At 64.8% G+C, this 89,200-nt stretch carries 75 protein-coding genes and 1 pseudogene; 54 read left to right on the forward strand and 22 right to left on the reverse strand.

The annotated features are described in order from the left end of the window. Both AC1DYM_RS12390 and AC1DYM_RS12395 read right to left on the reverse strand, forming a co-directional pair. On the reverse strand, positions 1-239 hold a 239-nt coding region (locus AC1DYM_RS12390; protein ID WP_477338689.1), incomplete at its 3' end, for an agmatine deiminase family protein. A 204-nt stretch (positions 240-443) separates the two neighbouring features. Beyond that, on the reverse strand, positions 444-782 hold the full coding sequence (locus AC1DYM_RS12395; protein WP_477338691.1) for a hypothetical protein: 339 nt from the start codon (positions 780-782) through the stop codon (positions 444-446). Positions 783-956: 174 nt separating this feature from the next. Here AC1DYM_RS12395 and AC1DYM_RS12400 point away from each other — a divergent pair, with 174 nt between their 5' ends. The 12 genes from AC1DYM_RS12400 to AC1DYM_RS12455 all read left to right on the forward strand — a co-directional run bounded on the left by AC1DYM_RS12400 (position 957) and on the right by AC1DYM_RS12455 (position 12,181). Further along, entirely contained in the window at positions 957-2,846 is a 1,890-nt protein-coding gene (locus AC1DYM_RS12400) for an ATP-binding cassette domain-containing protein (RefSeq protein ID WP_477338693.1), read from the forward strand. 2 nt (positions 2,847-2,848) lie between these two features. Beyond that, positions 2,849-3,826: a phosphoglycerate mutase gene (locus tag AC1DYM_RS12405; protein ID WP_477338695.1), complete on the forward strand. Its 978-nt coding sequence runs from the start codon at positions 2,849-2,851 to the stop codon at positions 3,824-3,826. After that, entirely contained in the window at positions 3,823-5,535 is a 1,713-nt protein-coding gene (gene recJ / locus AC1DYM_RS12410; protein ID WP_477338697.1) for a single-stranded-DNA-specific exonuclease RecJ, read from the forward strand. Before AC1DYM_RS12405 ends, recJ begins: the two co-directional genes overlap by 4 nt. 170 nt (positions 5,536-5,705) lie before the next feature. After that, positions 5,706-6,767, forward strand: coding sequence for an NAD-dependent epimerase/dehydratase family protein (locus AC1DYM_RS12415; RefSeq protein WP_477338699.1), 1,062 nt, complete (start codon positions 5,706-5,708; stop codon positions 6,765-6,767). 111 nt (positions 6,768-6,878) lie between these two features. Then, complete coding sequence (locus AC1DYM_RS12420; protein ID WP_477338701.1) at positions 6,879-7,391, forward strand: nuclear transport factor 2 family protein; 513 nt, start codon at positions 6,879-6,881, stop codon at positions 7,389-7,391. After that, complete coding sequence (locus tag AC1DYM_RS12425; RefSeq protein ID WP_477338703.1) at positions 7,388-7,819, forward strand: nuclear transport factor 2 family protein; 432 nt, start codon at positions 7,388-7,390, stop codon at positions 7,817-7,819. Before AC1DYM_RS12420 ends, AC1DYM_RS12425 begins: the two co-directional genes overlap by 4 nt. Before the next feature lie 102 nt (positions 7,820-7,921). Next, positions 7,922-8,269 carry a hypothetical protein gene (locus tag AC1DYM_RS12430; protein ID WP_477338705.1) on the forward strand — a complete coding sequence of 116 codons (348 nt, stop codon included), beginning with the start codon at positions 7,922-7,924 and terminating at the stop codon, positions 8,267-8,269. A 103-nt stretch (positions 8,270-8,372) separates the two neighbouring features. Then, positions 8,373-8,837 carry a nuclear transport factor 2 family protein gene (locus tag AC1DYM_RS12435; protein WP_477338706.1) on the forward strand — a complete coding sequence of 155 codons (465 nt, stop codon included), beginning with the start codon at positions 8,373-8,375 and terminating at the stop codon, positions 8,835-8,837. 65 nt (positions 8,838-8,902) lie between these two features. Beyond that, on the forward strand, positions 8,903-9,244 hold the full coding sequence (locus tag AC1DYM_RS12440) for a hypothetical protein (protein WP_046969141.1): 342 nt from the start codon (positions 8,903-8,905) through the stop codon (positions 9,242-9,244). 76 nt (positions 9,245-9,320) lie between these two features. Further along, complete coding sequence (locus tag AC1DYM_RS12445; protein ID WP_477338709.1) at positions 9,321-10,274, forward strand: multidrug resistance efflux transporter family protein; 954 nt, start codon at positions 9,321-9,323, stop codon at positions 10,272-10,274. A 54-nt stretch (positions 10,275-10,328) separates the two neighbouring features. Continuing rightward, the gene (locus AC1DYM_RS12450) at positions 10,329-10,784 is read left to right on the forward strand and encodes a hypothetical protein (protein WP_477338711.1); all 456 of its coding nucleotides are present in this window, start codon (positions 10,329-10,331) and stop codon (positions 10,782-10,784) included. A gap of 137 nt (positions 10,785-10,921) precedes the next feature. Continuing rightward, on the forward strand, positions 10,922-12,181 hold the full coding sequence (locus tag AC1DYM_RS12455) for an MFS transporter (protein ID WP_477338713.1): 1,260 nt from the start codon (positions 10,922-10,924) through the stop codon (positions 12,179-12,181). Here the strand turns inward: AC1DYM_RS12455 and AC1DYM_RS12460 are convergent. From AC1DYM_RS12460 to AC1DYM_RS12470, 3 genes are read right to left on the reverse strand one after another with little or no spacing between them, the layout of a single operon-like run. Then, positions 12,156-13,046 (reverse strand): LysR family transcriptional regulator, encoded by an 891-nt coding sequence (locus tag AC1DYM_RS12460; protein WP_477338715.1) that lies wholly within the window; start codon positions 13,044-13,046, stop codon positions 12,156-12,158. The genes AC1DYM_RS12455 and AC1DYM_RS12460 overlap by 26 nt on opposite strands. A gap of 4 nt (positions 13,047-13,050) precedes the next feature. Then, positions 13,051-13,917 carry an acyl-CoA thioesterase II gene (tesB, locus tag AC1DYM_RS12465; RefSeq protein ID WP_046969145.1) on the reverse strand — a complete coding sequence of 289 codons (867 nt, stop codon included), beginning with the start codon at positions 13,915-13,917 and terminating at the stop codon, positions 13,051-13,053. A 49-nt stretch (positions 13,918-13,966) separates the two neighbouring features. Then, positions 13,967-14,521 carry an N-acetylmuramoyl-L-alanine amidase gene (locus tag AC1DYM_RS12470; protein WP_477338717.1) on the reverse strand — a complete coding sequence of 185 codons (555 nt, stop codon included), beginning with the start codon at positions 14,519-14,521 and terminating at the stop codon, positions 13,967-13,969. Between the two features lie 45 nt (positions 14,522-14,566). Between AC1DYM_RS12470 and AC1DYM_RS12475 the strand changes: the two genes are divergently transcribed. From AC1DYM_RS12475 to AC1DYM_RS12485, 3 genes are all read left to right on the forward strand, one after another. Next, on the forward strand, positions 14,567-15,085 hold the full coding sequence (locus AC1DYM_RS12475) for an alpha/beta hydrolase (protein ID WP_477338719.1): 519 nt from the start codon (positions 14,567-14,569) through the stop codon (positions 15,083-15,085). After that, positions 15,082-17,226 carry a bifunctional 23S rRNA (guanine(2069)-N(7))-methyltransferase RlmK/23S rRNA (guanine(2445)-N(2))-methyltransferase RlmL gene (rlmKL, locus tag AC1DYM_RS12480; protein ID WP_477338721.1) on the forward strand — a complete coding sequence of 715 codons (2,145 nt, stop codon included), beginning with the start codon at positions 15,082-15,084 and terminating at the stop codon, positions 17,224-17,226. The genes AC1DYM_RS12475 and rlmKL overlap by 4 nt, the downstream gene beginning before the upstream one ends. Before the next feature lie 77 nt (positions 17,227-17,303). Next, complete coding sequence (locus AC1DYM_RS12485) at positions 17,304-17,711, forward strand: hypothetical protein (RefSeq protein ID WP_477338723.1); 408 nt, start codon at positions 17,304-17,306, stop codon at positions 17,709-17,711. 174 nt (positions 17,712-17,885) lie between these two features. Here the strand turns inward: AC1DYM_RS12485 and AC1DYM_RS12490 are convergent, their stop codons facing one another. Further along, positions 17,886-18,338: a DUF6491 family protein gene (locus AC1DYM_RS12490; protein ID WP_477338725.1), complete on the reverse strand. Its 453-nt coding sequence runs from the start codon at positions 18,336-18,338 to the stop codon at positions 17,886-17,888. Between the two features lie 187 nt (positions 18,339-18,525). Between AC1DYM_RS12490 and egtB the strand changes: the two genes are divergently transcribed. Both egtB and egtD read left to right on the forward strand, forming a co-directional pair. Next, entirely contained in the window at positions 18,526-19,794 is a 1,269-nt protein-coding gene (gene egtB / locus AC1DYM_RS12495; protein WP_477338726.1) for an ergothioneine biosynthesis protein EgtB, read from the forward strand. After that, positions 19,791-20,777 carry an L-histidine N(alpha)-methyltransferase gene (gene egtD, locus AC1DYM_RS12500; RefSeq protein ID WP_477338728.1) on the forward strand — a complete coding sequence of 329 codons (987 nt, stop codon included), beginning with the start codon at positions 19,791-19,793 and terminating at the stop codon, positions 20,775-20,777. Before egtB ends, egtD begins: the two co-directional genes overlap by 4 nt. 45 nt (positions 20,778-20,822) lie before the next feature. Here the strand turns inward: egtD and mfd are convergent, their stop codons facing one another. The 5 genes from mfd to AC1DYM_RS12525 form a co-directional block, all read right to left on the reverse strand. Further along, on the reverse strand, positions 20,823-24,275 hold the full coding sequence (mfd, locus tag AC1DYM_RS12505) for a transcription-repair coupling factor (protein ID WP_477338730.1): 3,453 nt from the start codon (positions 24,273-24,275) through the stop codon (positions 20,823-20,825). A 68-nt stretch (positions 24,276-24,343) separates the two neighbouring features. Further along, the gene (locus AC1DYM_RS12510; RefSeq protein WP_477338732.1) at positions 24,344-25,252 is read right to left on the reverse strand and encodes a cation diffusion facilitator family transporter; all 909 of its coding nucleotides are present in this window, start codon (positions 25,250-25,252) and stop codon (positions 24,344-24,346) included. A gap of 34 nt (positions 25,253-25,286) precedes the next feature. Then, on the reverse strand, positions 25,287-25,793 hold the full coding sequence (locus AC1DYM_RS12515; RefSeq protein ID WP_477338734.1) for a Slp family lipoprotein: 507 nt from the start codon (positions 25,791-25,793) through the stop codon (positions 25,287-25,289). 28 nt (positions 25,794-25,821) lie between these two features. Further along, positions 25,822-26,724 (reverse strand): 23S rRNA (adenine(2030)-N(6))-methyltransferase RlmJ, encoded by a 903-nt coding sequence (locus AC1DYM_RS12520; protein WP_477338736.1) that lies wholly within the window; start codon positions 26,722-26,724, stop codon positions 25,822-25,824. Positions 26,725-26,861: 137 nt separating this feature from the next. Beyond that, complete coding sequence (locus AC1DYM_RS12525; RefSeq protein ID WP_477338738.1) at positions 26,862-27,497, reverse strand: NAD(P)-dependent oxidoreductase; 636 nt, start codon at positions 27,495-27,497, stop codon at positions 26,862-26,864. Between the two features lie 117 nt (positions 27,498-27,614). Between AC1DYM_RS12525 and AC1DYM_RS12530 the strand changes: the two genes are divergently transcribed. Both AC1DYM_RS12530 and AC1DYM_RS12535 read left to right on the forward strand, forming a co-directional pair. After that, positions 27,615-28,523, forward strand: a complete 909-nt coding sequence (locus tag AC1DYM_RS12530) for a LysR family transcriptional regulator (protein WP_477338740.1) — start codon at positions 27,615-27,617, stop codon at positions 28,521-28,523. Between the two features lie 207 nt (positions 28,524-28,730). Further along, a pseudogene (locus AC1DYM_RS12535) lies at positions 28,731-28,916 on the forward strand (hypothetical protein); the annotation flags it as partial. Positions 28,917-29,141: 225 nt separating this feature from the next. Here the strand turns inward: AC1DYM_RS12535 and AC1DYM_RS12540 are convergent. After that, positions 29,142-29,675 carry a DUF6630 family protein gene (locus tag AC1DYM_RS12540; RefSeq protein ID WP_477338742.1) on the reverse strand — a complete coding sequence of 178 codons (534 nt, stop codon included), beginning with the start codon at positions 29,673-29,675 and terminating at the stop codon, positions 29,142-29,144. A 406-nt stretch (positions 29,676-30,081) separates the two neighbouring features. Between AC1DYM_RS12540 and AC1DYM_RS12545 the strand changes: the two genes are divergently transcribed. The 3 genes from AC1DYM_RS12545 to AC1DYM_RS12555 all read left to right on the forward strand — a co-directional run bounded on the left by AC1DYM_RS12545 (position 30,082) and on the right by AC1DYM_RS12555 (position 35,479). Continuing rightward, positions 30,082-32,499 (forward strand): TonB-dependent receptor plug domain-containing protein, encoded by a 2,418-nt coding sequence (locus AC1DYM_RS12545; RefSeq protein ID WP_477338744.1) that lies wholly within the window; start codon positions 30,082-30,084, stop codon positions 32,497-32,499. A gap of 5 nt (positions 32,500-32,504) precedes the next feature. Then, on the forward strand, positions 32,505-34,724 hold the full coding sequence (locus tag AC1DYM_RS12550; RefSeq protein WP_477338746.1) for a transferrin receptor-like dimerization domain-containing protein: 2,220 nt from the start codon (positions 32,505-32,507) through the stop codon (positions 34,722-34,724). A 65-nt stretch (positions 34,725-34,789) separates the two neighbouring features. After that, a complete protein-coding gene (locus AC1DYM_RS12555) occupies positions 34,790-35,479 on the forward strand; it encodes a DUF1345 domain-containing protein (RefSeq protein ID WP_477338748.1) in 690 nt (229 codons plus the stop codon). Between the two features lie 3 nt (positions 35,480-35,482). Here AC1DYM_RS12555 and AC1DYM_RS12560 read toward each other — a convergent pair whose 3' ends face one another. Beyond that, positions 35,483-36,415 (reverse strand): DMT family transporter, encoded by a 933-nt coding sequence (locus AC1DYM_RS12560; RefSeq protein ID WP_477338750.1) that lies wholly within the window; start codon positions 36,413-36,415, stop codon positions 35,483-35,485. A gap of 143 nt (positions 36,416-36,558) precedes the next feature. On the opposite strand from AC1DYM_RS12560, the gene AC1DYM_RS12565 reads away from it, so the two are divergent. Then, positions 36,559-36,978, forward strand: a complete 420-nt coding sequence (locus AC1DYM_RS12565; protein WP_477338752.1) for a hypothetical protein — start codon at positions 36,559-36,561, stop codon at positions 36,976-36,978. Here AC1DYM_RS12565 and AC1DYM_RS12570 read toward each other — a convergent pair. After that, the gene (locus AC1DYM_RS12570) at positions 36,975-38,585 is read right to left on the reverse strand and encodes an ATP-binding cassette domain-containing protein (RefSeq protein ID WP_477338754.1); all 1,611 of its coding nucleotides are present in this window, start codon (positions 38,583-38,585) and stop codon (positions 36,975-36,977) included. The genes AC1DYM_RS12565 and AC1DYM_RS12570 overlap by 4 nt on opposite strands. Before the next feature lie 237 nt (positions 38,586-38,822). On the opposite strand from AC1DYM_RS12570, the gene AC1DYM_RS12575 reads away from it, so the two are divergent. The 8 genes from AC1DYM_RS12575 (at position 38,823) to AC1DYM_RS12610 (ending at position 52,068) form a co-directional block, all read left to right on the forward strand. Beyond that, entirely contained in the window at positions 38,823-39,671 is an 849-nt protein-coding gene (locus AC1DYM_RS12575) for an HpcH/HpaI aldolase/citrate lyase family protein (protein WP_477338756.1), read from the forward strand. Then, a complete protein-coding gene (locus AC1DYM_RS12580) occupies positions 39,668-42,061 on the forward strand; it encodes a sodium:solute symporter family transporter (protein WP_477338757.1) in 2,394 nt (797 codons plus the stop codon). Before AC1DYM_RS12575 ends, AC1DYM_RS12580 begins: the two co-directional genes overlap by 4 nt. Before the next feature lie 40 nt (positions 42,062-42,101). After that, positions 42,102-42,986 carry a LysR family transcriptional regulator gene (locus AC1DYM_RS12585; RefSeq protein ID WP_477338758.1) on the forward strand — a complete coding sequence of 295 codons (885 nt, stop codon included), beginning with the start codon at positions 42,102-42,104 and terminating at the stop codon, positions 42,984-42,986. 264 nt (positions 42,987-43,250) lie between these two features. Continuing rightward, the gene (locus AC1DYM_RS12590) at positions 43,251-45,509 is read left to right on the forward strand and encodes a TonB-dependent receptor (protein ID WP_046967091.1); all 2,259 of its coding nucleotides are present in this window, start codon (positions 43,251-43,253) and stop codon (positions 45,507-45,509) included. After that, entirely contained in the window at positions 45,506-46,780 is a 1,275-nt protein-coding gene (locus AC1DYM_RS12595) for a serine hydrolase domain-containing protein (protein ID WP_477338759.1), read from the forward strand. Before AC1DYM_RS12590 ends, AC1DYM_RS12595 begins: the two co-directional genes overlap by 4 nt. Before the next feature lie 17 nt (positions 46,781-46,797). Beyond that, positions 46,798-48,963, forward strand: coding sequence for a formylglycine-generating enzyme family protein (locus AC1DYM_RS12600; RefSeq protein WP_477338761.1), 2,166 nt, complete (start codon positions 46,798-46,800; stop codon positions 48,961-48,963). Next, on the forward strand, positions 48,960-50,795 hold the full coding sequence (locus AC1DYM_RS12605; RefSeq protein ID WP_477338763.1) for a glycoside hydrolase family 127 protein: 1,836 nt from the start codon (positions 48,960-48,962) through the stop codon (positions 50,793-50,795). Before AC1DYM_RS12600 ends, AC1DYM_RS12605 begins: the two co-directional genes overlap by 4 nt. A gap of 91 nt (positions 50,796-50,886) precedes the next feature. Next, positions 50,887-52,068: a CaiB/BaiF CoA transferase family protein gene (locus AC1DYM_RS12610; protein WP_477338765.1), complete on the forward strand. Its 1,182-nt coding sequence runs from the start codon at positions 50,887-50,889 to the stop codon at positions 52,066-52,068. Positions 52,069-52,147: 79 nt separating this feature from the next. On the opposite strand, the gene AC1DYM_RS12615 is transcribed toward AC1DYM_RS12610, so the two are convergent. Beyond that, complete coding sequence (locus tag AC1DYM_RS12615) at positions 52,148-54,784, reverse strand: excinuclease ABC subunit UvrA (RefSeq protein WP_477338767.1); 2,637 nt, start codon at positions 54,782-54,784, stop codon at positions 52,148-52,150. 60 nt (positions 54,785-54,844) lie between these two features. Further along, a complete protein-coding gene (poxB, locus tag AC1DYM_RS12620; protein ID WP_477338769.1) occupies positions 54,845-56,566 on the reverse strand; it encodes a ubiquinone-dependent pyruvate dehydrogenase in 1,722 nt (573 codons plus the stop codon). 217 nt (positions 56,567-56,783) lie between these two features. Between poxB and AC1DYM_RS12625 the strand changes: the two genes are divergently transcribed. The 12 genes from AC1DYM_RS12625 to AC1DYM_RS12680 are packed head-to-tail and all read left to right on the forward strand — an operon-like array spanning position 56,784 to position 70,652. Further along, on the forward strand, positions 56,784-57,305 hold the full coding sequence (locus tag AC1DYM_RS12625; RefSeq protein WP_477338771.1) for a ZrgA family zinc uptake protein: 522 nt from the start codon (positions 56,784-56,786) through the stop codon (positions 57,303-57,305). Next, complete coding sequence (locus AC1DYM_RS12630) at positions 57,302-58,018, forward strand: ABC transporter ATP-binding protein (RefSeq protein ID WP_477338773.1); 717 nt, start codon at positions 57,302-57,304, stop codon at positions 58,016-58,018. Before AC1DYM_RS12625 ends, AC1DYM_RS12630 begins: the two co-directional genes overlap by 4 nt. Positions 58,019-58,020: 2 nt before the next feature. After that, positions 58,021-59,277: an ABC transporter permease gene (locus tag AC1DYM_RS12635; RefSeq protein ID WP_477338775.1), complete on the forward strand. Its 1,257-nt coding sequence runs from the start codon at positions 58,021-58,023 to the stop codon at positions 59,275-59,277. Beyond that, positions 59,274-60,038 carry a DUF3299 domain-containing protein gene (locus tag AC1DYM_RS12640; protein ID WP_477338777.1) on the forward strand — a complete coding sequence of 255 codons (765 nt, stop codon included), beginning with the start codon at positions 59,274-59,276 and terminating at the stop codon, positions 60,036-60,038. Before AC1DYM_RS12635 ends, AC1DYM_RS12640 begins: the two co-directional genes overlap by 4 nt. Positions 60,039-60,063: 25 nt before the next feature. Further along, a complete protein-coding gene (locus AC1DYM_RS12645) occupies positions 60,064-61,347 on the forward strand; it encodes a GTP-binding protein (RefSeq protein WP_477338779.1) in 1,284 nt (427 codons plus the stop codon). Positions 61,348-61,362: 15 nt separating this feature from the next. Further along, positions 61,363-62,121, forward strand: a complete 759-nt coding sequence (locus AC1DYM_RS12650) for a hypothetical protein (protein ID WP_477338781.1) — start codon at positions 61,363-61,365, stop codon at positions 62,119-62,121. Positions 62,122-62,164: 43 nt separating this feature from the next. Next, on the forward strand, positions 62,165-64,096 hold the full coding sequence (locus AC1DYM_RS12655; protein WP_477338825.1) for a CocE/NonD family hydrolase: 1,932 nt from the start codon (positions 62,165-62,167) through the stop codon (positions 64,094-64,096). Next, positions 64,093-64,842: a ZIP family metal transporter gene (locus AC1DYM_RS12660; RefSeq protein ID WP_477338783.1), complete on the forward strand. Its 750-nt coding sequence runs from the start codon at positions 64,093-64,095 to the stop codon at positions 64,840-64,842. The genes AC1DYM_RS12655 and AC1DYM_RS12660 overlap by 4 nt, the downstream gene beginning before the upstream one ends. Continuing rightward, a complete protein-coding gene (locus tag AC1DYM_RS12665) occupies positions 64,839-66,716 on the forward strand; it encodes an SPFH domain-containing protein (RefSeq protein ID WP_477338785.1) in 1,878 nt (625 codons plus the stop codon). Before AC1DYM_RS12660 ends, AC1DYM_RS12665 begins: the two co-directional genes overlap by 4 nt. Then, positions 66,713-67,708, forward strand: coding sequence for an SPFH domain-containing protein (locus AC1DYM_RS12670; protein ID WP_477338787.1), 996 nt, complete (start codon positions 66,713-66,715; stop codon positions 67,706-67,708). The genes AC1DYM_RS12665 and AC1DYM_RS12670 overlap by 4 nt, the downstream gene beginning before the upstream one ends. Continuing rightward, the gene (locus AC1DYM_RS12675) at positions 67,705-68,745 is read left to right on the forward strand and encodes an SPFH domain-containing protein (protein WP_477338789.1); all 1,041 of its coding nucleotides are present in this window, start codon (positions 67,705-67,707) and stop codon (positions 68,743-68,745) included. Before AC1DYM_RS12670 ends, AC1DYM_RS12675 begins: the two co-directional genes overlap by 4 nt. Next, positions 68,742-70,652: a heavy metal translocating P-type ATPase gene (locus AC1DYM_RS12680; protein ID WP_477338791.1), complete on the forward strand. Its 1,911-nt coding sequence runs from the start codon at positions 68,742-68,744 to the stop codon at positions 70,650-70,652. Before AC1DYM_RS12675 ends, AC1DYM_RS12680 begins: the two co-directional genes overlap by 4 nt. Before the next feature lie 38 nt (positions 70,653-70,690). Here the strand turns inward: AC1DYM_RS12680 and AC1DYM_RS12685 are convergent, their stop codons facing one another. The 3 genes from AC1DYM_RS12685 to AC1DYM_RS12695 all read right to left on the reverse strand — a co-directional run bounded on the left by AC1DYM_RS12685 (position 70,691) and on the right by AC1DYM_RS12695 (position 73,033). Continuing rightward, complete coding sequence (locus AC1DYM_RS12685; protein ID WP_477338793.1) at positions 70,691-71,470, reverse strand: alpha/beta fold hydrolase; 780 nt, start codon at positions 71,468-71,470, stop codon at positions 70,691-70,693. A gap of 131 nt (positions 71,471-71,601) precedes the next feature. After that, positions 71,602-72,129, reverse strand: coding sequence for a carbonic anhydrase (locus tag AC1DYM_RS12690; RefSeq protein ID WP_477338795.1), 528 nt, complete (start codon positions 72,127-72,129; stop codon positions 71,602-71,604). A gap of 25 nt (positions 72,130-72,154) precedes the next feature. Continuing rightward, positions 72,155-73,033 carry an NmrA family NAD(P)-binding protein gene (locus AC1DYM_RS12695; protein ID WP_477338797.1) on the reverse strand — a complete coding sequence of 293 codons (879 nt, stop codon included), beginning with the start codon at positions 73,031-73,033 and terminating at the stop codon, positions 72,155-72,157. 866 nt (positions 73,034-73,899) lie between these two features. On the opposite strand from AC1DYM_RS12695, the gene AC1DYM_RS12700 reads away from it, so the two are divergent. From AC1DYM_RS12700 to AC1DYM_RS12710, 3 genes are all read left to right on the forward strand, one after another. Next, complete coding sequence (locus AC1DYM_RS12700; RefSeq protein WP_477338799.1) at positions 73,900-77,091, forward strand: TonB-dependent receptor; 3,192 nt, start codon at positions 73,900-73,902, stop codon at positions 77,089-77,091. A gap of 65 nt (positions 77,092-77,156) precedes the next feature. After that, on the forward strand, positions 77,157-79,529 hold the full coding sequence (locus AC1DYM_RS12705; protein ID WP_477338801.1) for a GH92 family glycosyl hydrolase: 2,373 nt from the start codon (positions 77,157-77,159) through the stop codon (positions 79,527-79,529). A gap of 10 nt (positions 79,530-79,539) precedes the next feature. After that, positions 79,540-81,444 carry a glycoside hydrolase family 2 protein gene (locus AC1DYM_RS12710; protein ID WP_477338803.1) on the forward strand — a complete coding sequence of 635 codons (1,905 nt, stop codon included), beginning with the start codon at positions 79,540-79,542 and terminating at the stop codon, positions 81,442-81,444. Positions 81,445-81,500: 56 nt separating this feature from the next. Here the strand turns inward: AC1DYM_RS12710 and AC1DYM_RS12715 are convergent, their stop codons facing one another. Beyond that, positions 81,501-81,740 (reverse strand): helix-turn-helix domain-containing protein, encoded by a 240-nt coding sequence (locus AC1DYM_RS12715; RefSeq protein ID WP_477338805.1) that lies wholly within the window; start codon positions 81,738-81,740, stop codon positions 81,501-81,503. A gap of 5 nt (positions 81,741-81,745) precedes the next feature. Next, positions 81,746-82,213 (reverse strand): DUF2975 domain-containing protein, encoded by a 468-nt coding sequence (locus tag AC1DYM_RS12720; RefSeq protein ID WP_477338827.1) that lies wholly within the window; start codon positions 82,211-82,213, stop codon positions 81,746-81,748. Positions 82,214-82,726: 513 nt separating this feature from the next. Between AC1DYM_RS12720 and AC1DYM_RS12725 the strand changes: the two genes are divergently transcribed. The 3 genes from AC1DYM_RS12725 (at position 82,727) to AC1DYM_RS12735 (ending at position 84,616) form a co-directional block, all read left to right on the forward strand. Then, complete coding sequence (locus tag AC1DYM_RS12725; RefSeq protein ID WP_477338807.1) at positions 82,727-83,254, forward strand: hypothetical protein; 528 nt, start codon at positions 82,727-82,729, stop codon at positions 83,252-83,254. A gap of 7 nt (positions 83,255-83,261) precedes the next feature. Next, positions 83,262-83,585 (forward strand): hypothetical protein, encoded by a 324-nt coding sequence (locus AC1DYM_RS12730; protein ID WP_477338809.1) that lies wholly within the window; start codon positions 83,262-83,264, stop codon positions 83,583-83,585. A gap of 119 nt (positions 83,586-83,704) precedes the next feature. After that, a complete protein-coding gene (locus AC1DYM_RS12735) occupies positions 83,705-84,616 on the forward strand; it encodes an alpha/beta fold hydrolase (RefSeq protein ID WP_477338811.1) in 912 nt (303 codons plus the stop codon). Between the two features lie 64 nt (positions 84,617-84,680). On the opposite strand, the gene AC1DYM_RS12740 is transcribed toward AC1DYM_RS12735, so the two are convergent. Next, on the reverse strand, positions 84,681-85,547 hold the full coding sequence (locus AC1DYM_RS12740) for a lysostaphin resistance A-like protein (RefSeq protein WP_477338813.1): 867 nt from the start codon (positions 85,545-85,547) through the stop codon (positions 84,681-84,683). 82 nt (positions 85,548-85,629) lie between these two features. On the opposite strand from AC1DYM_RS12740, the gene AC1DYM_RS12745 reads away from it, so the two are divergent. From AC1DYM_RS12745 to AC1DYM_RS12765, 5 genes are all read left to right on the forward strand, one after another. Beyond that, a complete protein-coding gene (locus AC1DYM_RS12745; protein WP_477338815.1) occupies positions 85,630-86,376 on the forward strand; it encodes a hypothetical protein in 747 nt (248 codons plus the stop codon). A gap of 715 nt (positions 86,377-87,091) precedes the next feature. Beyond that, positions 87,092-87,367 (forward strand): hypothetical protein, encoded by a 276-nt coding sequence (locus AC1DYM_RS12750; RefSeq protein ID WP_477338817.1) that lies wholly within the window; start codon positions 87,092-87,094, stop codon positions 87,365-87,367. An 89-nt stretch (positions 87,368-87,456) separates the two neighbouring features. Further along, positions 87,457-88,347: a tetratricopeptide repeat protein gene (locus AC1DYM_RS12755; RefSeq protein WP_477338819.1), complete on the forward strand. Its 891-nt coding sequence runs from the start codon at positions 87,457-87,459 to the stop codon at positions 88,345-88,347. Positions 88,348-88,372: 25 nt separating this feature from the next. Continuing rightward, positions 88,373-88,693: a hypothetical protein gene (locus tag AC1DYM_RS12760; RefSeq protein ID WP_477338821.1), complete on the forward strand. Its 321-nt coding sequence runs from the start codon at positions 88,373-88,375 to the stop codon at positions 88,691-88,693. Between the two features lie 322 nt (positions 88,694-89,015). After that, a partial coding sequence (locus tag AC1DYM_RS12765) for a hypothetical protein (RefSeq protein ID WP_477338823.1) occupies positions 89,016-89,200 on the forward strand: 185 nt, incomplete at its 3' end.

An 89,200-nucleotide genomic window follows, 5' to 3' on the forward strand; every position in this document is an offset into this window, starting at 1 on the left:
CGCGAGAGGTCCGCGCCGGCCTCGGTGATCGCCAGGCGGGCGCGCTCACGCAGCGCGGCGTCGGCCACGATGATGTGCAGCGGTTCGAAGCGGGTCACCGCGGCGGCCAGCGCCACATAGGTCGTCTCGACGGCGTCCAGGCGGTCGGCCCAGTCGGTGTCCGCATGCGGCCAGGCGATCAGCACGCCGGCCTGCGGCTCCCACTCGGCGGGAAGTCGATACGAAGTGCGGTCGGTCATGGCGGCGAGGAAGGCAGCGGAGGGAAGCCGCCTATTGTAGGGCTTCCGGGTTACCGTTGCCCCAATAGCGTCGACACCCTGCCTGCATCGTCGACCCCCTGCTCGGTAGGAGCCGATTCATCGGCAATCCCGCGGTAGCGGGCGAAGTACCGGCGAGCACCCATTCGCCGATGAATCGGCTCCTACAACAACACGCCAGGTCCGTTATTTGGCGGTCTGCGGGTTGGTATTGTTACCCGCCGGCGTATTCAGCACCGTATGCACCACGTGGCTGCGCTCGAAATAAACGATGTAGCCCGGGTACATCCAGCGGTTGATGACCGGCTGCTTGGCGCTGCCGCCGCCGCGCGAGTCAAGCTTGGAGGTGGGCGCGCCGAACTGGCGTTCCACCTCGGCCATGCTCATGCCCTTCTTGGGCAGGCTCATGCCTTTTTCCTGCTGGACACGCTGCATCAGCAGGCTGTCGGCATGAACCGAAGGCGCCACGGAGGCGGACACGATCGCCAGGGCGATGGCGGTGAAAACAGGCTTGAAGGTATTCATGATGGCTCCGTCGCGCTCCCCATGCGGCGCAAGACGCCGTTTTAACATGCCGCCCCATCCCGCGCCATGGGCGGCGTGCACCGGGCTTCACGGCTGTGTCCTGCGTCGCGTTTCGGCCCCGTGGGTCGGCGGGCCAGCTATCATGGGCAGTCGCTCATCGCAGTAACCCTATTCATGATCTCTTTTCGCAACCTCGCCCTGCGCCGGGGCAGCCGTACGCTGCTCTCGCAGATGGACCTCACTATCCAGAGCGGCTGGGCGCTCGGCGTCATCGGCCGTAACGGCTGTGGCAAGTCGACCCTGTTCGCCGCCCTGAAAGGCGAGCTCGAGCCGGAAGTCGGCGAGCTGGACATGCCCTCCAAGGTCCGTCTGGCCTCCGTGGATCAGGAAACCCCGGCATTGCCCGACCCGGCGATCGAGTACGTGCTTGGCGGCGATGCCGAAGTGGCCGCCGCGCTCAAGGCGGAAGCCAATGCCTACGACGCGGAAGATTACGAGGCCGTCGCCACGGCGAACATGCGCATCGAAGAGCTCAACGGTTACGACGCCCGTGCGCGTGCCGGCCGGCTCATGCATGGCCTCGGTTTCAGCCCGGAGACCCACGAGCGACCCGTCGCCTCGTTCTCGGGCGGCTGGCGCGTGCGCCTGAACCTGGCACGCGCGCTGATGGCGCCCTCGGACCTGCTTCTGCTCGATGAGCCGACCAACCATCTCGATCTCGATGCCGTGCTCTGGCTCGAAGAGTGGCTGCGCCGGTATCCGGGCACCTTGCTGATCATCTCGCACGATCGCGAATTCCTCGACGGCGTGATCTCGCACACGATGCACCTGCACGAAGGGAAGGCCAAGCTCTATACGGGCGACTACACCGCCTTTGAACGCCAGCGCGCCGAACACCTGCGCCAGCAGCAGATCGCCCATGTGCGTGAACAGGCCGAGCGCGCCCACCTGCAGTCCTTCATCGAACGCTTCAAGGCAAAGGCATCCAAGGCCAAGCAGGCGCAGTCGCGCATGAAGCGCCTGGAGAAGATGGCCGGTACCGAAGCCGTGCGCGCGGAGCGTTCCTTCAGTTTCTCGTTCCCCACGCCTGACCGCTTGCCGACCTCGATGTTGCAGCTCGATCACATCGACGCGGGCTACGGTGATCAGGTCGTCCTGCGCGATGTCGCCTTCGGCCTCGAGGCCGGCGATCGCATCGGCCTGCTCGGTCCGAACGGTGCCGGTAAGTCGACCATGGTGAAGTCCCTGGTCGGCGAGCTCGAACCACTGGTCGGCGAGCGCAGCTTCCATAAAGACATGAAGATCGGCTACTTCGCCCAGCATACGGTCGAAAGCCTCCACGAAGGCTGGAGTGCCTTCGACCACCTGCAGGAGAAGGCACCGAATGCCGGCGCGCAGATCCTGCGCGACTACCTCGGCACGTGGAACTTCCCGGCCGATCGCGTCTTCGAACCGGTCGACAAGTTTTCCGGCGGCGAGCGTGCGCGTCTCGACCTGGCGCTGATCGCCTGGGAAAAGCCAAATCTCCTGCTGCTCGATGAGCCGACCAACCATCTCGATCTCGACATGCGTGAAGCGCTGGCCGATGCGCTCGCCGATTTCGACGGCGCGCTTGTGCTGGTCTCGCACGATCGCCATCTGCTCGGCATGGTCTGCGACGAGTTCTGGCGCGTCGCCGACGGCAAGGCCGAGCCCTTCGACGGTGATCTCGACGACTACGCCAAGTGGCTACGCACGCGTGGCACCACGCGCAAGACCGCGGCCGTCGCTTCGGCGCCGCAGAACGCGCCGGTGCAGGAAGCCGCCAAGGAGAAGCGCAAGCTCAGCGCCGAAGAACGCGAGAAAGAAAAGCCTTTGCGTGCGCGCGTGAAGAAGATCGAAACCCTCATCGCGTCGATGGACAAGGAACTCGCGGACATCGAAGGCAAGCTTGCCGATCCGACGGTCTACGGTGGCAGCACTGCGGACCTGGTGAAGCTTGGCCAGCGCCAGGCCGACCTGCGTAGCGAGAAAGAAACGGTCGAGCTGGAATGGCTCGGCATCCTGGAACAGATCGAGGTCTGAGCATGAGCGTCGCCCTCAACGTTCTGCTGCCGAGCCGTGAAAAGCTCCGTTACGTGCCCGCCTTCGCGGCGTGGCTCGCGCGCGGCACGACGTTGCCGGCCGCCTTGCCCGGTTACCTGGTGGCGATGGCGGAGCAATTCCGTTGGCCGGCTGGGCCCTTGCCGGCGGCTGCGCTCATCCGCCAGTCCGTCGCGGGCGATGCAGGGGATGCCTTGTGGCTCTCGGCCGATCCCGCCTGGGTCCAGCCGGAACTCAATGGCGCGCGCCTGCTGGCCTGCGGCAATCTCGGCCTGCGCCTGGAAGAGTCCATGGCGCTGGTCAAGGCCCTCGCCGAGACGTTCGAAGCCGAAGGCATGACCCTGCTCGTCGGCGACTCGCAGCACTGGCAGTTGCGCCTGCCCAAATACGTCGACGTACCCTCATTTCCCGAGCCCGAGGAAGCGCTGGGTGCGGACCTGTTCGAGCAACTGCCCAAGGGCGAGGAAGGCCGTCGCTGGCGTGCGCTGATCAACGAGGCACAGGTGGTGCTGCATAACCATCCGGTCAACGCGGCGCGTGTCGCGCGCGGACTGCCGCCGGTCAACAGCGTTTGGTTATGGGGCGCCGGTGCGTTGCCCGACTGGGTCGAGTGTGGCCTGGGCCGAATCTACAGCGATGATTTGTTGGCCTGGGCGCTCGGCCACCGTGCCAACGTCGACGTCCAGCCCCGCAGCGCCTTCGCCGAATCTGGCGGCCGCTCGGTAGGAGCCGATTCATCGGCGATGGGTGCTCGTGGCAAGGCTGCTATCGCCGATAAATCGGCTCCTACATACAGCTTGCTGGACCTGCAGGACGTGCAGCCCGCCGAGTTCGAACAGGTCTGGTGGCCGGCCATCGAAGCGCGTCTCGAGGCCGGATCCGATCTGCGCCTCGCCTTCGCCGATGGCGTGCGCATGGTCATCCGCAAGCGTCATCTCCTGCGTTTCTGGCGCAAGGCATGACGGGGCGCGTCTGGCGCCAGCGTCAGGTCGCGATCGCGCCGACCGGCTGGCCGCCACACATCCACCCGGTCATTCAACGGCTCTACGCCGCACGCGGCGTGCCCACGCCGGATGGTGCGGAGCATCGCCTGGCACGCATGTTGTCGCCGAACCTGCTTGGTGGGATGGATGCGGCAGTCGCGCTGCTGATGGAAGCCATTGCCAGCGACAAGCACATCGTCATTGCCGGTGACTACGACTGTGACGGCGCCACGGGTACGGCCGTCGCCGAGCGCGGCTTGCGCATGCTCGGCGCGCGTCACGTACGCCATGTGGTGCCGAATCGTTTCGTGCACGGCTACGGTCTGAGCGAAGCGCTCGTCGCATCCCTGGACCCGACGCCCGATCTGATCGTTACCGTCGACAATGGGGTGGCCAGCGTGGCGGGCGTGGCGGCGGCACGTGCGCGCGGTATCGCCGTCTTGATCACCGACCATCATCTGCCGGGTGACAGCTTGCCCGATGCGAACGCCATGGTGAATCCGAACCTCGCCGGTGACGGATTCCCGAGTAAGGCGCTCGCCGGCGTCGGTGTCATGTTCTACCTGCTCCTGGCGCTGCGCGCGGCGATGCGCGATGCCGGTCATTTCGCAGCCGGCGAGCCAGACCTCAGTCGGCTACTCGACCTTGTTGCGCTTGGCACCGTCGCGGACCTGGTCGTGCTGGACTTCAACAACCGCGTGCTGGTCGAGGCGGGGCTCAAGCGTATGCGTGCGGGCAAGGCCTGCGCGGGCATCACGGCCCTGATCGAAGCCAGCGGCCGCTCACTGGCGACCGTCGGTGCAACGGATCTGGCTTTCGCCATCGGCCCTCGGCTCAATGCAGCGGGACGTCTCGAAGACATGTCGCTAGGCGTCGCCTGCCTGCTCACCGATGACCATGCCATCGCGCGTCGATACGCCGAACAGCTCTCGGCGATCAACCAAGAGCGTCGCGAGATGCAGGCCGGTATGGTCGACGAAGCTGAAACGATGGTGGCGCGCGCCGCGCACGTCGACTCGGTGGGCGTCGCGCTATTCGACGAAGGCTGGCATCCGGGCATCGTTGGCTTGATCGCGTCCAAGTTGAAGGAAAAGCTGCATCGTCCCGTGATGGCGTTCGCGCCGGCCGGCGACGACAGCGACGAACTGCGCGGCTCGGCCCGCTCGATTCCCGGCTTCCATATCCGTGATGCGCTGGCGGAGATCGACACGAAGCATCCCGGCTTGATCCTGCGATTTGGCGGTCACGCCATGGCCGCGGGTCTGAGCCTTCATGCGACCGACTTTGATCGCTTCGCGGCTGCGTTCGACGCAACAGCGCGCGGCCATCTCGACGACGAACGCCTCCAGGCCCTCGTGCACACGGACGGCGAACTCGACTATCGCGATCACACGCTCGACCTCGCAAAGCAGATTCGCTACGCCGGGCCGTGGGGGCAGGGCTTCCCGCCGCCGATCTTCGAAGCGCGCTTCGAGTGCGCCTCGTGGAAGCCGATGGGTAGCCGCCACCTTCGCTTGCAACTGCGCCATACGCAGGGCGGGGCGCCGCTCGATGCCGTGATGTTCAACTGCTATGACGGCACGCCGCCACCCGACCGTATGCGCGTGGCGTACGAGTTGTCGGTCAACGACTGGCAGGGTAGGGAGAGCCTGCGGCTGTTGCTGACGCATATGGAGCCGGTAGGCTGAAGCTCAGCTCGGTGCCTGCTCAAAGCAGGCACGCGCGAGCACCTGGTTGCGGCGCCATTCCGAAAATGTGCCAACCACCGTCGGTGTGGTTGACGACAGTGCGGATGGGTGACTAGGCTCAGTCGCACTCGCGTTCCAGGATGGGAATGCCGCGAACTCAAGGATGAAACATGGAGACGATCCTCCTGACAGGCGCGACAGGCTTCGTTGGAAGCGCCCTGGCGGCCAATTTCCTGGCGGAGTCCGCCAACGTCATTGCCCTGGTTCGAAACGATGCCGATGGCGAACGAACACGTACCGCCGTGCTCGGCGCGGCAAAAGGCTTTGGCATTCACCTGACGGGCGTGACGTTACGTCGAAACTTGCATGTTCTTCAAGCCGACGACGACGGCTACGTGGCGCCACTGACGGTCGCTCGCCTCGCTGAGGTCACTCACGTCTGGCATGTCGCTGCGGAGATGAGCATGGCGACGAAGAACCTCGCGCGGACCTTCGCCACGAACGTCGGCATGACCACCGACCTGTATCGACACGTCTCCGCTTACGCGCCGCGATGCCGTCGGTTCCACTACATGTCGACGGCCTATGTCGTTGGCATGGACGGCGGCGACGTCGACGAAACGTTGCACTTCGGTGGCCATTGCATCAATCCGTACCAGGTGAGCAAACGATGCGCCGAACATTCGCTGGCGCTACTGTCCTCTGGATCGCCTCTGCCCGTGACGCTTTTTCGGCCGACCCTCGTCGTGGGTCATCTTGCGACCGGATGGACAGTGAGGAACGGCTTCGGCATGTACATGTTTGTCGAGGCGATGAAAGTGATCGCCGCGAGCAAGCAGGCATCGTTCAACTTGCCGCTGGTGGGTACGAGCCGACCGGACTTCATGCCTGTCGACCGTCTGGTCCATCAGGCCATGTTGCTGACGAATCGACGCGACAAAACACCTGGTCTGGAGATATTCAACTGCTCCGGGGGGCGTGGTCTGTCACTCGACGATGTCGTTGCGCAGATCGGGCGCCTTTGTGGTGTCGAGGTTCGTTATTCCGCGCCGGAGACGGAGTTGGAACAGACGATGGCGACCGGGATGGAAGCGAGGCTGCCGTTTGCCAACACCGACTGGCAGTTCACCCGCTCGAAGCTGGACAGAGCGATCGGCCGCACACGAGCGGATCGGCCGGTAGACGAGGAGGATCTCGAGCGGCTCGTTGAATGGTATCTGGAGATGTCCTAGTGCCTTGAGCCCAACGGCTCGACGCGCCGGGAAACCGCTCTGTCGCACAGGTGTGGAAGGTGCATCGCGCTGCTTTTAGTCTGCGGTTTCTTCCGCCCAGGACACCATGCCATGCTTCCTCGTAACGTCGCCGTGTGCGCTACCGCGCTACTCGCTACATCGTTCGCTCACGCAGCGGCCCCAGCGCCGACATCGACAACCGCCAAAGCCGAGATAAACCAGCTCGTCGACAGCTTCAAGGCCGCCATCATCGCCAAGGACGGCGCGAAACTCGACACGCTTTTTGTCACCGAGAACAGCAGCTGGTTTTCCGCGATGGACGCCTCCTCGCTCGAGCGGACCCGTGCGAAGAAACCCGATGCCAAACGTGTCAGGGCTGAGCCGGACGCGTACAAGAGCTTCACGACGTTTGTCGGCAGCACGACCCACGCCATCGAAGAGACCTTCGACAACGTGCGCATCGATACGGACGGCGTTGTCGGCTCGGTCTATTTCGATTATGTGTTCCTCCTCGATGGCAAGCCGACCAACCACGGCAACGAAACCTGGCAGGTCGTTCGCACCGACGAGGGCTGGAAGATCAACGCCATGCTTTATTCCGTGATACTGGATCCGGCGAAATGAGCGGGCGTGTTATGTTTTTCGGCGCTGCACTTGTCTTCACAACCATGTCGTCGCATGCCGCCTGCCTTGCTCCTGGCGTCGAGCCCACGCCCGCGGCCGTCGTCGATGCGCAGTTCACCTATTACAACGCCCATAACGTCGAAGACTTCGCCAGCTGCTATGCCGAAAACGTAGAGATGATCTACCTCGATGGTTCCCGGCCGGCGATCCGGGGGCGGGCGGGCATCCTCACGGCCTTCGCCTTTCTGAAAACCACGCCAAGAGAGATGGGCGTGCGGATCGTCCAGCGGACCCTCACAGGCCCAACGGTGATCGACAAGGAGCACGTCCTCGGTCTTCCGTCCGGCAAGGTCCTGCCGGACATGGCCGCGATCTACGAGGTTCGTGACGGCCAGATCGTGAAGGTTTGGTTTCCGCCCAGTCATTGACCGAGCGGATGTCGGGTGGGATCAGTCACCTGCCCGATAAACCTCGGGTAGACCTGTCGTTCCGTCCACATATCTGAGACGCCGGCCGCCTAATCTCGTCCCATGGCGATGGTTCACTGGGTCCAGATGGGGGAACGGCAGTACGCGATCCTGGAAGGGACGTCGCGGGCGTTCGCCCGTGTCAGCCCGCAGGACGGTAGCTGGGTTGTACGTTGGCGTTATGGGCCACGGCGCGGGCAGGGCACCACGGTGAAGGGCGTCTCGCTGATGCAGCGCATGGTCATGCGTTGGGCGGAACACAACGAGGCCCGGCTGCGTAAGCTGATTCCTGTCGAGAGTCGGCCCTACGACCCGCCCTCGGCGCTCGAACGCTACTTCTACGACGCCATCTGGCCGGGTTACGTGCCTGCCTCGCGCTGCCCGCGACGGACGAGCGGTGAAAACCACTGATTCGATCCCGCCGGAAGTCGCGGCATAGACCATCGGTCGGTGTTGAGCAGTTCCTGCGTCAGACCTATATTCGGCATCCAGGGGGTTCACGGGGAGTGGAACTATGCGTGATGCAACGCGTCTTATGGGGCTCGCTGGGCTGTTGTTCGTGGTGTTGGCTTTACGCCCGGCGGTAGCGACTACGTCCGCATCGGCAGAGGCGGAGATCACGCGTCTGGAGGACGACTGGCGTACCGCCCGGATCAAGGGCGATACCGTTTTTCTCGAGCATTTCTACGCGAAGGACCTGGTCATCCAGGGCATGAACGGTTCGGCGCTTCCCCGCGACGAGGATATCGCGCTGTTTGCCAGCGGGCAGATCAGGCCCTCGTTCATCGACCATGGCCCGCTGCGCATCCAGTTGATGGGCGACACGGCCGTCGTCACCGGGACCGATCATCTCGGCGGGACGTACAAGGGCCATACGGGGGAAATGAACCTGCGTTTCACCGACGTTTTTTTTCGGCGGGACGGCCGCTGGCAGCTCGTGGCGACCCAGGCGACGAAGATCGCCGACCCGGCCCATTGACCCGGGCGCTTTCCTCCCACACATAGGGTGCATCACTTAACCCGTCCCCTTTGCAGGTGGCACCCATGTCCCCCGATCGCTTCGTCCTGGCCATCCAGAACGCCGTGGTCCGCGACAACCTCGCGGTCTACGACGAAATGTTTCGCACCACACCGGTGGAATGTGCCGTGGATCCCCTGTGGATCCGTGCCCTGACGATGTTCAATTCGCTGGACGAGGAAGGTAAGGAGACACTCATCGAAGTGATCCGGAACATCATGATCGACACGACGGCGAACATGCTGGGTATCTTCGACGGTTGCTGCCCGGTGTCCGGCATCGAAGCCGACGTAACGCTCTCGGTGGGCGGCCAGCCGATCGGTGGCGAGCTGCAGGAACTCTTCCTGGAGTTGAACGAATCCGAATGACGACTCCGCGGGACGCTGGCACACTCGGCCTTCGCTTCATGCAAGGCTTTCCATGCGTTCCCATGCCCTCAAGGCGGTGGCGATCGCGCTGATCTCGGCGCTGTTCTTCACCTTCACCTATGTCCTCAATCGAGCCGTCGTCAGCGGCGGGGGACATTGGCAGTGGGCGGTGATCCTTCGTTACCTGATCACCTTGCCGCTCCTCGCGCTCGTCCTGCCGTTCCAGGGCGGCTTCGGCGCCTTGCCTCACGAGCTGCGCAGGCATACACGCCAGTGGCTGACATGGAGCAGCGTGGGCTTCGTGCTGTTCGGCGTGCCGCTGACCTGGGCGGCGAGCAGTGGGCCGTCGTGGCTGGTGGCCGGCAGCTTTCAGACCACGGTGCTGGCGGGGCCTCTGCTGGCGCCCTTCATCTACCGGGACGAGAGGGCGCGCTGGCACGTCGGCGCCCTGTCCATCGGCGTGTTGATCGTTGGCGGGGTGATGTTGCTGCAGTTCGGGCATTCGCACGGGGCACTTGATGCATCGGCGTGGCTGGCCGTCGGCGCCGTCGTGTTTTCTGCCTTCGCCTATCCGTTGGGCAACCGGATGATCCTGCTGCATCTCGAACGGACCGGGACGAAGCTCGGGCCGGTGCAGCGCGTGTTCGGAATGACGCTGGCGAGCTGGCCGCTGTGGCTTCTGCTCGCTGTGGCGACGTGGATCACCGTGGGGCCACCGTCGCTGCGCGAGGCGTTGCTGGCCGGCGGTGTGGCCTTGTCGTCCGGCGTGATTGCCACCGTGCTGTTCTTCCATGCCACCGAGATGGTCGGGCGGCAGCCCACCGCCTTGGCCGGTGTGGAGGCAATGCAGGCCGCCGAATTGCTGTTTGCCACCGTCGTGGGCGTGATCTTCCTGCACGAGGCGCTACCCGGACCCGTTGCCGCGTTTGGCGCCGTCGCCATCATGGTCGGGATCGCCTTGTTCGCGTGGGTCAGCGGTCGGGAGGGTGCTTCCGACGCTCCGGACGCCGTGGCCGATCGGGGCGCTTGACGCTGCCGCCACGCGCAGGGCGTAGGCTGCAAGGCGACTCGAGGAGACCCTGCCATGAAATCGCTCACGCTCGCATTGCTACTTGGCCTCCCACTCATGGCATCAGCGCAGACACCGCCGGGTGTCCAGGGCCATGCTGCACCCGTGCCGGAACCGATGAAGCGCTTCGCCTGGCGGGACGAGGCGGCCGGTTACACCTTCGTCGCGCCGCCGCGCTGGGCGGGCAAGGTGAAGGCCGTACCGCTGGACTCGAAGGCGTTGGCGAAGTCCGGGGCGACCAGCGGCGTGCGCTTCGTCGCCGGGTCGACGACCTTGCTGGTCCTCATGGCCGCCGACGCTGTTCGCGCCAACGCGCTGGCGACGGCGGGCCGTCGCGAACTGTCGCGCCATGACGGGCATGTCGTGGCGGTGAAGGCCGAGGCGGATGGGGGAAGTCTGGCGTTGACGGATGAGGAATTGGCCTCGGCGATCCAGTGGGATGGGGGTGGGGCGGGTACGGTGGCGCGGTAACTGCGGGGCTGAGGTAATCCCTTTCGCCGATGAATCGGCTCCTACCTAACGATCTGCTGGCGATTGATTCGTTCTGGGTATGGAAGCGGACTTTCGGCTCTATCGATTCGACTCAATTCAGGGACTAGCCTTGTCGCATGGCTCATTCCCTGGAGGTTCCCGTGGACGGCTCGTCGTCCGCCGCGCCGGCCGTTGTGGTGGATCGGCGCATTCGTCATGGCACGTCGGCGTTCCGGCGCACCAATCTCGCCCTGTTCTCATCGGGCTTCGCGACCTTCGGCCTGTTGTATTGCGTGCAGCCCCTGCTGCCGGCGTTCTCGCGCGCCTTTTCGCTGGACGCCGCGTCGAGCAGCCTGTCGCTCTCGCTGACGACCGGCGTGCTTGCCGTGTCGATGCTGTTCGCCGGTGCCATCTCGGATGTGTTCGGCCGCAAGCCGGTCATGCTCGCCTCGCTGCTTGGCTCGTCGCTGCTCGTCCTGCTCAGTGCGATGGCGCCGAACTGGGGTACGTTCCTCGTGCTACGTGCATTGCTGGGCATCACGCTGGCCGGCTTGCCGGCCGTCGCGATGACCTACGTGAGTGAAGAGATCCACGGCGACTCGTTGGGCTTCGCCATGGGCCTCTACATCGGTGGCAATGCGATCGGTGGYATGGGCGGGCGATTGATTTCCGGATTCGCCGCGGACCATGCATCGTGGCGTGTCGCCATCGCGATCATTGGTGCGTTGGGTCTGCTTGCCTCGGCGCTCGTTGCACGCGGCTTGCCCGCGTCAGTGCATTTCGAAAAGCGTCGTGCGCATCCACGCGAGCTGATTGCATCGTTCGCTTCGCTATGGCGCGACAGAGGGCTGCCGTGGCTGTTCGCCGAAGGCTTCCTGCTGATGGGCGCTTTCGTCACGATCTACAACTACGTGGCCTATCGCCTCCTTGCGCCACCGTTCTCGCTGTCGCAATCGCACGTCGGTGCGGTGTTCATGGTTTACGTGGTGGGCGTGGCGAGTTCGGCGTGGATGGGTAAGGTCGCCGACAGGCTCGGTCGCCACCGCGTGCTGCGGACCACCTTCGTGATCATGCTGGCTGGCGTGGCACTCACGGCGAGCGCGTCGCTGTGGGCGATCGTCATGGGCATCGCGATGATGACCTTCGGCTTTTTCGGCGGTCATTCCATTGCCAGTGGCTGGGTGGGCAAACGGGCGACGTTCGCGCGTGCGCATGCATCGTCGTTCTATCTGTTTTCGTACTACATGGGCTCGAGCATCGCGGGCTCGCTGGGCGGCATTGCCTGGACACACGCCGGCTGGAACGGTGTCGTCGCGTATGTTGCCGTACTGGTCCTCGCCGGTCTGGCGATCGCCGTGAAGCTGCGCCGTCTCAGGCCTTCAGCATCAGCTGCATGAAGGCCTTCACCAGCGGCGACGTGTCGCTGCGGCGGTGCACGAGGTAGAGGGCACTGGCGGCATCGGGCGAATCGATGGGTACATAGGCAACCCCTTCGACATGCACCTGACTCATCGATTGCGGCAGGACGGCCACGCCGAGTCCGGCGGCGACGAGGCCCACCATGGTCGCGGACTCACCGGCCTCCTGGGCGATGCGCGGAGCGAAGCCGGCATGAYGGCACATGGCCTGGACCTGCGCGGCGACACCCGTCCCGGCGTTCCGGCTGAAGACGACGAACGGTTCCGCGGCGAGCTGGTCCACGCGAACGCGCGGCCGGCGTCCCTTTGCCAGCGGATGGTCGGCGCGCAACACGGCCACGAGCGGATCCTCCACCAGCTTGCGCGCGACCAGCGCCGGGGGGAGGTCGGTGCCGCGGATCAGTCCGACTTGCTGGCTGCCGTCGAGCAAGCGCTCGATCTGCTGCAGCGTGTTGTGTTCCTTCAGCACCAGGCGCACGGCCGGAAAGGCTTCGCGAAACGCACGCACGGCGCGTGGAAAGCGGGCGATCAAGGGCGTGCTTTGCGTGAACCCGACATGCAACTCACCGATCTCGCCGCGTTCGGCACGACGGGCGAGGTCGCCGGCTTCATCCACCCTGGCGAGGATCTCCCGGGCGGCGTCGAGGTAAACGCGCCCCGCGTCAGTCAGTTCCACGCGCCGATTGGTCCGTCGCAGCAACCGAAGCCCGAGCATCCCCTCGAGATCGCGGATCTGCTGGCTCAGTGGCGGCTGGGACATACCCAGCCGTTCGGCGGCACGGCTGAAATGCAGCTCATCGGCGACGGCGATGAAGTAACGCAGGTGCCGTAGCTCGATGCTCATGCGTTCAGTCGGGGCGGACGCGGATCAGGCCTTCCTGCGCCGTGGAGGCGACGAGTCGGCCGTCACGTGTGTAGATCATGCCGCGTGCGAGGCCGCGCGCACCCTGCGAGGTCGGGCTGTCGAACGAATACAGCAACCACTCGTCGATGCGGAACGGCCGATGGAACCACAGGGCGTGATCCAGGCTGGCCATCTGCATGTTGCGGGTGAGATAGGAAATACCGTGGGGCAGGGTGGCCGTGCCGATCAGGTGGAAGTCCGAGGCGTAGGCGAGCAGGGCCTGGTGCAGCGACTGCGTGTCCTCGATCGGCGCGGTGAGCCGGAACCAGATGTGCTGGTACGGCGGACGCTTGGCCGGACGCAGTTCGTCGCGCGGCCACACGTGGCGAAACTCGAACGGGCCGTTGATGCCGAGCCAGCGCTGGGTTTTTTCCGGCAGCTTGGCGACCTGCTCCGCGTTCATCGCGTGCATCGGCTCGATGTCTTCCGGCGCCGGCACTTCCGGCATCGTCATCTGGTGCTCGTAGCCGGTTTCCGGCTCCTGGAACGAGATGGAGCCGTTGAGGATGGGCTGACCATGCTGGATGGCGACCACGCGGCGCGACGAGAACGAACCGCCGTCGCGCGTGCGCTCCACGCTGTAGACGATCGGTGCATTGATGTCACCGGCGCGAAGGAAGTACGCGTGCAGCGAATGCGCTTCGCGCTTGGCATCCACGGTGCGCTGTGCGGCCGACAGGGCCTGGCCGAGCACCTGGCCGCCGAAGACGAAGCGTGTGCCGATGTCCCGACTCTGGCCGCGGAAGAGGTTGTCTTCCAGGCGTTCGAGTTCAAGGAGTTCGACGAGCTCGCCGACGTGAGTTTCCGACATGAGGGTGCCTTCTGAACGGGGCGCGATGGAGCGCGGAGTATAGCGGGCCTCAGCCCCCGAGCCGGCCCAGGCGCCCGGCGTCATACGCGCGGACCCAGGGGAATTGCGGGCCCGGATCGCGCTTGCGCGGCACTTCGTTCTCGGGATCGTCGCTGGAAGGGACCATGGCGGTGTCCAGATCCTCGTGACCGGCGATGTGCCTGAGCGATGGGAAGTGTGCGGTCAGGTGATCGAGCAGGGCGCGCAGGGCGGTGATCTGCACCTCGGGGTACGGCTCGGTCATGGTCTGCTTCGCCGAGTGGAACCAGTCCGGGTAGCGCCCCGTATTGACCAGTTCGATGCCGATGGAGCGCGGGTTGTAGCCACGCGTGTGGTGGGCGACGCGCAGGGGATCCACGTAACAGAGCACCGTGCCGTCGCGGTCGACATAGTAGTGACCGCTGTTACCGGCACCTGACTCGTACAGCACCTTCTCGCCGTACTCCCTGGCCATGGCCAGGTCGGGCAGCTCGGTACAGTGGATGACCACGAGGTCGATGGTGTCCGCGGCCCGTTCAGGCAGGCGGGCGACATAGGGTAGGGGGGTGTCGAGAATGTCGATCATGGCGCTTTGATAACATAGCCGGTCATTCCGCGTCCGGAGACCGCCATGCGCGGCCACATCATTCTTTCCCACGGTTCCGATTCGGGCCCCGATGCCACCAAGGTGAGCGTCCTGGCGGCCCTGGCCGAATCGCTCGGCTGGACCACGGTCCGGCCGGATTACCGTGAGGACGACGCCCGCGGCTATGCCGGCRGCATCGATCCACGCCTGGCCCAGCTGGCCCGGGCGATCGCCGACTCACCCGTGCCGCCGGTCCTGGTGGGTTCGAGCATGGGTGCCTTCGTCTCCGGCCTGGCCTCGCTGGACGCGCCGGTGGCGGGCCTGTTCCTGCTGGCCCTGCCGACGACGATTCCGGGCTATCCCCGGGACTTCGCCCTGCGTCCCGGCGTTCCTTCGTTCCTCGTCCATGGCTACGCCGACGATGTCTGCCCCCTGGACGACGCGCTGGCCTTTGCCCGCGCTCATGCCATTCCCGCCCTGCTCGTGCAGGACGACCACCGCCTAGGCGCCACCTTGCCCGACATCGAAGCCGAGTTCCTTCGCTTCCTGGGGAACCTCGCATGACCAAGTTCTTTGCCACCTGCCCGAAAGGCCTCGAGTACCTGTTGAAGGACGAGCTGATCGCCATCGGCGCCAGCGACGTCCGCGAGGCACTCGCCGGCGTCGCCTTCACCGGTTCCATCGAGACCGCTTACCGCGCCTGTCTTTGGTCGCGCATGGCCAGCCGCATCCTGTTGCCGCTGGCCGAGTTCGACGCCGCCGATCCGGAGCAGCTCTACGCGGGCATCCAGGACATCGACTGGTCCGAGCACCTGGCTCCGCACGGCACGCTGGCGGTGGACGCCAACACGGCGATGAGCAAGCTCACCCACAGCCAGTTCATCGCGCTGAAGACCAAGGACGCGATCGTCGACCAGTACCGCGCCGCGACGGGTTCGCGCCCGGACGTGGATCCGGAAGAGCCGGACCTGCGCGTCAACGTGCGCGTGCGCCGTGACCGCGCCACGCTGTCCATCGACCTCTCCGGCCTGCCGTTGCATCGCCGCAACTGGCGCCACGAGCAGGGCGAAGCCCCGCTCAAGGAAAACCTCGCCGCCGCCATGCTGGTCCGCGCCCAGTGGCCGCGGATCTACGCCGAAGGCGGTGCGTTGGTCGATCCCATGTGTGGCTCGGGTACGTTGCTGATCGAGGGCGCGCTCATGGCCGCCGACGTGGCACCGGGCCTGCAGCGCGACTACTACGGCTTCCTCGGCTGGGCCAAGCACGACTACTCGCTGTGGCGGTCGATCTACGACGAAGCCAAGGCCCGTGCCGACGAAGGCCTGCGCGCCTTGCGTCCGGTGTTCTTCGGCAGCGATTCCGATCCGCACATGATCCAGACCACCAAGCGCAACGCGCAGAGTGCGGGCGTGGCGGGCTTCGTCCACCTGGATCGCCGCGACGCCGTCCACGTCGAGCCGCCGCCGGAAACGCCGCTGGGCCTGGTGATCACCAACCCGCCTTACGGCGAGCGCCTGGGCGACCGCGCCGAACTGCCGGCGCTGTACCGTGATCTGGGTCAGGCCCTGAAGGACCGCTTCGCCGGCTGGCGCGCCGCCGTCCTCGCCGGCGACGACGAGCTCGGCCGTGCATTGCGTCTGAGTCCGGACAAGCGTTACGCGCTGTTCAACGGCGCCCTGGAAACCCCGCTGCTCACCTTCGCCCTGCGTGCGCGGGACGAGGCGCCGCGCGAGCCCAAGCCGCTGTCGGACGGCGCGCAGATGCTGAAGAACCGGCTGGACAAGAACGTCCGCCACCTGCGCAAGCGTCTCAGCCGCGAGGGCATCACCTGCTGGCGCGCCTACGATCAGGACCTGCCTGAGTACGCGGCAGCCATCGACGTCTACGAAAACTGGCTGCACATCCAGGAGTACAAGGCACCGCTGGAGGTACCGGTCGACGTCGCACGCATCCGGATGCGCGAGATCGTCCGGGTGGCGAGCGAAGTTCTGGAGATTCCGCGTGACCGCATCGCCGTGAAGACGCGCGAGCGCGGCAAGGGCGGCTCCAAGTACGGCCAGTTCGACCAGAAGGGCGAATTCATCGAGGTGCATGAGGGCGGGCTGAAGTTCCTGATCAACCCGACCGACTACCTCGATACCGGTCTGTTCATCGACCACCGCCTGGTGCGCGCCAAGATCCGGGAACTTGCCGCCGGCAAGCATTTCCTGAACCTGTTCGCCTACACCGGTACGGCCAGCGTTTATGCGGCGGCCGGCGACGCGCGCGACACCACGACGGTGGACCTCTCGGGGACGTATCTGGACTGGGCCTCGCGCAATCTCGACCTGAACGGCTATAGCGGCGCCCGTCACCGGCTGGTCCAGGAAGACGCGATGACCTTCCTGGAAAAGCGCAGCATGCAGTACGGCCTGATCTATGTGGATCCGCCGACCTTCTCCAACTCGAAGAAGGCTGACGACTTCGACGTCCAGCGTGACCATGTGAAGCTGCTCATGGCCTGCAACGAGCGCTTGCTGCCGGATGGCGTGATCGTTTTTTCGAACAACTTCCGTCGCTTCCAGCTTGATCGGGCGGCCCTCGAACCCCATTTCCAGATTGAAGACTGGAGCGCACCGAGCATCCCGTTCGACTTCGCCCGCCGCCACAACATCCATGGCTGCTGGTTGCTTCGGAAGCCGTACGTGAACCCGTGGAAAACGTGAACGGGCGGTGGATAAAACTTCAGTCCGGATTCAGTGGCCGAGCGCGAATCTGCGCTCAACACCCGGAGGTAATTGTCATGAAAGCTAAGTTCGCTAAATCCGCCCTCCTGCTCGCTGCCGCGGGCCTGATGGCGTTCGCACCTGGTGCGTTCGCACGTGGGTATGGCTACGGCGGTGGCTACCATGGCGGTTACGGTTACCACGGTGGTGGTTACTACGGCGGCCGTGGCGGTTACTACGGTCGCGGTCACTACGACAACGCCGGTCGCTGGATCGCCGGAGCCATCGTTGCCGGTGCCGTTGTCGGCCTCGTTGCCAACGCTTCGCAGCCGCGCACGGTGGTGTATGACAACGGTCCGGCGTATTACCGCCCGTCGACGGTCGTCTATCAGGACGCGCCGGTCGTGACTCGCCGCGTGACCACCACGACCTACGTGGACGATGGCTACAGCACCACCCGCTACGTGCGTGACGACGGCTATTGATCCTCGTCAGGCGAGGTCTTCGCTGAACCGTTGAATGAAGAGCCCGGCTTATAGCCGGGCTTTTTTTTGCTTGATGTGGGAGCCGGCTGCCCGCGATAGGGCCTGAGGCGACCTGGCTATCGCCGCTGAAGCGGCTCCCACATGGTTGTCCATCGCTCACGGCTGTCCATCGCTTTACGGCTTGGAGCCGCTCGTGCCCGCTCCCGACCCGCTGAGCTTGGCGTTCTTCGACATGGACTGGTAAGTCGCCTTGTCGAGGGTCTGGACGGACTCGATGCTGCACGGCGGGTCGTTGTTGATGCGATCGACCTTTTCGGTTGGCGTGCCGCAGATGCGGAAGCCGCCAATGGCCCGGTTGCTCTCGGCGGTCTGGAAGCGCACGCCGCCGCCCAAGCCCATGCGCGGACAGTCCACATTCGTCTTGATCACGAAGTGATCCGGTCCGGTAGCGACGAGGAGGGTACGGTCGTCGACGACCTTCCAGTCGGTGATCCGATCAGTCCGCATGCAGTCGTTGAATTCGAGAGCCTTCACCGCTGGGGCGGGCCCGGCGACGGGGCTCTGCTCGGCGGCGTGGGCGGCCACGGTAACCAGCAGTGAAGCGACAAACAGGTGACGGACTTTCATGGCCGGACTCTCCTTCGTAGGAATCTGCACGTTAAGCCTGTTTGTGCCTCGAAACGAGAAAAAAGGCGGCGTCGGTGCACCTGCCGTTAAGGCGGCGGTCGGGTCCGCTCACGTTCGTTGAACGTATCCGCTGGCAAGGTTTCCGTAATGACTGACGAGTCCGTCGGCAGTGCAGGAACCCCCACCTATGACCGTCCGACCGCTTGGCATCGACCCCCGCCCGCCGGCCAGCGCGGACCTCGCTCAACGCTTCCTGACCATCCGCCACCGTACGGCGGGGCTGGCGGCGCGCCTGAAGCCCGAGGACACGGTCGTCCAGTCCATGCCGGATGCCAGTCCGACCAAGTGGCACCTCGCGCACACGACGTGGTTCTTCGAGCAGTTCATCCTGTCCCGGGACCCGGATTATGTGTCGCCCAATCCGGAATGGCATTTCCTGTTCAACTCGTACTACCAGTCGGTCGGTCCGATGCACGCCCGGCCACGGCGGGGGCTCCTGACCCGGCCGGCGCTGGACGAGGTCCGGGACTACCGATGTCGTGTCGACGAAGCCATCGCGGCGCTGATTGCTCGCGGTGACGATGCCAGCCTGCCAGCATTGGTCGAACTCGGTGTCCAGCACGAACAGCAGCACCAGGAGCTCCTGCTCACCGACATCAAGCACGCCTTCGCGCAGAACCCGCTCGAGCCGGCGTTCGCGCCCGATGCGCCGCGCTCGCTTTCCGTGGCCGCGCCGGCGCTTGCCTTTGTTCCGTTCGACGAAGGCATCGTCGAGATCGGCCATAGCGGTGACGGATTCGCGTTCGACAACGAGGGTCCACGGCATCGCACGTACCGACAGGCGGGCTCGCTGGCCAACCGCCCGGTCACCAACGCGGAATTCCTGGCCTTCGTCGCCGACGGGGGCTACCGCCAGCCCTCGCTGTGGCTGGCCGATGGCTGGGCGCTCGTGCAGGCTGAGCACTGGCAGCGCCCGCTGTATTGGGACGAGGCACTGGAAACCGAATTCACCTTGCAGGGGCGCCGCGCGATGGATCCACACGCGCCCGCCTGTCACATCAGCTACTTCGAGGCCGACGCGTTCGCGCGCTGGGCCGGCGCGCGGCTTCCCACCGAGGTGGAGTGGGAAACGATGGCGTCGACCTTGCCCGTACACGGGAACCTTCAGGAGACCGGGGCGTTCCAACCTCGTGCTTCATCGTTCGAGTCCCCACTCGGTCAGATGTACGGCGACGTTTGGGAATGGACAATGAGCCCTTATGTCAGTTACCCGGGATTCCGGACTTTGGCCGGGGCCCTTGGCGAATACAACGGCAAGTTCATGAACGGGCAGTGGATTCTTCGCGGAGGATCCTGCGCCACGCCCGCTGACCACGTTCGTGCGACTTACCGGAACTTCTTTCCTCCCCACGCCCGTTGGCAGTTTTCGGGGATACGACTGGGAAACGATCGATGAGCGCTCAACCGAAAGACATCCATGTAGACGACCGCCATCCGGATGTCGAGGACACACTGCATACCGTTCGTCGTGGTCTCGCGCTGAAGGCAAAAAAGCTTCCGTCGCGGCTTTTCTATGACGAGCGCGGATCGGCGCTCTTCGAGGCCATCTGCGAACAGCCCGAGTACTACCTCACCCGTACCGAGATCGCGATCATGCGCGACCATGCGGGTGATATCGCCGAGACGCTGGGCCCGGATGTACGCCTGGTGGAGTACGGCAGTGGCAGTGGTATCAAGACGCGCATGCTGCTCGAGCACCTGGTTACCCCGGTAGCTTACGTGCCGGTGGAGATCTCGCGTTCCGCGCTGATGGAAAGCGTGGCGGAGCTGGCCACGCGTTTTCCGGATGTCCCGATGCAACCGGTGTGTGCCGACTTCACGCAGCCGTTGCGACTGCCCATCGCCTCGCGTTCGCCGCGCCGCACGGCGATTTATTTCCCAGGGTCGACGATCGGCAATTTCGAGTCGAAGGAGGCGATCCGTATTCTTCGCCTGATGCGTACCGAGATGAGCTACGGCGGCGGCATCATTATTGGCGTGGACCTCAAGAAGGACCCTGCCGAGATCGAGGCGGCGTACAACGACGCAGCGGGTGTGACGAACGACTTTACGCTCAACATGCTGGTTCGGCTGAATCGCGAGATCGGTACGGACTTCGACGTGAACGCGTTCCGTCATCGCGCGCGTTACAACGCGCTGGCCGGGCGCATCGAAACCGCCCTGGTGAGCACCAGGCGGCAGGATGTGCACGTCGGCCACGATACCTTTGCGTTCCGCGAGGACGAGGCCATGCACGTCGAGTACAGCTGCAAGTATTCGCTCGAGGACTTCGCCCAGATGGCGGCCAAGGCCGGGCTCAGCGTGGCGAAGGTGTGGATGGACCCGGAGCAGCGTTTCAGCGTGCACTACCTGGTTCACTCGGCGCCTGCCGCCGCCTGAACCAGAGCGAAGCAGCGCCGCTGAAGCGGCTCCCACGTAGGGCGGTTAGCCGGGCCTTCTCGCCCCCAGGGACACCAGGGTGTCCTGCGCGGTGCGGATGCGCTCGGCGGAGCCGGGGAGTTCCATCATCACGCGCAGCTTGTCCTGGCCGTCCATCTTGAAGATGCGTGGCTGGGTCTGGATCAGGCGGATCAGGGCGACGGGGTCGATGTCGGGCTTGTCGCGGAACGTAATGCGGCCGCCGCTGGCGCCGAAGTCCACCTTGCGAATGCCGAGCGGCGTGGCCATGAGCTTCAGCTGGGCGACGGCGAAGAGGCACTTGGTCTGGTCCGGCAGCAGGCCGAAGCGATCGATCATCTCCACCTGCAACTCGCGCAGGCCGTCGTCGTTGCGCGCGCTGGCAATGCGTTTGTATAGCGTCAGGCGGGCGTGCACGTCGGGCAGGTAATCGTTCGGGATCAGGGCGGGCAGGTGCAGCTCCACTTCCGTCTCGTGCTCGGACGTGAGATCGAAGTCCGGCACCTTGCCCGACTTCAGCGCGCGCACCGCGCGGTCCAGCAGCTCGGTGTACAGGCCGAAACCGATTTCCTGGATCTGGCCGGACTGTTCGTCGCCGAGCATTTCGCCGGCGCCGCGGATCTCGAGATCGTGCGTGGCGAGGGTGAAGCCGGCGCCCAGTTCTTCCAGCGACGCGAGCGCCTCCAGTCGCTTCTCCGCATCGGCCGTCATGGCCTTGCGATCGGGCACGATCAGGTAGGCATAGGCGCGATGGTGCGAACGGCCCACGCGGCCACGCAGCTGGTGCAGCTGCGCAAGACCGAAGCGGTCGGCGCGGTTGACCACGATGGTATTCGCGGTCGGGATGTCGATGCCCGATTCGATGATGGTCGTCGATACGAGCACGTTGAAGCGCTGGCGATGGAAATCCGCCATGACCTGCTCGAGCTCACGCTCTGGCATCTGGCCGTGGGCGACGCGAATGCGCGCCTCGGGAACCAGTTCGCCGAGTTCGCGCGCGATGCGTTCGATCGATTCCACTTCGTTATGCAGGAAGTACACCTGGCCGCCGCGCGCGAGCTCGCGTTGGATCGCTTCGCGGATGAGTGCGGGCTGGTAGGTCGAGATCAGGGTGCGTACGGCGGTGCGGTGCGCCGGCGGCGTGGCGATGATGGAGAGATCGCGCAGGCCACTCATCGCCATGTTCAGCGTACGCGGGATCGGCGTCGCGGTAAGGGTGAGCAGATCCACCTCGGCGCGCAGCTTCTTCAACTGTTCTTTCTGGCGCACGCCGAAACGCTGTTCCTCGTCGACGATGACCAGGCCCAGGTTCTTGAAGCGGATGTCCGCCTGCAGCAGCTTGTGCGTGCCGACCATCACGTCGATCTGGCCGTCGGCCAGACGCTCCAGTGCCGCATCGGTTTCCTTCTTCGACTTGAAGCGGGAGACCACGTCCACGCGGACCGGCCAGTCGGCGAAGCGATCGGCGAAGTTGCGGTAGTGCTGCTGGGCGAGCAGGGTGGTCGGCACCAGGACGGCGACCTGCTTGCCGGCCGTGGCGGCGGCGAAGGCTGCGCGCAATGCTACTTCCGTCTTGCCGAAGCCGACGTCGCCGCAGACCACGCGATCCATGGCGCGTGGCGCGGCGAGATCGACGATGACCGCATCGATCGCTGCCTGCTGATCCGCGGTTTCCTCGAAGGGGAAGGTTGCGGCGAATTCCTCGAGCATCTGCCGGTCGATCGAGAGCGACTCGCCCTGACGTGCCTCGCGCTGCGCGTAGATCGCCAGCAGCTCGGCCGCGACGTCGCGGACCTTCTCGGCCGCCTTCTTGCGTGCACGCTCCCAGGCGTCGCCGCCCAGCGAATGCAGCGGTGCCAGCTCGGGCGCGGTGCCGGTGTAACGGCTGACCAGGCCAAGTTGCGCCACCGGCACATAGAGCTTGTCGCCCTTGGTGTATTCGATGGTCAGGAACTCGCCCGGCATGTCGCCCACATCGAGTGACACCAGGCCCTGGTAACGACCCACGCCGTGGTCGATGTGCACGATGGGCGAGCCGATGGACAGCTCGGTGAGGTCCTTGATGATGCTTTCGGGATCGCGGGCGGCGCCGACGCGCTTCTTGCGGTCGGTGCGCACGCGTTCGCCGAACAGCTCGCGCTCGGTGAAGACGGTGAGCGCCGGCTTGGTCAGCGCGAAGCCCTGCTCGAGCGAGGCGACGGTGATGGCGAAGCGCTCGTCCCTGGCGAGGAAGTCCTTCCAGCCGTCGACCATGACGGGCTTCATGCCGCCTGCGCCGGCAAGCTGCTCGATCAGCGCCTCGCGACGGCCCGCGGAGTCCGCGGCGATGAGCACACTGCCCTTGTAGCTGGCGAGGAAGTGGCGCAGCGAGGTGCCGGGTTCCTCGCCCTTGCGATTGAGCGGTACTTCAGGGGCGGGCATCGTGCCGAGATCGACGGCGTGCTCCTGTCCCTTCGGCACGACATCGATGCGGACCTGCTTGTTCAGGCGCTCGCGCAGATGTTCCGGCGGCAGGTAGATCTCGGCCGGCGGCAGCACGGGGCGCTCGATGTCGTGCGCGCGCTGGTCGTAGCGTTCGGAGGTCTGCGTCCAGAACTGTTCGGCCGCGTCGAGCACGCCGTCACCCAGGACGAAGAGGGCATCGCCGGCGATGTAGTCGAAGAGGGTTTCCGTCGCCGGGAAGAACAGCGGCAGGTAGTACTCGATGCCGCCGGGCGTCACGCCTTCCTTCATGTCCTGATAGAGATTGCAGCGCCGGATATCGATCGGGAAGCGCTCGCGCAGGTTGGCGCGGAAGTTCTTCGCGGCCTCGTCGGTGACAGGAAATTCGCGCGCGGGCAGTAGGTCGACGCTATCGACCTGCTGCTGGGAGCGCTGGGTTTCGGTGTCGAAGGTGCGGATCGATTCCACTTCGTCGTCGAACAGCTCGACGCGGTACGGCTCGTTCGCGCCCATGGCGAAGATGTCGATCAACGCGCCACGCACCGCGAAGTCACCCGGCTCGCCGACCTGGGGTACGTTGCGGTAGCCGGCGGCTTCCAGTCGGCGTTGTTCGGCACTGATATCGAGCTTCTGACCCTTGCGCAGGACCAGCCCCGACCCGGTGATGTGCGTGCGCGGCGCGATGCGTTGCATCAGCGTAGCGACCGGCACCACCAGGACGCCGCGCTTGATGCTCGGCAGGCGGTAGAGCGTGGCGATGCGTTGGGAGACGACTTCCGGGTGCGGGCTGAAGACGTCGTAGGGCAGGGTTTCCCAGTCCGGAAAATGGAGTACCGGCAATTCGCCGGCAAACACGGCCAGCTCGCTTTCCAGGTTGTCGGCGCTGCGGGTGTCGCGGGCGACGACGACCAGCAGGCCGTCGTGCGCCCGGGCCGCCTCGGCTACCTCCAGCGCCCACGAGGAGCCATGGGGCACGGCCCAGTAGCGGCGGGTCTTGGCGTTGGCGGGAAGCGGCGGGCGGGGAAGCGCTACAGGCATGAAGTCGGCTTGTCAGCTGCGGGCAAGCCGATGATTGTACTACCCGTGGGCGAACGGGTTGTGTGGGCTCAGTCGGCGATGTCCGGCTCGAAGAAGCTCCAGCGCACGTCCTTGAATTCGGCCTTGAAGTCGGCCTCGACGATGTTGATCGCCTCGATCATGGCCCTGGCGGTGGGTGCGGGGGCCATCTTGGCCTTGGTCGCGACCATCACGTCGGTGCCCATCTGCAGGGTCAGCAGGTTGTAGACGGACTCGATTTCCGGGCGAGCGGTGAGGAAGGCGATCATCTCGGCCCGGCGTTTGGGCTCCACCCCCTGGCCAATGAGTAGCGCCTTCACCTCGCGCGCCACGGCGACGGCGACGATGATGAGCAGGGCGCCGATGGCGATCGTGCCGATCGCGTCGTAGATCAGGTTACCCGTGAGAATCGTCGCAACGACGGCCAGCATGGCCAGGCACAGGCCGATCAGGGCCGCCAGGTCTTCGCCGAAGATCACCAGCAGCTCACTGGCGCGGGTTTCCCGGAACCACTGCCAGAGACCCCGTCCTTCGCGCGCCTTGTTCACTTCCTGCATGCAGCCGTGCATGGAAATGCCTTCGGTGACGATGGAGAAGGCGAGCACGCCGACGGCGAGCCAGGGCCACTTGAGCGGCTCGGGATTCGTCAGCTTATGCACGCCCTCGTACAGCGAGAACATGCCGCCGACGCTGAACAGCAGGATGGCGACGAGGAAGGACCAGAAGTACAGCGCGCGACCCCAGCCCAACGGGTAGTCCGGGGAGGGCGGCCGTTTGGCCTGTTTCATGCCAAGAAGAAGCAGCCCCTGGTTACCGCAGTCGGCCGCTGAATGAACGGCTTCCGCCAGCATGGCGCCGGACCCGGTGAACAGGGCGGCGACGAGCTTGGCGATGAAGATGGCGAAATTGGCTCCGAGCGCGAGAAAGATGGCGCGCTTCGAATCGGCGTGTCCCGACATGTGGTTCCCTGTCCCGGTGATCGATCGAAAGATCTTACCGTATGACGCCCACACCCAGGCCAAAGCTCACGTTCGGATGGCCGCCGGACATTTCCTTGGCCGTCCAAACGTGGGACTGGTTCACGGTCACCAGCGGGAAGGTATACGAGGCCTGGCCGACGTTGCTGGCGCGCGTGCCGTTGATCCGACCGGCTACCGTGACGAGACCACCGGCGGGATAGTCGAGGCTCTCGACATACCCGGGCATCGCGGCGATGAACCGGCCGTTGCCGGTGTCATTGGACTGCGGACGCTGCGAACCGTCGAGCGGGTAGGCGAGGATTTCGATTTCGCTGTGATCGGCGAAGTTACTCACCTTCACGATGCGACCGCCCCAGATGACATCCGACGTACCGTAACGCTCCGGCTCGCGGGCGACCTGCGAGGGCGGTACGGCGACGTTGTTCGCCGTGGCTTTATAGATCGGCGCGGGAGCGCAGCCGGCGAGGGCCAGCATGAGCAGGGCGGCAGGGACAGCTAGACGGACGACGGTCGGGCGCATGGGTCAGCTCCTGGCAGGTAGCTGAACTTTAGCGCCGACGGACTGAACGGGGTGAGTGCGGAGCGTGGGGAGGTTCTTCATCCTTCCCTTCCTCGACCAGCCAGGTCAGGCGGTATTCGGATTCGCCCGGCTTACCCAGCAGCTTTGGCAACATGCGCAACGAGTCGCGGATCGTTTCATCCAGCTTCCACGGTGCATTCACGATGGCGATGCCGGTGCCGTTGAGGGTGAGTGGCGAGTTGTCCGGACGCAGCAGCAGCTCGGCGACGAGCACGCGCCTGGCGCCGCACTTGGTCAGCCAGCGATGGAAGGGCTGCACGTGGCTGCGCAGCTTGATCGGGTACCACACGGCATACATGCCGGTCGGCCACTTCTCCAGGGCTGCTTTGAGCGTCTTCTCGATAATGCGGAACTCGGCTTCCTGCGCTTCGAACGGCGGATCGATGAGCACGAGGCCGCGCTTCTCCTTCGGCGGGACGAAGGCTTTCAGGGCCTCGTAGCCGTCGCGCTCATGCACGTGGATGCGCTTGTCGTGATGGAAAAGCTGGCGCAGCGCGCCCGATTCGTCATTGCGCGTGTCGACCATTTGCGCGCTGTCGTTCTCGCGCATGAGGTGCGCGGCGAACCACGGCGAGCCCGGGTAATAGCGCAGCGAATCGTCGCCCGGATTGCAGGCACGCACGATTTCCAGCCATTTCCACAGCAGCGGCGGCAGGCCGCTGGCGGTCTTGAGGATGTTGAAGCCTTCGTCGGCTTCGCCGGTCTTACGGGCTTCGTTGCCGCGCAAGTCGTAACGACCGCTGCCGGCATGGGTATCGATGTAGCAGAAGGGCGAGGCCTTCTGCTTGAGCGAGTCGAGCAAGGCCACGAGCACCATGTGCTTGAGGACATCGGCAAAGTTGCCGGCATGGTACGCGTGGCGGTAATTCATCCCGCCAGTATAGCGGGCCGGGGCCCGGCCGGCCCTCGTAGGAGCCGATTTATCGGCGATGGGTGCTGGAGGAATCCTGGCCCGCTGCCGCGGGATCGCCGATAAATCGGCTCCTACCTCAGTGGGCGCGGGTGACCTCAGTAAGCGAGGGTGATTCGCTTCTTCGCGGCATCGCCTTTTTCGATCCGGTCCAGCACGCCGATGGCGAAATCCGCCGTCGAAATCCGGCTGTGTCCCTCGGCATTCACCAGCAACTGCTCGCCACCGACGCGGAAGCTGCCCTTGCGCTCGCCTGGGGCGATCTCGGCGGCGGGGCTGATGTAGGTCCAGTCGATCGGGGCCTTGCTGGCGCGGAACACCGCGAGCGCCTCGATCTGCGCCTTGGCGGAGGCTTTCCAGGCGTCCGGGAAACCCGGGTCGTCGATGACGCGGACACCGGGCGCGGTTTCCAGGCTGCCGGCGCCACCGACCCAGGCGAAGCGGTGGACGCCGGCCTGCGACAGGGTTTCCAGCAGCAGTGTGGCCTGGCGCGGCACATTGGCCGGATCGGCGTGGTCGTTCAGGCTGGCGATGGCGGCATCGTTGCCGGGCAGCGTGCCGGCATAGGACGCGGGCTGGGCGACATCGCCCTGGACCACGGTCAGGCCGGCGTGCGTCGTAGCGAGCTTCGACGGGTCGCGGACCACGGCGGTGACCTGGTGGCCGCGGTTGAGGGCTTCGTCGAGGATGACGTTGCCGAGGTTACCGGTGGCGCCGAACAGGACGATTTTCATGGGCAGGAAACCTGTCTAGGGGAAGGATGAGGCCAAGCATGCGCCTCGGATCGTTCCGGAAATACGTCCACTGGCGCGATTCATCGTAAAGTCTGCCTTTACTATCGAGTTGCCAGCATGGCCGCCGACATCAATCTCAACCGCCTCGCCGTCTTCGTCGCCCTGGTCCGCGCGGGCTCGTTCACCGCCGCCGCCCAGCAGCTGGGCACCACCAAGGCCATGGTGAGCCAGCACCTCGCCAAGCTGGAGGGCGAACTGGGCGTCACCCTCCTTGTCCGCAGTACGCGGAAGATGTCGCTCACGGATGCTGGCGAGCGCTTCCACGAGGATTGCGCGCGCGTGCTGGCCGACGCCGAAGCCGCCATCGCCCGACTCGGCGAGTGCCGGGATACGCCGATGGGCGTGCTGCGCGTTGCCGCGGCGGGCGATCACGGCCCCGCCATCGTCGCGCCGGCGCTGGCGGCTTTCGCCGAGCGCTATCCGCAGGTGAGCGTGGAGCTCGTGGTCGGCGACGCCATCGTCGATCTCATCGCGGAGCGCTTCGACCTGTCGATCCGGCTGGGCTGGTTGCGGGATTCCAGCCTGCGTGCGGCGAAGCTGGCGAGCTTTCGCCAATGCCTGGTGGCGTCGCCGGGCTATCTCGCTAAACACGGTACGCCGGCGACACCCGCCGATCTGGCTGGACACCAATGGATCGCCCTGACCATTCTCGCCTCGCCCACACGCTGGACCTTCACCGATGCCGACGGCATCGAGCACCTGGTCCAGATGCGCAGCGCGGCCAGCGCCAATACGACGCTTGCCGCGCACGGTTTCGTCGTCGCCGGCATGGGCATCTCCGTGCTCCCCGACTATGTCGTGGCCGACGATCTCGCGGCAGGTCGTCTGCTGCCGCTGCTGGCGGATTTTCGTTTACCCGAAGGAGGTGTCCACGCGGTCTATCCGGGACGCCAGCCCTCGGTCAAGGTGCGGGCCTTCATCGATCTCCTGCGCGAACGCCTGCAGGACGTCTCGACCTCGCGGTAAAGCCTGCCGAAAATCGCGAACTCCCGACACGCCTGTGCAAGCCCGCGGGGCGCGACCGTGAAACCCTCGGGCCACGAACCTGCGAGGTGACCACCATGCGTCCTGATGCGAGCGGTACCGGCCAGCGAGTCGCGCCATGAAGGCTGCATGGATCGCTGACGCGGCCGGCGGCGACCTGTCCATCCGCGTCGGCGAGACGTCGGACACGAGTTTGCCGGCCGTGTCGCCCATGCCGGTGCGGCGACCAGTGGCTTTTCGGTCGGCGACCGCGTCGTCGGTCTCATCGACTTCTGGCGTAACGGCGCGGCGGGGAGCAGGCGAGCGTCCAGCCTGGCGAAATCACCGGCCTGCCCGATGCCGTATCCGCCGTCGAGGCTGCGACCCTGCCGATAGGCGCGCTCACGGCATGGCAGGCGCTGTTCGATTTCGCGGCGTTGAAAGCAGGCGAGACGGTCCTGATTCATGGCGGCGCCGGTGCGGTCGGCACCTTCGCCATCCAGATTGCCAAAGGCGTCGGCGCGCGTGTGATCGCCACGGCCCGCGGTGGCGACTCGAAGCGGACTCGCGGGCGAAGCGCGGCAAGACAGTGCTGACCGTCTAGCCGCGCTCGCCAGTCGGTCAGCTCAGCTGGTCGCCACGACGCAGGTTGATGTGCAGGGCGGTGGCGACCACCAGCATCGACTCATCGTCGCTGGATGACGTAATCCAGCCGGCGGCGACTTCGTCGTCCGCCTCGCGCGACCACAAGGTGTAGCCGTAAGGCTTGAGCTGGTTGTAGGCGCGGTTGAAGATTTCCGCCGCGTCGATGTCCTCGTGGAACTCGTCGTCGTCCGGATCGCCGTCCCAATCCATGCTGACGTCCTGGAAACGCGAGATCAGCTCCTGGAGCGCCTCGACCAGCGCGCGCGTGTCGTCCTCGTCGACTTCGAAACTCGAGCGCCAGTCGGTGACCTGGCCGACGAGGCGAATCGGATCGTCGTCACCCTGGTCTTCCACCTCGTTGCGGTAGTCACTGAACTGCTTCTTGGCGGCTTCCTCGTCGCCAGGATTGATCATCAGCAGGAGCTGCCAGACGTACTTTTCGACAGTGTCCTCGCTGTCGTCATCGTCGTAGTCGCGCTCTTCGTAGGAATCGTCGTCGTAGGAATTCATGGGGATGGGCCTGTGGGTCTGCGAGGAATGATCGCACTAATGACGTTGACAAACTTGCGACGCGGTGCAACAAATAGCCCTCCAAGCCCTTCTCCAGGCGATCCACTCACCAGTGAACGCATTCAACCACAGCACAGAGACCTCCCCGATGACGTTCGCGGCCATGCCGCGTTGTTCGGTGGACGGCGCGTGTTGTTGTTGTCGACTGGCTTGAGTTGCCCTGCGTCCGGCGCCTGACGCCCTGACGTAGACACCGCGGCGACGCCGCGGTCCCTCTCCCTCCCTCGTTCTTCCGGTCATGCCCGATCGGCGTCGCGTGCCTGCGTCGCCGGGCCGCCGTCGTCTTTCCACACCCGGCGCCCGGAGGCGTCGGCGTTCCATATCGTCCCCAGGGGAATCCACGTCCATGTTCGTTCTCGTCCCGCGTCGCCGTACACCCTTGTTCATCGCCGTTTCGCTGGTCCTGGCCGCCTCGGCAGCACCCGTCATGGCGCAGGAAGCCAACCCGGCCGCCAAGCCCGAATCCGCCAAGGCCAGCCAGCTCGATACCGTCATCGTCACTGGCACCCGCAGCACGGAACGCACGGTTTCCAGCTCGTTGCAGCCGATCGACGTGATCACGCCGCAGCAGTTGCAGCAGAGCGGTGCCACCCAGCTGACCGCGGCCCTGGCGCGACTGGTGCCTTCGTTGAGTTTTCCGCAGCCGACGACGATCAGCGGCGCGGAGGTGGCGCGCCCGGTAACGCTGCGCGGCCTCAGCCCGGACCAGGTGCTGGTGCTGATCGACGGCAAACGCCAGCACAGCGGTGCCTTCCTCAACCTGGGTGGCGCGATCGGTCGCGGCTCCAACCCGGTGGACCTCAACGCCATTCCAATCTCGGCGATCGAGCGCATCGAGGTGCTGCGTGACGGGCAATCGGCGCGCTACGGTTCGGATGCGATTGGCGGCGTGGTCAACGTGATCCTGAAGAAAGGCGGCGAGGGCGGTCAGGTCACGGCGAAGTTCGGTGGTTACGATGCCGGTGATGGCCTGCAACGGCAGCTCAGCGCGGATACGGGTTTCAAGCTAGGCGACAAGGGCTCGATCCACGTCGCGATCGATACGCAGAACAACGATGACACCAATCGCGCCGGACCCGACCAGACGCCTGCCGCCAGGGGCACGACATACAACCAGAAGGTCTATCGGCTCGGCGATCCCGGCGTGCAGTCGAACAAGGTCTCCCTGGTCGGCCAGTACGAATTCAGCAAGGCGGCCGAGGTCTATTTCGAAGCACTTTATCGGCGCGATCGCGATGAGACGGCGAGTCTCTACCGGCACCGGGGCGATTCCACCAATGTGATCGCTATCTACCCGCAGGGCTATCTGCCGGTCAGCATTCCCATCGTCGACGACACGACGCTGACCGCCGGCCTGCGTGGCGAACTCGGCGACGGCTGGCACTACGACGTATCGGCCAGCCACGGCTCCAACGAATACGACCAGCGCAGTCATTCGATCAACGCCGACTGGTACAAGACCTTCGGTTACACGCCGTTCTTCATCCAGGGCGCCGACTACAAGACCAACCAGCAGGTCGGCAACGTCGACATCAGCAAGGAATTCTCGCCGTCGTGGCTGGCCAATCCGGTAAGCGTGTCGTTCGGTGTGGAATATCTCCGCCAGGCCTACAAGGTGACCCCGGGCGATGCCGTCTCGCAGTACGGTCCGAACGGCGGCATCACCGGCGACCTACAAGGCAACTGGCAGCGTCACGATGTGTCCGAATACATCGATCTCGAAACCAACCTCACCGATCGTTTCGCGGTGTCGCTGGCAGGGCGGCACGAGCAGTACAGCGACTTCGGCGGTACGACCTCGGGCTCGCTGTCCGGTCGCTTCGACTTCACGCCGCGCGTGGCCTTGCGCGGGAGCATCGGTACCGGCTTCCGTGCGCCGACGCTGGTGCAACAGCACTACGCCGATATCTCCCAGCAGCTGCAGGACCTCGGTCAGGGGCAGGTGCTGGTGCAGTCGGGAACCTTCCCCGTCGATGCGAAGGCGGCAAGCCTGCTCGGCGCCGAGAAACTCAAGCCGGAGAAGTCGCAAAGCGCCACGCTGGGCCTGGTGCTCGAGCCACTCACCGGCTGGAACGTGAGCGTCGATGCGTACTGGATCAAGATCACCAACCGCATCAACCTGTCGTCGAACATCCCGGTCAATACACCGGCGGTCAACGCGTACCTCGTCGCCAATGGCGTCGACGCGAACTATCAGTCGATCCGTTACTTCACCAATGCCGTCGACACACGCACGCGCGGCCTGGACTTCGTCAGCCAGTACGCCTTCGATTTCTCCAACGGCGATCGCCTGAACACGACGGTCGGCTGGTCGTACAACGAGAATGAAGTGACGAAGGTGAAGCCGAACCCCGAGATCCTCGACGATCTCGGCGTCGCCGTGCAGCGCTTGGAGCGTCGTGAGCGGCTCGGCCTGCTCGGCGATACCAATCCGCGGACCAAGCTCGATGTCGGCTTCGATTACTTGCATGGACGTTGGGGTGGTCATGCCAACGTGCAGCGTTACGGCAACTACACCGTGTACAGCAACAGCGGCGCCGCGCTCGACCAGAACTTCGCCCATCGCTGGACGCTGGACCTGTCGGCCGACTACACCCTGGACAACTGGACGTTCAGCGCGGGCGCGGATAACGCGTTCAACGCGCGGCCGGAGCAGGTCAAATACGCCAACTCGACCAACGGCAACTTCAAGTACAGCCTGTTTTCGCCGCTCAGCTGGAACGGACGCTACTACTATGCCAGCGTGACCTATCGGTGGAAGTGATGACGATGAGAATGCTGCTACCCGCGTTGCTGCTTACCGTCGTCGCCGCCGTCCCGGCGCAGACCGCTGTGCCGCCGGTCGGCTTTGCCGCGACGGACGTGCCCGCGCAGCGCGAGCTGGAACAACGGGCGGACGCCTCGATCGCCACCGCTGACCTGGACGGCTGGCTCAAGCAGCTCACCTCGGCACCCAACCAGGTCGGCTCACCGCACGATAAGGAGAACGCCGAATTCATCGCCGCCAGCCTGCGCAGTTGGGGCTGGCAGGTCGCGATCGAGCAGACACGCGTGCTCGTCGCCTACCCGACGGTGCAGAAGCTGGCACTGACGGGGCCGGAGGGCTACGCCGCCGACTTTACCGAGCCGCCGGTGGCGGGCGACAGCGACACGGCGCAGCGGGACGGCGTGTTGCCCGGCATGGAAGCGTATGGAGCGGACGGCGCAGTGGATGCGCCGTTGATCTACGTCAACGAAGGCCTGGCAAAGGACTATGACGAGCTCGCGCAGGCTGGCGAGTCCGTGCAGGGCAAGGTCGTACTGGTGAAATCCACCGGCGCCGGTCGCTGGGTGAAGCCTCGCCTCGCGCAGCAGCATGGTGCCGTCGGTGTCGTGATCTATTCGGACCCGGAGGCGGATGGCTTCGCCAAGGGCGACGTCTACCCTGGGGGCGCGTGGCGTACGCCGCATACCTTGCAGCGGGGAACGCTCGGCATCGATAGCGTGCTCGATGCCAAAAGTGCGAAGGCGTTCCAGGCAAACCGGCATACCGACGATCTGCATCTGCCCGTCGTGACGATCGGGTACGGCGATGCCGAGCATTTCCTGCGAGCCCTCGGTGGCCGCGCGGTGCCTGATCGGTGGCAGGGCGGATTGCCCCTGACGTATCACATCGGCGGCGATGTGCCGGTGCATCTCGAGGTGCGCTCGCCCTGGGAGTGGCGCACGCTCTACAACGTGGTGGGCACCCTGCGCGGCAGCGAATACCCCGATGAATGGGTGATCCGCGGCGTGCATCACGACGCCTGGGTGTTTGGCGCGTGGGATCCGCTGGCGGGTACCACCGCCTTGCTCGCCGAGGCCCGCGCGATCGGCGAGGAGGCGAGGGCGGGCCATCGACCGCGCCGGACGCTCGTCTTCGCCAGTTGGGACGGCGAGGAACTCGGCATCCTCGGTTCGAAAGCATGGACTGATCGCCATGCGGCCGAGCTGGCGCACAAGGCGGTGTTCTATCTCAACAACGACACCACGGGACGTGGCTTCCTGGCGGCCGCTGGCGATCCGTCGCTGGCGAGTCTGGTCGATGGCGTCGCCGGCGAACTGCGCGATCCCGAGACGGGTGCCACGGTGCAGGCACGTCGCGTTGCCAAGCGCGCCGTGGATGCCGCGGCGAAGGGCAAGGATATCGAGGGTCCTCTCGTCCCGCAGCGGCTGGGCACGGGCTCAGACTATCTGGCATTCGCTAACCGCCTCGGTGTGCCGTCGTTGCATGTGCGCTACGGCTACGATCGTGACGGCGACGACGAGAACGTGCCGGTGTACCACTCGCTCTATGACACCTACACGCACTACCAGCGCTTCGGTGATCCGGGCCTGGCGTATGTGAACCTGCTTGCGCGGACGAATGCGCGGTTGGTGCTGCGGGTGGCCAATGCGGATGTCCTTCCCTGGCGCTATACCGCGTTTGCGCTCTCGCTCGGCAAGGACATCGATCGGCTGTCGACAGGCACCGCGACCGATCATCGCGATGCGCTACGCCACAACGCCCTGCTCGAGCACGATGCGTATCGACTGGCTGCCGTGGCCTATCGTCACGAGCAGCCGTCGGCGCGACGCGACGATGCCTGGGAGGACATCGACCTCGGTCCGCTTCACGACGCGCAGCGCGAGCTGCTGACGGCCGCCCAGGCATACGATCAGGCGGCGTCGTCCGCGGGCAAGCTAACGACAAAGCAGGCCGCCGCAGTGAACCGGTCGTTGCGCGGTATTGGCCCGGCCTTTCTGCAAGCCTCGGGCCTGCCGCAACGCCCCTGGTACCGGCATCTGCTGCAGGCACCCGGCCGCAGGGAAGGCGAAGACACCGCGCCCCTGCCGGGCATCGGCGACGCGATCGACGCGCACGCCTGGGGACAGGCGCGGGACGAAGTGCGTCTTACCGCCGAGGCGACGCGCCGGGCGTCGGCTCTGCTGAAACAGGCCACTGCCACCCTCGCTACACATGGGTCCTGACGCACGAACTTACGATCACATTCGCTCGGCTATAGTCGCGCCACCTCAATCGGTGGAGTGGTGGCATGAGCGAAGCATCCCAGGAACCGGCGGCCGCCCGCCGCCGGAAGAAAGGCTGGGGACCGATTCGCTATGCGCGCTCCCGGCCACGGCTTCTGATCGCTGCCGTGATCGCCGTGGTCGCCGCGGCGGGGCTGGAGTTCACCGGCCTGCAACGCAGCGTGGCCCTTCTGCTCGGCTTCGACATCGGTGCGCTGGCGTACCTGTCGATGATCCTGCGTATCTTCCTCAAGGCCAACCAGGCGACCATGCGGCGGCAGGCGAAGATGCAGGATTCAGGCCGCTGGACCACCTTGCTCAGCGGCGTCGCGCTCTCGGCCATCGTGCTGATCGCGGTGACCACCGAGCTCAATTCCGGCGCGAAGGGCGGGGCGTTTGCCATCGCCGTGGCGGCGACGACAATCATCCTGTCGTGGATGTTCATGAACACCTTGTTCGCCCTGCACTATGCGCACGGCTACTACGGGGACATCGGCGAGAAGCACAAAGGCCTGGATTTCCCGGGTGACGAAGATCCGGACTATTGGGACTTCGCGTACTTCTCGTTCACGATTGGCATGACCTTCCAGGTCTCCGATGTGCAGATCACCACGCGCTACCTTCGCCGCATCGGCCTGATGCACAGTGCGATCGCGTTCTTCTTCAACGTGTTCATCATCGCCATCAGCGTGAACATCGCCGCGGGCAAGGCCTGAGCGTCAGGCCGTGTGCGGTCGATGCACGCGAACGCACAGAAGCACGCTGGTGACCAATGCGACGACGGCGAGGATTTCGACCGGGGTCGGTAGTCGCCGTTCCCAGAGAAAGCCGTAGAGCAGGGCGAACAGGGTCTCGAACAGGATCATCTGTCCGACCAGGGTGAGCGGCAGCAGGCGACTCATCCGGTTCCACAGGCCGTTGCCCAGGATCGAGGCGAACACGGCGATGCCGGTGCTGATGGCGGCGAAGCGCAGCCACGCCGCGCCGTCGTGCGTGCTCGCATCGACCAGCATGGCCGCGGGGACGAGGAGCGACGCCAGCGCCCCGGTAACGACGCCGGTCAGCAGGTTCCAGTCATGCGCCGAGACATGGTCCAGGCGGGTAAGCCAGCGCGCGTTGATCACGGCGTAGCTTGTCCAGGAGGCAAGGGCGCCGATAGCGCATATCAATCCGGCCAGGCGATGGGGCTGGTTCTGTACCGCCGTTCCACCCGTGGCCTGCCAGGCGATGCAGCCGATCGCAAGGGCGCTCAGCCACAGCGAGGGAGCGAGCCGGCGCAGGGGGACGGCAGCGGCCACACGGGTCCCGATCAGGGTGACCGCGACGGGCAGGAAACCGATCACCAGCGAGGTCATGGCGACGCCTCCCCACTGCACCGCGCTGGCAAGCAACACGTAGTAGACGATGTTGCCCAGCAGGCTCAGGCCGACCAGTGCCCGCCAGTGGCTCGTCTCCAGCCAGGCCCGCAGCGGTCGCCAGCGGGGCACGAGAAGACCGGCCGAGATCAGGCCATAGACCAGATAACGGCCGGCAGCCAACTGCAGGGCGGTGAAATCCCGGGCCAGTTCGGGCGCCAGGAAGACCAGGCCCCACAGGGCGCCGGCAGCCACGCCGAAGGCGATTCCCAAGCCCAGGCGGGCGCGTTCTTCCAAGGGTCACTCCGACGAAAACGGCAAGGATGCCGAGTTTACTGCCCAAATTTCTTATTGACGCGACGCCGCAAACGCGGTGTGCTCCGTTTAGCCGTCCATTCGGCACGGCCCGTCCTGGGGCCGGGTAACAAGGGGGAACACCTATGTATACGAAATCGATCTGTCGGGCGACGACGTTCGCCCTGGTCATGGCCCTCGCCGCGGGTCCGGCAGCAGCGCGCAGCGTGGACGAGACGCCGCCGGACACCCTGTGCACCGTCATCGGGACCGCCTCCCGGTATATCGGCACCACGGTGACCGTACGGGGCATCGCGTCGTCGGCCGGCAAGGTCACCACGCTTTCCGACGCGGAGTGCAAGGGCAGCGTGAGTCTCACCATCGACGACAGCAGCAGTCGCAAGCGCGACGTTTCGTCGTTCAAGCGGGCCGTCGCATCCAACGGCGCGCACGCGAACGCGACGGTGTCGGGCCGCTTCCGCACGACGGGCGACGCCCAGACGCCGTACGCGATCGACGTGTACAGCGTTCGCGATGTCGTCGGCGTTCCTGACGGTGGTGGCTAGCAGGGCGTTCGCTTCCATCCTGTTGCCGTCGCTTCGAGACGCTCGGTAAGGCCGATGCGCTCGAGGAACACCTCGTCGTGCGACACGACGACCAGGGCTGCCTCGAGTTCGTTGAGCATATTCTCAAGCGCCTGCAGCGTGTCGAGGTCCAGATGGTTGCCTGGTTCATCGAGCAGAAGCAGTCTTGCCGGTGGGTCGGCGTGGATCGCCATGGCCAATCCCATGGCGAGACGCTGACCTCCGCTGAGCTGGCCTGACGGCAGGGCCGCTGCGTGGGCATCGATGCCTATCTGGGCGAGGCGGGTGCGCAGCTCGCTCTCGCCCCGCCCGGTGTTTACGCCGCGCATGAGGTCCAGCGCCGATCGTGTCGGGTCGAGGTCGGTCAGCTGCTGGTCGAGGTACGCCACGGGCGCCCAGGCGTGACGGTGTCCCTCCAGCGGCGCGAGCTTGCCCGCCAGCGTACGCAGCAGCGTGGACTTGCCGGAGCCATTGCCGCCGACGAGCCCGATGCGTTGGCCCGCGGTGATCGACAGATTGACCGTCGCTGTCGCGCCTGGCAGGTGGGCCAGCCGCACGCCGTCCAGGCTTGCGATGCGAAACGAGCTATGCGCCGCGTTATCGATGCGCATCACCGGCGCTTGCCGGTCGTCGACGCGCCGCGCTGCCAGGCGCACGCGCTCGTCCAAGACGGTACGCTGGTGTTCCTGCCGTTCGTGCAGGCGTCCGGTCGTCACCTCGCTGCGGTCCTTCTGCCGTCCCAACAGGATCGGCGCCTGGTTGGCATCGCGCGCGCCGCGGTTGCCGCGTAATTCTCGGCGTTCGGCGCGCTCTCGCTGGTCGCGCAGGGCACGTTCCTCGCGTCGGCGCTCCGCCTTGCGCTGAGTGAGTTCGCGTTCCGCGTCGGCGCGCTCCTGTTCGCTCTGTGTCGCATACAGATCGTAATTGCCACCGTAAGCACGCAGCCCAAAGGGCGAGAGCTCGACGATCCGTTCCATATGTCGCAACAGCTCACGATCGTGGCTCACCACGATCACGCCCTTCGGCCAGGCCTGTAGTTGGTCGATCAACGAGCGGCGTGCGTTGCGGTCCAGGTGATTGCTCGGCTCATCCAGGATGAGGAAATCGGCGTCGCTGAGCAGGGCGCCGGCAAAGGCGACGCGTGCGGCTTCGCCACCGCTCAGTCGGGCCAACGGGGTGGAGGCGTCGAGATGGTCGAGGCCTTGTTCGTGCAGGGCCTGCTCGAGATCCTGGCGAAGCGTCCAGCGTGAGCCGACGAGGTCGTAGTCGGCGGGGTCTACGCTTCCGGATTCGATACGTACGAGCGCGTCGAGCATGGTCCTAACCCCCGTCACCGTGGCGACCGTCGTTCCCGCATCGCGACGCGGCTCCTGTGCGAGGTAGTACGTCGTGCCGTGCGTTTGCAGTCGCCCCCACGAGGGCGGCCATTGTCCGGCGAGCATCCGGGCGAGCACGCTCTTGCCGACACCGTTACGACCGACGAGGCCGGTGCGACGGAAATCGAAGGAGGCGTCGAGGCCGGAGAAGAGCAGGCGCCCATCGGGCAGTTGGCAGGAAACCCCCTGCAGGGTGAGGTGTGGATTCGTCATGCGGTATTCCAGGAATGCAAAGAACTCCCCCTGCGGACAGGGGCTTGGCGAGTCTTGCCGTCAGTTAAGACGGGGCATCACTGGCGCATTGGACGAGAACCTCACACGTGGAAAGCGATACGGGATTATAGCGGGAACATAGGAAAACTATCGATTGAACGTGGGGGCGTGGCTCGATTGCCTCGTTGCGATGGGCCAGAATCCCCGACTATCGGTGCGCCAAGGGGCGGGGAAGGTATGCGCAGCAAGTTGTTCGTGCCCGGCGGCCGTCCGGAACTGTTCGCCAAGGCGCTGGCTGGGCCAGCCGATGCGTTGTCGTTCGACCTTGAGGACTCCGTGCCCGCGGCGGTGAAGGCCGGGGCGCGTGCCGATGTCGCGGCCTTCGTGGCGTCGGAGGCCGTCCGCCACGTCGCCAAGCTCATTATCGTGCGGGTGAATGCACCTGATACGACATGGTTCGAGGACGATCTCGCCGCCGTGCTGACACCGGGCCTGACCATGCTCAACGTGCCCAAGGTGGAGTCGCCCGAGGCGGTGCTTGCCGTTGTCGCGACGCTGGAGCACATCGAGGCCGAGCGTGGCCTGGACCCGTCGGTCGGCTTGTTGATCAACATCGAGACGCCGAAGGYCCTGGCGCAGGCCTCGGCGATCGCGGCGGCGCACCCCCGTATTGCCGGCCTCCAGCTGGGTCTGGCGGATCTCTTCGAACCGCACGGTATCGATCGCGGCGATGCCGCCGCGGTCCACGCGGCGATGTTCACCGTGAAAATGGCGGCGGCTGCCGCCGGTATCGTCGCGATCGACGCGGCGTTCGCTTCCATCGACGACGCCGAAGGTTACGAGGCCGAAGCGCGTATGGCGCGTCGACTCGGCTTCGCCGGCAAGAGCTGCATCCATCCTCGTCAGGTAGCGCTCGCCAACGCGGTGTTCGCCGCCACTCCCGAGGAGCTTGCGCTGGCGCGCCGCATCGTCGCCGCATCGGTCGGTGCGGACAGGGTGGGGCACGGTGCCTTCGTGGTCGACGGACGCATGATCGACCTGCCATTCCTCAAGCGCGCGCAGGCGCTGCTGGCGTCGGCGGAATGATGCCTCCGTCGACGATGCGCGCCGGTTTGCGCGTCTGCCTCGCCCTGCTACTGCTTTGCCTGCTCGCTTCGGGCGTGGCGAATGCGGAGGCCCTCACGCCGCTGCGCGGAAGCGCGCTGCCGGCCCTGCCCGCGGCGGGAACGATGCATGGCTTCGCCACCGTGGATGGCCGGCTCCTTGCCGTGGTTGACGATCGCGCCTGGGTCCTCGATGAAGGACACGGCAACTGGCAGGCCGTGGCCTGGTCCGCGGGTGCGGCGCCCCGGCCGCTGTCGACGGTGTTCGGCGATGCGTCGCGTGGCTACGTCTTGCTGGTCGACGATGCCTCGGCGGCGACATCCGTCGCACGGCTGTCGCTGGATGCCTCCGGCGTCGCGCTGACGCCCCTGCCGCCACTGCCTGGCCCGGTTGCCGGTGCGCGAGCAACGTCGACCGATACCGCGGTCTACGTCGCCGGTATCGACAACGGCGCGGCGACCCTGCTGCGTATCGACACGACCGCTGCCCAACCCGTGTGGGTGAAGCAAGCCGACCTGCCCCCTGGCGGTGCACCATCGACGCTCGTGGTACAGGGTGCCGGCATTTTCGTCACCGTGGGCAATGCGGTCTGGCGCTGGGTGCCCGAGGGCGGATGGAGCCAGCGTGGTGTCGCGCCGGCAGCGATTCTTCCGGGGATGGCGCGGCCGATGGGCCAGGCCAACGTCGCCTACCTCGTCGGCGACGCCACCTCGGCCCGCGCCATGACCTTTCAGGTCGTGACGCGGGCATGGGCGGTCCTGCCGGGCGTGCAGTTCACCCGGGTGACGGCCGCCGCGCTCTGGAAGGATGGCTTTGTCTGGTCGTCAGACGATGGCACGAAGACCGCGGTCTCGTCCGCGCAGGTGCAGTCGAGCAAATTGCTGCTCCGCTGGCTCGACTGGCTGGTGATCGTCGTCTACCTCGGCGGCATGATCGGCATTGGCCTGTACTTTTACCTGCGTGAAAAGCGCAATTCGACCGCGAACTTCTTCGTCGGCGGCCGCAGCATTCCATTCTGGGCCGCGGGCGTGAGCCTGTATGCCGCGAACACCAGCTCGATCAGCTTCATCGCCATTCCAGCGAAGGCCTTCGAGAGCAACTGGCAGTACATGACGAACAACCTCATCGCGGTGTTCGGCCTGATGTTCGTCGCCGTGTGGATCGTGCCGCTGCTGCGCCGGCTGGACCTGATGTCGGTGTTCTCGTATCTGGAAACCCGTTTCCATCCCGCCATCCGCATGATCGCCAGCGCACTGGCGATCCTCACCCAGCTCGGCAGTCGCATGAGTGTGATCCTGTTCCTGCCGGCGCTCGCCATCGCCACGATCACCGGCATCAGCACGACGCTCAGTGTGATCCTGATGGGCGGCTTCACCATCATCTACACCGCCATGGGCGGCATGAAGGCCGTAATTTGGACCGATGTCGTGCAGGTGATCGTGAAGATGGGCGGTGCGATCTTCGCCATCGGCTTCATCATCTGGCACCTCCATGGCGGCTTCGGCGAGTTCCTCGGCACGGCCATGGCCGATCGCAAGATGCATCTGCTCGATTTCAGCTTCGACCTGACCAAGGCGACGGTGTGGGGTTTCCTGTTCCTCGTGCTGTTCGACGTCGTACTGACGTTTCCGAAGGACCAGGTGCTGATGCAGCGCACGCTGTCCACGCCCTCGGCCAAGGAAGCGGGCCGCTCGATCTGGGCTTTCGCGGCGATCATGATCCCGGGTGGCCTGGTCTTCTACATGATCGGCACGGCGCTCTTCGTCTTCTACAAGGCGCATCCGGAACGAATGAACCCGATGCTGCCGATCGATGCCACGTTCCCKCTGTTCATCGCGGCGGAACTGCCGATGGGCGTGACCGGGCTGATCGTGGCGGGCATTTTCGCCGCGGCGATGGCGACGCTCTCCGGGATCATGAACAGTGTCGCCACCCTGGTCTCGGTCGACTTCTACGATCGCCTGGTCAAGGACCGCACGCCCAAGCAGAGCGTCATCTTCGCCGAGATCAGCACGGTCGTCATCGGGCTGATCGGTATCGGACTGGCGCTGCTGCTGTCGCGATTCGACGTGCACTCGCTGTTCGACGTGTCGATCGAGCTGGCGGGATTGCTCGGCGGCGGTTTCGCCGGCGCCTATACGCTGGGCATGTTCACCCGCCGTGCCAACTCGCCGGGCGTGGCGATCGGTATCGCATCGAGCACGGCGCTGACCTTCGTCGCCTGGGTGTTCAAGCTGGTCCACCCTTATTTCTACCTGGCGATATCGATCTGCCTCTGCATCGTGATCGGTTACATCGCCAGCCTGTTTTTCCCGGCACCCACGCGTTCGCTAAGCGGACTGACGATTCATYGCGATCGTGACGGTGAATGACCTACCATGGCGCTCACCTGCCGACCGCCAGTGAGATGACGTGGAAACCCAGTTCCTCAATACCTTCATCACCGTCGCCGATCACGGGTCGATGGCAGCGGCCGCGCGACTGCTCAATATCACCCCCGCTGCTGTGGCGCAGCAAATTCGCACACTGGAGCGCGAGATCGGCGCGACGCTGATCGCGCGTGTCGGTCGCACGGTCAGTGTCACCGAAGAAGGCTCGCGCATCCTGCAGCGTTCGCGCGATGTCCTGCGCAACGTGGCCGACCTGCGCAGCGTCGCCAACGAGAGTGGCGTGTCGGGCGAGCTACGGCTCGGCGCGTGTCCGACAGCGCTCGCCGGTATGCTGCCGGACGTTCTCGCACGCATGGTCGAGACCTTCCCGCGGATCAATGTCTTCATCAAACCAGGCTATTCGGTCGATCTCTACAACGATGTGGAGAAGGGCGACCTCGATGCCGCCGTCGTGCTCCAGGCCCCGTTTCCCTTACCGAAGACCTGCGAGTGGCAGCTGCTGCGCGAGGAGCCCTTGATCGTGTTGGCGCCGCGTGCGCTGGCGGGGCGCGATCCGCACGAACTGCTCGCCACCGAGCCGCTCATCCGCTACGACCGCAACCAGTGGGGTGGCCGTCAGGCCGACGATTACCTGCGTGCCCATGGCATCGTCCCGCGCGAGCGCTTCGAGCTCAATGCACTCAACGCGATCGCGGTGATGGTCGACCGCGGCCTTGGCGTGTCGCTGGTTCCTGATTGGGCAAAGCCCTGGCCGGAAGGCCTCGATCTGGTTCGCATGCCGTTGCCGAATCCGTCGGAACCGCGCCGCATCGGCATCGTCTGGTCGCGCTCCAGCGTGCGCGTGCGGTTGGTCACCGTGTTGCTCCAGGAGAGTCGCAAGGCGATGGCGGCGATGGCCTCGCCGTGACGGCGAATGTGTCATGCATGTTGCGTCGCCGCATAGTTTTGCTTGGTTCGTAAGCAACAAAAACTAGTCTCTGAACATACCCGCCCTCGGTTTCTTGCCTTGCCGTAAGCGCATAGGCTCACCACCACCGAGATGAAGGTCAGTGGCGCGCCGGGGAGGGCGCAGCCAACGCAGCAGACAGTTTCTTGCCCGGGCGCGCCGTCACAGGGGGCACGCMGCACCCGCCCGCTTGGGCGATCGATCCAACGGCAACACGGACCCGACATGATCAAACCACTTTCCGCCGCGATCGGCAGCATCCTGCTGGTCTCCTTCTTCGCCACCAGCGCCCACGCGCAGGACTCGACTTCGCCCACCGACGCGCCGAGCACGCCGAAGGCCGCAAAAAAGAAGGACGACAAGAACAACGACCAGCCGGTGAACCTCGACCAGGTGGTCGTGACCGGCGTGCGTACGCCGAAGGCGATCGACGAGATCCCCGGCGCCATCACGGTGGTCAACAAGGAAGAGATCGCCCACACGCTGCTGGTGACCGAAGACGCGACGGCCGTGCTGGCGCGCTCGGTGCCGGGCTATGCGGAATCGTCCCAGGCCATGAGCAACACCGGCGAAACGCTGCGCGGACGGATTCCGCTGCGCCTGTTCGACGGTGTGCCCCAGGGCTCGCCGCTGCGCGAAGGCACCCGCAATGGCACCTTCACCGACATGGGTATCGTCGGCCGGATCGAAGTCATCAACGGCCCATCGGCCTCGGAAGGCATCGGCGCGGCGGGCGGCATCATCAATTACCTGTCGAAGACGCCGACAAAGGAAGGCAACGAGACGACCATCACCACGCGCTACCAGACCCAGGGCAAGTCGGACAGCGGCAGCTGGAAGACCGGCGTGACGTTTGCGCGCAAGGAGGCCAGCTACGATGTACTGCTGGCCGGTTCCTACATCGATCGTGGCATGACCTACGACGGCAACGGTCGCCGCATCGGCCTCAATACCTCGGGCTCGCTGGCTGACTCGACCTCGAGCAACCTGTTCGCCAAGCTCGGCTACAACTTCGGTGAGGGTGACGACCAGCGCCTCCAGGCGACCTTCAGCAAGTTCAAGATCACCGGCAAGGGCGATTACATCCAGGTGCTCGGCTGCCGTGGTCCGACGGACGACCCGCCGTGCGCCACGCCGCGCACGAACACCTCCGAGCGGGGGCACATCGACGGCTCGCGGGACGCGTTCAACGACTTCAAGCAGTACAGCGCCGAGTACACCAACAAGAACCTGTTCGGTGGTGCGCTCGACATCAACGTCTACAAGGCCGACCAGGCCATGCGCTACCTGCCGGAGAACACCGAGGACAAGCAGGATCCGCTCATCGCACCGCTGAATACCCTGTTCGACCAGTCCGAGATCACCGCCAAGAAGCGCGGCATTCGTACCTCCTGGACCCGCCCCGACTTCCTCGTCACCGGCCTGGAACTGCACACCGGCGTCGACGTGGCCCGCGACGAGGCGCAGCAGCGCCTGGCGCTGACCGACCGTCTCTGGGTACCACCGATGATCTACAACAGCGTCGCGCCGTACGCGCAGCTGTCGTACGACATCGGTCAATTCACCATCAGCGGCGGGTATCGCCGCGAAAGCGATCGCCTCACCGTGGACAGCTACACCACCACGTATTACCGCAATCGCGTGTTCGTCCAGGGTGGCAAGCTGTCGTACAAGGAGAATTTGCGCAACATCGGCGGCATCTGGCGTTTCAACGACGAGTGGTCCGCGTTCGCTTCCTACAGCGAAGGCTTCACGCTGCCCAACATCGGTATCCCGCTGCGCAATATCAGCATACCGGGGCAGTCCGTGAGCAGGATCAGCGACCTCAACGCGATCATCTACAAGAATAACGAATTCGGCTTCAACTGGCGGGGTGACCGTGGTGCCTTCGGCGCCACGCATTACATCTCGAAGTCGCCGTTCGGTTCGTCGCTGGCGATCGATCCGAACACCAGCGACTTCATTCTCTCGCGTGCGCCGGTGCGAATCGAGGGTACCGAGTTGACCGGTGAGTGGCGCTTCAACCCCGACTGGAAGGCCACGGCGATTTACTCGCATATCACCGGCAAGACGGCGTTCTGGTCGCAGGATCCGGCGGGCAACTACGGCGCGGGCGCGCTCAAGAAGCCCCTCGGTGTTCTCGATATCAACCCGGACAAGCTGGCCTACGCGGTGACCTGGAACTACTCCCCCCACGGTGACGCCACCCTCGGGGCTACCTCCTTGTTCGGTCGGCATGTGTCGGGCAATGACACGCGAGCTTACGACGGCGCGACCTTCAGCTACAGCGAGCGCACGCACGGCTACACCTTGTTCGACCTCGGTGTGAACTACGACCTGGAACGTTACGGCAAGCTTTCGCTTGGCGTGGAGAACCTGCTCGACAAGCAGTACATCCTCAGCTGGTCGCAGCTGGCGGGCTACCAGAACTACTGGTCGGGCCGTGGCCGCGTCACCTCGCTGACGTACACGATCACGCTGTGACGGACCGATCGACCTGGCAGAGCCGCGCCGCGCGCGCGGCTTTGTCGTGCCTGGGTTTCCTGTGGTGCGCCTCGACCGCCGTCGCGGCGGAGGCGTGGCGTGCCGACACACTCGATCCGTTGCATGCGTTCATGCGTGATGCCACCGGCAGTGACGGCTATCTCGGTGGCGTGACCCTGGTCATGCACGACGGACGCATCGTCGACGTCGGGACCTACGGCTACGAAGACCTGGCACGCATCCGGCCGATGCGCCGCGACGCGATCTTCCGCATCTACTCGATGACCAAGACCGTCACCTCCGTGGCGGTCATGATGCTCGTGGAGGAGGGCAAGGTATCGCTCGATACGCTGCTGGCCGATCTGTTGCCGGGTTTCGATCATCCGCAGGTCATGGCCGGCGGTACGGCAGCCACACCGCTGCTGCGGCCGGCGTCGCGCCAGCTCACTCTGCACGACCTGCTGACCCACACCTCGGGCTACCCGGCCGGTCTCGCTGGTGAGGGCGAGGCGGTCAAGCTCATGGAGCGTATCGACCCTCATGCCGCAGGCGACCTGGCGGATTTCGCGCAGCGGATGAGTCGGGTGCCGCTCGCCGCCGACCCCGGCACGCGCTTCGGTTATGACGGCGCCTCACTCGAACTGGTGGCGCGGGTGGTCGAAGTCGTCTCGAAGCGCCCGTTCGCAACATTCCTGCAGGAACGGATCTTCGGGCCGCTCGGCATGCAGGACACGGGCTTCCGTGTTCCTGCCGGCCATCGCGATCGCGTCGTCGACATCACGCGCATGGCGGACAACGGTCATCTGGTCATCGCCGACGGTCCGAGCGCCGCCCATCCCGGCGAACCGCTGAATCGCTACATGAGCGGGGCAGGGGGGCTGTATTCCACCGCGGACGACTACGGGCGGTTCGCGCAGATGCTGCTCGATGGCGGCCGATACGGCGACCATGTCCTGCTCGGCCGCAAGACCGTCGAGCTGATGATGCGCAATCACCTGGGCATGCTCGACCCTCCGGTGACGCAGTTCAGCGCCGGCGAGGGCTTCGGTATCGGCGGCTACGTCGTGATCGACCCCGCGCGGCGCGGCCAGCTCGGTTCGGTTGGCCAGTACGGCTGGGCCGGCGCCGCCTCCACGACGTATACGATCGACCCGCAGGAGCATCTCGTCGCCATCCTCATGCTCCAGCACCTGCCTCGCGACGATGGCCGCAAGGACCTTCCGCGCCTCGCGCGGCCGTTCTACGACCTCGTCTACCATGCCCTTCCATGACCCCCAGGTTTCCCGCCATGCATGCTTCCCCTGACGAACACGACGAACCGGCTCGGGTGACCCACGAGTACAAGTTCTCCCACGTCACCACCGGCCGTTACCTGCCAACGCCGGGCCGGGCGCCCGGCTGGCCGTTCGCCGAGATCGGTCATTGGAAGATGGATGTCGACGGCACCGCGGATGACTGGGTTCGCGAGCTGCGCGACTGGCGTCGTGAGCACCTCACGCGCATCGGTTACGACGACGCCAACTATCGTCGTCCCGAGCTGCAGTGGGCGCAACGCAACTTCGTCCACGCGCAAATGATGGTCGAGGACCGTTACTTCTACGATCCGGTCGCCGGACGCTACACCGTCGACCGCTACCTGGACGACCTCGAAGCCCGTTTCGGCGGGATCGACAGTGTCCTGATCTGGTTCGTCTACCCCAACATCGGCATCGACGATCGGAACAAGACCGACCTTGCGTACGATCTGCCGGGTGGTCTGGATGGTTTGCGCGTCGCCGTGGACGACTTCCATCGTCGTGGCGTCCGCGTGTTCCTGCCGACCATGCCCTGGGACAACGGTACGCGTCCTGCGGAGGAGAGCGACTGGGACGCCATGGCGAAGCTGGTCGCCGCGGTCGGCGCCGATGGCATCAACGGCGATACCTATAACGGCGTACCGCGGGCGTTTTTCGATGCCTGCGACGCGGCGGGCCGGCCGGTCGTGTTGCAGCCGGAATCGACGATCAGCGCCGAAGAGCAGCTGATCTGGAACGTGCAGAGCTGGGGCAAGAAGGCACCGAACGAGGTCATCCCACCGGTCGCCAAGTTCAAGTGGCTCGAACCGCGCCACATGATCAATTACGAGAACCGCTGGGGGCGCGATCGTAACCACGATCTCCAGTACATCTTCTTCAACGGCATCGGCTACAACGCCTGGGAGAACGTGTGGGGCATCTGGAATGGCCTGACGCCGCGCGATGCGGAGTCGCTCCGCCGCATCGCCGCCATCGAACGGCAGTTCGCGCCGGCATTGGTGAGCATGGACTGGCGCCCGTACGAGCGCACACTGCAGGCCGGCGTGTTCGCCAGCCGCTTTCCCACCGAAGGGTTCACGCTGTGGACCCTGGTGAACCGTCAGGAATACGTGATCGCCGGCGAGCAGCTTGCGGTGCCACATGTCGAAGGCACCCGTTACATCGATGTCTGGAACGGTGTCGAACTCACGCCGCGGCTGCATGACGGAAAGGCGGTGCTGCCCTTCCTGCTGGAAGGACGTGGTTTCGGTGCGGTGGTGGCACTTGCCGCCGGTGCCTCGGTCGAAGGCCTGGACGGCTTCCTGAAGACGATGCGGGACGCTGCCGTCACCCCGCTGGCGTCCTTGTCCTCGACATGGCGGAGCCTGCCGCAGACCATGCGTCCCGTCACGGCGACCGTGCGCGTGGCCACGGCGCCACAAGGCATGCTGACGATTCCTGCCGGGCCGTTCGACTTCATCGTCGGCGGTGTCGAGATCGAAGGACAGACCTGGGACGGTAACGACGTGCAGTACCCGTGGGAAGACAGCGCGCGTCGCGGCCATCGCCGGCACATGCAGATGGAGTCCTTCCACATCGACCGTACGCCGGTCACCAACGCACATTACGCCGCCTTCCTCGACGAGTCTGGCTGGCGCCCGCTGGACGCGCATAATTTCCTCCGCCATTGGGTGGACGGTAAGCCGCCGGTCGGGTGGGAGAACAAGCCGGTCACCTGGGTGGGCATCGAGGATGCACGCGCCTATGCCGCGTGGGCGGGCAAACGCCTGCCGCACGAGTGGGAATGGCAGTACGCCGCACAGGGTGGCGACGGGCGTCGCTACCCGTGGGGTAACGACTGGCGGGAGGATCTCGTGCCGACCGTGAATCGCGGGCGGCAACTGCGTGCCCCGGCCGACGTGGAGGCGTTCCCGCAGGCAGCCAGTCCTTTCGGCCTGCTCGACCTGGTCGGCAACGTCTGGCAGTGGACCGACGAATTCCTCGACGAACACACGCGCGCCGCCGTGCTGCGTGGCGGCAGCAGCTACCAGCCACAGACCTCGCATTGGTATTTCCCCCAGGCGTATCGTCTGGATCAGCACGGAAAGTACCTGCTGATGTCACCCGGCAAAGACCGCTCCGGCTGTGTCGGCTTCCGTTGCGTGGTCGATGCTCCATGAGGGTCGACACTCACTTCGACGGCCTGCTCGGCGACGCACTGGCGGCGAACCTCCAGGGGCGGCTGTCACATTTCATCGTGGACGAACACAGTCCGGCGATCGCCTTGTTCGCACCCGAACGCCGTGCACTGAACGACGAAGGCGATTGGTACGGCGAGCATGCCGGCAAATGGCTGGTCGCCGCCTCGCGGGCCGCGGCACGGTGCGGTGACGAGGCGCTTCGCGCACGTGTACTGCGCGTTGCCGATTACCTGGTTTCGATCCAGGAAGACGACGGCTATCTCGGCACGTACGCGCCCAGTCGCCGCTTCATGGTCGCGCAGCCACCGAAGCCGGTGAGCTGGAACGGCGAGCCGAGCGTGCGCACCTGGGATATCTGGACCCATGCTTACCTGATGCTCGGGTTGCTGGAGGTCCACCGTCATTTCGGTGGTTCGCGCTATCTCGACGCGGTACGCCACATCGGCGATCTCTGCCTGCACACCCTGTCGTCGGGCGGCATCGATATCACCGACCTGGGCAATCACTTCGGCATGTCGGCGACGGTGCTGCTGGATCCCGCCGTGGACCTGCATCTGGCGACCGGCGATCCGCGATATCTGGAGCTGGCCCGGCTTGTCCTTCGGCAGGCGGATGCCCATCCGCCACTGGCGTTGCTGAGCCAATGCCTTGCAGGGACGGACGTCGCCTTCATCGCGACCGGCAAGGCGTATCAGCTGGCCTGGAATCTCGTCGGGATGGCCAAGCTTCATCGCGTCACGGGAGAGCCGGCACTCCTGCGCGCGGTGGAGAACGCCTGGCGCAGCATCCGCGATCACCACCTGACACTGGGTGGCGGGCCATGGGGCGGCGTCGCCCATCGTTCCCGCGAAGTGTTCAATGCACCCGGCGCCTTCATTCCCGAAGCCTACGTGGAAACCTGTTCCACGCTCGCCTGGATCCAGCTCAATCGCGAGTTGTTGCAGATCACCGGCGAGGCGCGTTACGCCGAGGAGATCGAACGCTCCGCCTACAACGACCTGCTCGCTGCCCAGGCGCCCGATGGCGAGGACTGGTGCTACTACGTGTTCCCCAACGGTCGGCGCGTGCACACGACGTACTGGCGTTGCTGCAAGTCGAGCGGCGCCATGGCGGTCGAGGAGCTGCCGGATATCGCGACGATCGCACGGGATCCGCGAACGCTGGATATCAACATCTACGGTCCGAGTCAGTCGTCGGCCTTGCTCGAGGGAGCGGGTCGCGTGCGGCTGACCCAGTCCACCGCGTGGCCCTATCCCGATGACATCCGCATCACGACGTCCCTGGAGGAGCCGGCACACTTCGCGTTGCGCTTGCGGGTGCCCAGCTGGGCCGAGGGTGCGGCGTTATCGGTCAACGGCGAAGACGCAGGCGTGCCGGTGACCCCCGGGCACTATGCCGTCATCAACCGTGAGTGGCATGAAGGTGACATGGTCGTTGCTCACTTTCCCGCACAACCCATCCTGCATCGGGCCAGTCATCGCAACGTCCAGGAATCGCGGGCGCCGGACGGCAGTGCGGTGCACCAGGAGGTATTGCATGTCGACTATGTCGGTGTCACCTGCGGTCCGCTGGTCTATGCCACGGATCTCATCGACGGCTTCAAGACCAGCGAGACCGTAAAACTACCGGAGGGGGCACAGGCACTCTGGCTTACGCTGCTCCCACGGGAGCACGACGAAGCGCCTGTCATACGACTGGACCCTGGCTATCGCACGCCCCTGCGTTTCACGCCGTATTTTTCGGCGGGAGGGCGGCGTGACGGTGCATGGCGACTGACCTGGTTATCGCTGGCTCCGGAACGATCCTTGTAGATTCAAACAAGTTTTTCTGCTGCCTGAACATATCCCGCCGGGGTGTTTCCCGCTCCCCGCGTCCGGCACAGTGAAGGCACGGAAACGGGATATGGCACCTGTGGATAACGAGGCACGCATGGAAACACCGACATCGTCCCCCCGCGCGCCCTCGGGCCCCCTCGCCGGCATCCGGGTACTGGATATCAGTGCTTACATCGCCGGCCCCTACGGCTGCACGCTGCTGGCCGACCAAGGGGCGGACGTCATCAAGATCGAACCGCCCGGCGGGGACAATCTGCGCCAGTATCCGTCGACGCTGGTCACGGAAAGTCGCGCCTTTCTCGGCGTGAACCGGAGCAAGCGCGGCATCGTGCTGGATCTGAAAAATCCGTCGGATCATGCGGCGCTGCTGCGTCTGGTGCGCGAGGCCGACGTGCTCGTGCACAACTTCCGCCCCAGCGTACCGGCGCGCCTGGGTATCGATCACGACCGCCTCAGCTTGATCAATTCACGCCTGATCTATTGCGCGGTCACCGGTTACGGCGACCAGGGCCCGATGAAAGACAAGGCCGGCTACGACCAGGTGCTGCAGACGATGACCGGGATGTCGACGCTGCAGGGCAAGCGTGGGGGTCCGCCGGAGGTCATCTTCGGTTCCGTGGTGGATTATTACGCCGCCGCCTTGCTCGCCGCTGGCGTGTCCTCGGCGCTGTATGAGCGCGAACGCAGTGGCCTGGGCCAGTACGTGGGTGTCTCGCTGCTGCGCAGTGCGTTGACGATGCAGTCGGCGCGGATGATCTGGGCCGATGGCGAATCGCTGGATATCGGCCGGGACATGCGCTCGGGAGGCGTGACCGGCATTCATCCGACGCGCGAGGGCTATATCTACATCTCGGCCAATACGCCGCACTTCTGGAAGGCGCTTTGCGAGCGCACGGGACTCCAGTCCCTGTTCGACGATCCGCGCTTCGACACCGTGCGCAAGCGCGCGGAACACCATGAAGAAATCGTGCCTAAGCTGCATGCGGCGCTCGCCTCGCGCACGGCGATCGAGTGGGAAACGTTGTTCGGTGACGCCGTGCCCAGCGCTGCCGCGCGTCGAATCGAAGACATGTTCGACCATCCACAGGTCACCGCCGAAGGTCTCGTCGCTACGTTCGAACACCCCGTGGTCGGCCAGTACCGGGGCGTCAATCATCCCATCCATTTCGGCCGCACGCCCGCGCCCGAACCCTTCGCCGCGCCGACGCTCAACCAGCACGAGTCGCTGCTCGAGGGCAACATTCCGTGACCCCATGAGGGAGCCGCTTCAGCGGCGAGAAACCAACGGAGCGGAGGAGCTGCAACGTCAATCGCCGATAAATCGGCTCCTACAGGAGCGGGGCGAGGTAGGGGGCGGTACGACTCTCCTTTGAGCGCGCGACCTCACCGGGCGTACCGGCGGCGACGATCCGTCCGCCCTGGTCGCCTGCGCCGGGGCCCACATCGATCACCCAGTCGCTACCCGCGACGACGCGCATTTCGTGCTCGACGACGATGACGGTATTGCCTGCGTCGACGAGGCCTTGCAACTGTGCGACGAGCTTGTCGACGTCGGAAGGATGCAAGCCCGCCGTGGGTTCATCCAGGACATACACGCTGCTCCCGCGCTGGGCGCGCTGCAGTTCGGTCGCCAGCTTGATGCGCTGGGCTTCGCCGCCGGAGAGCTCGGTTGCCGGCTGGCCCAGGCGCAGGTAGCCCAGGCCGATGTCGCGAAGAAGAAGGAGTGACTTCAGCACGTTGGCTTCGTCGGCGAAGAACGCGCAGGCTTCATCCACGGTCATGCCGAGCACCTCGGCGATGTTCCTGTCATTCCAGCGGACGGCCAGGGTCTGCTCGTTGTAGCGCGCGCCGTGACAGGTCGGGCAGGGCGCATAGACACTTGGCATGAACAGCAGCTCGACGCTGACGAAACCCTCGCCCTCACAGGTTTCGCAGCGACCCTTGGCCACGTTGAAGGAGAAGCGGCCCGCGTCGTAACGCTTCGCCTTTGCCGCCTTGGTCGATGCGAACAGCTTGCGCACGTGGTCGAACAATCCCGTGTACGTCGCAAGATTCGAACGTGGCGTACGTCCAATCGGCTTCTGGTCGACCTGGATGAGGCGGGTGACGGCGTCGGCACCAGAATGGATATGGCCGGTCGTCCGGGTGACGACGCTGGGCTCCAGCTCGTCGTTCTCGTCCTCGACCACGCGCGGCTCGTGGCCAAGGTGTTCGCCGAGCAGTTCCACGAGCGCCTGGCTGACCAGACTCGACTTGCCCGAGCCAGACATGCCCGTCACCGAGGTAAAGACACCGAGTGGGAACCGTGCCGTCAGGCGATGCAAATTGTTGCGCGTCACGTTGCGCAGCTCGAGCCAGCCGCGTGGCTCGCGAGCCGTGCGTTTTGCGACGCCGACGCCCCCGAACAGGTAGCGTGCGGTATGCGAAGCGGCCACCTCGGCCAGCCCAGCCGGTGGGCCGCTATAGAGGATCTCGCCACCCTTCTCGCCCGCATCCGGACCGACATCGACCAGCCAGTCGGCGCGGCGCATCATGTCGAGATCATGTTCGACGACAAAGATCGAGTTTCCCGACGCCTTCAATTGTCCCAGTGCATTGAACAGCGCTTCACCGTCGGCAGGGTGCAGTCCGGCGGATGGCTCGTCGAGCACATACACCACGCCAAACAGGTTGCTGCGTATCTGCGTGGCAAGGCGCAAGCGCTGCAGTTCGCCCGGTGAAAGGGTAGGGCTGCTGCGGTCCATCGACAGGTAGCCCAGTCCGAGCGACTGCAGCGTGCCGATGCGTGCGATGAGATCCTGGGCGATGCGTTGCGCGGCGATACGCTTCTCTTCCGAGAGGTTTGGCGTGCGCCGCACGTCCGACGAGCCTTCGTGCCCCAGGCCGCCAGCGGCCACCCGGCGCGCGATATCGCGCTTGCCCGCGGCGCGGCTCTGGGTCGTCTTGCCGCCTGCGGCGGCTTCGCCGAAACGACCCTCGGCCGCCGGACGGAGCGTCTCTACCAGGCGATCGAACGACATCGCAGACAAGCTGCCGATGTCGACGCCGGCGAACGTGACCGACAGCGCCTCACGCTTGAGCCGCTTGCCGTCGCAGACCGGACAGAGGCTACCGATCATGAAACGCGATACGCGCTTCTTCATCAACGGGCTTTGTGTCGTCGCGAAGGTGTGCAGCACGTAGCGTCGGGCACCCATGTAGGTACCCATGTAGCTCGGTTCGGTCTTGCGCTTCAGTGCCGCGCGTGTCTCGGCAGGCGTGAATCCCGCATATACCGGCGCGACTGGTTGCTCCTCGGTGAAGAGGATCCAGTCGCGCTGTTTCTTCGGCAGATCGCGCCAGGGAATATCTACGTCATAGCCCAGGGTGACCAGGATGTCGCGCAGGTTCTGCCCGTGCCACGCCGGTGGCCAGGAGGCGATGGCGCGTTCCCGGATGGTCAGCGAGGGGTCGGGCACCATGGTCTGCTCGGTCACCTCGTACACGCGGCCGAGGCCGTGGCAGTTCGGGCAGGCGCCTTGTGGCGTGTTCGGCGAAAAATCCTCGGCGAACAGCATCGGCTGCTTCGCCGGATAGCTGCCGGCACGCGAATACAGCATGCGTACCAGGCTGGAAAGCGTGGTGACGCTGCCGACCGATGAGCGCGTGCCCGGTGTACCGCGCTGTTGCTGCAGCGCCACGGCGGGTGGCAGGCCTTCGATCTCGTCCACGTCGGGCACGCCCACCTGGTCGATCAGGCGGCGGGCGTACGGCGCCACGGACTCGAAGTAGCGCCGCTGCGCCTCCGCGTACAGCGTGCCGAAAGCCAGCGAGGACTTGCCCGAGCCCGAGACGCCGGAAAACACCACCAGCGCATCGCGTGGCACGGCCACGTCGATGTTCTTGAGGTTGTGTTCGCGGGCGCCGCGAACCCGGACGAAGCCGTTGCCGGGTACGGCGGCGGGGGAGGTGGTTCGTTTCTTCATGGCGGGCATTATCGTCGGAACCGGTGCAGGTGCCGTGCATCCGCTGAAAGGAACGCGTGGTCAGTGGCGCAGCGCAGTCACCGCCAGGTCGACGATCTCCTTCGCACGACCGTCGATCACCGCCTTCATCATCCACAGGCTGAATCCCTTGGCCTGCTCCAGCGTGATCGTCGGTGGCATGACCAGCTCGAGCTTGTCGGTGACGACATCGACCACGGCTGGGCCATCGTGCGCGAAGGCCTGCACGAGGGCATCGCGCAGCTTCGCCGGGTCCTCCACGCGAACCGAGTAGATGCCCATCGCTTCCGCCACCTTGGCGAAGTCCGGGTTGTCGAGCGTGGTGCCGACGGGCAGGAAGCCACCGGCTTTCATCTCGATGTCCACGAAGCCGAGGAGACCGTTGTTGAAGATGACGATCTTCACCGGAAGCTTCGATTGCCGGATGGTCAACAGGTCGCCCATCAGCATGCTGAAGCCGCCGTCGCCGGACATCGAAACGACCTGTCGGCCCGGATAGGCCGTCTGTGCACCGATGGCCTGGGGCATGGCGTTGGCCATCGAACCGTGCAGGAACGAGCCCAGCAGCCGGCGCTCGCCGCCGAGCTTCAGGTAGCGTGCGGCCCACACCGTCGCCTCGCCGACATCGCAGGTGAATACCGCATCGTCGCTGGCGACCTCGCTGATCAGCGTCGCCAGCAGCTGCGGGTGAATGGGACGATGCGTGGAGGATGCGTTGGCCTGCGCATCGAGGCCCTCGCGTGCGTGCTTGTAGTGATCGCGTGCGGTATCCAGGTGAGCCGGATCGTGCGTGGCTTTCAGTCGGGGAAGCAGTCTGCCGATCGCGTCGCGCACGTCGCCGACCACACCCAGCGAAAGGCGGCAGCGCTTGCCGAGGTTTTCGCCGCGGATGTCGATCTGCACGATGTGCGCCTTGGTCGGATAGAACTGCCGGTACGGGAAGTCGGTGCCGAGCAGGAGCAGTACGTCGCAGGACTCCATGGCGTGATAGCCCGAGGAGAAGCCGATCAGCCCGGTCATACCGACGTCGTACGGATTGTCGTGCTCCACATGTTCCTTGCCGCGCAGGCTGTGCACGATGGGAGCCTTGAGCCGCTCGGCCAGGGCGAGCACCTCGTCGTGGGCACCGGCACAACCGGCTCCGCAGAACAGGGTGATCCGCTTGCCCTCGTCCAGAAGCGCAGCCAGCGCGTCGAGATCCTCGTCCGGTGCCGCCACCAGCGGCAACCGCGGAATCAGGTTGGCGGCAGGCAGGCGCTCGCCGGCGGCGCGCAGGGCGACATCGCCGGAGATGACGACGACGGCGACGCCCTGTTTGGTCACCGCTTCACGGATGGCCGTTTCGATGATGCGCGGCACGTGGTCCGGGTCGGTGACCAGTTCGACGTAGTGGCTGCATTCCTTGAAGAGAATCTGCGGGTGGGTTTCCTGGAAGTAACCCGAGCCCGTCTCGGTACTGGGAATGTGCGCGGCAATGGCCAGCACGGGCACGCGGCTTCGATGGCAGTCGAAGAGGCCGTTGATCAGATGCAGGTTGCCGGGGCCGCAGCTGCCGGCACACACGGTGAGTTCGCCGGTCAACTGGGCTTCGGCGCCGGCGGCGAAGGCGGCCACTTCCTCGTGCCTGACCGGCGACCAGGCGATAGTCCCGCGCTGGCGCAGCGACTCGGTAATGCCGTTGAGCGAATCGCCCACCAGGCCATAGATACGTTTGACACCTGCCACTTCGAGCGTCTCGACCAGTCGGTCGGCTACCGTTTTCATCGGGGATTCTCCACGGGGCGAAAGCCAGCAAAGCGTCGATGGTGGCCAAGAGCCGTCCATCTAGCTTGTAGAAAGCTCACGCGGTGGGGGTTAGCGGGCGTATCTCGCCGAGAACGTATCCAGGCCGGCCAGCGCTAAGCCATGTCGAAAGTTGGGCTAGCGGAGTGCCGGGCATGTCGTGTACGTTATGTTATAACATACACAAGGTCGGCGACTCATGAAATTACGAACGTCGTGTTTCCTCGCCCTGGCGCTGATGGCGGGGCACGCCGCAGCCGAAGAGCGGCACCTGGGTCCTCATGTCCATGGCCAGGCAACGCTCCAGGTGTCGGTCGATGGCCCGACGCTCGCGGTTGGTCTGAGTATTCCCGGCCACGATGCCGTGGGCTTCGAGCACCCGCCCACCAACGCCGAACAGACGGCCACGCTGGCGAAGGCGACGGAAACGCTCCGCGGCGGCACGTGGCTCGTGCCGGTGGCCGCGGCCGGATGCAAGGCACCTCCCGCCAAGGTCGTCGCCGACGGGTTCGACGCCAGCGCGAAACCCGGCGCTCACGGTGACTTCGACGTGACCTACCAGTTCACCTGTGCGAATCCCGAGCAACTCGCCTCGCTTGAAGTAGGCCTCTTCAAGGCGTTTCCGGCCTTGCAGCGTGTGGTGGTCGACATCGTCGGCGCCAACGGCGCGGCTGAGCAGATCCTCGATCACACGACGACGCGAGTGACGCTGTCCCCATGATTCCCTACACCGACGTTCCGCTGGTGTCGTGCCGCGGGCTGCAATTTCGCTGGCCCGGATCGGACACCACGTTGACGATGGATGACTTCACCGTGGTGCCGGGCGAGCGCATGTTTCTGTGCGGACCCAGTGGCAGTGGCAAGAGCACCCTGCTTGGCTTGCTCTCGGGCGTGCTGCGCGCCACCCACGGTGAAGTCACCGTGCTGGGTGTTCCGTTTTCCACGCTATCGGCGTCACGTCGCGACCGTTTTCGTGCGGAACACCTCGGTTACGTCTTTCAACAGTTCAACCTGCTGCCCTTCCTGAGCCCGGTCGAGAATGTCCTGCTGGGCTGCGCGTGGTCACCGAATCGCGCAGCACGTGCAGGCGCGACGCACCACGCGCGGCGTGACGAAGCGGTTCGGCTTCTCGATGCACTGGGCCTGACGGCGCAGCTCGTCGAACGCTCTCCCACCGGGAATCTCAGCGTTGGTCAGCAACAGCGCGTGGCGGTCGCCCGTGCCCTCATCGGCGGCCCGGGCCTGCTCATCGCCGACGAGCCGACGTCCGCACTGGACACGAACAATCGCGATGTCTTCCTTCGCCTTTTGCTCGCGGAGTGCACGCGGCACGGCACGGGCGTCGTCTTCGTCAGTCACGATATGAGCCTCGCCCGTCACTTCGACCGCGCCGTAAGTCTCGGCGACTGCCCGCCTTCGCAGATGGTGGCCTGACCGTGAACCTCATCTCGCTTGCACTGAAAAGTCTTCGCCAGCGTCGCACGGGGGTCCTCCTGACCGTGATCACCATCGCGCTGAGTGTCTTTCTTCTCCTGGGCGTGGAACGCGTCCGGGTCGATGCCCGACGGGGCTTTTCCAGCACCGTGTCGGGTACCGATCTTGTCGTCGGCGCTCGCTCCGGTCCGGTGAACCTGCTGTTGTATGCCATCTTCCATGTGGGGGAGGCGACCAATAACATCACCTGGAAAACCTACGAGGACATCCGGTCGATGCCGGACGTGGCGTGGACCGTGCCACTGTCCCTGGGCGATTCGCACCGCGGCTTTCGCGTCGTCGGTACCACGACGGACTTCTTCGCTCACTATCACTACGGGGCAAAGCAGGCCTTGTCGTTTGCCCAAGGTGCCGAATTCTCCGATCTCTATGACGCGGTGATCGGTGCGGAGGTGGCTCGTCAGCTGCATTACTCGGTGGGTGACAGCATCGTGCTCGCCCATGGTCTTGGCGGTCCCGCCAGTGCACTCCACGCGGACAAGCCGTTTCGCATCAAGGGCATCCTGGCGCCGACCGGCACACCGGTGGACGCCACGATCGCGGTGAGCCTCGAGGCTATCGAAGCGATCCATGTCGACTGGCGCGGCGGCATCCGGCTGCCCGGCATGGAAGCGAGCGCCGAGGCCGCCCGCCACATGGACCTGACACCCAAGGCCATTACCGCATGCCTGGTCGGACTCAAATCACGCCTTTCGTCGTTCGCGGTGCAGCAGGCGATCAACGAGTATCCCGATGAGGCCTTACTTGCCGTACTGCCCGGCGTCGCCCTCGGTGAACTCTGGCATCTGATCGGCACCGCGGAGAATGCGCTTCGGGCCGTCAGCGTGATGGTCGTGCTGGTCGGCATGTCGGGCATGCTCACCGCACTTCTGGCCATGTTGAACGAGCGCCGCCGCGAGATGGCCATTCTCAGGGCGGTCGGCGCCTCGGCGCGCACCGTCTTCGCGCTTCTGGTGATCGAAAGCACCTTGCTGACGACGTTCGGCGCGCTTCTTGGCTGCCTGCTTTTGTTCGGTGTCGTCGCCATCGGGCACGACTATCTGTTGGCCAATGCGGGCCTCGTCCTGGAGCTGGCGCCGTCGGCCACCGAGTGGTGGTTACTCGCTGCCGTCATCGTCCTAGGCGTGTTCGCCGGCGCGATTCCCGGCGCAATCGCCTATCGACGCTCGCTCGTCGATGGCTTGCAGGTGCGTCTGTGAAGCGCGGCTTCGTGACCGGATGGTTTCATGCGGCGGCGTTGCGGGCCGTGCTGTCGGCAGCGCTGTTGGCAACGCTACTGGCCGGATGTTCCGGGTCGTCGGGCGAGGGCGTCGCGGGCGTACCAGCCTCAGGCGCTACCAGCGCGCTCGCCCAGGCGCAGGCCGAAGCCGATAAAGGTCGCGCCCAGCGGGCAGCGGCCGGTGCGGCGGGTATCGCCGCGGCCAATGCCTACGCGGCAGCGCACGGTGTGTCGAAAGCGGCCGCCCCCGCGAACACGGATCTGCTTGGTCCCCCCGATGAAAACGGCTTTGCCGATCTGGACTGGACGCGGATGGTGCCGCCGGAGGATTTCAAGGCGCTCGAGAATGCACCGCCCGTACTGCATGTCGGCAACCAGCGCATGAAGCAGATCGGCACGCTGCATACCGTTGACGCGCTCAATGGCGCAAAGGTTCGATTGTCGGGCTATGTCGTGCCGCTCGAATCCGATGGTGAGGGGAACATGGTGGAGTTCTTTTTCGTGCCGTTCTACGGCGCGTGCATCCATGTCCCTCCACCGCCGCCGAACATGCTCGTGCATGTGCGGTTGGCCCACGGGATTCCCACGCCAAGCCTCTACGACCCTTTGACGCTCAAGGGTGTGATGCACACCCAGGTCACCGAGAACGCGCTGGCAGCATCGGCCTATGCCGTGGACGACGGCACGCTGGAGCCTTACAGCAATACCGATGACGACCGCCTCCGTCGTGCGTTCGAATAAGACCGTTCTACCGCAGGAAAACCGCATGAATACCATTGCATCCGTGAGAACCGCCGCGCTGCCGGTGACCGTGCTTTCCGGGTTTCTCGGCGCCGGGAAGACTACCCTGCTCAATCATGTCCTGCGTAACCGCCAGGGTCTTCGCGTTGCCGTGATCGTCAACGACATGAGCGAAGTCAACATCGACGCCGGCCTGGTGCGCAATGGCGGCGCGGAGCTCAGCCGTACGGAGGAGAAGCTCGTCGAGTTCTCCAATGGCTGCATCTGCTGCACGCTGCGCGACGATCTGATGCAGGAGGTGCGTCGTCTCGCGGCGGAAGACCGGTTCGATTACCTGCTCATCGAATCGACCGGCATCTCCGAGCCGCTGCCGGTGGCGGCGACGTTTCACGTGCGCGATGAGGCCGGCTTTTCCCTCTCCGATGTCGCGCGGCTGGACACCATGGTGACGGTCGTCGACGGAAGGAGCTTCCTCCGCGATTTCTGCTCGAGCGACAGTCTCGAGCAGCTTGGTGAAGTGGCCGGCGAGGGCGACGAACGCTCGCTGGTGACGTTGCTGACCGAACAGGTCGAGTTTGCGGATGTCATCGTCGTCAACAAGTGCGACCAGCTCGACGATGAGGCGCGACACGAGGTAAGGCGTGTGCTTCGCGCCCTCAACCGGGACGCGCACCTGGTCGATGCCGAACACGGCGAGGTCGATCTTGCGTCGATCCTGGCGACGGGACGCTTCGACTACGAACGCGCCCAGCGTGCGCCTGGCTGGGTGAAGGAACTGATGGGTGAACACACGCCGGAGACCGAGGCGTACGGGATCACCAGCTTCGTCTACCGGAACACGCGGCCGTTTCATCCCGAACGCTTCATGGACATCCTCAACGCAGGCATTCCCGGCGTGCTGCGTGCGAAGGGCTATTTCTGGCTCGCCAGCCGGATGGACTGGGTCGGCAGCCTCGCCATTGCCGGTGGCGCCACCGAGTCCCTGGCGGGCGGGCACTGGTGGGCCAGCCGTCACCGCGTGAACGAGGGGCTGAAGAAGCCCTTCGCCCTGGGCGACCTGGGCGTTGCCGCGCCGGACGCGAACGAGTTACCCCGTGAGGGTGAGCGCCGTGCCTTGCTCGACATCTGGCATCCGAGGTTCGGCGACCGCCGCCAGGAACTGGTCCTCATTGGCGTCGACATGCCGGAGGCCGAGATCCGCGAGGCGCTCGATGCCTGCATTCTGCAGGACGAGGAGTTCATGCATGGGCCCGAGGCGTGGCAGCGAATGCAGGACCCGTTCCCCTCCTGGTCGCTGGCGGAGCGCTGATTCGCGGTGCGTGCCTTGCTGACTCATCCCCGGTGGTTGCTTCTCGTGGCAGGCGTGTTGACCGCCTTCGTGCTCGTGCTCGTCGCGAGAAGGGCACCGAACGGCATCGACCACGCGGCTACGGTGGTCGACGTCCCGCGCCCGGTGGCGTCGACCCCTGATGCGACGGCTGTCCTGGCGCCACGTGTCGTCGCAGGTGACGCGCTGACGGCGATCGGTCCCTCGCTGGTCACCACGCCTGAGGCGGCCTATGACGTGGTGTTCCTCACCGTGGCGGCAGCGTATGGGCGCTGCGCGCCGACTCACGCCCACGAGTTCGGTGCGATGGCGGCGCGTGCCCGACTGCCGGTGCTGGCGGGACTGACCAGCGTGCTCGGGCCGCATACCGGCAGTCGCGCGGCCTTGCTTGCCGGTATCCGCGAGCTCGCCGCCCGCGTGCCCTGTAACGGGCCGTTCGATCTGTCGATCGGACCCTTTCGTCAGCGCGTGACGATCCAGGCCTATGCCGCCTCGTTYCCCGACAGCTACTTCGAACCGGATCTAACCACCGCACCGGCGGCGTTCGCAGGTCGCACGCTTGCCGAGCGCGCCAGCGATTCGTGCAATGGCGTCGCCTACGCTGTCCTGCCGCTCGATGCGCCGCGTGCCTGGCAATGCACCTCCCTGCGCGCGGAAGCGCGCCACCGTATCTCCGCGTTATGTGGCGGCTCGGCCGATGCGGCCGCCCAACAGATCCATGACGTCGTGACGCGACTTCCGTCGACGTGCCAATGACTTCCTTCGCACCCCGCTCAACCTCAGGACGCCTGCCTTGAACCTGTCCAAGAACCTCTCCCGTTCGCTTCTCGCTACCGCGCTGACGATCGCCCTGGCGCCGTCGGTCCAGGCCGAACCTCCTGCGAAGGGAACCTACAGCAGCTTACCTAGCGAGACACCGGCGCACTTCACACCGGTGCACGATGCCTTCGACTACGAAGCCCGCGATGTGATGATTCCGATGCGTGACGGCGTGAAGCTTCACACCGTGATCCTCGTGCCGRAACATGCGAAGAACGCCGGGATACTGCTGACGCGCACGCCTTACAACGCGACGGAAATGACCAGTGCGGTGGAGAGCGGTCACCTCGGTGTGGCGGTGAGTCACGACGATGACGCGAACGATGTCCTCATCCAGGACGGCTACATCCGGGTGGTCCAGGATGTCCGGGGTAAATACGGTTCGGAAGGCGACTACGTCATGAATCGCCCTCTTCGTGGACCGCTCAACGCGACACCGGTCGACGACTCGACCGACGCCTACGACACCATCGACTGGCTGGTGAAACATGTGCCGGAGAGCAACGGTCGCGTCGCGATCCTCGGTATTTCCTACGATGGCTTCGAGCCGTTGATGGCGATCATTCACCCGCACCCGGCGCTGAAGGCGGCCGTGCCGATGAATCCGATGGTCGACGGGTGGATGGGCGACGACTGGTTCCACCACGGTGCGTTTCGGCAGCAGAACCTCGAATACATMTATGAGCAGACGGCATCGAGGAAGAACACACTTAAGTGGTGGTCGAACTACGCCGACGATTATCAGTTCTTCCTCGAGGGCGTTTCCGCGGGCGCGGTGGCCAAGGCCTACGGTATGGAGCAGCTCGGTTTCTGGACGAAGGTGTCGCAGCACCCGTCCTACGATGCGTTCTGGCGCGACCAGGCCGTAGACAAGGCACTCGGGAACGAGCCGGTATCGGTGCCGACCATGCTGGTCGCCAGCTTGTGGGATCAGGAAGACATCTACGGCGCGTTCGCGGTTTATCACGCGATGAAGCCGCACGACACCGACCAGCGCTTGTTCCTGGCCGTCGGTCCGTGGTTCCACGGCCAGGAGGTCGGCGATGGCAGCAGCCTCGGCGCGGTCCGCTTCGGCAGCGATACCGGTCTTTATTTTCGCCAGCACATCCTGAGGCCGTTCCTCGCGCATTACCTGAAGGACGCCCCGGCGTTGCCTGCCCCTGTCAACGCGTTCGTCACCGGTGAGAACGTGTGGGTGACGGGCAAGGCATGGCCGACGACGAACGATGTGGCCAGTACGCTGGATCTGCGTCCTGATGCGCACGGCCGCCTGCAACTCGGCTCGGCGGCGGAAGAGGGGGCGGACCGTTTCGTCTCCGATCCGGCGCATCCCGTGCCCTATCGGCCCCGCCCCGTCGGACCCATGGCCGGCAAGGGATGGCAGCACTGGTTGACCGATGACCAGCGCGCTGCCTCCACGCGCACGGATGTGCTGACCTACACGAGCGCGGTGCTCACCCAGCCACTGCGTATCAGTGGTCAGCCAAAGGTCCACCTGGTGGCCGGCACCACGGGCACGGACAGCGACTGGGTCGTGAAGCTGATCGACGTGTATCCCGACCAGGTTCCCGAACAGCCCGAGATGGGCGGCTACCAGCTGGGCATCGCCATGGATATTTTCCGCGGCCGTTACCGCACCGGATTCGACAAGCCGGCGGYGCTCACGGCCGGTGTTTCGCTTCCCTACGATTTCAGCCTGCCCAATGCGAACCACGTCTTCCTGCCGGGCCATCGGGTCATGGTGCAGATCCAGTCGAGCTGGTTCCCTCTTTACGATCGCAACCCGCAGACCTTCGTGCCGAACATCTTTTTCGCCACACCAGCCGACTACCAGGTAGCGACGCAGCAGGTCGCACGTGGCGGTGCGGATGCGACGTATATCCGACTGCCGGTGGTCACGGATCCCCGATGACTCCTGTCTATGAAGTCGTGTTGGCTGCGTGCTTTCTCGCCTGCACATCCCTCGTTTCACGCCTCGTCGTCTGGCTTCCGGGTGGCGTGCTGTCGTCCTCGCTGGTCTGGTTGCAGTCGTTAGCGGTCGGGCTTCTTATCGGTGACGCGCTGCTGCATGTCCTGCCGCAAGCCGTGGAAACCGGGCAGCCGTTCGAACGCGTCATGGTGGCCTTTGCGGCAGGCGCGCTCGCGCTGGTCGCGGTCGAGTGCTGGATACGACGGACGCCCGGCGAGCTCGCAGGGGAGGTGGCACTGCGTACGCCTTTTGCGCGCATGAACCTGGCAGGCGATTTCGTTCATCACGTAGTGGATGGCGTCATCGTGGCGGCAGCCTTCGTGGGCGGCGAAGCGGCGGGCATCGCGGTCATGCTGGCGATCGCCCTGCATGAGGTGCCGCGCGAACTCAGCAGCGCCAGTGTGCTGGTCGCCGGGGGTTACCAACCGCAGCGCGCCTTCGTGCTCTCGGTCGCGATGGCCCTCGGTGTGCCGCTCGGCGCCGTGGTCATGCACCTGGTGCCGCTCACACCGGTCGGCCTCGGGCTGGCACTGGCCGCGGCCTCGGGCACGGTGCTCTACGTCGCACTGGCGGACATCCTGCCTGGGGTCTGGGCCCGGTTGGCGCCCAACCAGCGAGCCGCTCCCGCCATCGGCATGGGTGCAGGCTTTTTGGTGATGTGGCTGGCTGCACGCATGGAGCAGGGATGAGCATCAAACGTCCTCCGCCGCCCTGGGCACTCCACGCGCTGGGTGCGGTGCTGCTGATTGGCGCCATCGCATGTCTTGCAGCGGCCAGTGTGCCGGTGCGCATTCTGGGACTCACCCTCCTGTTCGCGGCCACCGGCCTGTTCAGCGAAGGCGTGACCGCGCAGGTGCGAAGTCGCCCGGCGACATGGGTCGCGCCGTTCCGCGCGATGGTGTATCGACGGCTTCCCGGCAACATCGTGCTTCAGCGCATCGTGCTTGCCGTGCGCGAGGCGCGCCGCCGCTTCGACAGCATCGACTGGGTGGGCGACTGGTTGCCGGGGTTGATCGCGTTCGGCGGCGGCGGCCTCTGCCTCGTCGTCGCGATCGTGCACTTCAAGGCGGTCGGTCAGGCCATGGGCGCACCGGCCACTTATTCGGCGGCGATCCTCCTGGTCGCCGGCATGCCGCTGCTGATTCTCCAGCGCCTCCTCGCCGCCCGTGCGACGGGGTCGGGTCCGGCCGTGGAGACGGTGCTGCGCCTTCCCCTCGTGTCGAGTCTCGTCCTCGGCGCGGCAACCCTTTTCGCTTCGCTCGGTTACATCTGGGCGGAGTGGTTCGCGGTCGTGCCGCTGGTCCTGGTGTCGCTCGCCGCTATCGAGGCCATGATTCGCGCAAGCGCGTTGCTGTTCATTCCGGAGCGCCCCTTTGCCGAGCGAACCTCGGCGGCGCTGACCTGGACCGCCAGCCTGCTGCGCCTGCAATGGCCACGTGTATCCCGGGGGAGCGAGTGGTTGCGGCAGGCCTATGGCATCGACCTTTCGCAGAGCTGGGTGCTCGCCTATGCCCTTCGCGCCGTGGTGCCTGTCGCCGTCGCGCTCGCCGTCTTTGCCTGGCTGGCGACGGGCGTGACGGTGCTCGGCGTCGATGAGCGTGCGGTGGTCGAACACATGGGACGTCCGGTCGGGCTCGTCGGGCCAGGCCTGCATCTCCATGCGCCGTGGCCTTTCGCACGTACGCGTACGGTCGAATTCGGGGCCGTGCACCAGATGCCCATCGTCTTCTCGGCGAGGCCGGGTGGACGCTTGCTGGCTGAGCTGGCCAGCGCGGGGCGCGCGGACGTCGATGCGGGCATGGATGCCGAAGCCATTCCCGCACCGCCCGCGGACCGCCTGTGGGATGCGAGTCATCCCGGCGAGGCGAGCTACCTTATCGCGAGCAGCACGGGAGGGCGCGAGGGCTTCCAGATCGTCAACGTCGACCTGCGCGTGATGTTCCGCGTGCCCGACAATCACGACGGCGTGCTCGAGTCGGTATACGGCAGCGCCGATGCGGCCGGACTGATACGCGTGGCCGCCGGCCGCCTTCTCGTCTCGCACTTCGCGACATCCACGCTCGACCAATTGCTCGGTGAAAACCGCAGCGTCTTCGTCGAGCGCTTCAGGCGTGATCTCCAGGCCAACGTCAGCGCGTTCCATGCCGGCATCGCCATCGTCGGCGTGGTGGTGGAAGCCATTCATCCGCCGCCGGGCGCGGCGATGGCCTATCACAACGTCCAGGCCTCGGAGATTCGGGCGGACGCCATGCGCTTCGACAGTCGCGCACGGGCCTTTGCGCTCCGCGGATCGGCCAGTCAGGACGCTTTGCGAACCGTCAATCTCGCCAAAGCCAGCGCCGCGGAGCAACTCGCGTCCGCCACCGCGACGAGGACGACCTTCGAAGCCGATACGCGAAGCCTCGCCGCTGGACACGACGTCTTCGTGTTCGAAAGCTGGCTCACCCATCTGCGCAACGACCTTGGCAAGGCCCATCTCACCGTCGTCGACCATCGCATCGACGGCACCCAGACCACGCTGGACCTGCGCCCCTTCGCAGGATCCACAGGGGGAACACTTTGAACACGCCCGCCGATTACGCCGACCCCGCTGCCGTCCCGCATGATTCGCCGCCGGTATCCCGCCTGCGACACGTGTCCCGCTGGATCGTCGCCAGCGTGATCGTCGTCCTCGCCATCGCGGCAGCGTCCTTCGTCGTGGTGAGTCCGGGGCAGGGCGTCGTGATCACCCGACTGGGAAAACCGGTGCGCGTCCTGGTCGATGCCGGCGGCGCACTGAAGTGGCCGGCGCCGATCGAAGCGACGACGGATATCGACCTGCGCCTTCGCACGACGTCCAGCGGCCTGCAGGACGTCGGCACCCGTGACGGCCTCCGCGTGCTGGTGCAGGCGTATGTGGTCTGGCGCGTTCCCCACGATCCCGACGCCGTCGAGCGCTACCTGCGCGCCGTGCAAAACCAGCCGGACGTCGCCGCGTCACAGCTCAGGAGCCTGATGGCGTCCTCGCTGGAGATCACGGCGAGCAGCTTCGATCTCGCCCAGTTGGTGAACACGGATCCTGACAAGGTCCGTCTGGCCGACTTCGAGGCGCGCCTGAAGACCCTGGTCGGCCAGCAGGCACGAACCGTTTACGGCGTGGACGTCGAGCAGGCAGGCATCGAGCGGCTGACCTTGTCGACAGAAGCACTGCAAGCGACCATCGAGCGCATGAAGGCGGAGCGCGACACGGCGTCTGCACAGCGCTCGGCAGAAGGGCAGCGGGAGGCCGCGCAGGTCGTTTCCGAAGCCGAGCGCGACGCACGCATCGCCATCGCGGGGGCCAAGGCGGAGGCATCGTCGATCGAAGCGGATGCGCAGGTGCAGTCGGCCTCGGTGTACCAGCAGGCCTACGCCTCCGACCCAGCGTTGTACACGCTGCTGCGTTCGTTCGACACGCTCGATGCCACGATCACGCCCAGCACGCGCCTCGTCCTGCGCACGGATGCGGCGCCGTTCCGTCTGCTGGTCGATGGACCGGTGCCGCACAGCGCCGCGCCGACGAAATCCCGGCCATGAGTGCCAGGCCAGCGGTGTCCCTTCTTGGCGACACACTCAAGTGGTCGTTTCGCCTGCTCTTCGGCCTGGTTGGGTTGCTCGCCCTGGCATGGGCGGTGACCGGCGTATCGCGCGTCGCGCCGGACAGCCAGGCAGTGGTCACCCGCTTCGGTCAGGTCATCCGTGAAAGCGGGCCCGGCCTGCTGGTGAGTTGGCCGACGCCCATCGATCGCATCATCGTCCTGCCGTCACCAGGGCGGCAGGTGCAGTTCTCGCCCGAGGCCCTGGAAATCGGTGGATCGTTGCCGCCGCCGGGCGATGAGTTGTCCACCGGCTACATCGTCAACGACGAGGCGCGCGAGAACACCTGGTTCTTCCTCACCGGCGATGGCGGCATCGTGCATCTGCGCGTCACCGTCTTCTACCAGATCACCGATGCGACCGCGTACGTCATTTCAGCCGACCACGTCGAGCCGGCACTCCGCCGGGCGGTCGTTGCCGCGGCGGTCAGCGTATGCGCCAGCCGGGACCTGGACTCCATTCTCGTCGCGCGCCCGGAACGGGCCAACGATCCGTCCTACGCGGCGCGCCGGGAGCGCTTTCGTACGGACCTGGTGGCTCTGATCAACCAGCGCCTCGACGCCATGGCCTCGACGCGCGAGGGTCTCGGTATCCGGGTGGCCCGCACCGATGTCGTCGCCAGCATCCCTGCCGGCGCCAAGGCATCGTTCGACAACGTGCTCCAGGTGTCGCAACAGGTCGAGCGTACGCTCGCGCAGGCGCGCACCACCGCGGAGATCCGTCGACAGTCGGCCGAACAAATGCGCGAGCAGACCCTCGACGAAGCACGCGCCCGGGCGCAGGAAACCGTGAGTGCAGCGAAGAGCAACTCAGCCCTCGTGCTCGCACTCGGCAAGGACACGACCATGAGCCATGCGATGGTGCTCGATCAGGTGTACCGGGAGCGCATCAAGTCGCTCTTCGATGTCGCCGAACGCGTCGATACGATTCCGGCCGGCGTTAGCGGCCGGGTCCTCGTGCCGGGGGTGGGTCAATGAACGCAGCAGTCAACGCGCCATCCGTACCGGCCGCCTTGCTGACCCGGCGTGAGCGCCGCCACTGGCGGCTGCGCATCGTGCTGGTGCTCTGGTCGCTGGGCTTGCTTGGACTGGCGTGGCTGCTCGGCATCGCAGCGGACACGATGACCGTCGAGCGGCAACTGCTCACCGCGCTCGCCGCGGTCCTGATGGGCGGCCCGGTCATGGCGGCCGCCTTTCGCAGTCTCCGCCAACCGGATCTCCATGGTGTCGTCGACCAACTCGTCGCCCTGGCGGTGATCGCGTGCTGGGTCTCGGCGGACTTCGTCACGGCGACCTTGTTGCCGGTGGTGATGATGATCGGGCGTGTGCTCGAGGATCGGTCCTTGTTGGGCTCACGCGAGGCAGTGGAGGCGTTGTCGAATCTCACCACGGCTGTCGCCCGACGCGTCGACATCGAGGGGTTGGTGACATCGATCGATGTCGCGGCGCTTCGGCCGGGCGATGTCGTCGAAGTGCGTGCCGGCGACAAGGTGCCGGCGGATGGTGTCGTCGTCGAGGGTGTAGCGAGCCTGGACACCGCGTCGTTGACCGGTGAGTCGTTGCCCATGGAGGCGACGCTCGGACAGACCGTGCTCGGTGGCTCGGTGAGCCTGAACGGGGTACTCCGCGTCCGTGTCACGCGTGTCGGTGGCGATAGCGCGCTGGGCAGGGTCGTGGCCCTGATGCAGGAGGCCGAGCGCAGCAAGCCGGCGGTCACGCGCTTGCTGGAACGCTACGCGGGCCAATACCTGGTCCTGGTTATCCTGCTCGCCGCGATGGTCTGGTTCACCACGCTGAACTCGGCCGCGGTGCTCGCGCTTCTCGTCGCCGCCTGTCCTTCCGCCATGGTGCTTGCCGCGCCGTCCACGGCGCTGGCGGCGGTCAGCGTCGCCGCGCGTCACGGCATCCTGCTCAAGAGCAGCGTTTTCCTCGAGCGCCTCGCCGACGCCGACGCCCTGATCCTCGACAAGACGGGCACGGTCACGACCGGTCAGCTTCGCGTGGTCGACGTGAGGTGCGAGCCAGGCGTGTCGTCCGACCATCTCTGCGCGCTTGCCCGTGCACTGGGCCGCGTGAGCAGTCATCCCGTGGGACGCGCTCTGGCACACCTTTCCAGCGACGACGATGTCGTTCTCACCGAGGTCCACGAGCAAGCCGGTTTCGGCATGGTGGCGATGGCCGCGCAAGGTCAGGTGCTGCTTGGCCGCGAAGCCTTGTTTACCGCGCACGGCATCGCGTGCGATCCCGCGCCCTCGCATGCGGGCCCCGTGGCGGGCGTCTTCGAAGGGCCGCAGTTTCTCGGATGGATTCTTCTTGCCGACGAACTTCGCCCCGGCGTCGCCTTGACACTCGATGCCCTGCGTGACCTGGGCCTCGGCCGGCAGACGTTGCTCACGGGCGACCGGGCCAGCGAAGCCGAGCGCATCGCGCGTCTGGTCGGCATCGATGAGGTCGTTGCCGGCGCGCTGCCGCACGACAAGCTGGCTTTTGTCCGTCAGATGGTCGACAGCGGCCGGCGACCGATCGTCGTCGGCGACGGCATCAACGACGCCTTGGCGTTGAGGGCGGGAGCGGTGGGCATCGCCATGGGCGGGCAGGGCAGCGACATCGCCATGGCCTCGGCGGACATCGTACTCACCGGGCACGACTTCGCTCGCGTGGCGACGTGTGTTCGCCTCGGTCGCCGTGCGCGCCGCACCCTTCAGCTCAATCTCGCGCTGAGCGCTGGTTGGACTGTCGTGCTCATCACGCTCGCGCTGGTTGGCGGGGGTGGCAGCGGTGGCGCCTTGACGGTGGCGGTGCTGCAGAACTGCGCTGCCTTCGGCGTGCTGGCGAGTGCGGGTCGCCTGTTGCGGTTCGACGAGAGAAGTGGTGTAAACGAATAAGCCGCCCCGCCGGGTCATGCCCGGCGGGGCGTCGCTGATCAGTGAGTGTTACCGATGGTCTTCACCGCATCCTCGATCACCGCCGCCACTTCGCGCGGATGCGACAGCAGCGATACATGGCTGGACGGAAGGACGGTGGTCTTGGCGTTCATCGCCTTGGCGACATCACGCTCCAGCTGCGGGTTGATCACGCGGTCGTTGGCCGAGACCACGTACCACGATGGCTTCGTCTTCCACGCAGCGACGGTCACCTTGTCGCCGAAGGTGGACTGGGCCAGCGCGCCCTGGGTGACGGCGAGCGTGGCGGCGTCGGCCTTCGGGATATCCGGCGCGAAGTTGTCGCGCACGCCTTCGGCCGTCTGGTAGAGGAAACCATGACCATCGTCGCGGATCGTCGAGAGGGCGGGTGTCTTGGGGTACGCGCCGACCAGTTCGCCGGCCGACTGGCCGTCCTTGTTGGCAAAAGCCGCCACGTAGACCAGACCTGCGACACGCGCGTCATTACCCGCTTCGGTGATCACGGTGCCTGCCCAGCTGTGGCCGACGAGGACGACCTTGCCGCTGGCCGATGCCATCGTGCGCTGGGTGGCGGCCACGTCGTCCGCCAGTGAGGTCAGCGGGTTCTGCACCACGAGCACCTTGATGCCCTTGGCCTGAAGCAGGGGAATGACCTTGTTCCAGCTGGAACCGTCGGCCCATGCGCCGTGCACGAGGACGACCGTGACGTCCTGCCCCGGAGTAGCCGCCGGTGCGGCGAAGGAGGAGCCGGCCGCCACGGCGAGGGACAGGGCGGTGATGAGCGTGCGGGTGCGATGCATGGGGTGGTTCCTGAGGGCATGACGGGCCGATGCCCGCGGTATACCGAGGTTAGGGAGCCGCCCCGTTCATCGCTTGAAGGATTGGAACGCGCGTTGTCCCCTGGCACCACGCGCGCGTCCCTCACCGTGGTTCACGCTGCCGGTGGCACGACGGTCTCGATGAGGCCGGTGGCCACGTCGTACACCAGACCCGAGATGGTGAAGTTCTTGCCCACGACCGGATGGGCGCGTAGCGCATCGACATCGATCGCGATCGCCTTGTGCGGGTCGGTGATGGCCTTGGTATCGAGCTGCTCCAATGGCACGCCCATATAGGGTGCGAGCAACTCCGGCGCGTTGTGATAGCACCCGTTGATGCCGCACTGCGTGTGCTGCAAGACGACCAGGTTCCAGTCCTTGTCGACTTCCACACCGCCTGCCTTTGAAACGGTGCTGAGGATCTTCAGGGTTTCGAACAACGACGGGTTCACGCGGCCACCGACGTTGCGGATGATCGCCGCTTCGCCCGGCTGCAGTTTAAGGATATCCATGGGGTCGACGCGGGGATCCACGCACCCGATGATCAGGGTCTTGAGCGAAGGGATGATCTTCAGCTCCTCGTGGAAACCGTGCTCGGCGAACTCGGCGTTGCGCTGTACGAACTGGGTGATGACGTCCATAAGTACCTCGAAGGAGTGAAGGGAATCAGTTGCCGTTGATCTGGTCGGCGTGGAGGCGGGCGAACTCACCCACGGTCATCGAGCGGCGACCGGTGATCCGTTCCACGTTGTTGTCGGCACCGGCCATGTGGCCGTGCTGGTAGTCGACCATCGCGCCGCTGAGGTGCTGGACGATGTACTCGGGTACACCCATCCCGGCGATCGACTCGGCGTATTCCTGCACCGGGAGATCCTGGAAGACGATCGGGCGCCCGAGGGCTGCGGTCAGTTCGGCGGCCATCTGCTCATGGTCCATCTCGACCGGACCGGAGAGCGGCACGATCTTTCCGACGTACCCGTCCGCATTTTTCAGCAGGGCGGCAATGGCACGGCCCTGGTCATCGGCGGCGATCGGCGAATGGCGACCCTTGCCGACCGGCATGCGCAGGATGCCCTGCTGGAGGTACGGCAACTGCCAGGGGTAAAGCAGCCATTCGAGGAAGTATGTCGGGCGCAGATGGACCACCGGCACGCCGGACCAGTTGAAGACTTCTTCAGAGATGTAGGTATCGCGGCAGGAGTTGCTGCTGGATTCGCGGTCGGCCGAGCGCTGCGACAGGTTGATGATGGTCTTGAGGCCGGTCTCTTTCGCGGCCTGCGCGAAGTTCACCGTGGCGGAAAGCAGGCCCGGGGCCACCGGGTATACGAAGTAGGCCGATTCGACGCCCTGCATGGCGTCGCGCAGCGTGTTCACTTCCTGCAGATCGCCCAGGACCACCTCCGCACCGAGGGCGCTCAGGGCGGCCGAGCGGTCGTCGTGGCGACGGACCATGGCACGGACCTGGAGGCCTAGGGCAAGGGCTTCGCGGACGGCGGCGCGGCCAGTGTCGCCGGTGGCACCCGTGATCAATACTTTCTTGGACATGACGGAGTTCCTGAGAGGGAAGAAGGTGGAAGAGCGTTGAGGTATCCGCTTCGGAAGTGGCCTGTCGAAGCGCGTTCCCGTTGCGATGGGATGAATATCCTCTCGCTCACTTCCGCCCGGTAGCCGTCGCTTTCGGCTATCACCTATCCCGTTCCAGCATGGACAAACGGGTTGTTCCCTGGACGGGTATCCGGTGAAGCGCGTCACACTATTCCCCGCTCATCGTCATATTTTTGCAGCGCAGCGTGACTCCGCTTCGCTTTAGCGTCTTAATCTGTCCCCAGGGGATTTAGATCGATCCAAGTCACAGCGCTTCGCATCTTGCCGAGATACGAAGAGAGCGATGGCCTGGACTGGGGTGGGGAGGGCAGAGGGACAGGTGCATCGTGCGCCGCCCGAGACGCTGCTGCTTCCTGCCAGGCCTGTCTAGGGGAAGGGGAAGCCGCCACATGAAACCAAGCACCATCCGTACGTTCATGAACTCACGCCTGCGCGATGCGCGCGTGGCTGTATTCATGATGCCTGCCGCTCGCGGCCCGGATCGTTTCCGTCGAGCTCCCGCCACCAGCCAGTAGGCGGGACTTATCGCTCGTTGTCGCTGCGTTGCCTCTCGTCGCCAGACGATCGCAACACGGGGAACGCTGCCCTGAGTTCGGTGCGGCAGTCGTCTCCATGGCGCAATCCAAGGTTTGAGCTATCGAGCGAGCACGCTTTTTTTCTCCGTCGACAGCCAAAAATTTAGATCGATTGAATCAAAAGAGGGAGGGCGCATGTCGCCATAGAACGGGCATCTGCAGCAGTGATGTAACGGGGGACCATCGCGCCGCTTCAAGCAAGGCGCACACCACTGAGGGAAATAAAAAGAAATGACTTATCTGCCACTCATGCTCAAGCGCAAGCCGCTTTGTGCCGCGCTAGCCACGGCCACCTTGTCGCTCGTCGGCTATCTGGGGGTACCGACGACCGCCTTCGCACAGACCGCTGGGCCTGCCGCAACGGCCGTGTCCGCACCGGCACAAACGACTCCTGGCGCGACGGTGAAGAAGGACGACAAGGACAAGAAGGCAGATAAGCAGAGCAACGACACCGCGGCCGGTCCGACGAACCTGGATACCGTCGTCGTCACCAGCTACCGCCAGTCGATCGACCAGAACGTGCTGGACAAGCGCGATGCGAACTCCATCGTCGAAGTCATCAACGCGCAGAACATCGCGCAGTTCCCCGCCAAGAACATCGCCGACGCACTGGCCCACGTGCCTGGCGTGGTCATCAGCCGTGAATCCGGTGAAGGCAAGACGGTCAGCATTCGCGGCCTGGCGCCCGAGCTGACGCTGACGGAATTGAACGGCAACTACGTCGCCTCGGCCGATACCTCGGCTGGCCTGACGCGCTCGTTCAACTACACCCTGATGCCGGCGAACATGTTCTCGGAGATCAAGCTCTACAAGAGCCTCGAGGCACGCCTGGACGAAGGCGGCATCGGTGGCAACGTCGACCTGCACACGCGCCGCCCGCTGGAAATGAAGGCGAACGACGGCTTCGTGTCCCTCAACGGCGCCGGCTCAGACAACAGCAGCAAGATCACCCCGCAGACATCGGCCCTGTGGTCGTGGAAGAACAAGGACGAGACCTTCGGCTTCCTCGTCGCCGGCTCGTACCAGAAGCGCCGCGATATCGATTACACGGCCAAGGCGGACAGCTGGCACTGGTGGAGCAACGACTGTACGAGCCAGGCCACGTGTACCGCGCCGCCGACGGATGTGCATGGCCGGCCGTACGGTCCCGACGTCGCGCCGAATCTCGACCTGTGGTCCGGCGGCGGTGTCGTCGATCAGGCCGGCAATGTCGACTCCGGCTACTGGATGCCGCAGCAGTTCTCCACAAGTCGTAACGAGCTGGACCTGAAGACCAAGGGCGCCCAGGCGACCATGCAGTTCAAGCCCACCGACCACTTGCTGTTGACTGGTAACTACTTCCGTTTCCAGCGTCAGCAGACCCAGATCACCAATACGCTGGAAGTGCCCGAGTGGGGCCTTCCGAGCAATAGCAACTATGCCGACCAGCAGGGCAGGTTGCTCGCACCCAATGGCCTGACGTTCGATCCGTCGCACACGATCGTCACCGGTGCGAACTATGTCCTGCCGCCCAGTGGCGTGGGCTGCAACTCGCTGACCAACCCGGTTACCGGCAAGCCACGACAGGCCGTGGATACATGCTCCACCGAGATCCCGTGGCTCAACGGCAGTTACAACGTCGAAAAGGCCACCTCGCAGACGCTCAACCTCGAAGGTGAGTGGGACAACGGCGGTAGCCTCAGCGGGTCGTTCAATGTCGGCCGTACCTGGGCCACCGGTGGCCCGTCGGTGCAGCTGTCCATGGCCGCGAAACCCCGCAACTTTGTCAACGGCCAGTGGGTGGACGGCAGCAACGGTGCGGCGTGGACGCTCGGCGGCAAGCCGACCCTCACTGCCTCGCCGGATGTGCTGCAAAACATGCTGGCCGGTGCGGGGCAGGTGGATCTGGGCTCGACCGGTTCCAACATGGTCAACACCAGCAACTCGCAGAATTTCGCTCAGGCCGATCTCACCTGGGCTTTCGATTCCACCTGGTTCCAGTCGCTGCAGTTCGGCTTCAAGTACCGCGACAACCACGCCGAGCAGACGAGTAACGAGCAGCGCTGGTATTGCAAGGGCACGACGCTGCAATTTCAGACCTGCGATCCCAATGCAGGTCAGCTGCCGGCGGGCTTCCTCCAGGCCAACTCGCTCGACGGGACCAACGAGGCGTTCAACGACAGCACCTTCCCGGCGATCAATTACCCGGCGTACTACAACTATCTCAACCAGACCTACGACCGGGTGCTCTACAACCACCCCGATGACAAGTCGTCGATCCAGGAGAAGATCGCCGCCGCGTATGTCCAGGCCAACTTCGACACCGGAACGATTCGCGGCAACGTCGGCCTGCGCTTTGTCAGCACCGGACAGGACCTCACGGTCGCGGATGAAATCACCACCAACAATGCGGACTACTACCACGACGCCGGCGGTAACATCCTGATCTGCCCGACCACCGGCAAGAACATCGCCGGCGGTGCCTGCGCACCGGGTGACTTCCAGTACCTGCCGCGCGAGCAGGCGGTCGTGCAGACCTACACCAACAGCTCCACGCGCAAGCGCTACAACAAGGCCTTGCCGAGCTTCAACATCGCGTGGAACCTCACGGACGATGTCGTGGTTCGCGCCGCGGGCTCGCAGGCGCTGGCACGTGCCAACTACACCGACCTGGCCCAGCTGGGCAGCCTGACCAATTACACCCAGGCGTACTACGACGATCGCAAGCAGTTCGGCTCGCCCCTGCCGGGTTGGTACGGCAGCGGCGCGAACGCGGATCTGAAGCCGTTCACGGCGACCCAGTTCGATCTGGCGACCGAGTGGTACTACGCACCGCACTCGGTCGTCGGCATCGATCTGTTCCAGAAGAAGGTGAAGAACTTCGTCGTACCGGTCACCGTCAACAACATTAGTGTCGATGTCGCCGGCACGCCGACCAACTTCATGCAGTACAGCACCAATGCCAATGGCCGCTCGGGTACGTCCAAGGGCATTGAGTTCTATACGCAGCACACCTGGGACAATGGCTTCGGATACATCGCCAACTACACGCTCAATCACACCACGGAGACCCCGGTGTCCCTGGGGGATACGCAGGTCGGCAAATCGGAGCTGATCGGCAGCGCCAAGTACGCCGCCAACGTGTCGGTGTTCTACGAGAAGAACGGTCTGCTGCTTCGCGCCAGTGACAACTTCACCGGCCGGACCATGCAGGGCCTGGCGGCCGGCCTTCCGATTTATTCGGCGCCGTATCACCAGATCGATCTGAACGGTGACTACGAGTTCAACAAGCACTTCATGGTCACCGCGTCGGTCATCAACCTGTCGAAGTCGACGCCTCACCAGTACCTGGGTAGCGATACCACGGCACGTCTGGTCAGCCTGGAATACGCCGGACGCCAGTACTACGTCGGTATCACGTACAAGTTCGGTGATGGTGGTTAAAGAAGTCCAGCGGGGCCAGGCGTGATGCCTGGCCCCGCCTTCGTTTTCGTCCCCAGGAAAACACGATGAATTCCCCACAGCTATCGTTCTATCGCCGCCGTGCTCTCGCGGCGACGCTTTCGGTCTTCGCGCTCGGCACCCTCAGCGCGGCCTACGCAGGCCATGACAAACCGTCAACCTCCGCCCTTTCGCCCGTCGATGAAGCGAATCCGCTCGTCGGCACGGCACCGCTGGACAGGAAAGAGTTCATCGGCAACGCGCCCCCGCCGGGCGAACCGCTGTATTCGGGCATGACCTCGCCCGGTGCGGGCCTGCCGCAAAGCTCGACCGACGCCGCGCCGGTCAATATCAATGCCGACCTGAGTTTCGCTACCGGCGTTCCGGTCTCGTATGCCTACGGGCGCCCCGCGATGATCGGCTTCACTGGCGGCGGCTCGACGTACGGTGCGCGCGCCGCGCCGATGATCATGCCGGTGGTGGGTGACTGGACCGTCCCGCCGGACTACGCCTCGTCGTACTACGACAAGTCGACCGAGAAGGCGTCGCCTGGTTACTACGCCGTCGACCTCGCTACGTTCCATACCCGCGCCGAACTGACGGTGACGCAGTGGACCAGCCTGATGCGCTTCATCTTTCCGGAAAGCCATCGTTCCAACGTGGTGGTGAACCTGCGTCGCGGCGGGGGTGACGTGGCGGTGGTCGGCGACAGGACCATCAGCGGTGTCGACAAAGGCAGTCGCGGCAATCACGACGCCGACGGTCCGTATTTCATCGCGGAGTTCTCGCGGCCGTTCGCCGCCTTCGGGACGTTCCACGCCGACGTCAACGACAAGGGCGAAGGCCTGGGCCGCGAAGACATCCAGACGGGCCAGCGCACGGTATCCGGCAGCTATGCGGGTGCCTACGTCACCTTCGATACGAAGGACGGCGACCAGGTGCTGGTGAGGATCGCGCACGGTCACAGCGCCGACGAGGCCGCACAGCGGCTGCACGCGGCGGATACGGATTTCGACAGCGTGCACCGCAAGGCCCGTACAGCCTGGGCGCAGCTGTTCGATCGCGTCGAAGTGACCGGCGGTACGCCGAAGCAGCGCGCCTTGTTCTATTCGACGCTCTATCACTCGTTTGCCAGCCCGCGTGTCGTCGCGCGCAAGGGCGAGCACTACACCGACGCCAAGGGCCAGCTCCAGGTCGCCGCGTACGATCTTTACAGCCCCGTCCCGTATTGGGACACCGGCCGCAACCAGATCGCCTTGCTGATGTTGCTCCAGCCGAAAGTCGTGCAGGACATCATGCGTTCCGAACTCGAGCGGGGACGCGAACACGGCTACATGAACACCTCGTTCCATGGCGACCACGCCGTGTTCCTCTATGACGGCGCCATGCAGCGCGGCATTCCGTTCGACTATGCGGGCGCGTACGAGGTACTGCGCAAGAACGCGACCGATCCGAAGGGCCCGCGCGGCTACCTTGCCGAATACGACAAGAACGGTTGGATTGCCGACATCGTGCCGCCGGGCAATCCGAGCCCGCCCTATGCCGGTGGCAAGGCCGGTGTCGCGACGACCCTCGAATACGCCTGGGACGACCATGCGCTGGCCGATCTCGCCCGTCGTCTGGGCAAGAAGGACGATGCCGCGATGTTCGAGCGTCGCGCCGGTAACTACCGCAACGTCTTCGATCCCTCGGTGGGCTTCTTCCGCGGCCGTACCGACGACGGTAAGTGGATCTCGCCATTCGATCCGGCGGAGCCGTACTACAACTTCATGATGAAGGAAGGCTCGGGCTGGTCGACGCTCTGGCTGGTGCCGCACGACGTGCAGGGCCTGATGAACCTGCTCGGTGGACGCGATGCCTTCAACGCCAAGCTCGACACGTTCTTCAACACCCCCTATGCCCCGAAGGGCATCTGCCGTGACTGCACGGGCGTGATCGGCCAGTACGTCCAGGGCAACCAGCCGGACCAGCAAGCCGCCTACCTCTATGCATGGAGCGGACAGCCCTGGAAGACCCAGGCGCTGACCCGTCGCATCCTCGCCGACCTGTACGGCAGCGATGCCACCGGTTACGGTTATCCCGGTATGGACGACCAGGGCTCGACCTCCTCGTGGTACGTGCTCAGCGCCATGGGCTTCTACCCGGTCGATCCCGCCACGCCCGACTACATCATCGGCAGCCCGATCTTCGATCGCGTCCGCCTGCACCTGGGTAACGACAAGGTGTTCGAGATCGACGCAAAGAACAATTCCGAGCGGAACATCTACATCCAGTCCGCCACACTCAACGGCAAGCCCTGGACCAAACCCTGGTTCAGCCATGCCGATATCGCCAACGGCGCCAAGCTGGAACTGACCATGGGCCCCGAACCCAGTCAGACCTGGGGCAGCAAACCGGACGACGCCCCCGCGTCCATGTCGCCCCCCGCCGCTACCCATTAAGAAGCCGACCATGACGACGAACGCAAAAGAAATGTGGGAGCCGCTTCAGCGGCGATGGCTTGAGCTGGCGAAGGCCAAAACGTGGCTCGCCATAACCATCGCCCTCGGCACCGCTCCCATGGCCATGGCCGCGACGGATAGTGCCGCCACCTGGAGCGGCAAACCCGCCCCCCTCGCCACCCCGTGGACCTCCGAAGTCTCCCCCACCAACGCCTTACCCGACTATCCCCGCCCACAACTCGCGCGCCCCTCGCTGGACCACCCCCAGTGGCTGAACCTCAACGGCCTGTGGCAGTACGCGGCGGCAGACGGAAACACCGCGCCTGTCTTCGGCAAGGACCTCAAGGACAAGGTCCTGGTCCCATATCCGGTCGAGTCGGTGCTCTCAGGCGTGCAGAAGCACGCCGACTTCATGACCTACCGCCGCCTGGTAGATATCCCGGCCGCCTTCACCGCGCACGGCCAGCACGTCCGCCTGAACTTCGGCGCCGTCGCGCAGGACGCCACGGTCTACGTCAACGGCAAGGAAGTGGCACGCCATACGGGCGGCTATACATCCTTCAGCGCAGACATCACGTCAGCCCTCGTTCCAAAGGGCCAGCAGGAAATCGTCGTCGCCGTGCACGCACCGGTCGACGGCGTCAACGTGATGGTCGGTAAACAGCGGCTCAAGCCCGATGGGATCTTCTACACGGCGGCGTCGGGTATCTGGCAGTCGGTGTGGCTGGAGCCGGTCCCCGCGACGAGCCTTGCGCAGCTCGAGTTCACGCCAGCATCCAGCCTGGATGCTTTTACGGTGACGTCGAAGGTGCAGGGCACCGGTGACAACGCGACGCTGCATGTCACCGCGTACGCGGATGGCAAGCCCGTGGGCGAAGCGAAAGGTCCGGCCGGTACGCCGCTGCGTGTCGCCGTCGCTCACCCGCGCCTTTGGAGTCCGCAGGATCCTTTCCTCTACACCTTCAAGGCCACGCTCACCCAGGGCGACCAGCACGACGACGTCACGAGCTACGCGGGCCTGCGCACCATCGGTATCGCCAAGGTGGGCGGCCTCAATCGTATCGTCCTCAACGGCAAGCCGACCTTCCTGCTGGGCACCCTCGACCAGGGCTACTGGCCGGACGGCATCTACACGGCGCCGACCGATGCGGCGCTGAAGTTCGATATCCAGAAGACGAAGGACCTCGGCTTCAACACCATCCGCAAGCACATCAAGGTCGAGCCGGCGCGCTGGTACTACTGGGCCGATCGCATCGGCCTGATGATCTGGCAGGACATGCCGTCGCTGCCGAACGGCCACAACGACAAGCTCAACGACGCCGACAAGGCCGGCTTCCGCACCGACGTCTCGGCCATCGTCGAGCAACTGAAGGGCGAGACGTCGATCATCGGCTGGATCCCGTTCAATGAAGGCTGGGGCCAGTGGAGCATTCCGGCAGCGGCCGAACTTGCGGCGCAGATCAAGAAGCTCGACCCCTCGCGCCTGGTCAACGCACGTAGCGGCGCCAACTGCTGCGACACCAAGGGCGATCCGCAGGCCGGCGACCTCATCGATATCCACGATTACCAGGGACCCGGTTTGCCCGCCCCGGACGCGACGCGCGCCTCGATGGACGGCGAACACGGCGGCCTGACACTCGGCGTCGCCGGACACATCTGGCCCAACACCGCCATCAACCCGTACGGTGCCGTAAAAGACAACGCCGCGTTGAACGACGGCTACGTCGCCAATACCGCCGTGCTACGTGACAAGGGTCCGGGCATCGGCGTCTCCGGCAGCGTCTACACCCAGATCACCGACGTCGAAGGCGAGCACAACGGCCTATACACCTACGACCGCAAAATCGAAAAAGTAGACGAGGCCAGGGTACGCAAAATCAACGAAGCCACCATCCAGGCAGCCAGCCACCCCTGACAAACCCGGGGCCCTAGGTAGGAGCCGATTCATCGGCGAAGCTCTCCCCCCAAAACTCAATCAACCCCGTCAGAATCGTCACCGACCGACTCCCCCGGCTGATACTCCAACAAATCCCCCGGCTGGCAATCGAGGTATTCGCAGATGCGCTCCAGGGTGCCGAAGCGAATACCTCGTACCTTGCTAGATTTCAGCAAGGAAAGGTTCTGCTCCGTGATCCCCACATAAGCGGCGAGGGCGCGCGACTTCACCTTGCGTCGCGCGAGCATCATGTCGAGGTTGATGACGATAGGCATGGTCGTTACACGATCAGGCCGTTGTCTTCGGCAAGCTTTCCGGCTTCGCCCATGATCAGGGCGATGACGAAAAACACGGCGCTGATCATGCCCGACCAGACGTCGTTGCTGTCGATGTCCAACGCGATCGCCGTGACATGGCCGATGCCGAGAAGGCGTCCAGCCAGCAGTTCGAGCGGCGGCATGAAACATCCGGCCAGGGTGATCAGAAGCAGCGACAGCGCGAACGCCCGTAGATGACTCACCGCGCGAACACTGAAGAACTCCCCGCTTTCGAACAGGCGTAGCAGCTTGACCAGTCGGTAGAGCCCGACCAGGCAGATGATCGATTCCAGGGCGATTTCGAAGGTCAACAAGGCGGGATGGTCCGCCAGCGGTTTGGTAAACGACCGGGTGACTTCGACGTATTTGTTGGCCGTTTCCCACCCACCGGGCAAGGCCAGGGCGACGTTGCAGATCACGACCAGCGCCATCACGACGAGGACGCCATAGCGGAGCCATCGCGCCCGAGATTTGGCCTTAGCACAATCAATAATCATTGTTAAGTACATAAAGTTTACTGTTAAACAGTAAACGTTCTCCGTAAAGTTGTCGGCATGGCAACGATGTCGGAGATGTCCGTGGATTGCAAGGCGCGCCACGACTCCCGGGCCTCGTCGACGCTCGCGATAGCCGCCGCCATGGGCGTGCACGTCCTTTTGGTTCTGGTGATCCGCTTCGAGATGCAGCCGCAGGTGCAGAAGGGTATCGCCGTACCCACCGCGCGGGATGTGGCGCTCGAGGTCCGCTTTGTCGATCGGGCGTCGCGTCATGAGGCGGGTCGGTCCGGGTTCATGCAAAGCCACCCGACCCCCGTGGCCCACGTGAGCTCAGCGACCCGACCGCCTGATGCGCCTCGCGCGAAACCAAAGGCGGCAACGGCGCCGGTCACTTCGTCGGTCCCCGCTTCAGAGGCTGCTGTTGTCCGTCATTCCGGAGCGACCGACGTGACCACCGAATCGACCGACATGCCCGTGATGCACAAGGCCGAAGGCGAGTCGCCGACGCCGGACTTCATACCTCCCCAGCCCACCGACAGCGCCGGCATCATGTCGCATCGAAGCATCGTCGGATACACGAAGTCCCGTTTCGAAGACGCCTGGGTGCCACGCGACGAGAGCGTGGTGAGCGAGGGGCTCCGTCGCGCACAAGACGCCGCCACCCTCAAGAAAACGGTGGATTTTGGCCATGGCGTCCGCATGCACTGCGCGGTCGGCCCGCTGGGTGGCGGGTGTGGCTTTGGGGACGCTCCGTCGAAGGCCGCTGCCAAGGATGGTGATGTCAGGCTCAGCATGGCCCCCGCACACAGCCTGGCGAACGATCTGCCCGACGCACCGACACCGCCCAGCGAAGCCGCGTGCGTTGCCGCTTACCGCGTCGACGCGCGCGTCCCTCAAGGCTGCCCAACCGACACCCCGCTAAAAGCCATGGATGCCGAGAACGCCGAGCGCGTTCGACGCACCGGGCAACCCTAGGATCCCCATGCATTCGAACAGCAACGACACCCGTCGAACCCTATCAGGACTGGCACGGGCCGGCCTTCTGGTAGGAGGAGCGATAGCCCTCCTGATCACCTTCGGTGCGCACGTTCCCGTCATGAGCGCGCTGCAAACCTCTGCCCACCTGCTTTCCATCCGCCTGGAGAGAGCGACGGGCTGCGATCAGTACGGAGGCGGCATGGACGCGGCGGGGCAGGGCGCTCAGGCGACGATCGAGGCTTATATCCATGTCTGTGTCGATATTCCCGGATCGGCAGCGCGAGGCAGCTACCTCTTCATGCTGGATCTGGAAAAAGTGCGGCATTGAGTAACAATCTGCGCATTATTCCTCTGGAAGAAAGACTTAGTTTCGGAACGGGCGGATTGTAGGCATGGCGTCATTCAAGGAGGATCTCGCCATTGTTCATGGCTCGAAGGAGAGCCGTCATGAATCCAAACGCCGCTACCGCCGATATCAAACTGCCGCCCTCCGCGTCGACCGCACGGGTGTCCTACCGAACGGTCGATGTCGACGGCGTAACGATCGCCTACCGCGAAGCCGGCGCCAAACACAAACCGACACTGCTCCTCCTTCACGGCGTCCCCAGCTCGTCGAGAATGTACGACGGCCTGATGCGGAAGCTCGGCGATCGCTATCACCTGATCGCACCCGACTATCCCGGCTTCGGCAACAGCGATGCGCCGACGCCCGCCAACTTCGCGTACACGTTCGATCGTCTCGCGGAAGTCATGCAGAAGTTCACGGACGCCGTGGGAATCGATCAGTACGTGCTGTTCATGCAGGACTACGGCGCACCGGTCGGCATGCGTCTTGCCATGGCGCGTCCGTCGGCGGTGCTGGGCACCATCTTCCAGAACGGCAACGTATACGAAGACGGCCTCGGTCCGATCTGGGAGAAGCGCAAGGCGTTCTGGACGGATCGCGCCGCCAACGAGCAGCCCGTGCGCCAGGCACATCTCTCCGTGGAAACCACCCGTGCCCGCCACATCGGTACTGACCCTGACGTGGAAGCCTACGATCCCGACCTCTGGATGGACGAATACGCTTATGTCAATCGTCCTGGCCAGGCAGAGATCCAGTCCGAGCTTATTTTCGACTACCAGCACAACCTCGCGGCGTATCCGACGTGGCAGACGTGGCTACGCACGCATCAGCTGCCGACGCTTGTTGTCTGGGGCAAGCATGATCTGGCGTTTACGGTGCCCGGGGCGGATGCGTTCAAACGGGATCTTCCAAATGCCTGTATCGTGATCCTGGACGCGGGTCATTTCGCCATGGATACCCGACTCGACGAGGTGGCGGAAGCGACGCAGGCGTTCATGCGGGACACGCTCTAACCGCGTCATCGACCAAGAGGGACGGAACGCACAGTCCGTCCCTCCTGTGACCGGACTGATTTGCTCAGGCGGTGAGGCCGACCGGCTTCATCTTCGAGCACACCCGAACAACAACGAAAGCCGTGACCGCCATGGTCAGCGTCATGCCGAAGCCGAATTCCGTTGTGACGTACGGGGCCTTTCCATGTGTATTCGTCATCGCATCGAGAACGGCCTGGATCAGGGTGTTGTGGATGGCGTGCAAAACGACGCTCGGCCAGATGCTGGCTGATACGGTGCGTAGCCAGCCGCTGATCACCGCCATGCTCACCACCGTGAGCGTGAAGCAGGTGAGCGCATAGGCAGGCGGGGTTCCGCTGTTGTAGTCGGCGCCGAGGAGCACCGGATAGTGCCAGGCAGCCCAGATGAGTCCGACGACCAACGCACCCTTCGTCGTTCCGAGCCACGCGCCCATCCGAGGCTGGAGGAAGCCGCGCCAACCGAGTTCTTCCCCAAGCGCCCACATCATGGTCGAGAGGAAGGCGAAGACCAGCGTCGTGGGAATGCTGAACGCGGCGGCGAAGAGGCCTGCGTGGTCGACGACGTGATACGGCTGCGCGGATTGCGTGACGAAAGCCGGCCAGTCCAGCGCGCCCGGTATCAGTAGCCAGGTCAGGAAATACACCGGCAGCGCGTAGAACCACGGCAGGAAGTAACTCCAGCCGAGGACGTTCCACGTCGGCCAGTGCCAGCCGAGGCTGTCGATACGAATGCGACGGATGAGGCAGGTTACGAGTGCGGCGGCCCCCGGCGCCCACATCGTGATGCGAGAGATCATGGGCGTGGTGTAGCCGAGATAGACACTGAAGGCGTCGATGGGTGCACTAAAGGCCACCAACCAGAACAGGAACCAGGCGATGTCTTTGACGAGAGCTTCAGACTTTGTGGTCATGTGTGCTTTACAGTGAAAAGTTGACAAAGGGACGATAGCGGGCGCGGGGAAGGTGTGCGCATGCCGGAGGTCACTTGCCCACGTGCCCTATACCTCGGAGCAATACCTCGGGATTCTTCTGGCAAAAAGCCAGGGTCGCGCTTCCCATCACCTCTGGCGAGGTAAATTGGTCGAGGTTGATTTTGGACATTACGCGTCTTTTGTAACCACAGTCGCGATGAGGGGAAGGGTGGGCGTCAATCCTGACCATTTGCTTCGCGGCGAGATGCACAAGCGGCGGCTGGCGGTAGTCGTGAGCGTGGGAAGATCGCTCGTCCAGGTCGTGCCGGTGACATCAATCGTTCCGGCGGAAGCGGACAAGACGGCCTTCGAGTTATCGAACGAGACGTTATCAAAGCTCCATTTCTATGGCGGGAGCAAGAAGCGCAGTTTTGTTCTAGGCGGTATGGTCATGTCGGTATCAGTCGACCGTATTCTGGCGCCCGAGGTTACGCGGACCGGTGGCGCCGCCGTCCGCAACTACCGAGTGGTCATCAACCGTCGAGAGTTGCATGCCTTAAGTGCCGCACTCGCCCACGCTACCGGCATTTCCGACTATGAGGCTGCGCTGACGGCAAAGATCGCGCTTGCCCAGCGAGAGCGGGAGATAGTCAGTCTCAATGCGCGACTCACAACCTTGCAAGCAGAGGCCAATTCATCGTTCTGGGATTGCCGTGACTGGGAGGAAGCCGCACGGGAGCTTGCCAAGCGGTGGGGGTGTCAGCAGACGATGAAAAAACGTTTCACCGCGACCTCCGCCTCTTTCAACAGGAAGGGGTGGGGTTCGTAGAGGCTTGACGAACGCACTGTGTTCCGTACACTTGATCTCGGTCGGTAAGCTGGTGCAGCGCCGGAGCCGACGACGATTCCCTCGGGAGTCACGCTGCGATAGTCAAGTTTAGAAGAAGCCGCCGGAAGGCGGTTTTTTTTTTACGGCGCGGCCAGAAAAAGCATTCCCTTTTCTGCCACATGCCGAGTTCGGCGACCGCGCCTACAGACAACTTCAAGTTGTTTTGATACGGTCATTCCGTTGCCTGCGTCGTCGCTGTGAATGCTGCGCAGGCAACCATCGCTCTATGCGGTGAGAAGCGCGGCCCAGAGGTGTATCAGCACCCCTGGACCGCTAACCAAACCAACTGTTCTAGGAGTTGATATGGCTAAGCCAGATCATACGGTAACCGCTCGCCCGCCGAATCCCCCAGGCGACATCCCCATCGGTCACCCGGCGCCCTGCGTTCCCCGCAGGCACGGTTGAAGAACCGCGGCGGCAGCCGTCCCCCTGAGTTTTTTCTCGGCCGAGCAACCCGGCGCGTCGCCGTGTGACCCGAGAACAGGCGTGACTGCCCCCGCAACACACTTCGTCAATCCAACCGCACGGTGCCCGGACACGGGCAGCCGATGAACCCGCGAATCCGTGAGATCCGTTAGACCCGCGGCACGCTGCGCGATGCGTGGCGTGTCGCACCTGGATCGACGGTCAGCGAGCGGCAGGCAAGGAGAGCGTCATGGCTAAAACAAAAGCGCACACCCACCATCCCGGTTTCCACTACCACATCGATCCCGAGGCCACCGCGCACGACCTGATGAACGAGGCTACCGAGTGGCTTCAGTACGCCCGGAGCCTCACTCGGTTACTCGCCGATTTCATCCATGAGTCCGATACCGTGGACTGCCAGCGCGTCGCACACGGGTTGGAGGCGATCGGTGCGCTGACACATATGGGTGTGCAGTGCACGGCGCAGGCACATGCGCGGATGTGTTGGGAGAAGGGGGCCGCGTAGCGGGATGTGGCAGCCTGATAAGGATTTGCCTTGACGGCAGATAGCCGAATGCCCTATCAAGCGGTCCACAGGGGACACACGGACAGACAATGGATAGGGAAAGGGACGTTCTCGCGCAGAATGAGGCGGGACGCCGGTTGTTCGACGAGGGACGCTTCGACGAAGCGCGCGACGTTTTCCTCCGCGTGGCATCCGATCCTGCGGCGCTCGGTGCGGCGATCAACGTTGGCCAGTGCGATCTCCGCGCCGGACGTCTTGAAGCGGCAGAGAGCTGCGCGCGTCGCCTGATCGAGACATCGCCGGGCTTCGCGCCCGCCTGGGCACTTTTGGGTGAGGCCCTCATGCTGCTGTTGCGGTCGGGCGAGGCTGCGGACGCGTTTCGCCGTGCCGTGGCGATCGCGCCAACGAATGGCCTGTTATGGCGTCGCCTGGGCGACGCGCAACATGCAGGCAAGGAGCTGGAGCTGGCGCGAGAAAGCTATGCGCGAGCGTTGCGGGAGGCGCCGGACGACGCAAAGAGTCTCGCCGCGCTGGTGTCGGTCAAACGCGTGCTTTGTGATTGGGACCGTCTGGATCAGTTGTCCGTCGCCCTACGTCAGACCGTGCGCGACGGACGTGGTGCGGTCCAGCCGCTCTCCTTCCTGGCCGAGGGCGACGATGCGGCGGAGCAGCGTCAATGCGCGAGGGCCTGGGTGGAGCAGCGCGTGCGATCGATCGGTCCGCCCATGCCTCTTGCCAACGGCAACGCGAAGCCGCGTATCGGCTTCGTCTCCTACGGCTTTGGCGCTCATCCCACGGCGATCCTCGGCTCGGCGGTGATCGAAGCCATGCGCGCCCAGGGCGTCGACCTCCATTTGATCTGCACCGGCCTAGTCCGCTCGAAGGAAATGCGTACTTCCAAGGCCCAGGAAATCATCTTCCGAATGGATCGCCTGAGATGGTGGCGCAACCAATCCCCACGATTGACAATCCGAGCGTGACAAAAATTTTGACGGTGCATGTGAAATGAAATATCCAAATGATGAAGTAATCGTCGTCGATGTGGCCGGCAACAGGGCGCGTTTAGTTGTCACGGATGATCACCGCGTTGAAGCTTTGCAGGTCCTTGGTTTCGAGCGACAAGAGGATCAATTCGTGAGGGTGATTGAGGACGACGATGATCGGAGGGCGCTAATCCATGCACTAATTAAACTGGACGCCGTCTTTTCAGTAGGCCCCGGTTGGTCACCATCGGAGCTTCTTCAGTACTACGTAAAGCAAGGTGAGAAATTTGGTGCCTATCGAATGATCTCGTGGTCGGGGCAAGACTCCTACTCGATTCATTAGAGTCGAGTGTAAACGCCCGCGCCAAGCGGGCGTTTTTTTGTCGTTCCAAACAGTGCACTCTCTGATGCGGAAGCTGTTCAAACCGTTTCCTCACTTGGAAAGGCACTGCAAACTTACTGGCCGCCGAATGATGGTTTCTGGTCGGCGCCGACAGTTGAAAGCTTACAACCCGGTTATCAGTTCAGTCGCTACGGTGGTTTCTTCGATGGAAGCGGGACGTTCCTAGATTTTGGTGCATATGGTGCGGCCGCTGACGTACCCTACGGAATGCGCGCTTTGGCGCCCGGATCAGACATGAAGCCGTTGAGCAGGTAACTACACGTTGCGCTCGCCTTTCTATCTGGACGCGACGCCGGGACGGTTGAATTCGGGCGTTCCACTTGGACTACAGAATGTGCTCGTTCGGACTGAAAGCCGCGTGCTCGAAGATGCCGAGTCTTCTTCGTTGACCGGTATCGACGCAACTGACGTCACCTTGGAAGCTACCAAGACAGCGGACTCTAGTTC

It is taken from the genome of Luteibacter sp. P1_D3, assembly GCF_056406135.1.

Excerpts from the sequence above, each read along its gene's own strand:
- AC1DYM_RS12420 (WP_477338701.1), top strand. The coding sequence starts at position 6,879 with ATGCTTCCTCGTAACGTCGCCGTGTGCGCTACCGCGCTACTCGCTACA.
- AC1DYM_RS12625 (WP_477338771.1), top strand. The coding sequence starts at position 56,784 with ATGAAATTACGAACGTCGTGTTTCCTCGCCCTGGCGCTGATGGCGGGG.
- AC1DYM_RS12400 (WP_477338693.1), top strand. The coding sequence starts at position 957 with ATGATCTCTTTTCGCAACCTCGCCCTGCGCCGGGGCAGCCGTACGCTG.
- AC1DYM_RS12570 (WP_477338754.1), bottom strand. The coding sequence starts at position 38,585 with ATGACGAATCCACACCTCACCCTGCAGGGGGTTTCCTGCCAACTGCCC.
- AC1DYM_RS12710 (WP_477338803.1), top strand. The coding sequence starts at position 79,540 with ATGACGACGAACGCAAAAGAAATGTGGGAGCCGCTTCAGCGGCGATGG.
- AC1DYM_RS12605 (WP_477338763.1), top strand. The coding sequence starts at position 48,960 with ATGAGGGTCGACACTCACTTCGACGGCCTGCTCGGCGACGCACTGGCG.
- AC1DYM_RS12405 (WP_477338695.1), top strand. The coding sequence starts at position 2,849 with ATGAGCGTCGCCCTCAACGTTCTGCTGCCGAGCCGTGAAAAGCTCCGT.
- AC1DYM_RS12525 (WP_477338738.1), bottom strand. The coding sequence starts at position 27,497 with ATGAAAATCGTCCTGTTCGGCGCCACCGGTAACCTCGGCAACGTCATC.
- AC1DYM_RS12610 (WP_477338765.1), top strand. The coding sequence starts at position 50,887 with ATGGCACCTGTGGATAACGAGGCACGCATGGAAACACCGACATCGTCC.
- AC1DYM_RS12760 (WP_477338821.1), top strand. The coding sequence starts at position 88,373 with ATGAAATATCCAAATGATGAAGTAATCGTCGTCGATGTGGCCGGCAAC.
- AC1DYM_RS12600 (WP_477338761.1), top strand. The coding sequence starts at position 46,798 with ATGCATGCTTCCCCTGACGAACACGACGAACCGGCTCGGGTGACCCAC.
- AC1DYM_RS12750 (WP_477338817.1), top strand. The coding sequence starts at position 87,092 with ATGGCTAAAACAAAAGCGCACACCCACCATCCCGGTTTCCACTACCAC.
- AC1DYM_RS12705 (WP_477338801.1), top strand. The coding sequence starts at position 77,157 with ATGAATTCCCCACAGCTATCGTTCTATCGCCGCCGTGCTCTCGCGGCG.
- AC1DYM_RS12630 (WP_477338773.1), top strand. The coding sequence starts at position 57,302 with ATGATTCCCTACACCGACGTTCCGCTGGTGTCGTGCCGCGGGCTGCAA.
- egtD (WP_477338728.1), top strand. The coding sequence starts at position 19,791 with ATGAGCGCTCAACCGAAAGACATCCATGTAGACGACCGCCATCCGGAT.
- poxB (WP_477338769.1), bottom strand. The coding sequence starts at position 56,566 with ATGAAAACGGTAGCCGACCGACTGGTCGAGACGCTCGAAGTGGCAGGT.
- AC1DYM_RS12450 (WP_477338711.1), top strand. The coding sequence starts at position 10,329 with ATGAAATCGCTCACGCTCGCATTGCTACTTGGCCTCCCACTCATGGCA.
- AC1DYM_RS12700 (WP_477338799.1), top strand. The coding sequence starts at position 73,900 with ATGACTTATCTGCCACTCATGCTCAAGCGCAAGCCGCTTTGTGCCGCG.
- AC1DYM_RS12715 (WP_477338805.1), bottom strand. The coding sequence starts at position 81,740 with ATGCCTATCGTCATCAACCTCGACATGATGCTCGCGCGACGCAAGGTG.
- AC1DYM_RS12485 (WP_477338723.1), top strand. The coding sequence starts at position 17,304 with ATGAAAGCTAAGTTCGCTAAATCCGCCCTCCTGCTCGCTGCCGCGGGC.
- AC1DYM_RS12615 (WP_477338767.1), bottom strand. The coding sequence starts at position 54,784 with ATGAAGAAACGAACCACCTCCCCCGCCGCCGTACCCGGCAACGGCTTC.
- AC1DYM_RS12395 (WP_477338691.1), bottom strand. The coding sequence starts at position 782 with ATGAATACCTTCAAGCCTGTTTTCACCGCCATCGCCCTGGCGATCGTG.
- recJ (WP_477338697.1), top strand. The coding sequence starts at position 3,823 with ATGACGGGGCGCGTCTGGCGCCAGCGTCAGGTCGCGATCGCGCCGACC.
- AC1DYM_RS12520 (WP_477338736.1), bottom strand. The coding sequence starts at position 26,724 with ATGAATTACCGCCACGCGTACCATGCCGGCAACTTTGCCGATGTCCTC.
- AC1DYM_RS12685 (WP_477338793.1), bottom strand. The coding sequence starts at position 71,470 with ATGCATCGCACCCGCACGCTCATCACCGCCCTGTCCCTCGCCGTGGCG.
- AC1DYM_RS12740 (WP_477338813.1), bottom strand. The coding sequence starts at position 85,547 with ATGACCACAAAGTCTGAAGCTCTCGTCAAAGACATCGCCTGGTTCCTG.
- AC1DYM_RS12415 (WP_477338699.1), top strand. The coding sequence starts at position 5,706 with ATGGAGACGATCCTCCTGACAGGCGCGACAGGCTTCGTTGGAAGCGCC.
- AC1DYM_RS12510 (WP_477338732.1), bottom strand. The coding sequence starts at position 25,252 with ATGTCGGGACACGCCGATTCGAAGCGCGCCATCTTTCTCGCGCTCGGA.
- AC1DYM_RS12435 (WP_477338706.1), top strand. The coding sequence starts at position 8,373 with ATGCGTGATGCAACGCGTCTTATGGGGCTCGCTGGGCTGTTGTTCGTG.
- AC1DYM_RS12530 (WP_477338740.1), top strand. The coding sequence starts at position 27,615 with ATGGCCGCCGACATCAATCTCAACCGCCTCGCCGTCTTCGTCGCCCTG.
- AC1DYM_RS12550 (WP_477338746.1), top strand. The coding sequence starts at position 32,505 with ATGAGAATGCTGCTACCCGCGTTGCTGCTTACCGTCGTCGCCGCCGTC.
- AC1DYM_RS12665 (WP_477338785.1), top strand. The coding sequence starts at position 64,839 with ATGAGCATCAAACGTCCTCCGCCGCCCTGGGCACTCCACGCGCTGGGT.
- rlmKL (WP_477338721.1), top strand. The coding sequence starts at position 15,082 with ATGACCAAGTTCTTTGCCACCTGCCCGAAAGGCCTCGAGTACCTGTTG.
- AC1DYM_RS12555 (WP_477338748.1), top strand. The coding sequence starts at position 34,790 with ATGAGCGAAGCATCCCAGGAACCGGCGGCCGCCCGCCGCCGGAAGAAA.
- AC1DYM_RS12645 (WP_477338779.1), top strand. The coding sequence starts at position 60,064 with ATGAATACCATTGCATCCGTGAGAACCGCCGCGCTGCCGGTGACCGTG.
- AC1DYM_RS12660 (WP_477338783.1), top strand. The coding sequence starts at position 64,093 with ATGACTCCTGTCTATGAAGTCGTGTTGGCTGCGTGCTTTCTCGCCTGC.
- mfd (WP_477338730.1), bottom strand. The coding sequence starts at position 24,275 with ATGCCTGTAGCGCTTCCCCGCCCGCCGCTTCCCGCCAACGCCAAGACC.
- AC1DYM_RS12730 (WP_477338809.1), top strand. The coding sequence starts at position 83,262 with ATGCATTCGAACAGCAACGACACCCGTCGAACCCTATCAGGACTGGCA.
- AC1DYM_RS12470 (WP_477338717.1), bottom strand. The coding sequence starts at position 14,521 with ATGATCGACATTCTCGACACCCCCCTACCCTATGTCGCCCGCCTGCCT.
- AC1DYM_RS12755 (WP_477338819.1), top strand. The coding sequence starts at position 87,457 with ATGGATAGGGAAAGGGACGTTCTCGCGCAGAATGAGGCGGGACGCCGG.
- AC1DYM_RS12720 (WP_477338827.1), bottom strand. The coding sequence starts at position 82,213 with ATGGCGCTGGTCGTGATCTGCAACGTCGCCCTGGCCTTGCCCGGTGGG.
- AC1DYM_RS12735 (WP_477338811.1), top strand. The coding sequence starts at position 83,705 with ATGAATCCAAACGCCGCTACCGCCGATATCAAACTGCCGCCCTCCGCG.
- AC1DYM_RS12675 (WP_477338789.1), top strand. The coding sequence starts at position 67,705 with ATGAGTGCCAGGCCAGCGGTGTCCCTTCTTGGCGACACACTCAAGTGG.
- AC1DYM_RS12430 (WP_477338705.1), top strand. The coding sequence starts at position 7,922 with ATGGCGATGGTTCACTGGGTCCAGATGGGGGAACGGCAGTACGCGATC.
- AC1DYM_RS12695 (WP_477338797.1), bottom strand. The coding sequence starts at position 73,033 with ATGTCCAAGAAAGTATTGATCACGGGTGCCACCGGCGACACTGGCCGC.
- AC1DYM_RS12440 (WP_046969141.1), top strand. The coding sequence starts at position 8,903 with ATGTCCCCCGATCGCTTCGTCCTGGCCATCCAGAACGCCGTGGTCCGC.
- AC1DYM_RS12540 (WP_477338742.1), bottom strand. The coding sequence starts at position 29,675 with ATGAATTCCTACGACGACGATTCCTACGAAGAGCGCGACTACGACGAT.
- AC1DYM_RS12545 (WP_477338744.1), top strand. The coding sequence starts at position 30,082 with ATGTTCGTTCTCGTCCCGCGTCGCCGTACACCCTTGTTCATCGCCGTT.
- egtB (WP_477338726.1), top strand. The coding sequence starts at position 18,526 with ATGACCGTCCGACCGCTTGGCATCGACCCCCGCCCGCCGGCCAGCGCG.
- AC1DYM_RS12425 (WP_477338703.1), top strand. The coding sequence starts at position 7,388 with ATGAGCGGGCGTGTTATGTTTTTCGGCGCTGCACTTGTCTTCACAACC.
- AC1DYM_RS12590 (WP_046967091.1), top strand. The coding sequence starts at position 43,251 with ATGATCAAACCACTTTCCGCCGCGATCGGCAGCATCCTGCTGGTCTCC.
- AC1DYM_RS12680 (WP_477338791.1), top strand. The coding sequence starts at position 68,742 with ATGAACGCAGCAGTCAACGCGCCATCCGTACCGGCCGCCTTGCTGACC.
- AC1DYM_RS12690 (WP_477338795.1), bottom strand. The coding sequence starts at position 72,129 with ATGGACGTCATCACCCAGTTCGTACAGCGCAACGCCGAGTTCGCCGAG.
- AC1DYM_RS12565 (WP_477338752.1), top strand. The coding sequence starts at position 36,559 with ATGTATACGAAATCGATCTGTCGGGCGACGACGTTCGCCCTGGTCATG.
- tesB (WP_046969145.1), bottom strand. The coding sequence starts at position 13,917 with ATGTCGGAAACTCACGTCGGCGAGCTCGTCGAACTCCTTGAACTCGAA.
- AC1DYM_RS12490 (WP_477338725.1), bottom strand. The coding sequence starts at position 18,338 with ATGAAAGTCCGTCACCTGTTTGTCGCTTCACTGCTGGTTACCGTGGCC.
- AC1DYM_RS12515 (WP_477338734.1), bottom strand. The coding sequence starts at position 25,793 with ATGCGCCCGACCGTCGTCCGTCTAGCTGTCCCTGCCGCCCTGCTCATG.